104 protein-coding genes, 2 tRNA genes, 3 rRNA genes and 2 riboswitches (1 of these 111 running past the window's edge) are annotated in these 112,791 nt (G+C 67.3%); of the genes, 48 read left to right on the top strand and 61 right to left on the bottom strand.

Annotation, left to right across the window (positions count from 1 at the left end; all coding sequences use genetic code 11):
* Together AC1MEQ_RS10665 and AC1MEQ_RS10670 are read right to left on the bottom strand one after the other, a co-directional pair.
* On the bottom strand, window positions 1-211 hold the start of the coding sequence (locus tag AC1MEQ_RS10665; protein WP_479790567.1) for an NADPH:quinone reductase. Its footprint begins 794 nt before the window's first position; the window shows 211 of its 1,005 coding nt (coding positions 1-211); its start codon is at window positions 209-211; its stop codon lies beyond the left edge, outside the window.
* Window positions 208-1,077: a glycerophosphodiester phosphodiesterase gene (locus tag AC1MEQ_RS10670; protein WP_479790569.1), complete on the bottom strand. Its 870-nt coding sequence runs from the start codon at window positions 1,075-1,077 to the stop codon at window positions 208-210. Before AC1MEQ_RS10670 ends, AC1MEQ_RS10665 begins: the two co-directional genes overlap by 4 nt.
* A 98-nt stretch (window positions 1,078-1,175) precedes the next feature.
* On the opposite strand from AC1MEQ_RS10670, the gene AC1MEQ_RS10675 reads away from it, so the two are divergent.
* Window positions 1,176-2,426, top strand: coding sequence for a DUF445 domain-containing protein (locus AC1MEQ_RS10675; RefSeq protein WP_479790571.1), 1,251 nt, complete (start codon window positions 1,176-1,178; stop codon window positions 2,424-2,426).
* Here the strand turns inward: AC1MEQ_RS10675 and AC1MEQ_RS10680 are convergent.
* The 4 genes from AC1MEQ_RS10680 to AC1MEQ_RS10695 form a co-directional block, all read right to left on the bottom strand.
* Window positions 2,415-3,278, bottom strand: coding sequence for a hypothetical protein (locus AC1MEQ_RS10680; RefSeq protein WP_479790573.1), 864 nt, complete (start codon window positions 3,276-3,278; stop codon window positions 2,415-2,417). The two genes, AC1MEQ_RS10675 and AC1MEQ_RS10680, sit on opposite strands and share 12 nt — an antisense overlap.
* A 40-nt stretch (window positions 3,279-3,318) precedes the next feature.
* Complete coding sequence (locus tag AC1MEQ_RS10685) at window positions 3,319-3,768, bottom strand: DUF2871 domain-containing protein (protein WP_479790575.1); 450 nt, start codon at window positions 3,766-3,768, stop codon at window positions 3,319-3,321.
* A gap of 133 nt (window positions 3,769-3,901) precedes the next feature.
* Window positions 3,902-5,182 (bottom strand): endonuclease/exonuclease/phosphatase family protein, encoded by a 1,281-nt coding sequence (locus tag AC1MEQ_RS10690; protein ID WP_479790577.1) that lies wholly within the window; start codon window positions 5,180-5,182, stop codon window positions 3,902-3,904.
* Between the two features lie 298 nt (window positions 5,183-5,480).
* A tRNA-Lys gene (locus AC1MEQ_RS10695) sits at window positions 5,481-5,553 on the bottom strand.
* A 100-nt stretch (window positions 5,554-5,653) separates the two neighbouring features.
* On the opposite strand from AC1MEQ_RS10695, the gene AC1MEQ_RS10700 reads away from it, so the two are divergent.
* From AC1MEQ_RS10700 to AC1MEQ_RS10710, 3 genes are all read left to right on the top strand, one after another.
* Entirely contained in the window at window positions 5,654-6,313 is a 660-nt protein-coding gene (locus AC1MEQ_RS10700; RefSeq protein ID WP_479790579.1) for a hypothetical protein, read from the top strand.
* 267 nt (window positions 6,314-6,580) lie between these two features.
* A complete protein-coding gene (locus AC1MEQ_RS10705; RefSeq protein WP_479790581.1) occupies window positions 6,581-7,177 on the top strand; it encodes a hypothetical protein in 597 nt (198 codons plus the stop codon).
* Window positions 7,178-7,190: 13 nt separating this feature from the next.
* The gene (locus AC1MEQ_RS10710) at window positions 7,191-8,204 is read left to right on the top strand and encodes an inorganic phosphate transporter (protein ID WP_479790583.1); all 1,014 of its coding nucleotides are present in this window, start codon (window positions 7,191-7,193) and stop codon (window positions 8,202-8,204) included.
* 130 nt (window positions 8,205-8,334) lie between these two features.
* On the opposite strand, the gene pstB is transcribed toward AC1MEQ_RS10710, so the two are convergent.
* From pstB to pstS, 4 genes are all read right to left on the bottom strand, one after another.
* On the bottom strand, window positions 8,335-9,114 hold the full coding sequence (gene pstB / locus AC1MEQ_RS10715; protein ID WP_479790585.1) for a phosphate ABC transporter ATP-binding protein PstB: 780 nt from the start codon (window positions 9,112-9,114) through the stop codon (window positions 8,335-8,337).
* Window positions 9,115-9,140: 26 nt separating this feature from the next.
* Window positions 9,141-10,259 (bottom strand): phosphate ABC transporter permease PstA, encoded by a 1,119-nt coding sequence (gene pstA, locus AC1MEQ_RS10720; RefSeq protein WP_479790587.1) that lies wholly within the window; start codon window positions 10,257-10,259, stop codon window positions 9,141-9,143.
* Entirely contained in the window at window positions 10,259-11,191 is a 933-nt protein-coding gene (pstC, locus tag AC1MEQ_RS10725) for a phosphate ABC transporter permease subunit PstC (RefSeq protein WP_479790589.1), read from the bottom strand. Before pstC ends, pstA begins: the two co-directional genes overlap by 1 nt.
* A gap of 120 nt (window positions 11,192-11,311) precedes the next feature.
* Window positions 11,312-12,427 carry a phosphate ABC transporter substrate-binding protein PstS gene (pstS, locus tag AC1MEQ_RS10730; protein WP_479790591.1) on the bottom strand — a complete coding sequence of 372 codons (1,116 nt, stop codon included), beginning with the start codon at window positions 12,425-12,427 and terminating at the stop codon, window positions 11,312-11,314.
* Window positions 12,428-12,737: 310 nt separating this feature from the next.
* On the opposite strand from pstS, the gene AC1MEQ_RS10735 reads away from it, so the two are divergent.
* The 3 genes from AC1MEQ_RS10735 (at window position 12,738) to disA (ending at window position 16,445) form a co-directional block, all read left to right on the top strand.
* Window positions 12,738-13,865, top strand: coding sequence for an FUSC family protein (locus tag AC1MEQ_RS10735; RefSeq protein ID WP_479790593.1), 1,128 nt, complete (start codon window positions 12,738-12,740; stop codon window positions 13,863-13,865).
* A 41-nt stretch (window positions 13,866-13,906) separates the two neighbouring features.
* On the top strand, window positions 13,907-15,283 hold the full coding sequence (gene radA, locus AC1MEQ_RS10740) for a DNA repair protein RadA (protein WP_479790595.1): 1,377 nt from the start codon (window positions 13,907-13,909) through the stop codon (window positions 15,281-15,283).
* Between the two features lie 85 nt (window positions 15,284-15,368).
* Window positions 15,369-16,445, top strand: coding sequence for a DNA integrity scanning diadenylate cyclase DisA (disA, locus tag AC1MEQ_RS10745; protein WP_479790597.1), 1,077 nt, complete (start codon window positions 15,369-15,371; stop codon window positions 16,443-16,445).
* A 16-nt stretch (window positions 16,446-16,461) separates the two neighbouring features.
* Here disA and AC1MEQ_RS10750 read toward each other — a convergent pair whose 3' ends face one another.
* On the bottom strand, window positions 16,462-17,172 hold the full coding sequence (locus AC1MEQ_RS10750; RefSeq protein ID WP_479790599.1) for a hypothetical protein: 711 nt from the start codon (window positions 17,170-17,172) through the stop codon (window positions 16,462-16,464).
* A 62-nt stretch (window positions 17,173-17,234) separates the two neighbouring features.
* On the opposite strand from AC1MEQ_RS10750, the gene AC1MEQ_RS10755 reads away from it, so the two are divergent.
* Entirely contained in the window at window positions 17,235-18,230 is a 996-nt protein-coding gene (locus tag AC1MEQ_RS10755; RefSeq protein WP_479790601.1) for an HhH-GPD family protein, read from the top strand.
* A gap of 80 nt (window positions 18,231-18,310) precedes the next feature.
* Here AC1MEQ_RS10755 and AC1MEQ_RS10760 read toward each other — a convergent pair whose 3' ends face one another.
* The 11 genes from AC1MEQ_RS10760 to AC1MEQ_RS10810 form a co-directional block, all read right to left on the bottom strand.
* Complete coding sequence (locus AC1MEQ_RS10760; RefSeq protein ID WP_479790603.1) at window positions 18,311-18,508, bottom strand: Rv0909 family putative TA system antitoxin; 198 nt, start codon at window positions 18,506-18,508, stop codon at window positions 18,311-18,313.
* 182 nt (window positions 18,509-18,690) lie between these two features.
* On the bottom strand, window positions 18,691-19,194 hold the full coding sequence (locus AC1MEQ_RS10765) for an amino-acid N-acetyltransferase (RefSeq protein ID WP_479790604.1): 504 nt from the start codon (window positions 19,192-19,194) through the stop codon (window positions 18,691-18,693).
* A 95-nt stretch (window positions 19,195-19,289) separates the two neighbouring features.
* Window positions 19,290-21,821 carry an ATP-dependent Clp protease ATP-binding subunit gene (locus AC1MEQ_RS10770; RefSeq protein WP_479790606.1) on the bottom strand — a complete coding sequence of 844 codons (2,532 nt, stop codon included), beginning with the start codon at window positions 21,819-21,821 and terminating at the stop codon, window positions 19,290-19,292.
* Between the two features lie 158 nt (window positions 21,822-21,979).
* Window positions 21,980-22,282: a histone-like nucleoid-structuring protein Lsr2 gene (locus AC1MEQ_RS10775; RefSeq protein ID WP_479790607.1), complete on the bottom strand. Its 303-nt coding sequence runs from the start codon at window positions 22,280-22,282 to the stop codon at window positions 21,980-21,982.
* 134 nt (window positions 22,283-22,416) lie between these two features.
* A complete protein-coding gene (locus AC1MEQ_RS10780) occupies window positions 22,417-22,599 on the bottom strand; it encodes a hypothetical protein (RefSeq protein ID WP_479790609.1) in 183 nt (60 codons plus the stop codon).
* A gap of 3 nt (window positions 22,600-22,602) precedes the next feature.
* Entirely contained in the window at window positions 22,603-24,132 is a 1,530-nt protein-coding gene (lysS, locus tag AC1MEQ_RS10785; RefSeq protein ID WP_479790610.1) for a lysine--tRNA ligase, read from the bottom strand.
* Window positions 24,133-24,269: 137 nt separating this feature from the next.
* Complete coding sequence (locus AC1MEQ_RS10790; protein WP_479790612.1) at window positions 24,270-26,270, bottom strand: M13 family metallopeptidase; 2,001 nt, start codon at window positions 26,268-26,270, stop codon at window positions 24,270-24,272.
* Between the two features lie 211 nt (window positions 26,271-26,481).
* Window positions 26,482-26,598, bottom strand: a 5S ribosomal RNA gene (rrf, locus tag AC1MEQ_RS10795).
* Window positions 26,599-26,885: 287 nt separating this feature from the next.
* Window positions 26,886-30,018 (bottom strand): 23S ribosomal RNA (locus AC1MEQ_RS10800).
* A gap of 69 nt (window positions 30,019-30,087) precedes the next feature.
* Window positions 30,088-30,282 (bottom strand): hypothetical protein, encoded by a 195-nt coding sequence (locus tag AC1MEQ_RS10805; RefSeq protein ID WP_479790613.1) that lies wholly within the window; start codon window positions 30,280-30,282, stop codon window positions 30,088-30,090.
* A gap of 329 nt (window positions 30,283-30,611) precedes the next feature.
* Window positions 30,612-32,139: ribosomal RNA gene (locus AC1MEQ_RS10810) — 16S ribosomal RNA — on the bottom strand.
* The 16S, 23S and 5S rRNA genes sit together here, the layout of an rRNA operon.
* Window positions 32,140-32,725: 586 nt before the next feature.
* Between AC1MEQ_RS10810 and AC1MEQ_RS10815 the strand changes: the two genes are divergently transcribed.
* Together AC1MEQ_RS10815 and AC1MEQ_RS10820 are read left to right on the top strand one after the other, a co-directional pair.
* Entirely contained in the window at window positions 32,726-33,745 is a 1,020-nt protein-coding gene (locus tag AC1MEQ_RS10815; protein WP_479790614.1) for an NAD(P)H-dependent flavin oxidoreductase, read from the top strand.
* Window positions 33,746-33,750: 5 nt separating this feature from the next.
* Window positions 33,751-34,626: an aminoglycoside phosphotransferase family protein gene (locus AC1MEQ_RS10820; RefSeq protein ID WP_479790616.1), complete on the top strand. Its 876-nt coding sequence runs from the start codon at window positions 33,751-33,753 to the stop codon at window positions 34,624-34,626.
* Between the two features lie 39 nt (window positions 34,627-34,665).
* Here AC1MEQ_RS10820 and panC read toward each other — a convergent pair whose 3' ends face one another.
* From panC to dacB, 14 genes are all read right to left on the bottom strand, one after another.
* Complete coding sequence (gene panC, locus AC1MEQ_RS10825; protein ID WP_479790618.1) at window positions 34,666-35,625, bottom strand: pantoate--beta-alanine ligase; 960 nt, start codon at window positions 35,623-35,625, stop codon at window positions 34,666-34,668.
* A gap of 33 nt (window positions 35,626-35,658) precedes the next feature.
* Window positions 35,659-36,534, bottom strand: a complete 876-nt coding sequence (locus AC1MEQ_RS10830) for a Rossmann-like and DUF2520 domain-containing protein (RefSeq protein WP_479790621.1) — start codon at window positions 36,532-36,534, stop codon at window positions 35,659-35,661.
* Window positions 36,527-38,080 carry a PH domain-containing protein gene (locus AC1MEQ_RS10835; protein ID WP_479790623.1) on the bottom strand — a complete coding sequence of 518 codons (1,554 nt, stop codon included), beginning with the start codon at window positions 38,078-38,080 and terminating at the stop codon, window positions 36,527-36,529. Before AC1MEQ_RS10835 ends, AC1MEQ_RS10830 begins: the two co-directional genes overlap by 8 nt.
* Entirely contained in the window at window positions 38,077-38,589 is a 513-nt protein-coding gene (locus AC1MEQ_RS10840; RefSeq protein WP_479790624.1) for a PH domain-containing protein, read from the bottom strand. The genes AC1MEQ_RS10835 and AC1MEQ_RS10840 overlap by 4 nt, the downstream gene beginning before the upstream one ends.
* The gene (locus AC1MEQ_RS10845; RefSeq protein ID WP_479790626.1) at window positions 38,570-39,073 is read right to left on the bottom strand and encodes a DUF3180 domain-containing protein; all 504 of its coding nucleotides are present in this window, start codon (window positions 39,071-39,073) and stop codon (window positions 38,570-38,572) included. Before AC1MEQ_RS10845 ends, AC1MEQ_RS10840 begins: the two co-directional genes overlap by 20 nt.
* 4 nt (window positions 39,074-39,077) lie before the next feature.
* Entirely contained in the window at window positions 39,078-39,584 is a 507-nt protein-coding gene (gene folK / locus AC1MEQ_RS10850) for a 2-amino-4-hydroxy-6-hydroxymethyldihydropteridine diphosphokinase (protein WP_479790628.1), read from the bottom strand.
* Window positions 39,581-39,976: a dihydroneopterin aldolase gene (gene folB, locus AC1MEQ_RS10855; RefSeq protein ID WP_479790630.1), complete on the bottom strand. Its 396-nt coding sequence runs from the start codon at window positions 39,974-39,976 to the stop codon at window positions 39,581-39,583. Before folB ends, folK begins: the two co-directional genes overlap by 4 nt.
* Before the next feature lie 2 nt (window positions 39,977-39,978).
* Complete coding sequence (gene folP, locus AC1MEQ_RS10860) at window positions 39,979-40,923, bottom strand: dihydropteroate synthase (protein ID WP_479790632.1); 945 nt, start codon at window positions 40,921-40,923, stop codon at window positions 39,979-39,981.
* Window positions 40,924-40,929: 6 nt separating this feature from the next.
* A complete protein-coding gene (gene folE / locus AC1MEQ_RS10865) occupies window positions 40,930-41,541 on the bottom strand; it encodes a GTP cyclohydrolase I FolE (protein WP_479790634.1) in 612 nt (203 codons plus the stop codon).
* 25 nt (window positions 41,542-41,566) lie between these two features.
* The gene (gene ftsH / locus AC1MEQ_RS10870) at window positions 41,567-43,693 is read right to left on the bottom strand and encodes an ATP-dependent zinc metalloprotease FtsH (protein ID WP_479790636.1); all 2,127 of its coding nucleotides are present in this window, start codon (window positions 43,691-43,693) and stop codon (window positions 41,567-41,569) included.
* Between the two features lie 150 nt (window positions 43,694-43,843).
* A complete protein-coding gene (hpt, locus tag AC1MEQ_RS10875) occupies window positions 43,844-44,395 on the bottom strand; it encodes a hypoxanthine phosphoribosyltransferase (RefSeq protein ID WP_479790638.1) in 552 nt (183 codons plus the stop codon).
* A 60-nt stretch (window positions 44,396-44,455) separates the two neighbouring features.
* The gene (tilS, locus tag AC1MEQ_RS10880; protein WP_479790640.1) at window positions 44,456-45,505 is read right to left on the bottom strand and encodes a tRNA lysidine(34) synthetase TilS; all 1,050 of its coding nucleotides are present in this window, start codon (window positions 45,503-45,505) and stop codon (window positions 44,456-44,458) included.
* A 2-nt stretch (window positions 45,506-45,507) separates the two neighbouring features.
* On the bottom strand, window positions 45,508-46,662 hold the full coding sequence (locus AC1MEQ_RS10885; protein WP_479790642.1) for a zinc-dependent metalloprotease: 1,155 nt from the start codon (window positions 46,660-46,662) through the stop codon (window positions 45,508-45,510).
* Window positions 46,663-46,680: 18 nt separating this feature from the next.
* A complete protein-coding gene (gene dacB, locus AC1MEQ_RS10890; RefSeq protein WP_479790645.1) occupies window positions 46,681-48,228 on the bottom strand; it encodes a D-alanyl-D-alanine carboxypeptidase/D-alanyl-D-alanine endopeptidase in 1,548 nt (515 codons plus the stop codon).
* 128 nt (window positions 48,229-48,356) lie between these two features.
* Here dacB and AC1MEQ_RS10895 point away from each other — a divergent pair, with 128 nt between their 5' ends.
* Genes AC1MEQ_RS10895 through AC1MEQ_RS10910 form a run of 4 tightly spaced genes read left to right on the top strand, consistent with a single transcriptional unit; the run spans window position 48,357 to window position 50,992 of the window.
* Window positions 48,357-48,884 carry an inorganic diphosphatase gene (locus AC1MEQ_RS10895; RefSeq protein WP_479790647.1) on the top strand — a complete coding sequence of 176 codons (528 nt, stop codon included), beginning with the start codon at window positions 48,357-48,359 and terminating at the stop codon, window positions 48,882-48,884.
* 16 nt (window positions 48,885-48,900) lie between these two features.
* Window positions 48,901-49,638: a membrane protein YczE gene (gene yczE, locus AC1MEQ_RS10900; protein WP_479790649.1), complete on the top strand. Its 738-nt coding sequence runs from the start codon at window positions 48,901-48,903 to the stop codon at window positions 49,636-49,638.
* Between the two features lie 20 nt (window positions 49,639-49,658).
* Window positions 49,659-50,297, top strand: a complete 639-nt coding sequence (locus AC1MEQ_RS10905; RefSeq protein WP_479790651.1) for a hypothetical protein — start codon at window positions 49,659-49,661, stop codon at window positions 50,295-50,297.
* The gene (locus tag AC1MEQ_RS10910) at window positions 50,294-50,992 is read left to right on the top strand and encodes an HAD family hydrolase (protein ID WP_479790653.1); all 699 of its coding nucleotides are present in this window, start codon (window positions 50,294-50,296) and stop codon (window positions 50,990-50,992) included. Before AC1MEQ_RS10905 ends, AC1MEQ_RS10910 begins: the two co-directional genes overlap by 4 nt.
* Here AC1MEQ_RS10910 and AC1MEQ_RS10915 read toward each other — a convergent pair.
* Entirely contained in the window at window positions 50,971-51,729 is a 759-nt protein-coding gene (locus AC1MEQ_RS10915) for a MerR family transcriptional regulator (RefSeq protein ID WP_479790655.1), read from the bottom strand. The two genes, AC1MEQ_RS10910 and AC1MEQ_RS10915, sit on opposite strands and share 22 nt — an antisense overlap.
* 173 nt (window positions 51,730-51,902) lie before the next feature.
* Between AC1MEQ_RS10915 and AC1MEQ_RS10920 the strand changes: the two genes are divergently transcribed.
* Window positions 51,903-52,322, top strand: coding sequence for a DUF1761 domain-containing protein (locus AC1MEQ_RS10920; RefSeq protein ID WP_479790657.1), 420 nt, complete (start codon window positions 51,903-51,905; stop codon window positions 52,320-52,322).
* 19 nt (window positions 52,323-52,341) lie between these two features.
* Here AC1MEQ_RS10920 and AC1MEQ_RS10925 read toward each other — a convergent pair whose 3' ends face one another.
* Together AC1MEQ_RS10925 and serS are read right to left on the bottom strand one after the other, a co-directional pair.
* The gene (locus tag AC1MEQ_RS10925) at window positions 52,342-53,172 is read right to left on the bottom strand and encodes an HAD family hydrolase (RefSeq protein WP_479790659.1); all 831 of its coding nucleotides are present in this window, start codon (window positions 53,170-53,172) and stop codon (window positions 52,342-52,344) included.
* A gap of 151 nt (window positions 53,173-53,323) precedes the next feature.
* Window positions 53,324-54,610, bottom strand: a complete 1,287-nt coding sequence (serS, locus tag AC1MEQ_RS10930) for a serine--tRNA ligase (protein ID WP_479790661.1) — start codon at window positions 54,608-54,610, stop codon at window positions 53,324-53,326.
* Window positions 54,611-54,649: 39 nt separating this feature from the next.
* Here serS and AC1MEQ_RS10935 point away from each other — a divergent pair, with 39 nt between their 5' ends.
* Window positions 54,650-55,702: a diacylglycerol/lipid kinase family protein gene (locus AC1MEQ_RS10935; RefSeq protein WP_479790663.1), complete on the top strand. Its 1,053-nt coding sequence runs from the start codon at window positions 54,650-54,652 to the stop codon at window positions 55,700-55,702.
* Between the two features lie 22 nt (window positions 55,703-55,724).
* On the opposite strand, the gene pheA is transcribed toward AC1MEQ_RS10935, so the two are convergent.
* Together pheA and AC1MEQ_RS10945 are read right to left on the bottom strand one after the other, a co-directional pair.
* Window positions 55,725-56,660: a prephenate dehydratase gene (pheA, locus tag AC1MEQ_RS10940; protein ID WP_479790665.1), complete on the bottom strand. Its 936-nt coding sequence runs from the start codon at window positions 56,658-56,660 to the stop codon at window positions 55,725-55,727.
* Entirely contained in the window at window positions 56,657-56,983 is a 327-nt protein-coding gene (locus AC1MEQ_RS10945; protein WP_479790667.1) for a rhodanese-like domain-containing protein, read from the bottom strand. Before AC1MEQ_RS10945 ends, pheA begins: the two co-directional genes overlap by 4 nt.
* Before the next feature lie 83 nt (window positions 56,984-57,066).
* Between AC1MEQ_RS10945 and AC1MEQ_RS10950 the strand changes: the two genes are divergently transcribed.
* From AC1MEQ_RS10950 to AC1MEQ_RS10980, 7 genes are all read left to right on the top strand, one after another.
* Window positions 57,067-59,118 (top strand): ABC1 kinase family protein, encoded by a 2,052-nt coding sequence (locus tag AC1MEQ_RS10950; protein ID WP_479790669.1) that lies wholly within the window; start codon window positions 57,067-57,069, stop codon window positions 59,116-59,118.
* Window positions 59,115-60,545, top strand: a complete 1,431-nt coding sequence (locus AC1MEQ_RS10955; protein ID WP_479790671.1) for an amidase — start codon at window positions 59,115-59,117, stop codon at window positions 60,543-60,545. The genes AC1MEQ_RS10950 and AC1MEQ_RS10955 overlap by 4 nt, the downstream gene beginning before the upstream one ends.
* Before the next feature lie 52 nt (window positions 60,546-60,597).
* The gene (locus AC1MEQ_RS10960; protein ID WP_479790673.1) at window positions 60,598-62,055 is read left to right on the top strand and encodes a peptide MFS transporter; all 1,458 of its coding nucleotides are present in this window, start codon (window positions 60,598-60,600) and stop codon (window positions 62,053-62,055) included.
* A 95-nt stretch (window positions 62,056-62,150) separates the two neighbouring features.
* The gene (gene pgm, locus AC1MEQ_RS10965; RefSeq protein WP_479790675.1) at window positions 62,151-63,812 is read left to right on the top strand and encodes a phosphoglucomutase (alpha-D-glucose-1,6-bisphosphate-dependent); all 1,662 of its coding nucleotides are present in this window, start codon (window positions 62,151-62,153) and stop codon (window positions 63,810-63,812) included.
* A 361-nt stretch (window positions 63,813-64,173) separates the two neighbouring features.
* Window positions 64,174-65,454: a quaternary amine ABC transporter ATP-binding protein gene (locus AC1MEQ_RS10970; RefSeq protein WP_479790677.1), complete on the top strand. Its 1,281-nt coding sequence runs from the start codon at window positions 64,174-64,176 to the stop codon at window positions 65,452-65,454.
* Entirely contained in the window at window positions 65,455-66,306 is an 852-nt protein-coding gene (locus tag AC1MEQ_RS10975) for an ABC transporter permease (RefSeq protein ID WP_479790679.1), read from the top strand.
* A gap of 42 nt (window positions 66,307-66,348) precedes the next feature.
* Complete coding sequence (locus AC1MEQ_RS10980) at window positions 66,349-67,257, top strand: glycine betaine ABC transporter substrate-binding protein (RefSeq protein WP_479790681.1); 909 nt, start codon at window positions 66,349-66,351, stop codon at window positions 67,255-67,257.
* 97 nt (window positions 67,258-67,354) lie between these two features.
* Here AC1MEQ_RS10980 and AC1MEQ_RS10985 read toward each other — a convergent pair whose 3' ends face one another.
* Window positions 67,355-68,785, bottom strand: coding sequence for an aldehyde dehydrogenase family protein (locus AC1MEQ_RS10985; RefSeq protein ID WP_479790683.1), 1,431 nt, complete (start codon window positions 68,783-68,785; stop codon window positions 67,355-67,357).
* A gap of 77 nt (window positions 68,786-68,862) precedes the next feature.
* Window positions 68,863-68,964, top strand: a riboswitch (TPP riboswitch).
* On the opposite strand from AC1MEQ_RS10985, the gene thiM reads away from it, so the two are divergent.
* The 5 genes from thiM (at window position 68,956) to AC1MEQ_RS11010 (ending at window position 74,405) form a co-directional block, all read left to right on the top strand.
* Window positions 68,956-69,777: a hydroxyethylthiazole kinase gene (thiM, locus tag AC1MEQ_RS10990; RefSeq protein ID WP_479790684.1), complete on the top strand. Its 822-nt coding sequence runs from the start codon at window positions 68,956-68,958 to the stop codon at window positions 69,775-69,777. Its footprint overlaps the riboswitch before it by 9 nt.
* A complete protein-coding gene (gene thiE / locus AC1MEQ_RS10995; protein ID WP_479790686.1) occupies window positions 69,774-70,448 on the top strand; it encodes a thiamine phosphate synthase in 675 nt (224 codons plus the stop codon). The genes thiM and thiE overlap by 4 nt, the downstream gene beginning before the upstream one ends.
* Window positions 70,445-72,013 (top strand): bifunctional hydroxymethylpyrimidine kinase/phosphomethylpyrimidine kinase, encoded by a 1,569-nt coding sequence (thiD, locus tag AC1MEQ_RS11000; protein WP_479790688.1) that lies wholly within the window; start codon window positions 70,445-70,447, stop codon window positions 72,011-72,013. The genes thiE and thiD overlap by 4 nt, the downstream gene beginning before the upstream one ends.
* 67 nt (window positions 72,014-72,080) lie before the next feature.
* Complete coding sequence (locus AC1MEQ_RS11005) at window positions 72,081-73,397, top strand: uracil-xanthine permease family protein (RefSeq protein WP_479790690.1); 1,317 nt, start codon at window positions 72,081-72,083, stop codon at window positions 73,395-73,397.
* A 9-nt stretch (window positions 73,398-73,406) separates the two neighbouring features.
* Window positions 73,407-74,405 carry a phosphotransferase gene (locus tag AC1MEQ_RS11010; RefSeq protein ID WP_479790692.1) on the top strand — a complete coding sequence of 333 codons (999 nt, stop codon included), beginning with the start codon at window positions 73,407-73,409 and terminating at the stop codon, window positions 74,403-74,405.
* On the opposite strand, the gene AC1MEQ_RS11015 is transcribed toward AC1MEQ_RS11010, so the two are convergent.
* Window positions 74,402-75,097 carry a glycerophosphodiester phosphodiesterase family protein gene (locus AC1MEQ_RS11015; RefSeq protein ID WP_479790695.1) on the bottom strand — a complete coding sequence of 232 codons (696 nt, stop codon included), beginning with the start codon at window positions 75,095-75,097 and terminating at the stop codon, window positions 74,402-74,404. The genes AC1MEQ_RS11010 and AC1MEQ_RS11015 overlap by 4 nt on opposite strands.
* A 151-nt stretch (window positions 75,098-75,248) precedes the next feature.
* Between AC1MEQ_RS11015 and AC1MEQ_RS11020 the strand changes: the two genes are divergently transcribed.
* Window positions 75,249-75,932, top strand: a complete 684-nt coding sequence (locus AC1MEQ_RS11020; RefSeq protein ID WP_479790698.1) for a nitrilase-related carbon-nitrogen hydrolase — start codon at window positions 75,249-75,251, stop codon at window positions 75,930-75,932.
* 62 nt (window positions 75,933-75,994) lie between these two features.
* Here AC1MEQ_RS11020 and AC1MEQ_RS11025 read toward each other — a convergent pair whose 3' ends face one another.
* A complete protein-coding gene (locus tag AC1MEQ_RS11025) occupies window positions 75,995-77,122 on the bottom strand; it encodes an HNH endonuclease signature motif containing protein (protein ID WP_479790700.1) in 1,128 nt (375 codons plus the stop codon).
* Window positions 77,123-77,485: 363 nt separating this feature from the next.
* On the opposite strand from AC1MEQ_RS11025, the gene AC1MEQ_RS11030 reads away from it, so the two are divergent.
* From AC1MEQ_RS11030 to AC1MEQ_RS11040, 3 genes are read left to right on the top strand one after another with little or no spacing between them, the layout of a single operon-like run.
* A complete protein-coding gene (locus tag AC1MEQ_RS11030) occupies window positions 77,486-78,571 on the top strand; it encodes a site-specific integrase (protein ID WP_479790704.1) in 1,086 nt (361 codons plus the stop codon).
* A complete protein-coding gene (locus AC1MEQ_RS11035) occupies window positions 78,568-79,503 on the top strand; it encodes a tyrosine-type recombinase/integrase (RefSeq protein ID WP_479790705.1) in 936 nt (311 codons plus the stop codon). The genes AC1MEQ_RS11030 and AC1MEQ_RS11035 overlap by 4 nt, the downstream gene beginning before the upstream one ends.
* Window positions 79,500-80,534 carry a tyrosine-type recombinase/integrase gene (locus AC1MEQ_RS11040; RefSeq protein WP_479790706.1) on the top strand — a complete coding sequence of 345 codons (1,035 nt, stop codon included), beginning with the start codon at window positions 79,500-79,502 and terminating at the stop codon, window positions 80,532-80,534. The genes AC1MEQ_RS11035 and AC1MEQ_RS11040 overlap by 4 nt, the downstream gene beginning before the upstream one ends.
* On the opposite strand, the gene AC1MEQ_RS11045 is transcribed toward AC1MEQ_RS11040, so the two are convergent.
* Window positions 80,511-81,566, bottom strand: a complete 1,056-nt coding sequence (locus AC1MEQ_RS11045) for a DUF222 domain-containing protein (RefSeq protein WP_479790708.1) — start codon at window positions 81,564-81,566, stop codon at window positions 80,511-80,513. The genes AC1MEQ_RS11040 and AC1MEQ_RS11045 overlap by 24 nt on opposite strands.
* Before the next feature lie 269 nt (window positions 81,567-81,835).
* Here AC1MEQ_RS11045 and AC1MEQ_RS11050 point away from each other — a divergent pair, with 269 nt between their 5' ends.
* A complete protein-coding gene (locus AC1MEQ_RS11050) occupies window positions 81,836-83,032 on the top strand; it encodes an IS110 family RNA-guided transposase (protein ID WP_479790710.1) in 1,197 nt (398 codons plus the stop codon).
* A 175-nt stretch (window positions 83,033-83,207) separates the two neighbouring features.
* On the opposite strand, the gene AC1MEQ_RS11055 is transcribed toward AC1MEQ_RS11050, so the two are convergent.
* From AC1MEQ_RS11055 to AC1MEQ_RS11075, 5 genes are all read right to left on the bottom strand, one after another.
* Complete coding sequence (locus AC1MEQ_RS11055) at window positions 83,208-84,020, bottom strand: HAD family hydrolase (RefSeq protein WP_479790712.1); 813 nt, start codon at window positions 84,018-84,020, stop codon at window positions 83,208-83,210.
* A 28-nt stretch (window positions 84,021-84,048) separates the two neighbouring features.
* On the bottom strand, window positions 84,049-84,963 hold the full coding sequence (locus AC1MEQ_RS11060) for a carbohydrate kinase family protein (RefSeq protein WP_479790714.1): 915 nt from the start codon (window positions 84,961-84,963) through the stop codon (window positions 84,049-84,051).
* An 80-nt stretch (window positions 84,964-85,043) separates the two neighbouring features.
* On the bottom strand, window positions 85,044-85,871 hold the full coding sequence (locus AC1MEQ_RS11065) for an alpha/beta hydrolase family protein (RefSeq protein WP_479790716.1): 828 nt from the start codon (window positions 85,869-85,871) through the stop codon (window positions 85,044-85,046).
* 4 nt (window positions 85,872-85,875) lie between these two features.
* Window positions 85,876-86,685: an enoyl-CoA hydratase/isomerase family protein gene (locus AC1MEQ_RS11070; RefSeq protein WP_479790718.1), complete on the bottom strand. Its 810-nt coding sequence runs from the start codon at window positions 86,683-86,685 to the stop codon at window positions 85,876-85,878.
* 57 nt (window positions 86,686-86,742) lie between these two features.
* The gene (locus AC1MEQ_RS11075) at window positions 86,743-88,008 is read right to left on the bottom strand and encodes a carboxylate--amine ligase (protein WP_479790719.1); all 1,266 of its coding nucleotides are present in this window, start codon (window positions 88,006-88,008) and stop codon (window positions 86,743-86,745) included.
* Window positions 88,009-88,177: 169 nt separating this feature from the next.
* On the opposite strand from AC1MEQ_RS11075, the gene AC1MEQ_RS11080 reads away from it, so the two are divergent.
* Both AC1MEQ_RS11080 and AC1MEQ_RS11085 read left to right on the top strand, forming a co-directional pair.
* On the top strand, window positions 88,178-89,566 hold the full coding sequence (locus AC1MEQ_RS11080) for an OFA family MFS transporter (RefSeq protein WP_479790721.1): 1,389 nt from the start codon (window positions 88,178-88,180) through the stop codon (window positions 89,564-89,566).
* Window positions 89,566-89,724: an MFS transporter small subunit gene (locus tag AC1MEQ_RS11085; protein ID WP_479790723.1), complete on the top strand. Its 159-nt coding sequence runs from the start codon at window positions 89,566-89,568 to the stop codon at window positions 89,722-89,724. Before AC1MEQ_RS11080 ends, AC1MEQ_RS11085 begins: the two co-directional genes overlap by 1 nt.
* A gap of 52 nt (window positions 89,725-89,776) precedes the next feature.
* On the opposite strand, the gene AC1MEQ_RS11090 is transcribed toward AC1MEQ_RS11085, so the two are convergent.
* Window positions 89,777-90,502: a FadR/GntR family transcriptional regulator gene (locus AC1MEQ_RS11090; protein ID WP_479790725.1), complete on the bottom strand. Its 726-nt coding sequence runs from the start codon at window positions 90,500-90,502 to the stop codon at window positions 89,777-89,779.
* Window positions 90,503-90,630: 128 nt separating this feature from the next.
* On the opposite strand from AC1MEQ_RS11090, the gene AC1MEQ_RS11095 reads away from it, so the two are divergent.
* Entirely contained in the window at window positions 90,631-91,176 is a 546-nt protein-coding gene (locus tag AC1MEQ_RS11095; protein WP_479790727.1) for a gluconokinase, read from the top strand.
* Between the two features lie 35 nt (window positions 91,177-91,211).
* A complete protein-coding gene (locus tag AC1MEQ_RS11100) occupies window positions 91,212-92,612 on the top strand; it encodes a GntP family permease (protein WP_479790729.1) in 1,401 nt (466 codons plus the stop codon).
* Window positions 92,613-92,705: 93 nt separating this feature from the next.
* Here AC1MEQ_RS11100 and AC1MEQ_RS11105 read toward each other — a convergent pair whose 3' ends face one another.
* Entirely contained in the window at window positions 92,706-93,470 is a 765-nt protein-coding gene (locus tag AC1MEQ_RS11105) for a substrate-binding domain-containing protein (RefSeq protein ID WP_479790731.1), read from the bottom strand.
* 40 nt (window positions 93,471-93,510) lie between these two features.
* Here AC1MEQ_RS11105 and AC1MEQ_RS11110 point away from each other — a divergent pair, with 40 nt between their 5' ends.
* Complete coding sequence (locus AC1MEQ_RS11110; RefSeq protein WP_479790733.1) at window positions 93,511-93,912, top strand: DUF5997 family protein; 402 nt, start codon at window positions 93,511-93,513, stop codon at window positions 93,910-93,912.
* 82 nt (window positions 93,913-93,994) lie between these two features.
* On the opposite strand, the gene AC1MEQ_RS11115 is transcribed toward AC1MEQ_RS11110, so the two are convergent.
* From AC1MEQ_RS11115 to AC1MEQ_RS11130, 4 genes are all read right to left on the bottom strand, one after another.
* A complete protein-coding gene (locus AC1MEQ_RS11115) occupies window positions 93,995-94,426 on the bottom strand; it encodes a universal stress protein (protein ID WP_479790735.1) in 432 nt (143 codons plus the stop codon).
* A 59-nt stretch (window positions 94,427-94,485) separates the two neighbouring features.
* Window positions 94,486-95,184 (bottom strand): dienelactone hydrolase family protein, encoded by a 699-nt coding sequence (locus tag AC1MEQ_RS11120; RefSeq protein ID WP_479790737.1) that lies wholly within the window; start codon window positions 95,182-95,184, stop codon window positions 94,486-94,488.
* A 135-nt stretch (window positions 95,185-95,319) separates the two neighbouring features.
* Window positions 95,320-96,309, bottom strand: coding sequence for an MsnO8 family LLM class oxidoreductase (locus AC1MEQ_RS11125; RefSeq protein WP_479790739.1), 990 nt, complete (start codon window positions 96,307-96,309; stop codon window positions 95,320-95,322).
* 107 nt (window positions 96,310-96,416) lie between these two features.
* A tRNA-Leu gene (locus AC1MEQ_RS11130) sits at window positions 96,417-96,500 on the bottom strand.
* A 278-nt stretch (window positions 96,501-96,778) separates the two neighbouring features.
* Here AC1MEQ_RS11130 and AC1MEQ_RS11135 point away from each other — a divergent pair.
* The 7 genes from AC1MEQ_RS11135 to pknB are packed head-to-tail and all read left to right on the top strand — an operon-like array spanning window position 96,779 to window position 106,307.
* Window positions 96,779-97,513 (top strand): FhaA domain-containing protein, encoded by a 735-nt coding sequence (locus AC1MEQ_RS11135; RefSeq protein WP_479790741.1) that lies wholly within the window; start codon window positions 96,779-96,781, stop codon window positions 97,511-97,513.
* Window positions 97,510-97,992 (top strand): FHA domain-containing protein FhaB/FipA, encoded by a 483-nt coding sequence (locus AC1MEQ_RS11140; RefSeq protein ID WP_479790743.1) that lies wholly within the window; start codon window positions 97,510-97,512, stop codon window positions 97,990-97,992. Before AC1MEQ_RS11135 ends, AC1MEQ_RS11140 begins: the two co-directional genes overlap by 4 nt.
* Window position 97,993: 1 nt before the next feature.
* Complete coding sequence (locus AC1MEQ_RS11145) at window positions 97,994-99,406, top strand: PP2C family protein-serine/threonine phosphatase (RefSeq protein ID WP_479790745.1); 1,413 nt, start codon at window positions 97,994-97,996, stop codon at window positions 99,404-99,406.
* Entirely contained in the window at window positions 99,403-100,872 is a 1,470-nt protein-coding gene (locus tag AC1MEQ_RS11150) for an FtsW/RodA/SpoVE family cell cycle protein (protein WP_479790748.1), read from the top strand. The genes AC1MEQ_RS11145 and AC1MEQ_RS11150 overlap by 4 nt, the downstream gene beginning before the upstream one ends.
* Window positions 100,869-102,314 (top strand): penicillin-binding transpeptidase domain-containing protein, encoded by a 1,446-nt coding sequence (locus AC1MEQ_RS11155; RefSeq protein ID WP_479790750.1) that lies wholly within the window; start codon window positions 100,869-100,871, stop codon window positions 102,312-102,314. Before AC1MEQ_RS11150 ends, AC1MEQ_RS11155 begins: the two co-directional genes overlap by 4 nt.
* Window positions 102,311-104,173: a Stk1 family PASTA domain-containing Ser/Thr kinase gene (locus AC1MEQ_RS11160; RefSeq protein ID WP_479790752.1), complete on the top strand. Its 1,863-nt coding sequence runs from the start codon at window positions 102,311-102,313 to the stop codon at window positions 104,171-104,173. The genes AC1MEQ_RS11155 and AC1MEQ_RS11160 overlap by 4 nt, the downstream gene beginning before the upstream one ends.
* A gap of 46 nt (window positions 104,174-104,219) precedes the next feature.
* A complete protein-coding gene (gene pknB, locus AC1MEQ_RS11165) occupies window positions 104,220-106,307 on the top strand; it encodes a Stk1 family PASTA domain-containing Ser/Thr kinase (RefSeq protein WP_479790753.1) in 2,088 nt (695 codons plus the stop codon).
* 46 nt (window positions 106,308-106,353) lie between these two features.
* Here pknB and AC1MEQ_RS11170 read toward each other — a convergent pair whose 3' ends face one another.
* The gene (locus tag AC1MEQ_RS11170) at window positions 106,354-106,998 is read right to left on the bottom strand and encodes an anthranilate synthase component II (protein WP_479790755.1); all 645 of its coding nucleotides are present in this window, start codon (window positions 106,996-106,998) and stop codon (window positions 106,354-106,356) included.
* A gap of 384 nt (window positions 106,999-107,382) precedes the next feature.
* Here AC1MEQ_RS11170 and AC1MEQ_RS11175 point away from each other — a divergent pair, with 384 nt between their 5' ends.
* Window positions 107,383-107,634, top strand: a complete 252-nt coding sequence (locus AC1MEQ_RS11175; protein ID WP_479790756.1) for a cell division protein CrgA — start codon at window positions 107,383-107,385, stop codon at window positions 107,632-107,634.
* Window positions 107,635-107,637: 3 nt separating this feature from the next.
* Here AC1MEQ_RS11175 and AC1MEQ_RS11180 read toward each other — a convergent pair whose 3' ends face one another.
* The gene (locus AC1MEQ_RS11180; RefSeq protein ID WP_479790758.1) at window positions 107,638-107,952 is read right to left on the bottom strand and encodes a DMT family transporter; all 315 of its coding nucleotides are present in this window, start codon (window positions 107,950-107,952) and stop codon (window positions 107,638-107,640) included.
* Window positions 107,953-107,973: 21 nt separating this feature from the next.
* Window positions 107,974-108,038: riboswitch (guanidine-III (ykkC-III) riboswitch) on the bottom strand.
* A gap of 70 nt (window positions 108,039-108,108) precedes the next feature.
* Here AC1MEQ_RS11180 and AC1MEQ_RS11185 point away from each other — a divergent pair.
* On the top strand, window positions 108,109-108,600 hold the full coding sequence (locus AC1MEQ_RS11185; protein ID WP_479790760.1) for a DUF3817 domain-containing protein: 492 nt from the start codon (window positions 108,109-108,111) through the stop codon (window positions 108,598-108,600).
* 19 nt (window positions 108,601-108,619) lie between these two features.
* Here the strand turns inward: AC1MEQ_RS11185 and AC1MEQ_RS11190 are convergent, their stop codons facing one another.
* Window positions 108,620-109,522 carry an ArgP/LysG family DNA-binding transcriptional regulator gene (locus AC1MEQ_RS11190; RefSeq protein WP_479790762.1) on the bottom strand — a complete coding sequence of 301 codons (903 nt, stop codon included), beginning with the start codon at window positions 109,520-109,522 and terminating at the stop codon, window positions 108,620-108,622.
* 78 nt (window positions 109,523-109,600) lie between these two features.
* Here AC1MEQ_RS11190 and AC1MEQ_RS11195 point away from each other — a divergent pair, with 78 nt between their 5' ends.
* Window positions 109,601-110,206, top strand: coding sequence for a LysE/ArgO family amino acid transporter (locus tag AC1MEQ_RS11195; RefSeq protein ID WP_479796111.1), 606 nt, complete (start codon window positions 109,601-109,603; stop codon window positions 110,204-110,206).
* 6 nt (window positions 110,207-110,212) lie between these two features.
* Here AC1MEQ_RS11195 and AC1MEQ_RS11200 read toward each other — a convergent pair whose 3' ends face one another.
* Together AC1MEQ_RS11200 and AC1MEQ_RS11205 are read right to left on the bottom strand one after the other, a co-directional pair.
* Window positions 110,213-111,184, bottom strand: coding sequence for a GNAT family N-acetyltransferase (locus AC1MEQ_RS11200; RefSeq protein ID WP_479790764.1), 972 nt, complete (start codon window positions 111,182-111,184; stop codon window positions 110,213-110,215).
* A 657-nt stretch (window positions 111,185-111,841) separates the two neighbouring features.
* On the bottom strand, window positions 111,842-112,729 hold the full coding sequence (locus tag AC1MEQ_RS11205; protein ID WP_479790766.1) for a rhomboid family intramembrane serine protease: 888 nt from the start codon (window positions 112,727-112,729) through the stop codon (window positions 111,842-111,844).
* Window positions 112,730-112,791: the final 62 nt, after the last annotated feature.

Raw genomic sequence — 112,791 nt, forward strand, 5'->3', positions numbered from 1 at the left:
CCCGGCCGACGGCGACGGGGAAGTCCAGCCGTGTCCGGTAGGCGCCCGAGCGGACGAACGTGTCGACGTGGTTGACCGCGACGGCGGAGACCCGCAGCAACACCTGGCCCGGGCCGCAGCGGGGGCGGGGCAGTTGCAGCGGATGGATGTCCGCCGCGGCGCCGCGCTGGTCGATGCCCATCGCCTGCACCGTCCCCGGTTCGGTGGTCACGGCCGGCCTCCACGCTGTCCGAGGATCCGGCGGGTGTGCTTCGGGTCGTTGCTGGTCATCTCCTGGACGCCGAGCGCTGCCAGGAACCCGATGTCGGCGTCGTCGTCCACCGTCCAGACGCGCAGCCGCGTCCCGGCCCGCAGCCACCGCGCCACGACGTCCTGGTGTTCGCGCACCCAGGCGACGCCCGGCCCGGCCAACCCGGCGATGCCCGCATCGATGACGGGCACCCCCTCGGCGGCGGACCCATGGACGACGGCGGCGGCCTCGGAACCGAGCTCGTCACCGGCGTCGCGCAGGGCCTGGATCTTGTCGGGGTTGTCCCGGGTGATGAGCTGGCACAGCGCCGCGGCGGGGACCCGGGCGGCGAGGTGGCGGATGGAGCCGGCGTCGAAGCACATGAAGCTGACGTCCACCTGCCCGATGGTGGAGCCGGCCGCGTCCCACCCGAGGCGCTCCAGGGTGTCCAGGACCGCGTCCTCGAGGCCGCGGCCGAATTCACTGGGGTGCTTGATCTCGATGGCCAGGCCGATCCGGCGGTCCGCCCCGGCGGCGAGGTGCACCAGCTCGGCGAGGGTGAGCAGCTGCTCGTGCACCGTGCCGTAGGCGGCGGGGAGGTCCCGGCCCTTCCAGCTGGTGAAGTCCAGTGCGCGGAGCTCATCGAGGGTCCGGGAGGAGATCCGCCCGGAGGCGTTGGAGGTGCGGTCGACGGTCTGGTCGTGGTGGCAGACGACCTGTCGGTCGGCGCTGAGGTGGACGTCGCATTCGATGCCGTCGGCCCCGTCGGCGATCGCCTGCAGGTAGGCGGCCCGGGTGTTCTCCGCGAAGGCCCCACTGGATCCACGGTGTGCATAGACATGGTGCATGGTGCCCACGCTACGGGATGCGGGGGCCGGGTCCCGGGGGAAGCCCTGCGGTGAACTATCGTGGAACCGCGCCCGAGGCCCCCACCGATTGGACCACCATGCCCCTGACCTCAGATATCGAACGGGCCGGCGCGCTGCGCCGCATGAAGGCCATCGCGACGGGGCTGCTGATCGGCATGGCCGCCGTCTTCGCCGTCTCGTTTGCCCTGCAGGAGACCCATGGGTGGCTGCAGTACGTGCGGGCGGCGGCCGAGGGCGGGATGGTGGGCGCGTTGGCCGACTGGTTCGCCGTCACCGCCCTCTTCCGCCACCCGATGGGGCTGCCGATCCCCCACACGGCGATCATCCCGCGCAAGAAGGACCAGATCGGCGAGAGCCTGGGTGGTTTCGTCCAGGAGAACTTCCTCTCCGACGAGGTCATCGGCGCCAAGCTCGGCGGCATGTCCTTCGCCGCGCCGGCCGGTGCCTGGCTGGCCCGGCGCGAGAACGCCGAACGGGTGGCCGTCGAGGGCGCCACGGCGATCCGGGCGCTGCTCCTGGTGGTCGACGACGAGGACGTGCTGCACCTGCTGGAATCGCTGGCCCGCAAGCACATGCTGGCCCCGGAATGGTCCTCGACGCTGGGCCGCATGCTCGAACTGGTGCTGCGCGATGGCCACCAGCGGCCCCTGGTGGACCTGCTCGCGGACCGGGCCGCGGATTGGGTGGACGCCAACCGGGAGACCGTGGTCCGGCTGGTGGCCGATCGGTCCCCGTCCTGGTTGCCCTCCGTCGTCGACTCGCTGGTCGGCGAGCGCCTGCACCGGGAGCTGGCGGCATTCACCGCAGCGGTGCGGGCGGACCCGGACCACCGGGTGCGCCGCAGCATCGACGGGTGGCTGGCCGATTTCGCCCGCGACATGCAGCACAGCCCGGAGACCATCGAACGGGTCGAGGGGCTCAAGCACGCCATCCTGGATGACCCGCAACTGCACGAGGCCATGGCGTCCGGTTGGGACTCGATTAAGGCCGCGCTGCTCGACGCGGTGGAGAACCCGGCCTCGGAGCTGCGGGCCAGCTTCGTGCGTGCGGTGATGGACCTGGGCGGCCGGCTGCGCACCGATACCGGCCTGGCCGCCAAGATCGACGCGTGGATCGCCGGGGCCGCCAGCTATCTGGTGCACACCTACCGCGAGCAGATCACCGCGCTGATCGCGGACACCGTGGCCCGGTGGGACGGCGAGGAGACCAGCCGCAAGATCGAGTTGCAGGTGGGTCGCGACCTGCAGTTCATCCGCATCAACGGCACGGTGGTCGGCTCGCTGGCCGGCCTGGCGATCTTCGTCGCCGCCCAGGCGCTACTCGGCTGACCCACCGGAGCGGCGGACCCGCTCCTGCTCGATCCCGTGCTCGACCTCGGCCTGTGCGCGGTCCCGGGCACCGGCGTCGTGCCCCTCTCCCCCGGCGGCCGGGGATCCAACGCCCAGCCGGCCCCGGGTGCCCGGTGCCAATTCGCCGGGGATCGCGGTGGGAACGGGCCCGAACGCCAGGCCGGCGGCCTCGATGACCTTCTTGCCCAGAAAGCGGTTGCCGACCCCGCCGACGGCGGCACCGACCCCGAACGGGATGGCCCGCCCGAGCATCGAAGCGCCCTGGGTGGCCAGGATCTTGCGCAGGAAGCGCTTTTGCACCTGGGCGCCGATAGCACCCCACGCACTGGTGGACTTGCCGGCTCCGAAAACCGCACCCCAGCCCTTGACGGGGCCAGAGCCGCGGCCGGCGGCCTGGTGCGTCAGGGCGGAGATCATTGAGCTTCCCTCGTCGCCCATCAGGATGGCCATCACCAGCACGCGCGCCTTCTCCGGGTCCTCGGTGGTGATCCCGTGCAGTTCGGCCAATGACTGGGCGTAGAGGGCACTGGCCTCGAGGAAGCCGACCGTTGCAGCCGCGGACAGGCCGAGGGAGGCCGCCGTGCCGATCCCCGGCACGACCGCCGAGGCGCCGACCGCGGCCCCGCCGCCGGTGACGGCGACCAGGTAGTCGCGCTCGACCAGGCGGGCCAGTTCGGCGCCGGTGGCGGACGGGTGCCGTCGTTGCAGGCGGCGCAGGTAGGAGAGCACCAGGGGGCGCTGGACGCCGATCGCCTTGATGATGGCCCCCTGGATGCCCGCCACGGGTTTGCCGTCCGGTCCCAGGACCACGGACGTGATCTTTTCCTTCATGATCCGAGCCTACGCGGCACCGACCCTGCGTGTCGGCAATTCAGGCCGCAACCGAGGCGCGCTGCACGGGGGCCGAAGCGGTGACGGCCTTGCGGATGGCCAGGAAGAGCAACACGATCCCGGCGGTGAGCAGCATGTGGCCCATGCCGGCGATCCCGGACAGCGCCGGGGAGGAGGCGTCGGCGCCCAGGACGGTCATCGAGCCCTTGACGAGCATCATGCCGCCGGTGACGAGCACGCCGAGGGTCCAGATCCAGTAGAACCAGATGTTCAGCCTCGGGGCCGCCTCGGAGAGGTGGAAGACCTTTTCGAGGATCATCACGATCAGCAGCACCATGAAGCCGAGCACGAGGAAGTGGGTGTGCACCAGGGGCAGCTGGGTGGCGGAGCGGTCCGTGAAGTCGTGGGCCTTCGTCAGCTCCCGGTAGAACAGGCCGGAGAAGACGCCGACGATCGCGAACGTGAAGGAGGTGTAGAGCAGGCGGAGCACTGCAGGGCCTTTCGTTGGTGGGTCAGGCTGTTTGCCTACCTCCAACATTCCCGCACCGGCGCACCGGGCGGATCAACCAAACGGTGGATCCCGGGCCGTGGGCCCGGACACACCGGGCGCCCCGGCCGGGCTGCTACTTGGCCGCGGGGAGGTCCACGTCGACCCAGACCAGGCGGTGCCCACCGCTGGGGGCCGGATCACCGAACACCAGCGAACGCCCGTCCTGGCGCGCCGACGGCCAGAACACGCCGGAATCGGCCACCGACAGCGTCCGGGAGGGCAGTGCGTAGTCGGTGCGCAAGGCCAGCGCCCCGTCCCCGGTGGAGGTCAGCAACCCGGGGACCGCCGCCGCGTCGTCTCCGGCCCTGCTGCCCTGCGCGGCTCCGGCCTCGATGGCGCCGTCCGAGGTGGGCCGCGGGTCGACCAGGGCGGGGTTGTCGAGCAATTCGTCCACCGCGCCGTCGGCGGCCGGACCGTGGGCCGGATCTGCGGCCAGGTCGCCCAGCACCACGAACCGGGAGTCGTCGGCCAACCCGCCGGACCGTCCGGCATCGTCGGTGATGTACTTCGCGTCGGGGCCGCCGGCCACGTAGTCGGAGAGCATGCGGATCTGGTCGGCGTTGCGCCGCCGCTGGGACATCCCGGCCTCGTCCACCGGGGCGGCGGGGCTCGCGGCGATGAGATGCACTGTGCCCCCGTCAACCTGGACGGGCACATCCCAAGTGGTGGTGCTGTTCAGCCGCATGACGTTGCGCACCAGGGGCGAATAGCGTTCGTGGGGCATGCGGTTGCCCGGCATCGACTTCCAGAGCATGTTCTGGAACGTGCGGACCTGGTCCGTCTCGATCGGGTGCCTGGAGTAGAGGACCATGCCGTGCTGGCCGGCGAAGTCACCGAAACCGAAACCGTCCGCCGGGTCGCCCACGGTGCCGTTGCCGTCCAGGTCCGCACCGGTGGCGATGCCGTTGTTGTTGGGGGCCGTATACACGTAGGGGTAGTCGACCGGCTGCTGCCCGCCCTGGCCCTGCTGCAGGTAGTTGGCACGGAAGGCGTTCGCGGCCTCGTGGCCATCGTCGTAATCGAAATCGCTGAGCAGTACCACGTCGGGGTTCGTGCGCTGGATGACCTCGGCGACAGCGGCGGCCCCCTCATCACCCGGCATCGAGAGGTCCTGGGCCAGTTCCCCGGCATAGCCGCGGCTCAGCGAGGCATCAAAGGCGGCGGCGCGCAGTTCGCCGTCCCGCTGCGTGTCGACCTGGTCGGCAGCGGCTCCCAGCTGCGTCCCGAAACCCGAATACCCGGGTTCGAGGTAGTCGGACACATCCGGTCCGGCGGCCATTGCGGGCGCAATGGAGGCAGCCGTCAGCGTGACGGCCAGCAGACCGGCCCCCAGGCCGCTAGTGATTGCTCGCACCCATCCAGCGTAGGGGGTCCGCGGGTCCTCCGGAATAGCCGGTCGGCCCGCGGGGCATCGTGCGGAGGCCTTGGGGAGGACGACGGCGGAACCCGGGCACCGCCGTCGTGCCGGGTTTGCCCCGGAATGACGGGGATCGTTGCCCGGGTCAACCAAGCGGGAGGGGTGCCCGGACGCCGCGTGCATCGTTGCCGTATTGAAATCTCCGGCAAATGGACGTGGACCCTTCGGCCCGTCCATCGACCCCGGAACGCACGACGCCCCGCCCCGGCGGATGCGGGACGGGGCGGCAAACGGGTGGGCCCTACGGGGATCGAACCCGTGACCAGCGGATTAAAAGTCCGATGCTCTACCATCTGAGCTAAAGGCCCCCGGCGGCCAAAAGAGGCCGATACACATCCTAACGCAACACCGAGGTGACCGACCCCTGCCTCGTGGCCGGTCCCGCGCCGCCGGGAGTATCGTCGGGGCATGACTGACGCCCAAAGACCCGGTGCCGGTGCGGGCGGGCGCCGCCACCACCGCCCCAAGCCCTTTGCCCCCGCGGACTTCGAACCCTTCGCCGGCGGTGCGGACCCGGCCCGCATCTCCGAGGCCGGGCATCTCGCCGCCGAGGCCCTGGTCAACCACGGGCGGGCCAACGCCGATCCCGAGGTGACCCGCCGGCTGGTGACGCTGGCACAGAACGAGGGCCTGGAGGTGTTGGCCGAGCTGTGGGCCGAGAGCCCCGCACGCTCGCTGCCCGGCGCCCTGTGGCGGCTCTATGCCCTGAATACCGCCACGCAGCGCGAGCCCGAACGCTTCGCTTCCTATTTCACTGCCGGCCGGGAACGCTCCGACGTTTCCCGGGCCGTGGCCGGGGTGGCCGAGCCCCCGGGGGCGCAGGAGGTGCTGGCCATGACCGATTCGATCCTGACCGGGGCCTTCGACGGCGAGTTCGATGTCGCCCTGGAACGCACGGCGGCTTTCTGCCGGATCATCGCCCTGGGGCAGGCCGGGCACGCCGACGACTCGGAGGCGTCGAACGCCGACCGGTCCACCCGGCTGACCCACTCCGCCGACCTGCTGGTGAAGACCGCCGCGGACCTGGAGGCCGCCGCCGGGTCGTGGCGCCGCGGCGAACTGGCCTGAGGGTGTGGGATCGGCCACGACGCGGGCGGTCCTGTTGACATCGCCGTGCCGGGGGGAGAAAACTAGAGGCGGTGTCGGATCGCGGTAGCCCCGGGTTCCATTTTGCAGCCGCTTCGAGCGGCCTTCCGCCGAGAGGTGCTCCCGGTCCGGCACCATTACCTCGTTGACGGCGCGGCCGTTAACCTCCCGTGCGTACACTGGGACGCAGTCATTCGTCCACCCACCAGACGCCGGCGGTTCAGCTTCGTGAAATTCAGATTGTTTCCCGTGGAGACGCGCGGCCTGGAACTGCTCCAGCAACTCGGCACCATCGTCCGCCAGTGCCTGGAAACCCTCTCGGAACTACTCGGGGCCCCGGCCGATGACCAGCAGGGGCTGATCCGCGAGCTCGAGCAGTTCGAACAGCAGGCCACCGACCTGCACCATGCGGTCCTGACCCATCTGCGCACCAGCTATGTGAACCCGCTGCCCCGCGAGGACCTCTACACGTTTTCGAGGCTGCTGAACGACGCGGTGGCCGAACTCGCCGGGGCGGGCGACCTGATGGTCAGGACGTCGGCCGCGGGCATTTCCCGTCGGGCCGCCGAACAACTGGAAATGCTCGGCCGGCAATCCGAGATGACCAATGACGCACTCGGCCAGCTCCAGCAGCCCGACGACCTCGAGGACGCCTGGCTCCAGATGATCCGCCTGGGGCGCCGCGCACGGCGGACCCACCGGGCGTGGCTTGGGGAGATCTCCGAGCTGTCCAAGGCCTCCACGATCCTGCGCCACCGGGCGGTGGCCGAACAGCTGCTGGCGGCAGTGGATTCGCTGCACGCCATAGCCGACCACCTGGGCCGCGTCCTGGTCAAGGAATCCTGAGCGGAATCGGCCCATGACCCTGTTCTTGTGGTGTGTCCTCGCGGCGATCGGCGCCTTCGGGTTCCTCAACGGCTTCAGGGACGCCTCCAACTCGGTCGCCGCCGCCGTGCGCACCCGCGCCCTGACCCCGTCCGTCGCCGTGGTCCTCGCCGCCTGTTTCACGGTCGTGGGCACGCTGTTGGGTACCGCCTTCGGCACCTCGCTCATCGCCGCCGTCGAGCTCAACGTCCCCGACGGGGCCCACGGTCTGGCCATACTGCTCACGGCCGTCCTGGCCGCCGGCGGTTGGGGCTTGTTCTGCTGGTACCGTGCGGTGCCCATGTCCTCGACCCAGGCGGTGATATCGGGATTCGCTGGTGCCAGCGGGGCGTCGGCGCTACTGGGCGGCGATGGCGTCCACGGCGTGACCCGGATGTTCCTGGGAGGCGTGGTGATCCCCCTGCTGCTGACCCCCGTCATCGCCTATGCCCTGTCTTACCTGGTGGTCATCCCGCTGACTTGGGGGCTGCGACACGCCAGCTCGGGGGACGCAAACACGGTGGGACGCATGGGCCAGTCCATCACCACCGGTGCCGTGGCCCTGGGCCACGGCCTGCAGGACGGCCAACGCACTGCGGCGATGCTGACCCTGGCGCTGGTGGCGGGAAACTCCGTTTCGCCGCAGGGAATCCCCTTCTGGGCCCAGGCCGTCGCCGCCGCCTGCCTCGGTGCCGGCGTGTTGTGCGGCGGCTGGCGGATCACCCACACGATCGCCTACCGTCTGGTATCCATCGATCCCCTGCGCGGCATGGGCGCCCAGACCATCTCCGCGGCCATGCTGTTCGTCGGCGCCCTCGCCCTGCACATGCCACTGTCGACCACCCAGGCGGTGACCAGCTCCATCGTGGGGGCCGGCACGAATCAGCGCTTCGAGTCGGTGATGTGGCGGCGTGTGGTCGCAGTGGCCGCGTATTGGCTGCTCACACCGGTGGTCTGCATCGCAGCGGCAGGCGTGTTGTTCCTCGCCGTGCACCCGCTGCTGGGATAGACCCACCCCACGCACAGATGCGGAGCCCCCTCGGGACCCCGCATCCGGCGTTGATCCACTCGGGATCCCCCGGAGATTCCCCCTCCGGGTCCGTTCCCGCCGCGCGCTGACAGCGGCGGGAACCGTCTGGTTATCCGAATCGGCCGGAGACGTAGTCTTCCGTGGCCTTGACGGACGGGTTGTTGAAAATCGTGGCGGTCTCGTCGTACTCGATGAGCTTGCCGGGCTTGCCGGTCCCCGCGATGTTGAAGAACGCCGTCTTGTCCGAAACGCGCGCCGCCTGCTGCATGTTGTGCGTGACGATGACGACCGTGTAATCGTTCTTCATCTCATTGATGAGGTCCTCGATGGCCAGCGTGGAAATCGGATCGAGTGCCGAACAGGGCTCGTCCATGAGGATGACCTGGGGCTTGACCGCGATGGTGCGTGCGATGCAGAGGCGCTGCTGCTGTCCGCCGGAGAGGCCGGAGCCGGGCTTGTCGAGACGGTCCTTGACCTCGTTCCACAGGTTGGCCCCGCGCAGCGAGGACTCCACCAGGTCATCGGCGTCCGACTTGCTGATCCGGCGCGCGTTCAGCTTGACGCCGGCCAGGACGTTGTCGCGGATGGACATGGTCGGGAACGGGTTGGGGCGCTGGAAGACCATGCCGATCTGGCTGCGCACGGTGACCGGATCTACACCGGCGTCGTAGAGGTTGTCGCCGTCGAGCAGGACCTTGCCTTCGACGGTGGCGCCGGGGATGACCTCGTGCATGCGGTTCAGGGTGCGCAGGAAGGTGGACTTTCCACAGCCGGACGGGCCGATGAAGGCGGTCACCGACTTGGCGTCGATCTTGATGTTCACGTCCTCCACGGCACGGAACTTGGAGTAGTAGACGTTCAGGTCGGAGACGTCGATGCGTTTGGACACGATGTGTTCCTTAATGTTTCGGGGGCCTAGCGGCCGGTCTTGGGGGAGAAGATGCGCGCAATCATGCGTGCGCCGAGGTTGAGGACCATGACCATGATGATCAGCAGCAGGGCAGCTGCCCAGGCGCGCTGGGCGCTGGGGTCGATGTTCGTCGGCGACGTGGGATTGAGGATCTGGTAGTAGATGAACGTCGGCAACGTGGCCATCCAGTTGCTGAAGACGTTGAAGTTGATGCTGTTGGCGAGTCCCGCCGTGACCAGGATGGGCGCCGTTTCGCCGATGACGCGGGCGATGGCCAGGGTCACGCCGGAGGCGATGCCCGAGATCGCCGTGGGGATGACGACCTTGGTGATCGTGCGCCATTTGCGCACACCGAGGGCGTAGGATGCCTCCCGCAGTTCGTTCGGGACGATCTTAAGCATTTCCTCGGTCGAGCGGACCACCGTGGGGATCATCAGCACCGACAGGGCGACGGCGGCGACGATGCCCATGCGGGTCGAGGGGCCGAACAACAGGCCGAACAGGGCGGCAGCGAAGAGGCCGGCGACGATCGAGGGGATCCCGGTCATGACGTCGACGAAGAACGTGATGCCGCGGCTGAGCATCTTGCCCTGGCCGTACTCGACCAGGTAGATCGCCGCGAGCATCCCGATCGGCACCGAGATGATGGTGGAGCACACGGTGATGAGCAGGGTCCCGATCACGGCGTGGTAGGCACCGCCCAGGACCGGGGTCCCCGCGGCAACCGTCTCGTTGTCCACCGCACCGGTCATCCCGTTCATCGAGTAGAACAGGAAGTTGGGCGTCATCCCGGGCAGGCCGCGTTCGAGCACCGTGTAGAGCACCGAGACCAGCGGGACGAGCGCGAGCAGGAAGGCCCCGACGACGAGATACTTGAAGAACGAGTTGGTTCCCTGCCGACGGCCTTCGACCACCGTGGTGGCCAAGGTGGCGCCGATGACGAAGAACAGTGCGGCGTAGATCAGGAACGACGCGACGGAGAAGCCACCCAAGGTGGACGCGGCGGCGCCCAGCACCAGTGCAGCCAGTCCGACGGCGGGGATCGCCCAGCGCGGCAGGCGGCCCTTGGAGAGCCGGTTGCGCCGGGTCGGGGCAGGAGTGGGGGTGAGGGTCGTGGTGGACATCAGTTGGCTCCCGAGAATTCCTTGTGGCGGCCGATGATCCAGCGGGCGATCATGTTCACGGCCAAGGTGATGACGAAGAGGACCAGGCCGGCCGCAATGAGTTCGGACATCCGCAGGCCGAAAGCCTCCGGGAAGTTCAGCGCGATCTCCGCGGCAATCGTCTGGTTGCCGGATTTGATCAGCGACGGGATCAGGTTGCCGGTCGAGAGCACCAGTGCCACGGCCATGGTCTCGCCGAGGGCCCTGCCGAGGCCGAGCATCACGGCCGAGATGATCCCGGCACGGGCGAAGGGCAGCACCGACATGCGGATCATTTCCCAGCGGGTGGCGCCCAAGGCTAGTGCGGCTTCCTCGTGCAGCCCGGGGGTCTGCAGGAAGATCTCACGGGTGAGCGAGGTGATGATCGGCAGCACCATGACCGCCAGGACGATTCCGGCGGTGAGCATGGTCTTCCCGGTTTGCGATACCGGCCCGCCGAACAGCGGGATGAACCCGAGGTTCTCGTTGAGCCATTCATAACCGGGCACGAGCACCGGTGCCAGCACCAGGTAGCCCCAGATGCCGTAGATGACCGAGGGGATGGCGGCGAGCAGGTCTATCACATAGCCCAGCGGGGCCGCCAGACGGCGGGGCGCGTAGTGCGAGATGAACAGCGCCACGCCGAGACCAACCGGGGTGGCCAGCAAGATGGCGATGGCCGCGGCAATCACGGTGCCGACGACGATCGGCCAGATGTAGGTGAGGAAGCCCTTGCCCCCGGAGACGTCCGCCGGGTCGGCGGTGAACGCCGGGATCGCCTGGAGGAGCAGGAACAGGGCGACTGCGAAGAGGGTGAGGAGGATGAGTATGCCGGCGGCCATGGAGGCGGAGGAGAAGACCTTGTCTCCCATCCGGCCCGAGCCGCCCGGCTTTGTCAGCGCGTTGGTAGTCATGGTGACCCTTCGGTCTGGTGGCCCGGCGACCGTTGCGGAGGGGAATCCCCGGTCGGCGGGCGTTGGGTGGTCATGCGCGGGACCGGCAAGCCATCCGGCCGGCCCCGCGCGTCGCGGTCGTTAGGACGCGACCTTGATGGCATCGATGGACTTCTTGGCCTTCTCCATCAGGGAATCGGACAGCGGGGCGCTGCCTGCGGAATCGGCGGCGGCCTGCTGGCCTTCCTTGCCGACCACGTAGTTGCCCCAGGCCTTGACCAGATCGACGGTTTCCTGGTCCTTGTAGGTGCTGCAGTAGATGTGGTAGCTCACCAGGATGATCGGGTAGGCACCAGATTCGGTGGTGTCGCGCTTGAGCTCGAGGGCCATATCCTGGTCCGAACGGCCCGAAACCGGCTTGGCGATTTCCACTGCCTTGGCCGCGGCCTCGGCGGAGAGCTTGGTGTACTCGTCGCCGACCTTGACCGAGACGGTGCCCAGCTGGCCGACGGCAGAGGCATCGGCGTAGGTGATGGCGCCGGGGGTGGAGGACGTCGTCGACACGACGCCGGAGGTCCCCTTGGCGTTCTCGGATTGCAGGTCCGAGGGCCAGTCGCCGGATTCCTCGTAGGTCCAGACATCCTTGGCGGCAACGGCCAGGTACTGGGTGAAGTTCTCCGTGGTGCCCGACTCGTCGTTGCGGTGCACGACGGTGATGTTCGTGTCCGGCAGCTTCACGCCCTCGTTCTGCTTGGCGATGGCCGGGTCATTCCACTTGGTGATCTCGAGCTTGAAGATCTTCGCGATCGTGTCGGCATCCAGCTTCAGCTCGTCGACGCCTTCGAGGTTGTAGGCCACGGCGATCGGGGAGATGTAGGCCGGGATGTCGAACGCGCCATCGGGTCCGCAGACCTTCTTGGAGGATTTGATCTCGTCCTCGTCCAGGTAGGCGTCCGAGCCGGCGAACTGCGCGCCGCCGGCCAGGAAGGCCTTGCGGCCGGCACCGGAGCCGTCGGGCGAGTACTGGACCTTGGCGTTGCTGTGGGTCGCCTCGAAGCCCGACTTCCAGGCGTCCATGGCGGCCTTCTGCGAGGAGGCGCCGATGCCGGTCAGGGTCCCGGTCACGTCCTGGCCGCTGGCCGAGGATCCCCCGGCGCCAGCGCCCGTGTCGGTGGGGTTGTCCGAACCGCAGGCCGTGAGGGCCAGTACGGCGACGGAAAGGACGGCTGCGGCTTGGCCGATGCGAATAACCTTCACGTGTGTGGTTCCTTCTTCTACTCTACGGCGGTGGGGCGGGATGCCCCGGGGTGCCGGCGGACAGCCTGTTGGCTGGTGAGAGCTGGGGTGGACGCCACGGACGGCGTTCGACCTCACACCTGACGGTAGGCAACGCAGGTAAAGAATGCTGCGGGTCAAGGTGAACGGAAGGTTAACGACGAGGCAGCGTTCCGCGTGAGAGCGGGGCAAATCACGGCTTGACAAGCATTTTCTGTCATATTTTTATGCTGGAGTGCAGTACGTCACATCCCGTGCCGGTCTGTGGCGGCATCCGTGCCAAACTGTACCAATGGACAAGGCGAACCCCTTCGGCAGAGTGGCGTCCCTGGCGCGCCACCGGTCGCTGTCGGGGACCGCGCGGGTGCGCGTCTCGTTGGTGCAGATCATCCAGATCACCGTCTGCGCCGTCGGCGCCTACTGGATCGCCGAGAAGATCCTGGGCCACCAGGGCCCGCTGTTCGCGGCGACTTCGGCCGTCGTCGCCCTCGGCTTTGGCGGGGCGACCAGGATGCGCCGCGTCCTGGAAGTCGCCATCGGGTGCACGCTGGGCATCGCCGTTGGTGATCTCCTGCTCACCCTGCTTGGCACCGGCATCTGGCAGGCGGCCGTCGTCGTCTTCATTTCCCTGGTACTGGCCCGCTTCCTGGACAGCGGCTCCATCTTCACCACGCAGTTCGGCGTCCAGTCCCTGCTGGTGGTCCTGCTGCCGGCTCCGGACGGCGGGCCCTTCACCCGCAGCGGCGACGCCATCGTCGGCGGACTGTGCGCCCTGCTGATCACCGCCCTGGCCCCCAAGGACCCGCGCCGGGCACCAGCCGGGGAGTTGCGACAACTGATCCGCGAGCTCTCGGCGATCCTGCGGGACAGCTCGGTCGCCCTGCGCGAGTCCGACTCCACCCGGGCATGGCACGCATTGATCCGCGCGCGCGGCACGCAGTCGCTGATGGACAAGATCCCGGCCTCCCTCACGGGGGCCCACGAGATCGCCACCTTCTCGCCACACTTCCGCCGGCACCGCGGCGAACTCGAACGGTTGCGCCGCGTCGCCGGCCAAGTGGACCTGGCCGTCCGCAATGCGCGCGTCTTTGCCCGGCGCATGGCCTCGGTCATCACCCATGCCGCACTGCGCGAGGAGGCATCGGAGGAGCTCTCCATCTACCTCGATGAAGTCGCCGACGCCGTGGACTCGCTGGCCCGCTCGGTCATGGAACCACAGCAATCCCAGCGGGACCGGGCCGAACGTGCCGCGCGCGAGGACCTCATCGCGGCCGCCGGCCGCCTCACTCCCGCTACCTTCGGGGCCACCGGACTCCAAGGCGAGGGATTGGTGCTTCTGTTGCGCCCGCTGGTGGTCGACCTGCTGGAGGCCACCGGGCTGGACCACTCCGAGGCGGTTTCGTTCCTGCCACGCCTCTGACCGGCCCTTCCTGTCCGTCCCAGGCGATAGCATCGTGACCCATGGCCACCAAGAGCAGCACCCGCGCACGCAACGCCCCCGCCTACCGGTGTGCCGAATGCGGGTGGACCACCGTGAAATGGGTCGGACGCTGCGGCGAATGCCAGTCATGGGGCACCGTGGAGGAGATCGGACAGGTCAGCGCCCGCACGACGGCCGCCGCCACGGTATCGCGCCCGGCCCAGAAGATCGCCGACGTCGATTCGTCGGCAGCACTGTACAAGCCGACCCGGATCGGCGAACTGGACCGCGTCCTGGGCGGCGGGCTGGTCCCGGGGGCGGTCATCCTGCTGGCCGGCGAACCGGGCGTGGGAAAGTCCACACTGCTGCTCGACGTTGCAGCCCGGACCTCACGCACCAACCGCCGGGTCCTCTACATCACGGGCGAGGAGTCGGCTGCCCAGGTGAAGATGCGCGCCGAACGCATCGATGCGCTCTCCGACACCCTCTACCTGACGGCCGAAACCGATCTCGGCATCGCTTTGGGGCAGATCGAGCACCTGGATCCGGAGTTGCTGGTCATCGACTCCGTCCAGACCCTGTCCTCGGCCGAGGTCGAGGGTGCCGCGGGCGGCGTGACGCAGGTACGTGAAGTGGCGGCGTCGCTGATCAATGCGGCCAAGAAGCGCGACATGACGACCATCCTGGTCGGCCACGTGACCAAGGACGGGTCCATCGCCGGGCCCCGCCTCCTCGAGCACCTGGTCGACGTCGTCTGCCAGTTCGACGGCGAGCGCCATTCCCGCCTGCGCCTGCTGCGTGCCGTGAAGAACCGGTACGGTCCGACGGACGAGGTCGGCTGCTTCGACCTGACCGAGTCCGGAATCGAGGGGCTGGCGGACCCGAGTGGGCTCTTCGTCACGCGGACCAAGGAGCCGGTGTCGGGGACCTGTGTCACGGTGACATTGGAGGGCCGTCGGCCACTCGTGGCCGAGGTCCAGTCGTTGCTGGCCAAAACGAGCAACGCCCAACCGCGGCGGGCCACCAGCGGCCTGGATTCGGCCCGCACGTCCATGATCCTGGCGGTGCTGCAAAGCCGGGCCGGCATGGACCTGTCCAACCTGGACTCCTACGTCGCGACCGTAGGCGGTGTTCGGCTGGGCGAACCCGCCACCGATCTGGCCACCGCACTGGCCATCTCCGGGGCCAAACTGGACCGGCCGCTTCCGGCCCAGTTCATCGCCTTCGGTGAAGTCGGCCTGGCGGGTGAAGTGCGCCCCGTGCCCGACATCGGACGGCGCATTACCGAGGCCGAGCGGCTGGGCTTCCGTTATGCGCTGGTCCCGGCGTCCCCCAACGGCCCAGGCGCCGTCCCGCCCGGCTTCAAGGTCCGCGAAGTCAGCACCCTGCAGGAGGCACTACAGGCGGCCTTCGGCTAGGCGCGCCACATCACTACCGGACGTCCTGTCCGGAGTGGCGGGCCCGTCCCGCTTACGATGGTGGTGATCCAGTGGAAGGAACCCCATGGCCAAGACCCCCGAAGAGGCACTGCGCACCACGCTGGCCCGCGTGGCGCCGGGAACTCAGTTGCGTGACGGCCTGGAACGCATCCTGCGCGGACGGACCGGGGCCCTAATCGTCCTGGGCAGCGACCGGACCGTCGAATCGATCTCCTCCGGGGGGTTCGACATCAATATCACCTTCTCCCCCACCCGGCTGCGCGAACTGGCCAAGATGGACGGTGCCATCGTCTGCGACCGCGACGGCTCAAACATTCTCAAGGCCGCTGTCCAGCTCGTCCCCGACCACACGATCGACACCCAGGAATCGGGAACCAGGCACCGCACGGCCGAGCGCGTGGCCATCCAGACGGGTTTCCCGGTGATCTCCGTATCGCAGTCCATGCAGATCATCGCGATCTATGTCCAGGGAATCCGCCATGTGCTCGAGGGATCCGAGCCCGTGCTGGCCCGCGCCAACCAGGCGCTGGCCACGCTCGAGCGGTATCGCAACCGGCTAGACCAGGTCACCAGCACGCTCTCGACCCTGGAGATCGAGGCAGTCGTCACCGTCCGCGACGTCGCCGTCGTGCTCCAGCGCCAGGAAATGGTGCGGCGGATTTCCGAGGAGATCGACCAGTACGTGCTTGAGCTCGGCGTCGACGGACGGCTGCTGGCCCTGCAGTTCGACGAGTTGAGCGCGGGCCTGGGTCCCGGAAGCGACGTGCTGCTCAAGGACTACTCCGAGGCCGGGACGGCCCCCGAGCAGCTCTATGCGTCCCTGGGTCAGCTGCGCTCGTTCAGCTCCAACGACATGATCGACCTCGGCAGGATCTCCACTGTGCTCGGCTTCACCCCGGGCACCGACTCGTTGGAGGCCGTCGTCCACCCGAAGGGCTTCCGGCTGCTGGCCGGCATCAAGGCGGTTCCCCGGGCGATAGCCGACCGGCTCGTGGACAGCTTCGGCGGATTGCAGCACCTGATGGCCGCGAACATCGATCAACTCATGGACGTCGATGGCATCGGCGAACAGCGGGCAAGAACGGTCCGCGAGGGGCTCTCACGCATCGCGGAGAGCAGCCTGCTGGACCGCTACACCTAAACCGGAACTCCGGCGGCTACTTCAGCGTGAAGGTGGTCTTGTCGCTGTCGACGGCACCGAGCTTGGCGGTGAAAGTGTAGGTCCCCGGACGTGGTTTCGTCGCGACGGGCTTGCAGCCCGGGGCGCTACGCAACCGGTTCCAGGTGAACCGTGCGCTTTCCGTGGCCCCGGCCTTCAGGGTCATGTTGCTGTCCGTGGCATCGGTTCGGCAATCGGTCGTGGAGAAGATGCGGTCGGAGCCGGAGACGATCTTGAACTCCTGTTGGCTGGTTCCCACGTTCAGCGAGCAATCCTCGGAACCCGAGTTGGTGATCTTCATTTCCAGCACCGGATCGTCGCCTGACGCGTAGGTGGACTTGTCGGTGGCCGACTCCAACCCGATGTCCTCAGGGGCACATTTCGCGGCAGCTTCGGCCGTGGAGGACTCCTCGGTCGATCCGGAGGGCGTGGCCGATCCCGAAGCAGGACCTGAAGATGCCGCCGCTGATTCCGAGGATGTGGCGCTGGGGGATGCCGGCGTAGCGGATGCGGCGCCGGCTGTCGCCGCTGCCGGCGGCCCAGCGGGGTCGCCCTGGCCACCCCTGAAGAGCCCAGCGACGGCGAAGACGGCCCAGGCCAGTAATGCCACACCGACCAGCAATGCCACACCGACGACAATACGACGACGACGGTAGACTTCCGGACTCGGTCTGCGGGTGCTGCCGGGACGGGACTGCTGTGGTGCCATGCAACTAGGGTATGGAGCGCCCCGCGCTACCGGCGGTTCCCACGCCGTGCACTAGGGTATTGATGCCCCGCAATCGAAGGAGTCCCGTGCCGTCCATCCCTCCCCTCGACGTCGGTGCCCTGCACCATTCGCTGTCCGACTGGTTCGCCGCCGAGGGGCGCGATCTGCCGTGGCGGCACCCGGACTGCAGTCCATGGGGGGTCATGGTCAGCGAGTTCATGCTCCAGCAGACCCCCGTCGTGCGCGTGCTCCCCGTGTGGGAGGAGTGGATGCGCCGCTGGCCGGAGCCGGCAGACCTGGCCGCCGAACCGTCCGGCGAAGCCGTCCGCGCCTGGGGCCGGCTCGGCTACCCCCGGCGCGCACTGCGCCTGAGTGAGGCCGCACGGCGCATCACCGAGGAGCATGGTGGCCATGTGCCCGCCTCGTACTCCGCCTTGCTCGCCCTCCCGGGCATCGGCAGCTACACGGCCGCTGCGATTGCCTGTTTCGCGTTCGGGATCCCCGAAACCGTGGTCGACACCAACATCCGGAGGGTGCACGCCCGCCTGATCAGCGGCCGCGCGCTGCCCGAGCCCAGCCATACCGCAACCGAGGCGCGCTTGGCCGCCGAGCTCATGCCGCAGGTGGAACACGACGGCGGCGAACTGGCCTGCACCTGGAATGCCGCCGTCATGGAACTGGGGGCCCTGGTCTGCACGGCCCGGTCTCCGCGCTGCGGCCAATGCCCGGTCTCGGCCTCGTGTGCCTGGATTTCCGCAGGCCAACCCGCACCGCACTATGTCCCCAAGGGCCAGGCGTGGGCCGGCACCGACCGTCAGGTCCGAGGGGCCATGATGGCTGTCCTCCGGGATTCGGACCAACCTGTGGCCAGGCAGACCCTGCTCACGGGTGCCGGGACGGTCGGATCGTCATCGGTGGCGTCCGCAGTGCATGGGGCCGCCTTGCTGCGTCTGAGGGAACTGGCGGCGGACCTGGGGCAGCGCCAACGCTGTCTCGATAGCCTGCTGGCCGATGGCCTCGCTGTCGACGCGGGAGTGGGCATCACCCTCCCCCATTAGGGGTCTTAACGCAGCAGGGGCCCCACCTGAAGTGGGGCCCCTTCGCGCTGTGGGCTGGTCGGCGGATAAGTTATGGGGCCTTACTGGCCTTCGTCCTCGTTCTCGCCGCCGCCGAGGTACTTCTCCTGCGCGCCGTCGATGGCCTCCTCGTGGCCGCCCAGCTTGTCGCCGAACTTCTCCTGCGCACCATCGACGCCCTGGTTGATCTGCTCACCGTGTTCGTTCTTGAGGTTCTCGACGTTCTCACCGAGTCCACCCAGGTTATCTCCGAGTCCCATTGCATGACCTACTTTCGTTGGTTCCGATTTGGTACTGTCGGTGCCTTGTCGCTCCGCTGGCTGCGGAGTCCGGCGCAGGGGCCCTCTGGCCTCCTTGGCCACAGTAAGCAGGTCGGAGCCTCCGCGTCCACAGCCAGCCGCGAATTCTTTGACATTACTCCGAACGCGAAACACCGATCCGATCAAAGATTCATGATCATGCGCGTATTGCCCAGGGTATTGGGCTTGACCCGGGCAAGGTCCAGGAACTCTGCAACCCCCTCATCGGTGGAGCGCAACAGTTCGGAGTAGACCTCGGGGTCCACTGGACTTTGGTTTGCCATGACCTCGAACCCCATGGCCCGAAAGAAATCGACCTCGAAGGTCAGGCAGAAGAGGCGGCTGACGCCGATCACCCGGGCACGATCGACCAGTTCACGCAACAGTGCCTTCCCGATTCCCTGTCCGCGCCGGCAGTCGTCGGTGGCCAAGGTCCGGATCTCGGCCAAGTCCTCCCACATCACGTGCAAGGCGCCGCATCCGAGTAGATCGCCACCGTCCTCGGCGACGATGAATTCCTGGAGGCTCTCGAAGTAGGCGACGGCCTCCTTTTCCAGCAGCACGCGCTGGTCTGCCAGCGGACGGACGAGCTGTCGGATCCCGGCGACATCGGAAGTGCGGGCGGAACGGAGCGTGAAGGATGGCATCTTCCCATCCTATTCCCGCTGCAGTCCGGCCCCATTGACGACAGAGGACCCGGCCCGTGGAATGTCCACGGTCCGGGCCCTCGAGAACCCCCGACTCAGGAGCCGGCGCTCAGGTGGCCTTCCTCAAGTTCCGCAGGCGCGTCCTGGCCTTCAAGGGCAGGAATCTCCGCGCGGCCGGTGAAGGTGAACTTCGCCGAATCACCCTCCCCGTCGACATCAACGGTGACGGTCTGGCCCGCCACGATGTCCCCGAAAAGGATCTTCTCGGACAGCTGGTCCTCGACCTCACGCTGGATGGTCCGGCGCAACGGCCGGGCACCCATGGCGGGGTCGTAACCGCGGGTGGCCAGCAGTCGCTTGGCCGCAGCGGTCAGCTTTACGTGCATGCCCTTGTCGACCATGCGGACCTCGAGCCGGTCCACGAAGAGGTCGACGATCTGGACGATCTCCTCCTGCGACAACTGCGGGAAGACGACGACGTCGTCGACACGGTTCAGGAACTCCGGCCGGAAATGCTGGCGTAGCTCCTCCTGGACCTTGGCCTGCATGCGGTCGTAGCCGGTCTTCGTGTCGGTCGTGGACTGGAAGCCGGTCATGACACCCTTGGAGATGTCCCGGGTACCCAAGTTCGTCGTCATGATGATGACGGTGTTCTTGAAGTCGACCACGCGCCCCTGGGAGTCGGTCAGCCGGCCGTCTTCCAGGATCTGCAGCAACGAGTTGAACAGGTCGGCGTGCGCCTTCTCCACCTCGTCGAAGAGCACCACCGAGAACGGACGTCGGCGGACCTTTTCGGTCAGCTGCCCGCCTTCTTCGTAGCCGACGTACCCCGGAGGGGCACCGAAGAGCCGTGAGACGGTGTGCTTTTCCGAGTACTCCGACATGTCCAGGGTGATCAGCGCGTCTTCCTCACCGAAGAGGAACTCCGCGAGCGCCTTCGCCAGCTCGGTCTTGCCGACGCCCGTGGGGCCCGCAAAGATGAACGAGCCACCGGGGCGGTTCGGATCCTTCAGACCGGCACGCGTGCGGCGAATGGCCTGCGAGATCGACTTGATGGCCTCGTCCTGGCCGATGACCCGCTTGTGGATCTCCGCCTCCATGTTGAGCAGGCGCCCGGATTCCTCCTCCGTGAGCTTGATGACCGGGATGCCGGTCGAGTTGGCGAGCACCTCGGCGATGAGTTCCTCATCGACCTCGGCAATCTCGTCCATGTCGCCGTTCTTCCAGGATTTTTCCTTCTCCGCACGCTCTTCCTGGAGTTTCTGCTCCTTGTCGCGCAGCGAGGCGGCGCCTTCGAAGTCCTGCGAATCGATCGCCGCTTCCTTCTCCCGGCGGACATTGGCGATCTGCTCGTCCATCTCCTTCAGGGCGGGTGGGGCCGTCATTCGGCGGATACGCAGCCGGGCACCTGCCTCGTCGATCAGGTCAATGGCCTTGTCGGGCAGGAAGCGGTCCGAGATATAGCGGTGGGCCAGCTGTGAGGCGGCTGCCAGCGCACCATCGGTGATGGTCACCCGGTGGTGGGCCTCGTAGCGGTCACGCAGGCCACGCAGGATCTCCGTTGTGTGCTCCACTGACGGTTCCTTGACCTGGATCGGCTGGAACCGGCGTTCGAGGGCGGCATCCTTCTCGATGTGCTTGCGGTACTCGTCCAGCGTGGTGGCGCCAATCGTCTGGAGCTCACCGCGCGCCAGCATGGGCTTAAGGATGGAGGCGGCGTCGATGGCACCTTCGGCGGCACCGGCCCCGACGAGCGTGTGGATCTCGTCGATGAACAAGATGATGTCACCCCGGGTCCGGATCTCCTTGAGGACCTTCTTCAGGCGCTCCTCGAAGTCACCGCGGTAACGGCTGCCGGCCACCAGCGAACCGAGGTCCAGGGTGTAGAGCTGCTTGTCCTTGATGGTTTCGGGGACGTCGCCGCGCACGATCGACTGGGCCAGGCCCTCGACGACGGCGGTCTTGCCGACGCCTGGCTCGCCGATCAGCACCGGGTTGTTCTTGGTGCGGCGGGAGAGCACCTGCATGACCCGTTCCATCTCGAACTCCCGGCCGATGACCGGGTCGAGCTTGCCTTCGCGGGCCGCTTGGGTGAGGTTGCGTCCGAACTGATCCAATACGACGGACCCGGCGGGCTGGCCCTCTGACTGGCCCTGACCGACGCCGGCGCCAGCCGTTTCCTTGCCGCCCTGGTAGCCGGAGAGCAGCTGGATGACCTGCTGGCGGACCCGGTTGAGGTCGGCACCGAGCTTGACCAGAACCTGGGCGGCAACTCCTTCGCCCTCACGGATGAGTCCGAGCAGGATGTGCTCGGTTCCGATGTAGTTGTGGCCGAGTTGGAGCGCCTCGCGGAGCGAGAGTTCCAGGACCTTCTTGGCCCGGGGGGTGAACGGGATGTGTCCGGACGGGGCCTGCTGGCCCTGGCCGATGATCTCCTGCACCTGCTCCCGTACGGCTCCCAACGAGATGTTGAGCGACTCCAACGCCTTCGCGGCGACGCCCTCCCCCTCGTGGATCAGGCCGAGCAGGATGTGCTCGGTTCCGATGTAGTTGTGGTTGAGCATGCGCGCCTCTTCTTGGGCGAGCACGACAACGCGACGGGCACGGTCGGTGAATCTCTCAAACATGCGGCACACTCCTAGCTAACGCGTACTGACGATGCTACGCATCAATCGGCGCCACATGTCACGTGTTCGCCGTGGGGATAACGGATCCTCCCACGGCGAAACAGCCAAACCGTCCCCGAAGCTCCATCCTGGAGCGCACCGGACGGCCGGAGGAGGGGTCAGGACTCCGGGTGGGCCTCACGGTACGCATCGATGACCTCGGAGTGCAGGCGTCCGCGTTCGCTGACCTTGAACCCGTTGTCGGCGGCCCATGCGCGAATGGCCGGCGCCTCGGAGGCGGAGTACGCCGTGGAGCGGCGGGCCTGGGAAATAAACGGCGCGAGTGCCGCGCGGAGCTTGCTGGCATTCTCCTGGCCGAGGTCGATCTCATAGTGGCTGCCGTCCAGACCGAAATGCACGGTCTCCGTGGCCGTACTCCCATCGAGATCATCGATAAGGGTTATTTCAACCTTCCGTGCCACGGAGGGCTCCTCACTTCGAAGGTGCGGGGCAATGATGCCGTCATCTCGGCACACCGCGGTTGGGGCCGGAATATACCTTTTGTTTCCGGGCACTATGATACTGCGGATACGACAGGTCGCCGACCGGAAATGCCTTAGTTGGCCGGGGGGTTTTCGTTTCCCTGATTATCGGCGGCCCGGCGGGCGGCGTCACGTTGCGCGTCGGCTTCCGCCTCGGCCCGCCGTTCGTTGCGGTCCACCCGGAATACGGCCCGCATGACGAACCAGAAGATCAGCGCGACCACGATGGTCGGCAGCAGCACCTCGACGTATGCCATGGGTTAGGCCTCCGGTTTCAGCAAGGGGTAGAGGATGGTTTCGCGGATGCCGGCGTCGGTGAAGAGCATGACCAGCCGATCGATGCCCAGTCCGATGCCTCCCATGGGCGGTGCGCCGTATTCCAGGGCGCGCAGGAAGTCCTCGTCCAGCTGCATCGCCTCGTCGTCGCCGCCTGCGGCGAGCAGGGACTGCTCGGTGAGCCGTTCCCGCTGGATCACCGGGTCAATGAGCTCGGAGAATGCGGTTCCGCGTTCCATGCCGCCGATGATCAGGTCCCAGGCTTCGATGACGCCCGGTCGGGACCGGTGAGGTCGGGCCAGCGGCTGGGCGGCCGGCGGGTAGTCGTAGACGAACGTCGGGTCGATCAGTGTCGGCTCCACGATTTCCCCGAAGAGCTCGATGACCAGCTTCTCGGCCCCCCACTTCGGATCGAACTTGACCTCGTGGGCCGCGGCGATCGACCGCAGTTCGTCAGCCGTCGTGTCCGGGGTGATCTCACTGCCAACGGCTTCGGAAAGCCCAGGATAGACACCGAGCCACCGCCATTCGCCGTCGAGGTCGATGATCCCCTTGGATGTCTCGATCTGCCGACCGGCGCCCACGGCGTCGGCGGCGTTGAGGATGATTTCTTGGATGCGTTCTGCCATCACGAACTGGTCGGCGTAGATCTCGTAGCATTCCAGCGTTGTGAACTCCGGGGAGTGGGTGGAGTCCACACCCTCGTTGCGGAACAGCCGGCCGACCTCGAAGACGCGCGGGATGCCACCGACGACGGTGCGCTTCAGGTACAGCTCCGTGGCGATCCGCAGCGTCATGTCCTGTTCGAATGCATTCAGGTGGGTGTGGAATGGGCGGGCAGAGGCGCCACCGTGGACCAGCTGGAGCATGGGGGTCTCCACCTCCACGTAGCCGTGTCCATAGAGGGTATCGCGGACGGCCCGCGTGACGGCGTCGCGCCTGTAGATCATCGCGCGGGCCTCATCCCTCACCATGAGGTCGGCGTAGCGCTGCCGTACCCGCATTTCGTCGTTGAGGTCGGCGTGCAACACCGGCATCGGACGCAGCGCCTTGGATGCCATCTGCCAGTCGGTAACCATCACGGAGAGTTCCCCGCGGCGCGAGGAGATGACTGCGCCCCTCACGAAGACGTGGTCACCCAGGTCGGTGAGCCGCTTCCAATCGGCCAGGGACTCCTCCCCGACGTTGGCCAGTGACAGCATCGCCTGCAGCCGCACTGCCACTCCGTGGGGGCCGGACTCCTGCAGCGTTGCGAAACACAGCTTCCCGGTGTTGCGGGCGAACACGATGCGTCCGGCGATGCCGACGATGTCCTCGGTCTCCTCGCCCGCTGCGAGGTGCGCGTACTTATCGCGGACCTCGAGCAGCGTGTGGGTGCGTTCGACCCCGACCGGGTAGGCCTCGCGGCCGGATTCAAGCAATTCGGCCCGCTTGGCCAGGCGAATCAGCCGCTGGTCACGGGTGTCGACGGTCTCGGCGGAGGTGGGGGCGGTACGAGTCTGGTCAGCAGTCACAGTCGTCAATTCTACGTGCTCGGGGCGCCACCCAGCCACGATGCGTCCGGTCTGTGCCGCCGGTCACTGCGGCGCCGTGGCCGTAGCCGTTCCCATCGTCGCCGCAGCTGCTGCGGCCACGACGACGGCGGGAATGATCACCAGATCTCGACCCGTTCGGCAGGATCCAGCCACATGCCGTCCCCGGGCTGGGTGCCGAACGCGTTGTGGAAGGAGTCCATGTTGCGGACCACCTGGTTGCAGCGGAACTCCCCCGGAGAGTGGGGGTCGGTGGTGATTCGGGTGACCATCGTTTCGGGGCGGGTCAAGGAGCGCCAGCATTCGGCCCAGCTGTGGAAGAACCGCTGGTCCCCGCTGAGGCCGTCGATCACCTCGTCGACGGTGAGACCGCGCGCTGCCAGGTCCAGCTGGTAGGCCCTGTAGGCGATGCCGAGCCCTCCGAGGTCCCCGATGTTCTCGCCCAGGGTGAGCTTGCCGTTGACGTGCTGCTCGGGCGCTTCCGAAGGCACCAGGGCCTCATATTGGTCAACCAGTTTCCCGGTCAGCTTCTCGAACGCCTCGCGGTCTTCGGGTGTCCACCAGTCGCGGAGCTGGCCGGTGCCATCGAATTGGGAGCCCTGGTCGTCGAATCCATGGCCGATTTCGTGCCCGATGACGGCTCCGATGGCCCCGTAGTTCGACGCGGAATCCCGATCGGGGTCGAAGAACGGGCTGCGCAGGATGGCGGCGGGGAACCCGATCTCGTTGAGTAGCGGGTGGTAGTAGGCGTTGACCGTTTGCGGGTACATGAACCACAGGTCCTTGTCGACGCCATCGTCGATCTTGTCCAGTTCCCGCGTGAATTCAAATTCGTTCGCACTGGCGACGTTGCCGATCAGGTCCTCGGGATCGGCCGTCACAGCGCTGTAGTCGATCCACTTCACCGGGTAGCCGATCTTCGGGCGGAACAGCGACAGCTTCTCCAGGGCGCGCTCCCGCGTCCCCTCGGTCATCCAGGTCAGCGACCCGATGGAACCCCGGTAGGCGGCGATGAGGTTCGCCACCAGTTCCTCCATGAGGTCCTTGCTTCGCTGTCCGAAGTGGCGCTCGACATAGAGCTGGCCGATATCCTCGCCGACGGCACCCTCGGTGAAGGCCACACCGCGCTTCCACCGCGGACGCATTTCGGTCACCCCGCCGAGTTTGGCCGAATAGAAGGAGAAGTTCTCCTCAACGAATGCCGAGGAAAGGAAGGAAGCGTTGCTGCGGACCACCTGGACCGTCAACCAGTCACGCCATGCGCTCAGCGGCTGCTCGCGCAGCAGGACCTCGATGCCCTCCAGATAGCTCGGCTGCCACACGTCGACCTCCGAGTAGTACTTCTCCTCGATGCCCGCCCCCTCGAGCCAGAGCCGCAGTGTCGGCTGCAGTGCGAACAGGGCGTCGGCATCCATCAGGTTGTATCGGGCCTGGGCATCGCGGCACCTCACGGCATCCCAGTGGTGTGCAGCGAGAGCGGTTTCCAGCTGCACGACGCCGGCAGCGGCTTCCACGGCGTGTGGCACCTCGGCCAGAGCCAGGAGCCGCCCCAGGTGCGTCTGGTATTCGGCGAGGAGCCCTGCGAACTGCTCTTCACGATAATAGGACTCATCGGGCAATCCGAGGCCCGACTGGATCAACGAGAGCACATTGCGATCGGGCTGCCCTGCGTCGGAATTGGCACCGGCCTGGTAGAGCCCCGAGACGCCACGGCGCTGCAGGCTACCGCTCAGGGTGAGGACTTGCTCGATGCTGGAAGTGCCGTAGATGGCAGCGAGGTCATCCCGGATGGGCTCCATGCCCCGCGCCTCAATGGACGTCTCGTCCATGAAGCTCGTGAACAGGGCACCGATCCGCTCCTTCCTTGGGTCCGCCAATCCATCTGCCTCGGCAGGAGCCTGCTGGGCTTCCAGGATAATGGCGTGGACTGCGGCTTCCGCGTCGTCGCGCAATTTCATGAACGAACCGTAGCTGCCCTGGTCTCCGGGGATTTCGGCGGTTGCCAACCACTGGCCGTTGACGTGGCGGTACAGGTCGTCTTGGATCCTGATGCCATGGTCACGGTGGTCGGTAGTCGTTTCGGACGCCGGGCTCATCGGCGAAGTAGGTTCTGCAGTCATGGGTTCCTCATCGATTGAGGGCGCCCGCACGTGTGTGGCGCCGGTGACGTTCTTCCACCACCCTACTGATGCGGGCCGCCCGTCGGCTGGGCGCCGGCTCGTGTTCCCCTGAACGCGAAACTTGAGCCACCCTCGAACCGGCCATGCGAAACAGGGACCTTAAATGACTCAGGGCCCTGGACTGTTGTCCAGGGCCCTGGGCCCAATGATGGTCCGGCGGCGTCCTACTCTCCCACACCCTCCCGAGTGCAGTACCATCGGCGCTGTGGGTCTTAGCTTCCGGGTTCGGTATGGGACCGGGCGTTTCCCCCACGCTATGACCGCCGTAACTCTTCGACCCGATCCAAGCACCCCGGGGGGTGTTTGGTGGGAAAACCAGTTACCGTGCGCTCCCCCAACCCCTGGAGGGGGTGTGGGGTGCGTTGGTGTATCTATTCTATTATGGCCAGGCGCTCCCCGACCAACCAGCACACCCCGCCATGGGGGTGTTTCCCACCACAACCCGGACCCACAAAGTGGGTCGGGTGGTGGTGGTGTGGTTGGTTGGGGGTTGTTGTCCCGCAACCGCATAGTGGACGCAGCATGCTTGCCCACACACAAGGTGTGTGGTGTTTTGTGGTGTAAGTTATCGGCCTATTAGTACAGGTCAGCTCCACGGGTCTTTAGTCCCCGCTTCCACATCCTGCCTATCAACCCAGTGGTCTGGCTGGGGGCCTCCCACACGATAAACGTGTATGGAAATCTCATCTCGAAGTGGGCTTCCCGCTTAGATGCTTTCAGCGGTTATCCCTTCCGAACGTAGCAAATCAGCGGTGCACTTGGCAGTACAACTGACACACCAGAGGTTCGTCCGTCCCGGTCCTCTCGTACTAAGGACAGCTCTTCTCAAATTTCCTGCGCGCGCAGCGGATAGGGACCGAACTGTCTCACGACGTTCTAAACCCAGCTCGCGTACCGCTTTAATGGGCGAACAGCCCAACCCTTGGGACCTACTCCAGCCCCAGGATGCGACGAGCCGACATCGAGGTGCCAAACCATGCCGTCGATATGGACTCTTGGGCAAGATCAGCCTGTTATCCCCGAGGTACCTTTTATCCGTTGAGCGACGGCCGTTCCACAACGTGCCGCCGGATCACTAGTCCCGACTTTCGTCCCTGCTCGAGCTGTCACTCTCACAGTCAAGCTCCCTTGTGCACTTACACTCGCCACCTGATTGCCAACCAGGCTGAGGGAACCTTTGGGCGCCTCCGTTACTCTTTAGGAGGCAACCGCCCCAGTTAAACTACCCATCAGGCACTGTCCCTGACCCAGATCATGGGCCGAAGTTAGGAATCCGGTACGGCCAGAGTGGTATTTCAACGATGACTCCACGAACACTGGCGTGCCCGCTTCAACGTCTCCCACCTATCCTACACAAGCCGCACCGAACACCAATACCAAACTATAGTAAAGGTCTCGGGGTCTTTCCGTCCTGCTGCGCGTAACGAGCATCTTTACTCGTACTGCAATTTCGCCGAGTTCATGGTTGAGACAGCGGGGAAGTCGTTACTCCATTCGTGCAGGTCGGAACTTACCCGACAAGGAATTTCGCTACCTTAGGATGGTTATAGTTACCACCGCCGTTTACTGGGGCTTGAATTCCCAGCTTCGCCCACAAGGGGCTAACCGGTCCTCTTAACCTTCCAGCACCGGGCAGGAGTCAGTCCGTATACATCGTCTTGCGACTTCGCACGGACCTGTGTTTTTAGTAAACAGTCGCTTCCCCCTGGTCTCTGCGGCCCCGATCCCCTCCCACCAGCAAGTGGTGTTCAAGGTTGGGGCCCCCCTTCTCCCGAAGTTACGGGGGCATTTTGCCGAGTTCCTTAACCATGATTCTCTCGATCGCCTTGGTATTCTCTACCTGATCACCTGTGTCGGTTTGGGGTACGGGCGGCTTGGACCTCACGTCGATGCTTTTCTTGGCAGCATAGGATCACCGGATCACCCACCAAAGTGGGCGCCTATCGGGTCTCAACCTATGTGAACGGCGGATTTGCCTACCGTTCGGCCTACACCCTTGGACCAGGACGATTCCATTGCCTGGCCCGGCTACCTTCCTGCGTCACACCTGTTAATACGTTGACCTCGCTGGCTCGGGTCCCGCGCCTCGCACCCGATACCCTTCCCGAAGGAAGGATGGTGGGTGTCTGGGGCGGTTAGCATCGCCAGTCCGGTAGGGACGGTCCTTCACCGGTACGGGAATATCAACCCGTTGTCCATCGACTACGCCTGTCGGCCTCGCCTTAGGTCCCGACTCACCCAGGGCAGATTAGCTTGACCCTGGAACCCTTGATCATTCGGCGGACGGGTTTCTCACCCGTCTTTCGCTACTCATGCCTGCATTCTCACTCGTGCCGTCTCCACCACTGGTTCACACCGTGGCTTCACTGCCGGCACGACGCTCCCCTACCCACCCAGGCGGCTGGACCACGAAGGCCTACCTATGTACCTGGATGACGCAACTTCGGCGGTGTGCTTGAGCCCCGCTACATTGTCGGCGCGGAATCACTTGACCAGTGAGCTATTACGCACTCTTTCAAGGATGGCTGCTTCTAAGCCAACCTCCTGGTTGTCTTCGCAACTCCACATCCTTTTCCACTTAGCACACGCTTGGGGGCCTTAGTTGGCGTTCTGGGCTGTTTCCCTCTCGACTATGAAGCTTATCCCCCACAGTCTCACTGCCACGCTCTGACTTACCGGCATTCGGAGTTTGGCTGACGTCAGTAACCTTGTAGGGCCCATTAGCCATCCAGTCGCTCTACCTCCGGCAAGAAACACGCAACGCTGCACCTAAATGCATTTCGGGGAGAACCAGCTATCACGAAGTTTGATTGGCCTTTCACCCCTACCCACAGCTCATCCCCTCCATTTTCAACTGAAGTGGGTTCGGTCCTCCACGCGCTCTTACACACGCTTCAACCTGGCCATGGGTAGATCACTTCGCTTCGGGTCTAGACCGCGCCACTGAACGCCCTGTTCAGACTCGCTTTCGCTACGGCTTCCCCACACGGGTTAACCTCGCGACACGGCACTAACTCGCAGGCTCATTCTTCAAAAGGCACGCCGTCACCACAACAAGGTGGCTCCGACGGATTGTAGGCACATGGTTTCAGGTACTATTTCACTCCCCTCCCGGGGTACTTTTCACCTTTCCCTCACGGTACTTGTCCGCTATCGGTCATCAGGAAGTATTCAGGCTTACCAGGTGGTCCTGGCAGATTCACACGGGATTTCTCGGGCCCCGTGCTACTTGGGATACCAACACAAAGCGGCGGAGGACATTACGGCTACGGGACTAACACCCCCTATGGTCCGGCCTTCAAACCGGTTCGCCTATGCACCCGCACCTCACTTCCCCAGTCCGGCAGAACTGGAATGGCTGGTCCCACGACCCCGCCCATGCAACGCCCGCCGGCTATCACACATGGATCGGTTTAGCCCCATCCGCTTTCGCTCGCCACTACTCACGGAATCACTGTTGTTTTCTCTTCCTGCGGGTACTGAGATGTTTCACTTCCCCGCGTTCCCTCCACGCAGCCTATGTGTTCAGCTACGGGTCACACGACATGACGCCGTGCGGGGTTTCCCCATTCGGAAATCCTGGTATCAACGTCCGGTTATCGACTCCTCCAGGCTTATCGCAGATTCCCACGTCCTTCTTCGGCTCCTGATGCCAAGGCATCCACCATGCGCCCTTGAAAACTTGACCACAAAAAGGTCATTCCACAAGAGCATTTGATCGAGAGAACCACCAACACCCAAAAGATGCTGGGGATTCTCAAATAATTGCTTTCGCAAACACAACACACAAAAGACCACCCACCCCAAAAAGGGTAGGCAGGCCAATCACGCGTTGTCCTTGCAAGATGCTCGCGTCCACTATGCAGTTCCCAAACAACAACCCCGTCACACCCACCACCAGCACCACCAACCCCCCAAAAGGGACCGGATCAAGGTACGTGGCATAGGCCATGCGCGGGAGCCAAAACAAACAAAACCCAACCACCACCACGACCGACACCAGAAGTGCCGGCACGAACCGGTAAAAGGGGCCTGTTGTTTCAGGGCCCAACAGTGTGCCAAAGACCCGAGGACCATTCACATCCCCCGGCATCGTTCCAACAACCCCGTCAACGGGACTGCGTACTGGATAACCGGGATCCGCGGATCCCAGGCCATGATTCGTTGACATTCCACCCATGAGCACCCGCCTGCCAACACAAGTGGCAGAAACGGGCAAACACTGAACACCACAAGAAAACCCACCAAGTGGCAGGCCCCGCGATGCTAGCTGCTCCTTAGAAAGGAGGTGATCCAGCCGCACCTTCCGGTACGGCTACCTTGTTACGACTTAGTCCCAATCGCCGGTCCCACCTTCGACGGCTCCCTCCCACAAGGGGTTGGGCCACCGGCTTCGGGTGTTACCAACTTTCGTGACTTGACGGGCGGTGTGTACAAGGCCCGGGAACGTATTCACCGCAGCGTTGCTGATCTGCGATTACTAGCGACTCCGACTTCATGGGGTCGAGTTGCAGACCCCAATCCGAACTGAGACCGGCTTTTTGGGATTAGCTCCACCTCACAGTATCGCAACCCATTGTACCGGCCATTGTAGCATGCGTGAAGCCCAAGACATAAGGGGCATGATGATTTGACGTCGTCCCCACCTTCCTCCGAGTTGACCCCGGCAGTCTCCCATGAGTCCCCACCACTACGTGCTGGCAACATGGAACGAGGGTTGCGCTCGTTGCGGGACTTAACCCAACATCTCACGACACGAGCTGACGACAACCATGCACCACCTGTGAACCGGCCCCAAAGGGGAAACCACATTTCTGCGGCGATCCGGCCCATGTCAAGCCTTGGTAAGGTTCTTCGCGTTGCATCGAATTAATCCGCATGCTCCGCCGCTTGTGCGGGCCCCCGTCAATTCCTTTGAGTTTTAGCCTTGCGGCCGTACTCCCCAGGCGGGGCACTTAATGCGTTAGCTACGACGCGGAAAACGTGGAATGTCCCCCACATCTAGTGCCCAACGTTTACGGCATGGACTACCAGGGTATCTAATCCTGTTCGCTCCCCATGCTTTCGCTCCTCAGCGTCAGTTAATGCCCAGAGACCTGCCTTCGCCATCGGTGTTCCTCCTGATATCTGCGCATTTCACCGCTACACCAGGAATTCCAGTCTCCCCTACATCACTCTAGTCTGCCCGTACCCACCGCAGATCCGGGGTTGAGCCCCGGACTTTCACGGCAGACGCGACAAACCGCCTACGAGCTCTTTACGCCCAATAATTCCGGATAACGCTTGCGCCCTACGTATTACCGCGGCTGCTGGCACGTAGTTAGCCGGCGCTTCTTCTGCAGGTACCGTCACTTTCGCTTCTTCCCTACTGAAAGAGGTTTACAACCCGAAGGCCGTCATCCCTCACGCGGCGTCGCTGCATCAGGCTTTCGCCCATTGTGCAATATTCCCCACTGCTGCCTCCCGTAGGAGTCTGGGCCGTGTCTCAGTCCCAGTGTGGCCGGTCACCCTCTCAGGCCGGCTACCCGTCGTCGCCTTGGTGGGCCATTACCCCACCAACAAGCTGATAGGCCGCGAGTCCATCCCCCACCGATAAATCTTTCCACCACCCCCCATGCGGAAGGAAGTGAATATCCGGTATTAGACCCAGTTTCCCGGGCTTATCCCAGAGTCGGGGGCAGGTTACTCACGTGTTACTCACCCGTTCGCCACTAATCACCCGGTGCAAGCACCGGGATCATCGTTCGACTTGCATGTGTTAAGCACGCCGCCAGCGTTCATCCTGAGCCAGGATCAAACTCTCCGTAAAAAAATACAGACACAGCCAACAACCCAAGGGAAAACAAGGGAAGGACTGCACCAAGTTACTGAACCCGGCAAATATGTCCCTGCGAGCACACGGGGGTGCACCCACAAAAGACCATTCACCAATTCATAAAAAATCGGTGTCAACAAACATGGCACACTATTGAGTTCTCAAACAACAGACGCTTCCAACCTCCACGAACCCGCCATCCGGCCGGCCGCTACGCTCTGGAGCAACTTGTCTAACTTACCCTACCGCGTGTCGCCGCGCAAATCGACCGTTTCCGGTGCTTTTTGCACTACACTACCCAACCAACCATCCAGGATTCGGAGCGCAGTACGTTCCGGTCCAAAATGGACTGAATTTGTAGGGTTTGGCCGCCTCCCGATCTTCAGCGTTTCCGCTGTCCTCGTCCCGGCGACTCAGAAAACTTTACACGGAATCGAGGCCCGCACCAAATCGGGGGCGCTCTCGTCCAGGGACGCCAAAATTCCGCGGAATTCCGGGCCAGTTGCGCCCGATCACAGGCCCAACACGACCACACGGTTCTTGAGTGCTGCGTCACAGTGTTGCTCCTTAGACTGGTGACATGTCGATGCCCCCTGATCTCCCGTCCGAGGCACTACCCCTGCCACCCCGTCCTATCGACCTGCTGGCCCGGTTGGGGTTGCGGGAACCCCTTGTGAACGCGCCGATGGCAGGAGCCGCCGGGGGCGCCCTGGCCGCGGCCGTGAGCACGGCGGGCGGACTGGGCATGATCGGCATCGGCTCCGGCGCCGCCCCGGAGTGGATTTCCCGGCAGGCGGACCTCGCCCGCGCGTCCGACCGCCCATGGGGCGCCGGCTTGATGGCCTGGGTACTGGAGGAGTCCCTGGACCCGCTGAAGCACCTGCTCGCCGAACGACCCGCCCTGGTGTGCGTCAGTTTCGGCGATCCGGGGCCCGCGGCAGAACTCATCCGCGAGTCGGAGGCCCTGTGTGCCATGCAGGTTGGCAATGAAGCCGACCTGGAGCGAGCCCTGGAACCGGATGTCGACGTCGTCGTCTGCCGTGGAGGCGAGGGTGGTGGGCACGGCAGGAACGACGTCGCCACCCTTCCCTTGTTGCAGCTGGCCCTGGCGTCCACCGGCAAACCGGTCATCGCCGCCGGCGGCATCGCCGATTCCCGCGGGGTCGCCGCCGTATTGGCCGCCGGAGCGCAGGCAGCGTGGGTGGGGACGCGTTTCGCCGCGTGCACCGAGTCGCTCAGCCATGACCGGGTGAAACGGGCCATCGCCGTCGCCGGTCTGGATGACACCGTCTTCACCCGTGCCTTCGACATCGCGCAGCGCATCCCCTGGCCGCAGGAGTTCGGCGGCCGCGCCCTGCGCAATACGTTCAGCGACCGATGGGGCACCCAGGAAGAAGCACTCACCACGGCGGTCGCCGCAGATCCCGCCATCACGGACGCCGTCAACGCCGCACGCCGCGAGGCCGATGTCTCGACGGCACCGGTGTATGCCGGCCAGTCCGCGGCGCTCAGTGGCGGAAACGAGTCGGCTGCCGAAATCGTCGCAGACCTGGCAGGGTTCCGCGCCCATCTGCTGGCTGCAGCCCAACGGTGGGGCTGACCGGATTGCCCTCCTGGAGCCATCCGGGCCTCTCGGACCGGCAACGGGACTACCTGGAGAACTCCTACCCGGGAGCCGTGATCGAGGCCGATCACAGCTGGCCGTACGGCATCACCGTGCTCGAATTCGTGCACGACGACCGACGACTCCTGCTCAAGGCCAGTGCAACGTCGCACCACCTGGAGCGCGAGTACCGGGCACACACCCGCTGGTTGGAAAACCTGGGCGGCGACGTGCCCGCCCTGGTCCGCTACGACGCCTTGGCGGGAGTCCTCGTGAAGACCTTCCTCCCCGGCCGGATCGCCCTGGGCTCAGCCCAGGAGCACGACCCCGGCTCCTTCCGACAGGCCGGGGCACTGCTGGCACGGCTGCACCGCGGGACCGCCCCCCGGCGTGCGCCGCACTATGAGGAATCCATGACCACCAAGACACGTGTCTGGTTGGGCCGGGCCGCAGGGCTGGCCTCGACGGAACAGCTGGGGCGCGTGGCCGACTGGTTGGATGGCTTCCGGCCCCAACCGGTGGAACTGGTCCCCACACACGGGGACTACCAGCCCCGGAACTGGCTGGTCCGGCCCGGCGGAAAGATCGCCGTCATCGACTTCGGCCGGGCCGAGCTGCGTCCCTGGTACTCGGATCTGGTGCGGATGGACCACCACGACTTCGTGCTCCGCCCCGACCTCCGGACCGCCTTCATGGACGGCTACGGCCCCGAGCCCGACTCTGCCGCCGGACCGGGTGATGGGTTTCCTGCGCCCGGTCGTCGGCTCGACGAGTTGATGCAGGCCCTCGGCACCATCGTGTGGTCGCGGGAGGTGGGCGATGCGGGCTTCGAGGAACACGGTCGATCCATGCTCACCCGCATCCTGTCCCGGCCGTAGCGCCGAGGGCGATCGTGCACGGCGGCGGGGGGCCGCCGGTCAGGCGTCCCCGAGGGGCATGTTGTCGATCAGCCGGACGGAGCCCACTCGTGCGGCCACCAGGACCAGCCCGCTGCCCGTGAACGGGGTCTCGCGGCAATTGAAGGCCAGCGGCTCCAAGGTATCCGGGTCGACGACCTCGAGGTAGTCAAGGTCAACGAGTGGTTGGCTGGCGATGAGCGCCTCGGCGTCGTCGATCATCAGGGCCTCATGCGCCTCGGCACGATCCCGCAACAGGAACAGCGCCCGGCTGAGGACCAATGCCGCCTCGGCCTGCTCCGGGGTGAGGAAGCGGTTGCGGCTCGACAAGGCCAGCCCCTCCGGGGACCGCACGATCGGCACTGCGCGGATCTGGACGGGGTAGGCCAGATCGGCGACCATGCGGCGGATGATGGCCAGCTGCTGGGCGTCCTTCTGCCCGAAATAGGCGCTGTACTCCACGGGGACCGCAGCCAGGGCGGGCGGTGCGGCGTGGTGCAGCAGCGGGGCCACGACGGCGAGCATCCCGTCGAAGTGGCCGGGACGGGACGCCCCCTCGAACTTCTCCCCCAGCTTCCCGCTGGAGAGGCGGACCAGCGGCGCCCCCTGTGGATAGACCTCGGCGTCCCCGGGCGCGAAGACGATGTCCGCTCCCGCGCGGGCCACCAGGTCGATGTCGGCGTCCAGCGTGCGCGGGTAGCGCTCGTAGTCTGCCGGATCGTCGAATTGCAACGGGTTGACGAACACGGAGACGACGACGACGTCGTTGGCCGCGCGGGCGGCTTCCACCAGGTGCCCGTGCCCCGCATGGAGTGCCCCCATGGTGGGGACCAACGCCAGGCGCCGGGTCTGCCCCGCGGGTGCCGCTTCTTCCAGAAGCCGTGCCGAGAGGCTCCGCAGTTCCCCGGCCGTGCGGGCCAGAAGTGGGCGCGCGGCACCCGTGTGGGTGCCGTCGTCGTGCAGGGTTTCTTCGGTCTTCACGCGTCGAGTCTAGCGCCGTCGTGCATGCGCGGGTCAGGCCAGGGCGTCGAGGATCGCGGCGGCCTGGGCCTCGGTGAGCAGGCCGCGGTCCAGGGCGCGCTGGGCGGTGGCGCGGCCCATGGCCAGGTACGCGTCGCGGATGTCCGCCGGGACGTTTCCTGCGGCCAGGGCGGCACGGTGCACGTCGATCGTCCCGGTGTCCCCGCGGGCCACCGGACCGGTCAGGGCGCCCTCGCCGGAGGCCAGGGCGTTCTCCAGCGACCCGCGCATCAGCGGTCCCAGGACTCGTTCGGGCGCCTCGACACCGATGCGGCGCAGCAGTTCGGCCGACTGGCCCGCGATGGTGACCAGGTGGTTCGAGGCGTGGGCCAGGGCCGCATGGTAGGTGCCGCGGTCGGACTCCTCGATGACCGTGGACTCGGCGCCCATCTCGACGACCAGGGCCTGGGCGATCGGCAGGACCATCGAGGACGCGGTGACCCCGAACATGCAGTCCTGCAGGCGATCCAGGTCCAGGCTCATCCCGGTGAAGCTCATCGCCGGATGGATGGCCAGCGGGATCGCCCCCGCCGCCTGGGCGGGGGCCAGGATGCCGGTGCCGTAGCGGCCGGCGGTGTGGACCACCAGCTGTCCGGTCTGCCAGTGGCCGGCGTCGGCCAGGCCCTGGACCAGCGGGGCGAGCGCGTCGTCGGGGACGGCCAGGAGCACGAGTTCGGAGCGCCTGACGATTTCCGGTATATCCAGCACGGGTACCCCGGGCAGCAGCGCGTCGGCGCGGTCGCGGGAGGTTTCGGAGACGGCGTGGACGCCGACGACCGCGTGTTCGGCGGCGCGCAGTGCGGCGCCGAGCACGGCGCCGACCTTGCCGGCGCCGATGATGCCGACGCCCAGACGGCCGGGTTTAACCATGGTGTTCCCCTTCAAGCCAGTGGTCGCGGTCGTTGAGCCGCCGGGCGGTTGCAGCGCGGTCGGCCTGGGTCATGAACAGCTCGCGTCCGGCGTCCAGCCCCATCTGCTTGACCCGCGGCGAGATCGGCCCATCGGTGGTGCACAGCTGGATCCCGGTCAGCCCGAGCCTGCGGTCCAGCGGACCCTGGGTCAGCAGGATGCCCTGGATGCGTTCGTGGGCGACGATGACCAGCGAGTGGATGAGCACCCCGGCCCGGGAGAACAGCGCGGTGTCCGTGACCGCAAACCCCTGGCGGCGGTAGGCGAACGGCGAGAGCCAGCGGGCGCTGCGGGGCGACGTGGTGAACCCCTCGGCACTTCCGGCCCCGGCGATGCCGGCGTCGACGAGTTCGGCCGGGCGGCCGGTGCCGGGGTCGGGCAGCACGATGCCCAACACGTTGAGGACATCCTGCCGGGTGCCGACCGGCAACAGGGTGGAACGCAGGGTGGCGTCCTCGCCCTGGCCGCCGTATCCAGCGACGTTCACGACGACCTTGTGCCACCCGAAGCGGCGCCAGATGACGCCCTGGGTGACCATGACCGCCTGGACCCGGCCCGGGGGGACGGTCTGGTGGCGGGTGTCGAGCAGCCCGTAGCTCAACCGCAGGCCGTCGGCTCCCATGGCTGCCCGGAAGTTGTAGCCCTGGTTGAACTGGCCCCAGAGTGCGGGCACGACGCCGATGAAGAACGGGATCATGTACAGCAGCGTGAATTCACCGTGCGAGGCGATGGTCGCGATGATCCCCCCGACGACCGCCAGCACCGTGAATCCGATCCAAGGTGAGAGCAACGTGGCGGCGATCAGGCGTTTGGGTGGGACCACCGCGACGACCCGTTCCGGGGCCTCCGGGGCCCCGGGGTGGACGCGGTGCGTGGTCGGTGCGGCAGCCCCTGCGGCATGGGCGGGAGCCGGGGGCAGCCGGGGGGCTCCGTCGTCGTTCCCGGGCCCGGTCGCTTCGGCGGCCGGGGCACGAACCTGTTTCAGGCCGGCGGCCCGGGCCAGGATGTCGTTGCGCAGCGCCTTGGCATCATCGATCCTGATGAAGGCCAGGCGCATCGCGGTGGCCCCGGCGTCCGCGACCTCGAACTTGAGTTCGGCCAGGCCGAAGATCCGTGCCAGCAGGGGCTGGACGATGTCGATGGCCTGCACCCGGTCGATGCGGGCCTGGCGCTGCTGGCGGAAGACGACGCCGGAATTGATGTTCACGTGCCGTTCGGTCACCTGGTACTTGGTGAAGTACCAGGACAGGAAGAAGACGCCCATGATCAACAGCAGGATGCCGAGGCCGCCGACGATGAGCCAGACCAGCCCGGGAGCGAAGGACCAGCCTCCGCCGTCATCTGAACGGTCGCCGGCATTGAAGATGTTCTCGATCCAGTTCTGGCCGAAGAAGTACAGGATCGCCAGCACCGCGATCCAGCCGCGGATTAGCGGGGAGACCGGGTGGACGCGCTGCCAGGGGACCGTGTCCTCCGGGGGATCCGGGACGGTGGTTTCGCCGTTCACAGCCCGGCCAGCCTCGCCTCGCCGCGGGCCGAGAGTCGTTCGCGCAGGCGGGTCCCCTCGGCGGCGGGCAGCCCGGGGATTTCGGCCTTGGCCGTGGTGGAGGCGGTATGGAGCTGGACCTTGCACAACCCCAGCGCGCGGTCCACCGGACCGACGGCGACATCGACGTATTGCATGCGCCCGTACGGGACCACCAGGACCTTCTGGAACATGAGGCCGCTGCGGATGAGCAGGTCGTCGTCGCGCTCGGCATAGCCGATGGCGCGGACCTGGCGCGGGATGACGACCATGCGGGCCAGGTCGGCCACGACGGCGACGCCGAGCAGGCCCCAGGCCAGCCAGGCGGGGTATCCGGGCCAGACGCCGGTGAGCATGAGCACCAACGGGACGGCCAGCACGGCCCAGGTGATCAACGCCGAGATCCCCCAGCCAACCAGCCGGACCTTGGCATAGGCCGGGGAGACCCGTTGGAACGTCAGTCCCGTCGGGTCAATTGGTTCCTGCGGCATACCCCTCGTCCCCCTTGCGCTCCCGGCCCCGGGATTCCGGGGCGGATGGGTCGTCGGGCGGTAGCTTGCAGAACTGTTCGACGACCCATCCCACAATAACCATGACCAGCGAGGCAACAATCATCACCAAGGATGAGATCACGACCTGGTTGCCCAGCCCCGCGCCGCGGACCAGGTCCAGCAGGATGCCGGCATGCCACCCGGCGATGAGGGAACCGGCGTAGGCGGTGGCCTGGGCCAGGACCAGGGTGCGGGCGGCCTGCAACGGGTCGAGCCGCCGCTTGAGCTTGCCCTGCGTGTAGCGGCGCACACGCCAGCCGAAGCCGAAGGTGATCGTCATCCCGGCGACCATGGTCACCAGCGAGGGCCATTGCAGGACCGGGGAGGTGTAGCCGTTGCCCGTCAGCGCCACCTGCGCGACCCACCCGAGGAGGGTGGAACCCAGGAGAATCAGCAGCAGCCACAGCGGGCGGATCGTGCTCATGTCATCAGCCGTCCCCGCCGGGGGTGTAGACGGCCAGGCCGTCGCGGTCCGCCGCCCGTGCCGCCAGGTCGGCGACCCGGTCTCCCCCCAGGCGCGCCTCCGGATCCATCCAGGCCCAGGGCTGGAGCACGAAGGCCCGCTCGGCGGCCCGGGGGTGGGGCAGGGTGAGGACCTCGTCGTCGGAGGTGGTGTCACCGTACGTGATGATGTCGACGTCCAGGGTACGCGGCCCCCACCTCACCTCGCGGGTGCGGTGATGGTGCTGCTCGACCGCCTGGCAATGGCGCAGCAACTCCAGCGGCGCCAACGTGGTCTCGACCTCCAGGACCAGGTTCAGGAAGTCGGGCTGTCCGGCGGGACCGCCGACCGGCTTGGTCTGCACGACGTCGGAGACCCGGCACAGCCGCACGGCGGGGCCGGACGTGAGTTCGGCGACCGCGTCCGACAGGGTCGTGGAGCGTTCCCCGAGGTTGCCGCCCAGGGCCAGGACGGCGCGGACCGGGGTGGTCATGTGCGTTCCCGGTGGATCTGGATGCTCACGTCGCCGAAGGGGACCTCGATCGGGGCCTGGGGCTTGTGCACGGTGATGTCCACCGCCGCGACGTCGAACTCGGCGAGCACCATGGAAGCCAGTTCCCCGGCCAGCTTCTCGATGAGGTTGTACGGCCCGGAGCCGATCACGTCGGTCACCCGTTCGGCGAGCACGCCGTAGTGGGCGGTATCGGTGACATCGTCGGAGGCCTCGGCGGCCCGGTTGTCGGTATGCAGGACGACGTCGACGACGAACGGCTGGCCGTCGCGCTTCTCGTGCTCGAAAACCCCATGGTGGCCGATGGCCGTGATCCCGTTGAGCACGATCCGGTCCCGGCTCCCGGGTGGCATCGCCGGCTGCGGGGTGGCCATGGTCAGGACCTCGCCGCGGCTGTCCGTACGGCGGCGACCGAGGCCGGATCTGCCCAGGCACGCGCCACCTTGAGAGCGTCGAGGGTTCCCTCGACGTCGTGCACCCGCACGCACCAGGCGCCGGCAGCCGCGGCCAGGGCACTCGTGGCCGCGGTGGCCACGTCGCGTTCCGTCGGGGCGGCGGGCTTGCCGCCCTCGGTGAGCAGCGACCCGAGGAACCGCTTCCTGGAGGTGCCGATGAGGACCTTGTGGCCCAGTGCCTTCAGTTCGGGGATCGCCTTGAGCAGCGCCCAGTTGTGCTCGGGGTCCTTGGCGAAGCCCAGCCCGGGGTCGATGATGATCTGCCCTGGCGCGACGCCCGCGTCGGTGAAGGTGTCCCGCAGGCCCTTCAGCTCGTCCAGGACCTCGGCGACGACGTCGTCGTAGGTGGCCTCGGTGACCATGGACTTCTGGTCGCCCCGGCGGTGCATCAGCACGTAGGGGGCCTTGGACTCGGCGACGAGCCCCGGCATATCCGGCTCATGGGTGAGTCCGGAGACATCGTTGACGATGTGGGCGCCGGCCTCGAGGGCTGCCCGTGCGGTGGAGGTGTGCATCGTGTCGACCGAGACGATGGCGCCGGCCTTGACCAGGGCGGCGACCACCGGGACGATCCGTCCCCGCTCCTCGGCGGGGTCCACGTAGTCGGCACCGGGCCGGGTCGATTCGCCGCCGACGTCGATGATGTCGGCACCGGCATAGAGCATCCGCAAGCCGTGCTGGATGGCGTCGTCGGCCTTCAGGTATTTACCGCCGTCGCTGAAGGAGTCCTGGGTGACGTTGAGGATGCCCATGACCAGTGTGCGGTCGGTGGGGAGGTCGCCGACGGTCTTGGGGGTCTTGACGGCGCGGACGACGGGCAGGGGCGAGGTGGCGGGTCCGGTTCCGGGGACTGCTCCGAGGGACATGGTGACCTACTTTCCGAGAATGAGGCTCATGGCCTCTGAGCGCGTTGCCGGTTCACGCAGTTGGCCGCGCACGGCACTGGTCACCGTCTTGGCGCCGGGTTTGCGCACGCCGCGCATGGACATGCACAGGTGTTCGCATTCGATGACGACGATGGCTCCCCGCGGCTGCAGGTGCTCCATGAGGGCCATGACGATCTGGGTGGTCAGGCGTTCCTGGACCTGGGGGCGGCGGGCGTAGAGTTCCACCAGCCGGGCCAGCTTGCTCAGCCCGGTGACCTTGCCGTCCCGCCCCGGGATGTAGCCGATGTGCGCACTGCCATGGAACGGGACCAGGTGGTGCTCGCACGTCGAGTAGAACGCGATGTCCTTGACCAGCACCAGTTCGTCGTGGTCGATGTCGAACGTGGTGGAGAGCAGTTCCGCCGGGTCCTGGTGCAGGCCCGAGAAGAACTCGGTGTAGGCCTTGGCCACCCGCTTCGGGGTGTCCACCAGCCCGTCACGATCGGGGTCTTCGCCGATGGCCACCAGGATCTCTCGCACCGCACGGGCGATGCGTTCCTGGTCCACGGGACTGGCGGATCCGGACACGATGGTGTCCTGCTCATCAAAGGTGCTCACAGTTCCGATCCTAGCTTGCGCCGGGTCAGCCGAGGTGGCCGGGCCCGCCCTGGCCCGCGTCGCCCGGGGTCGTTCCGCCGGGGTGTCCGGGACCGAATCCGCCGTCGCCGCCCGCATCGGGGCCGGGGTTCCCGCCCGGCAGGGCCGGGCCGGAGCCCGGGTCCACGACGGTATCCGGGTGTCCTTGGACATCGTCGGCAGCCGGCTCGCCGGCGGCGGCGCGTTCGGCGGCCTGGCGGCGTTCCAGCGGCGAAAGGACAGGACCCTCGGGGTGGACGGGGCGGCTGGACTTGGAGAGCCAGACGTCGCGTTCGGGGCGCTTGACGATGTCGTGGAAGACCCCGGCGAGCTCCTTCTGGTTCAGGGTCTCCTTCTCCAGCAGTGCCAGGGCCAGGCGGTCGAGCACATGGCGGTTCTCGGTCAGCACGGCGTAGGCCTCGTCGTGGGCCTCGTCGATCAGCGAGCGCACCTCCTCGTCGATGACCCCGGCCATGGCGTCGGAGTAGTTGCGTTCGGCGCCGCCCTCACGGCCCATGAAGGGTTCCCCGCCGGCGGAGCCGAGCTTGACGGCTCCGATGCGCTCGCTCATGCCGTACTGGGTGACCATCATGCGGGCCGTGCCGGTGGCCTTTTCGATGTCGTTCGAGGCACCGGTGGACGGATCGTGGAAGATGATCTCCTCGGCGACGCGCCCGCCCATGGCGTAGGCCATCTGGTCCAGCAGCTCGTTGCGGGTGACGGAATACTTGTCGTCCTCCGGGACCACCATCGTGTAGCCCAGGGCACGGCCGCGGGGCAGGATGGTGACCTTGGTGACCGGTGCCGTCTGGCGCATGGCCGCGGCGACGAGCGCGTGCCCGCCCTCGTGGTAGGCGGTGATCTTGCGTTCGTGTTCCTTCATCAGCCGGGAGCGCTTCTGCGGCCCGGCCATGACGCGGTCGATGGCCTCGTCGAGGGCGCGGTCGTCGATGAGCTGGGCGTTGGAGCGGGCGGTCAGCAGCGCCGCCTCGTTGAGCACGTTGGCCAGATCGGCACCGGTGTAGCCGGGGGTCTTCTTCGCCACCGCCCTCAGGTCGACGTTCTCGGCCATCGGCTTGCCCTGGGCGTGGACGTTCAGAATCTGTTCGCGTCCGACCAGGTCGGGGGCCTCCACCGGGATCTGCCGGTCGAAGCGGCCCGGGCGCAGCAAGGCGGGGTCCAGCACATCGGGGCGGTTGGTGGCGGCGATGAGGATGACGTTGGTGTTCGCGTCGAAACCGTCCATCTCCACCAGGAGCTGGTTCAGCGTCTGTTCGCGTTCGTCGTTGCCGCCGCCGACACCGGCACCGCGGTGGCGGCCGACGGCGTCGATCTCGTCGACGAAGATGATGGCCGGGGAATTGGTCTTGGCCTGCTCGAAGAGGTCGCGGACGCGGGAGGCGCCGACGCCGACGAACATCTCGACGAAGTCCGAACCGGAGATCGAGTAGAACGGCACGCCCGCCTCGCCGGCGACGGCCTTGGCGAGCAGGGTCTTGCCCGTGCCCGGAGGACCGTAGAGCAGGACGCCCTTGGGAATCTTCGCGCCCACGGCCTGGAATTTCGCGGGCTCCTCCAGGAACTCCTTGATCTCGTGCAGCTCCTCGACGGCCTCCTCGGCGCCGGCGACGTCGGCGAAGGTCACCTGGGGCATGTCCTTGGTGATCAGCTTGGCCTTGGACTTGCCGAACTGCATGACCTTGGATCCACCGCCCTGGGCGCGCGACATCAGGAACCAGAACAGCAGGGCGATCAGCAGGAACGGGATGATGAACCCGAGCATGCTCACGAACCAGTTGCTTTCCACCGGCTGGTCGGTGAAGCCCTTGAGCTGGGCGTCGTCGATGGCCTGGACGACGTCGTCGGCGCGGGCGGTGGAGTAGTAGAAGGAGACCTTCTTGCCCTTGTTCTCGCCGTCCAGGGTGAAGTCGTCCTTCAGGGACAGGTCCACGCGCTGGTCGCCGTCATAGATCTTGGCCTCGGTGGCCTTGTTGTCCTCGAGCAGTTGCAGCCCGACGCTGGTGTCGACACGCCCGTTGTTCCCCGAGGTCAGGGTCGGCAGGAACAGGAGCAGTGCCGCGACACCGATCAGGACCCAGACGGCCCAGCTGTTGAAGATCTTCTTGAAGTTCATGCGTTGGGGGCCCGACCCCCATCCCTCCTGGTCGCGGACGACGACGCGCCCGGATGTTTCGTGAGTACCACCATCAGTACACCCTCGTCCCTACACACGCTTGAGCGCGCCGGGGAGTTCCCCTGATGGCGTAAGCATCCCGCCGGCGTGCTAGGCGTAGACGTGCGGGGCCAGCGTGCCGATGAAGTCCAGGTTGCGGTACTTCTCGTCGAAGTCCAGCCCGAAGCCGACCACGAATTCGTTGGGGATCTCCATGCCGACGTACTTCACGTCGATCTCGACCTTGGCGGCCTCGGGCTTGCGCAGCAACGTGCAGATCTCCACCGACGCCGGGCCGCGGGAGATGAGGTTGGCCTTGAGCCAGGACAGCGTCAGGCCGGAGTCGATGATGTCCTCGACGATGAGCACGTGCTTGCCCAGCAGATCGGTGTCCAGGTCCTTGAGGATGCGCACGACGCCGGAGGACTGCGTGCCGGAGCCGTAGGAGGAGACGGCCATCCAGTCCATCGAGACGTGGGAGTGCAGCGCCCGCACCAGGTCTGCCATGACCATCACCGCGCCCTTGAGCACCCCGACGACGAGGATGTCGCGGCCGGCGTAGTCCGCGTCGATCCGGGCGGCCAGCTCGTTGATCTTCTCCTGGATTTCTTCCTTGGTGTACAGAACGTGTGCCAGGTCGGCGGTGACGTCGTTCGAATCCACGAATGGCTCCTGTGATCGGTTGTGCCTGCGCAGCGGCTCAGAGGGAGTGCGCCTGAGGGTTCAAGATTGCCACAGGGAGGCTGCCAGCGCAGAACCGGGGCCGTCGACCGCGATCACCGCGCCGGCGGATCCGGGGTGCGTGCCGGCCCGGTGCCGGGTGGCGTGCGCGTGTCCGTCGAGCTGGATCGGCCCGGCGGATCTGCCGTCACGGACCAGGCGCTCCAGGGCCGCGGTCCGCTCGAAGTCCGGCGCCGGTGCACCACACAGTACGACGGCGGTGCGCAGCACCCGGGTCAGGAGGGCGTCGTCGAGGGCACGCAGGCCGGCCAGGTCCAGCACCACGGGCACCACCCCGGCGGCGGTGCACAACACCCGTGCCAGCGCCGCCTCGGCCGCGCCGTCCAGGAAGTCGGCGTCGCGCCGGGCCAGCGTCGCGGTACGGGCCAGCGACTCCGCCAGCCCGGGCCCCAACGCGCCATCCAGGGCCGGAAGCAGTTCGCGCCGGATGCGGTTGCGCAGCACGGTCGTGTCGGCATTCGTGGGGTCGGTCCAGTAGTCCAGCCCCTCGTGGGCGCAGATGGCCTCGGTGTCGGTGCGCCGCAGGCCCAGCAGCGGCCGCAGGTACGGTCCGCGGGCCGCGGGCATGCCGGACAGCGACCGGGTGCCGGACCCGCGGGCCAGGCCCAGCAGCACCTGTTCGGCCTGGTCGTCCAGGGTGTGGCCGAGCAGGATGGCGGCGGCCCCGGTGCCGGCGAGCGCTGCATCGAAGGCGGCGTAACGGGCCGTGCGGGCGTGCGCCTCGGTGGAACCGGCCGGCTCGACCCGGCGGATGAGCACCGGATCCAGGCCGAGCCCGCGCAGCTGGCCGGCGGCTCCCGCCGCGACGTCGGCGCTTCCATCCTGCAGCCCGTGGTCCACGACGAGGGCCCCGGCCCGCAGCTTCCCCGCCCGGGACACAAAGGCCGTCGCCGCGGCCAGGGCCAGGGAATCGGCCCCGCCGCTGCAGGCGACCAGGACGAGCGGTCGGGGGTCCTCCGGGACCACACCCCGGACCGCTTCCAGCACCGCGCGGCGCGCCCGGGCCAGCCCCGGAGGCAGGTGGCCGCCCATGGCTAGGGCGCCGGCTGGACGGCCACGCGGTCGATCCACTCGCGGGGGTGGTGGATCTCGTGTTCGGTCGGCAGGTTCTCCACCCGTTCCCAGACGGCGTTGAACCCCTCCATCCCGATCTCGCGGACGACGGCGTCCACAAAGCGCTGCCCGTCACGGTACTGGCGCATCTTCGCCTCCAACCCCAGGAACCGGCGGATCCATGTCTCCACGGCCCCCCGGCTGCCGCCGCGGGCGTTGAAGCGCTGGCGGATGGTCTTCACGGTCGGCACGATGGAGGCGTCGACGGCGTCCATCACCACATTGGCGTGGCCCTCCAGCAACGACATCACCGCCGTCAGGTGGCTGAGCAGGGCCTGGCCCTCGGGGTCCTGCAGCACGGAGAGCAGCCCGGCGGAGGAGGGGGCATCCGCGTCGGTTCCAGCCGCCGTCGTGCCCTGCCGGCGCTTGGCGTTGATCGCGGCCATGGCGTCCTGCCCCGCGGCCTTGAGCCGTTCGGCCAACCCGCCCGGGGCGTCCAGCAGCCCGCCGGTCATCTGCGCGATCGTGTCCTGCAGGTGGTCGCGCAGCCAGGGTGCGGCGGCGAACTGGACGCGGTGGGTCTGCTCGTGCAGGCAGACCCACAACCTGAAGTCCTCCGGCTCCACGTGCAGTTCGCGCTCGATCTCCACGATGTTGGGGGCGACCAGGAGCAGCCGGCCGCCCGCGGGACCGCCGCCCAGCAGGCCGGCGAACGGGTCGTACTGGCCCAGCACCTTGGAGGCGAGGAAGGCGAGGATCCCGCCGAGTTCCACGCCCGCGGCGCCGCCGCCGACCGCCACGGCGGCGGGCGACATCTTCCCCTTCTGGGAGGCGACGAGCTGCTCCATGGCCGGGGCGAGCAGCCCCTGGTAGCTCTGCACGTTGGCGCGCGCCCAGGTGCCGCGGTCCACGACCAGGACGGTGGAATCGCGCAGGTCCCGGGCCGCGTCCAGGCCGGTGATGCGGTGGACGTGTTCGACGGAGGCGTCGGCCTTGGCGCGCAGGTCGGCGACGACGGTGCCGATCTGCCGGGCGGTGAGCTTCGGGCCGGGGCCGACGAGGCGTTCGGCGGTGCCACCGGCGACGTCCCAGTTGATGAGCTGCGTGTTCGGGGCGGAAGTCTCCATGCCTCCCATCACATCACGCGGCGGCCCCTAGGAGGTACAGCCGCACCCGGCCAGCACCGCTGCCGCCCGGTCCAGTCCGGCCCGTGCCGGGTCCAGCGACCCGAACCCGTGCCCGAAGAAGGCGAAGGCCAGGACCCGGCCGTCGGCGGTGACCGCCGTGCCGCTGAGGGTCGCGATGCCGGTGAGCGTCCCGGTTTTCGCGCGGATCTCCCCGCGGGTCGCCGCCGACGTCAGGCGGTGTTCCAACGTTCCGGTGGCCCCGGAGATCGGCAGCAGGTAGGACACGTCGCGCAGGTCCGGGTCCGGGGAGGTGGCCGCCGCACGGATGATCCCGGTGAGCTGGCGCGGGCTGATGCGGTTGCGGTCCGACAGGCCCGACGTGTCGGCCAGGGACATCCCGGCCACGTCGATGCCGAGGTCGGCGGCGGTCGCCCGGAGCGTGTCGGTGGCCCCGCCGAAGGTAGCCGGGCGCCCGGCGGCGATGGCCGCCAGGCGGCCCATGGCCTCGGCCACGTAGTTGTCCGATTCCTCGCCCATGAACGCCAGCTGGTCCACGATCGGTGCGGAACGGACCTCGGCGAGTCGTTCCGCACCGGGGCCGGCCTCACCGCGCACCACGCCGCCGGCGATGCCGATCCGCGGTGCCCGGCCATCCGCCGGGGTGGAGGGAGAGGCGGATGCGGAGGCCCCGGAGGTGGCTGCGCTGGTCGGCCCGGCCGAGGGCGACGCGGGGCCGGCGGTGTCTGCCTTTTTCTGCTCGGCGGCCAGGGCCTTGCCGAGCGCGGTCCGGAACACGGTGGCGGCGGTCATGGCCGGGTCCTTCACCCGGGTGCTCTTCGGGCGGGCGTCCTTGCGCGCGCCGTACATGGCCAGCGGCTGGACGGCGGTGATGTTCGAGGTGGTCATGAGCGATTCGTCCCAGACGGGATTGAGCGTGGCCCCGGTGAAGAGGGTGTCGTCGAGCACCACCTGCAGCCGGGTGGTCGACCCGGCGGCGAAACGGCCGGAGTCGAACAGGGCGGCCGCGGTCTTCGCCGCCAGCGTCGCCAGGCCGGCGCGGCTGACGGTCGCGTCGGGTTCGGAGGTCCCGGCGCCGAGCAGCACGTCCCCCCCGCCGACGAGGACCACGGTGTCATCGGAGCCGAGCACCGCCGTCGTGGGCAGGGTGCTTTCCCCGCCGAGCTGCTTCAGGGCCGCCACCGCGGTGAGGATCTTCAGGTTCGACGCCGGGGCGCTGGCCTGGTTGCCGTGCCTGCTGTAGAGCGTCTTGCCGGTGGCCACGTCGGTGACCTCGGCGGTGAAGCCCCCGCCCTTCGTCTTCGCGAAGGCGGCGTCGAGCTGCTTCTTCAGGACGGCCGCCTGCGGCAGCTTCCCCTGCGTGCCCAGCGGTGCAAGGGCCGTCGCGCTGGCCGGGGCCAGGCTGGGGGCCGCCGACGGTTCCGCGGTGGGTGCGGGGGCCGACGCGGCGGGCGCGTGCAGGAACACGGGCAACAGGTTCAGCACCAGCACGCCCACGAGGGACCCCAGCACCAGGACCAGCAGCAAGGACGTGGTCGTCCGCATTGCACGTTTCATCGGCTTGTTCCTCAACTAGTGGTTGCCCCGCGCCGCCATATAGTCTGGGGGCAGCAGCTTTAAGCCTAGACGGCGTGCGGCCGATTTCCGTTCGGGGCCGCCCCGCAGCACGAAAGTCGAGGACCCCCATGAACCATGACGTCACCATCGAGATCCCCACGGGATCGCGCGTCAAGTACGAGATCGACCACGAGACGCACCGCCTGCGGCTGGACCGCGTGCTGTTCACCTCCATGCAGTACCCGACGAACTACGGCTACTTCGAGGACACCCTGGGCGAGGACGGCGACCCGCTGGACGCGCTGGTCTTCCTGCCCGGCGTCGAGCTGATCCCGGGCGTGCTCGTCGAGTCCCGCCCGATCGGCGTGTTCAACATGACCGACGACGGCGGCGGCGACGCCAAGCTGGTCTGTGTCCCGGCCGACAAGCGCTTCGACCACATCCGCGAACTCGAGGACCTCGACGAGTGGCTGGTCAAGGAGATCGAGCACTTCTTCACCCGGTACAAGGACCTCGAGCCGGGCAAGTGGGTCAAGAACGAGGGCTGGGAGGGCCGCGAGGCCGCCGAGGCCGAGCTCGCCCGCTCCATCGAACGCTTCACCCAGGCCGGCCAGGAGTCCGAGGAGGACGAGCCGCAGGGTCGCGACGTCGACTAGCAGCCCGGCGACCACCGTGCCCTCCACCCCGCGTGCCCGGCTGCTTCCGCTGACTCCGTTGGAGCAGTTGCGGGCGGGCCGGTTGCCGTCCCGGTTGGTGCGCCTGTTCATCGGGCTCACCTTCTTCGGGGTGGCCATGGGCGCGTTCGTGCGGGCCGGCCTCGGGGTCGCCCCCTGGGACGTGCTGCACCTGGGCCTGGCGCGGCACATCCCGTTGAGCCTGGGCACGATCATCATCATCGTGGGCCTGCTGGTGCTGCTGGCCTGGATCCCGCTGCGCCAGTGGCCCGGCCTGGGAACGATCGCCAATGCCATCTGGATCGGTGTTTCGGCCGACTTCACGCTCTGGCTGCTGCCGGAGATCCACGGGCTGGCGCTCCAGATTTCCGTGATCGTCGTGGCCCTGGTGGTCAATGGCCTCGGCGGTGCCCTGTACATCGGCAGCCAGTTCGGTGCCGGCCCGCGCGATGGGCTGATGACCGGCCTGCATCTGCGCACCGGTTGGAGCCTGCGCCTGATCCGCACGGGCATCGAGGTCACCGTCCTGGCCATCGGCTGGCTGTTGGGTGGGACCGTGGGCCTGGGGACCGTCGCCTACGCCCTGCTCATCGGGCCTGCAACGCAGTTCTTCCTGCGCTGGACGATCGTCGAGCTCACCCCGCCGCGCCTGGCCGGCCTCCAGGCACCGGCCAGGGCCACGACGCACTGCCCCGGCGACGGCGGCACGACTCCCGAATCAACCGAAAACGGTTGATCATCGGGCAGACTGGTGCCATGTTCGTCCTCACCATCAACCAACGGGATTCGCGCGAGGTCGGGGACCGCGTCGAGGATCTGATCCGTGCCCTCGAGTACGTGCCGGCCTTGGTTCCCTTCCAACGTTCCTTCGGCGACGAGGCCATCGGCGTCCTGACCGACCCGTCCCATGTCGTCGATGCGGCACTCGCGGCCCTGCGGCAACACCGCTGGCACGTCGGCATCGGGGTCGGGCCCGTGCAAATGCCGTTCCCGGCATCGATTGCCGACGCCGAGGGCTTCGGCCTGGTCTACGCACGCCGTGCGGTAAACCGGGCGCAGAAAACCGGGGAACGCATTCCGTTGGCCGTCGACGGGCCGGATGCGGACGTGGCCGTCGAGGCGGAGTCGGTCGCCCGGCTGGTCGGGCAGATCGTCACGACGCGCACCGAGGCCGAGTGGGCCGTGCTGGACCTGATGATCCCCGGGGTCCGCGGGCAGCAAAAGGCCATCGCCGCCGAGCTGGGCATCACCGCGCAGGCGGTGTCCAAGGCCGTGGTCCGTTCCAACTGGAACGAGGAGTGGGCGTGTCGGCCGGCGGTGGCGCGGTTGCTGTCGCTGGTGGCCGGCCCCGCCGAGCTTCCGGCAGACGCCTACCCCTATGAGCCGGGCCGGTGAGCACGCTGGGCGAGGACGTCGGCGGAGTGCGGCCCGGGCTGGTCATCTTCGATTGCGACGGCGTGCTGGTCGACTCCGAACGCCTCGCGACGGCCATCGAGGCACGGACCCTCACCGCGATGGGCCACCCCCACACGCAGGCCGAGGTCGTTGCCGCGTTCATGGGCCGATCCGCGGTCGACGCGTTCGCGCTGCTGACGGACCTGCTGGGGCCGGACCGTGCCCGGGAATTCGACGAGCGGTCCACCGCCGAGACCCGGGAGGCCTTCGCCCGCGAGTTGGCCCCCGTCCCGGGCGTCGTGGCGGTCCTGGACGCCGTGGATTCGAGCGGAATCCGCTCCTGTGTGGCATCCTCCGGGACCCATGCCCGCATGGACCGCACCCTGGGGACCACGGGCCTCCTGGACCGGTTCGCCGGACGCATCCACTCCGCCGAGGATGTGGAGCGGGGCAAGCCCTGGCCGGATGTCTTCCTCCATGCCGCGGCCTGCGAGGGCGTCGACCCCGCGGACTGCGTGGTCATCGAGGACAGCGTCAACGGGGTCCTGGCGGCACGGGCCGCGGGCATGGACGTGTACGGCTTCGCCGGCGGGCTGGCAGCGGCCGATGACTTGCGGAAGGCCGGTGCCACCACGTTCGTGGACATGGCCGACCTCCCGGCCCTGCTCGGTCTCTACAGCTCGCGCTCGGCGTAGAGCGCCAACGCGTCCCGCACGAAGACGGCCCCCTCGGTCCCGCCGTAGTTGGCCCCGAAACGGGGATCGTCGACGTACATCTGGCCGAGACCGGTCACGTACCCCCGCAGGTCACCGCCGGGCTCGCTGGCTGGGGTTCCCGGGACCGAGGCCAGCCACTCGACCTGCCGGCGCGCCAGTTCCTGCGCCTCCGCCGAACCGGGGTCCGTGCCACGGCTGGCGGCCTCGTCCCAGTCGGCAGCGAGGGTGGCGACCCGTTGTTTCCAGTCCCGCCGCGCGGCGGCATCGAGGCCCCTCCACCAGGCGTCGCCCCGGGCGTAGGCGTCCTTGCCCCAGCGTTGCCCGACCTCCTCGCGGTGCACGGTGTGGTCGAACCCGTCAAACATGTCCTGGGCCATGGGAACCCCTCCTTCGGTGATGGTGGTGATCGTGCGTTCCACCGAGGCGATCTGCCGGTCCAAGCGCCGGCGTTCCTGTTTGAGCCAGTCCACGTGTGTCCCCAGGGCCTCGGCCGTCCCGACGGGACGGTCGAGGATCCCGGCGATGGCCGGAAGCCCCAGGCCGAGTTCGCGCAGGAGCATGATCCGTTGCAGCCGGTGCAGCGCGTCGGCGTCGTAGTGGCGGTACCCGTTGGAGGCGATGCGGCTCGGTGGAAGGAGCCCGATGTCGTCGTAGTGGCGCAGGGCCCGGCTGGTGGTGCCCGCCAACGTGGCGATCTGCTGGATCGACCAGTCCATGTCCCGGCCTCCTTTCGTCTCGGTCAAGCCAGCGTAGGGGTTGCCGCAACGTCAAGGTCAAGGGGGCGTGCCAACCGGCACTATCGGGACGGGATTCGCCGTCGTACACTCAGGTCAGCACCGGTTTCCCGGTGCTCCCGCAGGACGGGTTGACTCGAGGCAGGGAGTTCGCCGTGGTTCCGGAAATCAACGTGTGGGGCGTTCTCGTCGCCGCAGTGTCGACCATGGTGGTCGGGTCGATCTGGTACACCCCGAAGGTCTTCGGCACCTACTGGATGCGGGTCGCCAAGGTCGACCCCGGCGGCGATGCGCGCGGCGTCTGGAAACCGATCGTGCTCACGTTCGCCGTCAGCCTCGTCAGCGCGTGGGTCCTGGCCGGGTCGGCCGTGATCGCCCAGGGCTTCTACGGTGGCAGCTTCCTGGCCAATACCCTGGTCACCGCGCTCATCCTGTGGGCCGGGTTCACCGCGGCGCGGTTCATCACCCACGACGCGTTCGAGGGCCGGCCGGTGGGCCTGACGGTGCTGAATTGCGCCCACGAACTGGTGACCTTTGCGGTCATGGCGCTCGTGATCGGACTCTTCGGCCCGTAACGGGCCCCGGGGCCGCGGGCTACAGCAGGCTGCGCAACACGCGTGCCAAGCCGTCGTCGTCGACGGAGTCGGTGACCTCGTCGGCCGCAGCCTTGACCTCGTCCGGCGCCTGGCCCATGGCCACCCCGCGACCGGCCCATCCGAGCATCTCGATGTCGTTGCGGCCATCGCCGACGGCCACCGTGTGCTCCAGGGAGTAGCCCAGCTCGCCACGCAGGGCCTCGATCGCGCTGGCCTTGGTGATGCCCTCCGCGGCGATGTCCAACCAGGCGGTCCAGCCGACGGAATAGGTGACCCCGTGTAGGCCGATGGCGCTCACGGCCTTGCCGAACTCCTCGGAGGACGAGTCCGTGGAGAAGACGACCAGGCGCACCGCCGTCGCCTCCATCAGCTGCTCGAAGGGGACGGCCTGGGCCTCCACGCCGAAACTGGCGTCCTGGAAGCGTTCGGTGGACAGGAAGTTGCCCTGGTCGTCCTCCAGCGCGTATTTGGCGGTCGGCAACGCGTCGCGCAGCGCGCGCAGGGCCGGTGCCGGGTCAAACGTCTTGCGGTCCAATACCTCGTAGCCGGAGGGCAGGGTGGTGTCGATGCGCACGGTCACGCCACCGTTGCTGCACACCGCGTACCCGGATTCGATGCCCAGCAGCTGGACGACGGGCAGCGTGGCCCCGAGCGAGCGCCCGGTCGAGACGATCACCTCGTGGCCGACGTCGACGATGCCGCGCGCGGCCTGCCGGACGGCATCGGACATGTGCCCGTCGTGGTCCACGAGGGTGCCGTCGACGTCCAGGCACACCATCTTCTGGCTGGTGGTCAGTACCCGGTCTTCGGTGCCGGTATTCAATGTCATGGTCATGACTCTAGTCAAACATTCCCGGAGGCGGATGAACATCGACCCGGTCACAGTCGGCGGTGAACGTCCGGGGATGCTTCGGCGAAGCGCGGGTTAACCAACTGCGCGTCTGCCCCGGGGCGGACGCGCCGGCACCACAACGCACGGGTCAGAGGACCGGCAGGACCTCCATGCCGCCCAGGTAGGGGCGCAACGCGCTGGGAACGTTGACGGAACCGTCGGCATTCTGGTGCTGCTCCAGGATCGCTACGATCCAGCGCGTGGTCGCCAGGGTCCCGTTCAGGGTGGCGACGGCACGGGTCTTCCCCGGCTTTCCATCGGCCCCGACGGAGCGTTCACGGATGTTCAGGCGCCGGGCCTGGAACGTGGTGCAGTTCGAGGTGGAGGTCAGCTCGCGGTAGGCGTCCTGCGTGGGGACCCAGGCCTCGCAGTCGAACTTGCGGGCGGCGCTCATGCCCAGATCGCCGGCGGCGGTGTCGATGACCCGGTAGGGCAGCTCCACCTTGGCCAGCATCTCCTCTTCCCAGGCCAGCAGCCGCTGGTGCTCTTCGGCCGCGTCCTCGACGGAGCAGTAGACGAACATCTCGAGCTTGTTGAACTGGTGGACGCGGATGATGCCGCGGGTGTCCTTCCCGGCGGATCCGGCCTCCCGCCGGTAGCACGAGGACCAACCGGCATAGCGCGTGGGGCCCGCCGACAGATCGATGATCTCGTCGGCGTGGTAGCCGGCGAGCGCCACCTCGGAGGTGCCGGTCAGGTAGAGGTCGTCGCGCTCGAGCCGGTAGATCTCGTCGTCGTGCTCGACGTCGAACCCGGTGCCCTGCATGATCTCGGGACGGACCAGCGTCGGGGTGATCATCGGGATGAACCCGTTGGACACGGCCTGGTCCAACGCCATGTTCAGCAGTGCGATCTCCAGCCGGGCGCCGACGCCCTTGAGGAAGTAGAACCGGGAGCCGGAGACCTTGGCGCCGCGTTCCATGTCGATGGCACCGAGCAGCTCACCCAGTTCGAGGTGGTCGCGCGGCTCGAAGCCATCGGCGGTGAAATCTCGGGGCGTGCCCACGGTCTTCACGACGGTGAAGTCATCCTCGCCGCCGGCCGGGGCCCCCTCCTGGATGAGGTTGGGCACGGAGCGCTGCAGGGCCGTCAGTTCCTCCTGGGCGGCGTCGGCGGTGGCCTGCTCGGCCTTCACCCGTGCGGCGAGCTCCTTCACCTCTGCCAGCAGGGCCGCCTTCTCCTCGCCCTTCGCCACGGCGACCTTCTTGCCGAAGGCGTTCTGCTCGGCACGGAGGTTCTCGAAACTGGTGATCGCGTTGCGCCGGGAGGCGTCGGCGGCGATGATCCGGTCCACCACGGATTCATCGGCACCGCGAAAGCGCTGGGAGTCACGGAATGCTGCGGGTTGCTCTACAAGCTCTTTAACGTCGATCACCACTACAGGTTACCGAATCCCGCTATCGTAAGGGGCACCATGACCATCGAATACCTTTCCCTCGTCCTTGTCGTCGTCGCCCTGCTCATCGCCGCGGCAAGCCTCGTCTCCGTGGGCCGCCTACGGGTCAGGGTGCAGGGCATTGCCTCGACCCCTGTGGTTTCCGACGCACTGGCCAGCACCTCCCGCACCGCCCTGGTCATCAACCCCTCCAAGAACGACGCCGATTCCATCCGTTCCGCGGTGATGCTCGCCTGGGCCTCGGCAGGACTCGAGGAGCCGATGGTCCTGGAAACCACGGTCGAGGACCCCGGTTACGGCATGGCCCGCCAGGCCCTGGATGCGGGGTGCGAAGTCGTCATCGCCGCCGGCGGCGACGGGACCGTCCGCGCGGTCGGAGAAGTGATCGCCGGCACCCGCGTCTCCATGGCGATCCTGCCGCTGGGGACCGGCAACCTGCTGGCCCGCAACCTCGGGTTCGATGTCGAGGACCTGAGCGCCTGCGTCCATACGGCGCTGCAGGGGCGCACGCGCGGCATCGACGCGGCGCGGATCGAACTCGAGCGCGCCGACGGCACCACCGACACCAACATCTTCCTGGTCATGGCCGGCATCGGCACCGATGCGGAGATGATGGCCGACACACGCGACGACCTCAAGGCGATGGTCGGGCCGCTGGCCTACGCCGAAGCCGGGATGCGCCACCTGCCGGGCAAGCGGCGGCCGGTGACCATCACCCTGGACGACGGCAAGCCCATGGAGCGCAGCATCCGCTCGGTGATCTTCGCCAATGCCGGAAAACTGCAGGGCGGACTCGAGTTCGTCCCCGACGCCAAGGTCGACGACGGGGTGCTGGACCTGGTGGTGATGAGTCCCCGGTCCGCCATGGGTTGGGCGTGGATCGCGGCGAAGACCGCGCTGCGCCACCGTCGGGCCATCCCCGTGATCGAGTACTTCCAGGCTAAGCGGATCCGCCTCGAATCGCAGGAGGAGATCGGCTCCCAGCTCGACGGCGACACCACCGGGAACGTCCGCGCGGTCACGGTGAGCATCCTGCCGCTCGGGCTCAAGATCCGCGTCCCCGCCTACTGATCCTCCCGCCGGCCCGAAGACCTCAGCCGGCGTCGGCCCGCAACCGGCTGACCCAGGCGTGGGCCTGGGCGAAGGCCTCGTCGGTGTTGTGCCGTTCCGGTGACGGCGTCGGCTCATCGAGCTCGGAGGCGCTGGGGTAGGACCCCAGGAAGCGGATGTCCGGGCTGATCCGGTGCAACCCGGCCAGCGCGTCGGCCATCCGGGCCTCGGCGAGGTGCCCGTCGGCGTCGATGGAGAAGAAGTACGATCCCAGGCCCTCTCCGGTGGGTCGGGATTCGATCCGGCTGAGGTTGACGCCGCGGGCGGCGAATTGTTCGAGGATGCCCATCAGCGCGCCGGGGTGGTCCTCGGGCAGCGGGATGACGACGGTCGTCTTGTCGTTGCCGGTCGGACCGGGGACGGCTCCAGGGCGGGTCACCAGCACGAAGCGCGTGACGGCACCGCTGTTGTCCTCCACGCCGCTCTGCATCAGGTTCAGCGGGTTCTGCTCGAGTACCAGCGGGGAGCAGATGGCCGCGTCATAGCGGCACTCCGGGTCCAGCAGGCCCACTGCCCCGGCGGCCGTGGACGATGCCGGGACGAACTCCGCCCCCGGCAGGTGGGTCTCCACCCACCCCCGGCACTGGGCGATCGCGTGCCCATGCGTCGACACGGTGCGGATCTGGGACAGCTCCGTGATCGAGTCCCGGGCGACCAGCACGAAGGTGATCGGCACCAGCACCTCGCGGACGATCTGCAGGGCGCCACCCCGGGCGATGGCGTCGAGCGTCGCCGACACACCGCCCTCGACCGAATTCTCGATCGGCACCATGGCCGCGTCAGCTTCCCCATCGCGTACTCGTTGCAGGGCCAGGTTCACGCTCGTCGCCGGCAGGCGTTCGCCGTCGGCGACCCCTGGGACCTGCAGGAGTGCCTGTTCGGTGAACGTTCCCGCGGGCCCCAGGTACGTGTACTTCATCGGACAGTGGGCTCCTGCCCGTTTTCGCTGGCGAGCGGCAGTCCCGCTTCGAGCCAGGCGCCGCTGCCACCGGCGATGTTGAGGGCGGTATACCCCTGCCCAACCAGCCAGCCGGCGACCTGCGCGGAACGCCCGCCGGTGCGGCAGATGACATAGGTGTCCTCGTCCGGGTCCAGTTCCTCCAGCCGCTCAGGCAATTCCCCCATCGGGATGTGCACGGCACCGGCTGCGTGGCCTTCGACCCACTCGTAGTCCTCGCGGACATCCAGCACCTTCGCACCGGCCGGTACACCGGTGACCTCGACGGTCTCGAACTCGCTCATCGTCCATCCTTCCAACGGTTTCCTGCTGAGGTTCCCAGCCTATAGTGGGTACGGACCGCTCCCCCGAAAGATGAAGGGAAGACATGGACACCACCACCGGAATCGCGGCCCTCGACGGACTCGGGTGGACGTTGACGGTCATCATCGGAGCCGTGTTCCTGGTCCTCCAGGCGTGGGTCGTTGCCGGCGTCTCCCGCCGGGTCCTCGGCGTCCCCGTCGGTTGGCCCCGGTCCATCGCCGTCGGGCTCCTGATGTCGGCCGGGCTGGGCTTCGTGGTGCGCTACCTCTTCCGGGCTGCCTACGTCGGTGATGCCACGCAGCTGCAGGTCTCCCCCACCGTCGCGCTGATGTTTGCCGCCCTCGCCCTGATCTGGGTCTTCGCACTGGGCGTGGCCCTGCTGATGGTCCTGGAGATCACCTTCCCCACCGGAACCCTGCCCTCCCCGGTCCGCCTGTTCACCGGGTGGAAGACGCGCCGCTCGCAAAGTGCCCGGTACTTCCAGGTCATGCACATCGCCGTGCGGCACGGCCTGTTGGCCCAGGCCCGCGGGCTGAACCGCCGTCATGCCGAGGCCCGCGAAGACCAGACGGCACGGGCACTGCGCGAGGCGCTCAACGAGGCCGGCGTGACGTTCGTGAAGCTCGGCCAGATGCTCTCCACCCGCCGCGATCTGCTCTCCGAGCCCTACATCCGCGAGCTGTCGCACCTGCAGACCCAGGCGACCCCCGAGCCGTGGCCCGTCATCGAGGCGGCCCTCGCCGAGAGCCTGGGCCGGTCGCCCCGCGAGGCGTTCGCGGCGATCGAGGAGGAGCCCCTCGCTTCGGCCTCCGTCGCCCAGGTGCACCGGGCGACCCTGCATGACGGCACCCGGGTGGTGGCAAAGGTCCAGCGCCCCTCGGCCCTGAAACAGGTCGAACGCGACCGGGCCATCGTGGTGCAGATCGCCGGCTGGCTGGAGCGCTCCGCCCCCTGGGCGCGCCGCCTCGGGGTGTCCACCCTGGCGCGCGGGTTCTCCGATTCGCTCAGCGAGGAACTGAACTACCGGATCGAAGCCGAGAACATGCTCGCCATCGAATCCGCGCTCCGGGATTTCGAGGTCATCGTGCCCCGCGTCCATGCCGAATTCAGCGGGCCCCGCCTGCTGGTGATGGACGAGCTCGATGGCCAGCCTGTCGGTGCCGCCGGCGCCGCACTGGCCCAATGGGGCCCGGACCGGCGGAGGGAACTGGCCGGGGAACTGCTCAAGGCCACCCTGCACCAGATCTCCGGGGACGGCGTCTTCCACGCCGACCTGCATCCGGGCAACATCTTCATCACCCGGGAGGGGGGCGTCGCCCTGCTGGACTTCGGCGCCGTCGGACGCCTGGATCCGGGGAGCCAGCAGTCGCTGAACATGCTGTTGTTCTCCATCGACAAGAACGACAACCAGCTGGCCACCGACGCCCTGCTGGGGCTGCTGGACCGGCCGGCGGACTTCGACGAACGCGGCTTCGAGCGCTCCCTGGGCCAACTGCTGGTGCGCTACCGCAACGGCTTCGGAGGCCAGGGCGGGTCGGAGATGTTCACCGCCCTCTTCTCGCTGATCGTCCGCCACGGCTTCTCCGTCCCACCCCAGGTCGCCGCCGCGCTGCGTGCCCTCGGGGCGTTGGAGGGGACGCTGGGCCTGATCGATCCCGGAATGAACGTCGTGGCCGCCGCCCGGGAAGCCGGCCGGAAGATCATTGGCGCCCAGTTCACCCCGGGCACCCTGAAGGACGAGCTGGAGATCCGCGCCATGCAGCTGCTGCCCACGTTGCGCGAATGGCCCCGGCGGCTGAACAAGATCACCGAGGACATCGAACGCGGCCGGCTCTCGGTCAACGTCCGCGTCCTGGCCCACCCGGCGGACCGCGGGTTCCTGAACCGGCTGGTCCAGCAGGTGGTCGTGGCGCTGCTGGCCGGGGCCGCGACGCTGGCCGCCATCATCCTGATCACCACCGAATCCGGCCCGTTCCTCACGGAGAACGTCAGGGTGCACGCCTTCTTCGGCTACGTGTTGCTCTTCATGGGCTTCATCCTGGCGCTGCGCTCGGTGGTGCTGGTCTTCCAACGCGACCGCGACGACGAACACGACACCCGGGAGGCCCGCAGATGAACACCCCTGACCACCCGGCCACCCGCGGCGCGGCACTTCACGAACGCACCGCCGTCGAACTCCGGGACCTGATCGCCTCCGGCGAGGTCTCCTCCCGCGAGGTCACGGAACACTTCCTGGCGCGGATCGAGGAGCAGAACCCGCGACTGGGCAGCTTCATCACCGTCACCGCCGAGCAGGCCGTGGCCGCCGCCGATGCCGCCGACGGGGTCGCGGCGCGGGCCCGTGCCGCCGGCACGCCGCTGCCCCCGCTGCACGGGGTCCCGCTGGCGTACAAGGACCTGTGGGACGTCGTGGGGGTCCCCACGACGTTCGGCACCGCGGCCCTGCCCCCTGCCACCGCTGCCGAGGACAGCCCCCTGGTGGCCCGGTTGCGCACGGACGGCGCGATCTCGCTGGGCAAGACCCAAATCCCCGAATTCGGGCTGAACTGCTACTCCGAGAACCTCATCGCGCCACCGGCGCGCAACCCCCTGGATCCCTCGCTCTCCCCCGGCGGCTCCTCGGGCGGCAGCGCGGCGGCCGTCGCCGCCGGCCTGCTGCCGATGGCCCCGGGGAACGACGGCGGCGGATCGGTCCGCATCCCCGCCTCCGCTTGCGGGCTGGTCGGGTTGAAGCCCGGGTTGGGCACGGTGCCAGCGGATCTGGCCAACGGGCGGGTGGACCGTTTCGGCGCCCCCCGCTTCGTGGTCTCCGGGCCCCTGGCCCGCACCGCCGAGGACGCCGGGCTGCTCATGGACTCGATGACCGGCACCAGCGGGTACCTGGAGGCCGCCCGGGGCGCCCGGCCCGCGGACGGCCGTCCGCTGCGGATCGGCCTGACCCGGGTCTCGCCCTTCGACGGCCGGTACCCCATCGCCCTGGATCCCACGGCGGAGGCGGCGCTGCAGGCCGGGGTTGCCCTGTTGGAGGCTGCGGGCCACCGGGTGGAGACCGCGGACATCCGCTATGACAACCGCTATCCCGAGGCGTTCCAGGCGATCTGGACCGCCGGATTGGCCGAGGCCGGGCTCCCGGACGAGGCCGCCCCCGCACTGATGGAACTCACCCGCACCTTCCGGGCGCGGGCCATGGCCCGGCCCACGGCGGAGAAGCGGTCCGCGGCCGCCGTGCTGCAGAAGATCGCCGAGGACTGCCGCGCCCAATGGGGCCGCTACGACGCCGTGCTGACCCCCGCCATGGCGCAGACCCCCCGGCCGCTCGGCTGGTACACGTCCCACGACGCAGACTTCGACTACGAACTCCAGTGCCGGTACACGCCCTACACGTCGGTGGTCAATGTCGCCGGAACGCCTGCCGTCACGGTGCCGACGCTGCGGACGGACGGTGGCCTGTCGATGGGTATCCAGCTGACTGGGACGAACGGGTCCGAGCGCGGGCTGCTGGCCCTGGCCGCCCAACTCATGAATGTCTCCAGCGGAATGTGATTCAGTTCACTGAAGTAGGCGTTTTGGAACACACAAGCGCAAAATACTGTAAATGACCTCACTGAATACCACGCGGGAACCGGCCGGAAAGACCTTCTTTGGCCACCCTCGGATGCTCTTCAACCTCTTCAATGTCGAGATGTGGGAACGCTTCTCCTTCTACGGCATGCAGGGCATCCTCGCCTACTACATGTACTTCGAGGTGTCCAAGGGCGGCCTAGGCCTGGACCAGGGGCTGTCCCTGAGCCTGGTCGGCGCCTACGGCGGCACCGTCTACCTCAGCACGATCTTCGGGGCCTGGATCGCCGACCGGCTATTCGGCTCCGAACGCGTGCTGTTCTACACAGCCATCATGATCATGCTCGGCCACATCGCCCTGGCGGCGTTGCCCGGCGTCGTCGGCCTGACCGTGGGCCTGCTGCTCGTGGCCCTGGGTTCCGGCGGCCTCAAGGCGACAGCGACCACACTGGTTGGTTCGTTGTACTCGGAGAAGGACACCCGCCGCGACGCCGGCTTCTCCATCTTCTACATGGGCGTGAACATCGGCGCCCTGATCGGCCCCCTGCTCACCGGCCTTCTCCAGACCCGGCTGGGCTTCCACTACGGTTTCGCCCTGGCGGCGATCGGCATGGCCATCGGCCTGACCATCTACGCCCTCGGGCGCAAGAACCTGCCGGCCACCACGCACCACGTCACCGATCCCCTGCCCGCAAACCTTCGCGTGCGCTACGCGGTCGGCGTACTGGTCGGCCTGGCGATCATCATCGTCCTGCTGACCACCGGCGTCGTCCATGCCGACAACCTGGCCACCACCATCGCCATCGTCGTTGTCGCGGCTTCGGTCATCTACTTTGCCGTCATCCTGGGCTCGAAGAAGGTCAACAGCATCGAACGCCGTCGCGTCACGGCGTTCATCCCCCTCTACATCGCCTCGGCGGCCTTCTGGGCGCTGTTCCAGCAGCAATTCACGTTCATTGCCGTGTACTCGGAGAAGCGGCTGGACCGCAACCTCTTCGGGTGGGAGATGCCAGCGAGCTGGACCCAGTCCATCAACCCCGTCTTCATCATCATCTTCGCCGCAGTTTTCGCCGGCATCTGGACCAAGATGGGCGACAGGCAACCCTCGACCCCGCTGAAGTTCGGCGCTTCGCTGGTCATCGTCGGCATCGCCTTCCTGGTCTTCATCCCGCTGAACTCGCTGGAGAAGACCCCGCTGCTGGCTCTGGCGGGCATCTTGTTCCTGTGCACCATGGCAGAACTGCTGCTCAGCCCGATCGGCCTCTCGGTCGCCACGAAACTGGCCCCGGTCGCCTTCACCACGCAGATGGTCGCGCTGTTCTACCTCTCCGTCTCGCTGGGCACGACGCTGGCTGGCATCCTCGCCGGCTTCTACACCGCGGGCAACGAGATCCCCTACTTCATCGCCCTCGGCGGTACCTCGATCGTCCTGGGCATAGCGCTCATGTCGGCCGTGAAACCGATCAAGGCCCTGATGTCCGGGGTGAAGTAACCCGGCTGTTCACACCACGTCAAAAAGGCCCCGATCCCCGGACATCTCGTTCGGGGATCGGGGCTTTTTGGCGTCCCTTCTGGTTAGCTGTACCCATGGCTGCCAATCGTGCGGGAACGCGTGCACTCCCCGAAGACCTGATCGACCTCGATGCCGTCCGTTCGGCGTACTTCGACGTGGTGCCAGACCCCGAGGACCCCTCTCAACGGGTGGCCTTCGGTACCTCCGGCCATCGTGGGCGCTCAGTCGACGGTTCCTTCAACGAGAACCACATCGCGGCCATCACGCAGGCGATCGTGGAGTACCGGAGCCGCCAGGGCATCGCCGGGCCGTTGTTCGTCGGCAAGGACACCCACGCACTCTCCGATCCGGCGCAGGACACCGCCCTGGAGGTCCTCGTCGCCAACGGCGTCGACGTGCGGGTCGATGCCCGCAACGGCTGGACCCCCACCCCCGCAGTCAGCCACGCGATCCTCACCCACAATCGGGACGTCCCGGCCATCGACCGCGGCCGGCAGGCCGATGGCATCGTCATCACCCCCTCACACAACCCGCCTTCCGACGGCGGAATCAAGTACAACCCCCCGCATGGCGGCCCCGCCGACTCCGACGCCACCTCGTGGATCGCCGGTCGCGCCAACGACCTGCTCACCGCCGGGCTGGCCGGGGTGAAACGCGTGACGATCTCGCAGGCCCGCTTTGCGGAAAACCTGGGCAGCCACGATTTCCTCTCGGCCTATGTGGGCTCATTGTCCGACGTACTCGACATGGACGCCATCCGTTCCGCCGGGGTGCGCATCGGTGCCGACCCCATGGGGGGCGCGTCGGTGGACTACTGGGGCGCAATCGGCGAACGGTATGGCCTCGACCTGACCGTCGTGAACCCCGAGGTCGATCCCCGGTGGTCCTTCATGACCCTGGACTGGGACGGCAAGATCCGCATGGACTGCTCCTCCCCCTCGGCCATGGCCGGTCTCATCGCCAAGGTTCGGGACGGTGGTGCCTCCTTCGACATCGCCACCGGCAACGACGCCGACGCCGACCGGCACGGAATCGTCACCCCGGACGCGGGGCTAATGAACCCCAACCACTTCCTCTCCGTCGCCATCGACTACCTCTACCGGCACCGTCCGCAGTGGCCACAGGGCGCCGGGGTGGGCAAGACACTCGTCAGCTCCTCCATGATCGACCGCGTGGCGGCCTCGTTGGGCCGCGAACTCGTCGAGGTCCCCGTGGGCTTCAAGTGGTTCGTTCCCGGATTACTGGACGGCACGGGAGTCTTCGGCGGCGAGGAATCGGCAGGGGCGAGCTTCGTGCGCTTCGATGGCTCCCCGTGGACGACGGACAAGGACGGGTTGCTGCTCGCCTTGTTGGCCTCGGAGATCCAAGCCGTCACGGGCACCTCACCCAGCGAGCACTACGCGCGCCTGACCGCGGACTTCGGCTCGCCCGCCTATGCGCGCATCGATGCCGCGGCCACCCGCGAACAAAAGGCCGCCCTGGCCAAACTTTCGGCCAGCGACGTGTCGGCGGCGGAACTCGCTGGCGAACGCATCACGGCCCGGCTGACCGAGGCCCCGGGCAACGGCGCCCCCATCGGCGGCCTGAAGGTCACCACCGAAAACGCGTGGTTCGCCGCCCGCCCCTCGGGAACCGAGGATGTTTACAAGATCTACGCCGAATCCTTCAAGGGCGAAGAGCACCTAAAGCTGGTCCAGCAGGAGGCCAAGTCGCTGGTCGACTCCATCATCGGCTGACGGGTTTGACGCGACCCTCCCCCGGAATCCACCCGATTGCGGAGACTTTGACAACCCGGCGAGTCACAATGCCATAACTTCGCTGGACCCCTTGCGCCACAAGGGATGCAGTCCGGTGATTCCCGGGTGTACCCTCGGTCAAACGACGGATTTCAGCCCACGGCGAACAACGGGTTGTTAGCGTTGCGGTAGAAAGCCAATCACTCGCCCTGTCAGACGGACTTTCTTGGCCCCGACCCCTGGTGGCCAGGGGACCGCCCGTCGAGGTCGGGTTGCCGAGCAATCGGTCTGCCTCCACCCGGACCCAGGCCGTGGACGGGAAAACGTGAATACTACTGAGACAGCGCAACCGGCGCTACGCGTGAGCAATGCGTATAAGGTCTTCGGCCGCCGGGGCAACGAGGCGGTCAAGCTCCTGAAGTCCGGAAAGACCCGCAAAGACGTAGCTTCACTGGGAACCGCAGCCGTCATCGACGCGAGCTTCGACGTCAAACCCGGCGAGATCTTCGTCGTCATGGGACTTTCCGGTTCCGGCAAATCCACCCTGATCCGCATGCTCAACGGACTCTGGCCGATGACCAGCGGCTCGGTCGTCATCGGGGACACGGACATCGCCAAGATCTCCGCCAAGAAGCTGCGCAAGGTCCGCCAGAAACGCATCTCGATGGTTTTCCAGCATTTCGCACTCCTCCCGCACCGCACCGTCCTGCAGAACGCTGCGTACGCCCTGGAAATCCAGGGTGTCGGTATGGCAGAACGGACCGAACGGGCGAACAAGGTCCTGGACGTGGTCGGGCTGGAGGGCTGGGGCGACAAGTACCCCAGCCAGCTTTCCGGCGGCATGCAGCAGCGCGTCGGTCTGGCCCGCGCCCTCGCGGCCGAAACCGACATCCTGCTCATGGACGAGGCCTTCTCCGCCCTGGATCCGCTGATCCGTCGGGACATGCAGGAACAGCTGGCTGCCCTGCAGGCCGAACTCGGCAAGACCATCGTCTTCATCACGCACGACCTGAACGAGGCCATGTTCCTCGGCGACCGCATCGCCGTCATGCGTGACGGCGAGATCGTGCAGATCGGCACTCCGGATGACATCCTCACCCACCCGGCAAATGACTACGTCTCCGCCTTCGTGCGCGACGTCGACCGAACCCGGGTGCTGACCGCCGGAACCGTGATGGAGGCCCCGCGAGCCGTCGTGAACCTCACCGGCGGGGCACGCAACGCCCTGCGGACCATGCGCGAATTGCAGACGTCGGCAGCGTTCGTCCTCGATCGCCGACGCGTCTTGCTCGGGTCAGTCCGCGACCGCGAGGTCATGGCCCTGCTCGAACGCGGCGGTTCCGACCTCGAGGAGATCATCACCTCCCGCAACGCGCCGATCACCGCCGACACGGCCCTCAACGACCTCTTCGGACGCTCGGTGGAATCGCCGATCCCGCTCCCCGTTGTCGACGACGAGGGCCGCCTGATCGGTGCCATCGCGCGCGCCACCCTGCTCTCCGCCCTGGGCAACGTCCCCTCGAGCACCAGCGGCATGCCCGTTGTCTCTCCGGGCCAGACGGCCGGGAACGAGGACGGCGCATCCATCCGGGCGGACGATGTGCCCGACCAGTCAGCCGACGATGAGGGAGGTGCCCGCTAAATGGGTGACGACCTGTTCCGCATTCCCGTCGGCGATTGGGCCAAGATGGTCCTCGACTGGATCATCGAGAATCTCGGCGGTCTCTTCGACGTCATCAAGTTGTTGTTCCAGAACTTCTACGATGGGCTTGCCTACGTCTTAACCGAGCCCCCGTTCTGGGCCGTCATCATCGTCCTAGCAGCTCTGGCATGGGTGGTGAAAAGCTGGAAGCTCGGACTCGGCACGGCGATCGGCCTGCTGCTCATCTACGGAATGAGCCAATGGCAGAACGCCATGGACACGTTGGCACTGGTCCTGGTGGCCAGCATCATCGCCGTGGTCATCAGTATTCCCCTGGGTATCCTTACCGCCAAGTCCCGAGTGGCTTCGACCATCGTCAAGCCGATCCTGGACTTCCTCCAGACGATGCCGGCCTTCGTCTACCTGATTCCGGCCTTGCTCCTACTGGGCATCGGCCCCGTTCCCGGCATCGTGGCAACGATCGTCTTCGCGATGGCGCCGGGCACCCGGTTCACAGAACTGGGCATTCGCAGTGTCGACACCGAAGTTGTCGAGGCCGGGCAGGCCTTCGGCGCTTCGCCGGGACGCATCCTGCGCCAGATCCAGATCCCGCTCGCCCTGCCGACCATCATGGCGGGTATCAACCAGATCATCATGCTGTCGCTGTCAATGGTCGTCATTGCCGGCATGGTGGGGGCCGGTGCCCTGGGCGGCGAGGTCTACCAGGCCCTGACGACCCTGAACACTCCGCTCGGCGTCGAATCCGGTCTCTCAGTGGTCATCCTGGCCATCTTCCTGGACCGGATCACCGCCTCCCTCGGCCACACCAACATGCCTGCGAAAAATGCCTGACCCCTGCGCCCCGAGGACGGGGCGCGACGAAAGGAACACGGAATGAAAAAGAAACTCGCATCAGTCATGGGGATCGCCGCGGCGGCAGCCCTGGCGCTCACCGCTTGCGGCGGTGGAAGTGGCAGCGATTCTGGCGCCCCTGCCTCGCCGGACAACGGCGACAAGAAGGAACTCAAGATCGGCGTGATGGCCGGCTGGGACGAAGGTGTCGCCGTGTCCAACCTGTGGAAGCAGGTTCTGGACAAGAAGGGGTACGACGTCGAGCTCACCGGCGCCGATGTCGCTCCCATCTTCTCTGGTGTCTCCACCGGCGACCTCGACCTGACCATGGACGTCTGGCTGCCGCAGACACACAAGGACTACATGGACAAGTACGGCGACAAGATGACCGAATTGGGCACCTGGTACGACAACGCCAAGCTGACCATCGCCGTCAACAAGGACGCTCCCATCGACTCGTTGGCCGACCTGGCCAAGAACGCCGACAAATTCAACAACACGATTTACGGCATCGACCCGGGTGCCGGACTCACCAAGGCCACCGAGACCAAAGTGATCCCCCAGTACGGCCTGGAGAAGATGAAGTTCATCACTTCCTCGACCCCGGCCATGCTCACGCAGTTGAAGAAGGCCACCGACGCCGGCGAGAACGTCGTCGTCACCCTGTGGCGTCCGCACTGGGCCTATGACGAGTTCCCGATCAAGGACCTCAAGGACCCGAAGAACACACTGGGCACCGCCGAGCACATCACCGCCTACGGTGACGCAACCTTCGAGAAGGACTATCCGCAGCTGACGAAGTGGATGAAGGACTTCAAGATGGACGACGAGCACCTGTTCTCGCTGGAGAACGCCATGTTCAACGGCACCGACACGGACGACTACGCGCCCATCGTCGACAAGTGGATCTCCGAGAACCAGGAGTATGTGGACTCGCCGACCAAGGAGTAGCTGGCACCGCGGTCCGCCCGAAAACCGACCGCGATCAAGGACCCGGTACGAACCCATGGTTGGTACCGGGTCCTCGTGCGTCCGACGGGTACAGCGCTCACCCCATCGAACGCATGATCCGCCGCTTCGCCCACCCGAAGGGCGGGTAGATGGCCCGCAGGGTATCGATCATCGCGGTCTTCGAGAGCACGGGTCGTTGCTGGCTGAAGGTGTCGAACCCCGACTTGCCGTGGTAGTTCCCCAGGCCCGACGCCCCGACTCCCCCGAAGGGCAGGTCGGGCACGGCCAGGTGCATGTTGCACACGTTGTGTCCGATCCCCCCGGCGCGCACCTGGTCCTCGAAGGCGGTGTGCAACCGGGGGCGTTCGCTGAAGAGGTAGGCGGCCAGCGGGGAGGGCCGTGAGTTGACGAACCGCACCGCGTCGTCGAACCGGTCGACCCGGACAATTGGCAACACCGGCCCGAAGATCTCCTCGGTCATCACCGGGGCCGCCGGGTCGACATCCGCCAACACCGTCGGTTCGACGTAGCGGGTGGCCGGATCGCTCGAGCCGCCGGAGACCACTCGGCCCTGCTGCTGGTAGGCGGCGATCCGGGAGAAGTGTCCGGCGTTGACGATCCGCCCGTAATCGCGGCTGGACGATGGGTCCCTGCCGTAGAACGAGGCGATCACCTTCGGCAGGAACTTTTCGAGCTCTGTGGCCGCATGCTCGCCCACGGCCAGCACGTAGTCCGGGGCCACACAGGTCTGTCCGGCGTTCATGAACTTCCCGTGGGCGATCCGGCGGGCGATGGCCGCGAAGTTCCCGTCGCAGACGACGGCGGGGCTCTTCCCGCCGAGTTCAAGGGTCACCGGTGTGAGCTGCTCTGCCGCAGCGTGGGCCACGATACGCCCCACCCGCTCCCCACCGGTGTAGAAGATGTGGTCCCACTGCTGGCCCAGCAGCTCCGTCGTCGTCTCCGCGGCCCCTTCCACGACGGCGACAGCCCGGCGGTCAAGGTAGGCCGGGACCAGCCTGGCCAACAGGGCGGAGGTGGCGGGTGCGAGTTCGGAGGGTTTGAGGACCACGGTGTTCCCTGCGGCCAGCGCACCCACGAGCGGGCCGAGCAACAGCAGGACGGGGTAGTTCCACGGGGCGATGACCAGCACCATGCCCAGCGGACGGGCCTGGATGCGTGCGGTAGCCGGCTGCAGCGACACCGGTACCCGCACGTGCCGGTCGGCGACCCAATCCCCCAGGTGCAGTTGGGCGTGGTCGATCTCCGCCTTGACGCGGTCCAGTTCCGTCAGGCGTGATTCGGCGGCCGGCTTGCCCAGATCGGCCGCCAGCGCATCGCACAGTGCGTCGTCGTTTTCCTCGAGCAGCCGTTCGAGCGCCTTCAGCTGCGCGGCCCGGAACCGGCGCGGCTGGGCCAGCCGCGAGTCGGTGGCATCGCGCAGTCGCCGAGCGGCGGCAATCGGCAGCTCGGCCGGCCCCACGGGCTCCACGGGGGCGTCGGGCGGTGCGGTGCGTCGGTTCTTGGCCATGCGTACGACAGTAGCGCCCACAACAGGTGAGGCGGGTCGCCAAGTTGTCCCGTGACGGGGGCACCGGTAGGCTCGCGCTCATTGACACGGGGTGTCCGCCCAACCGGCGCGGACTGAGAAAACACCCGCCAGAACCTGATCTAGTTAGTACTAGCGGAGGGATGTCGCCCATGCCCATGCATGCGCCCACCAGCACCTACACACCGGCCGATCTGGGCCGGGCCATCGAGAAGCTGCGCACCACGGCACCGTTGGTGCAGTGCCTGACCAATGCCGTCGTCACGAACTTCACCGCCAACGTCCTGTTGGCCGTCGGGGCATCCCCGGCCATGGTGGATGTGCCCGGCGAAGCCGCGGAGTTCGCCCCGGTGGCCTCGGCCGTGCTCGTCAACCTGGGCACCCCGCACGCCGGGCAGCGCCGCGCCATGCTGCAGGCGGCGCGCAGCGCACGCAGGGCCGGGACGCCCTGGGTCCTGGACCCCGTGGCCGTCGGGGCACTGGATTTGCGGACCCGGTTCGCCGCGACGCTGCTGTCCGAACGCCCCACGGTCATCCGCGGCAACGCCTCGGAAATCCTCGCGCTGGCCGGTTCCGGCGCGGGCGGCCGCGGCGTGGACGCCATGCACGACGTCGACGCTGCCCTGGTGCCCGCCTCCCACCTGGCCGCGGCCACCCCCGCGGTCGTCGCCGTGTCCGGACCGGTGGACCTGGTCACCGATGGCACCCGCAGCGTCCGCGTCCGCGGCGGCGATGCCCTGCTCACCCGCATCACCGGTGGCGGCTGCGCCCTGGGTGCCCTCGTGGCCGCCGTCGTCGCGGCCAACGACGACGATGCCCTGCTGGGCACGGTGGCCGCCCACGCGCTCTACTCGGTGGCCGCCGAACGTGCAGCCGCCACCGCGGCCGGGCCCGGGTCCTTCGCCGTCGGGTTCCTCGACACCCTGGCCGCGATCGGTCCCGGGGACCTGGCCGCCGGGGCGGTGATCGCATGACCGCGCCGACGCCCGGGACCGGGATCTACCTCGTCGCCGACGCGGCAAGCACCGCGGGCCGGCGGTTGGCCGACATCGTGGCCGCAGCCGTCGCCTCCGGGATCGGGACCGTCCAGCTGCGCTGCAAGGACCTCTCCGCCCGCGACTTCCTGGCCGAGGTCGCGGCCTGCGCCTCCCACACCGCTGGCCGGGCACTGCTGCTCGTCAACGACCGGGTCGACGTCTACCTGGCGGCCCGCGCGGCCGGGATCGACGTCGGTGGTGTCCACATCGGGCAGCATGACCTGCCCGCCGGCAGCGTCCGGGGCCTCATCGGCGCGGACGCGGTGCTCGGCCTGAGTGCCAGCACGCCGGCGCACTTCGCCGCCGTGGCTGCCCTGCCCGCCGGGACCGTGGACTACCTGGGCACCGGGGCCGTGCGCCCCACCCCCACCAAGAAGGACCACCCCACCCCGCTCGGCTTCGACGGCTTGGCCGAACTGGTCGCCCAGGCACCCCTGCCGTGCGTGGCCATCGGCGGATTGGGCCATGGCGACGCCGCAAGTGTCCACGCCGCGGGAGCCGCGGGGATGGCCGTGGTCCGGGCGATCTGTGCCGCGGACGACCCCGGCGCCGCCGCTGCCTCGCTGTACGCCGAATGGGCCGGCGCCACGCGGGAGGGAGCCCGATGACCCGGACACACATCCCCAACGTCCTCTCGATCGCCGGTTCGGACCCCTCGGGCGGGGCCGGCATCCAGGCCGACCTGAAATCGATCGCCGCCTGCGGTGGCTACGGCATGGCCGCCATCACCGCGCTGACCGCGCAGAACACCCTGGGCGTCACCGGTGTCCACACCCCGCCGGCGGCATTCCTGACCCAACAGCTCCAGGCGATCTCCTCGGACATCCGCATCGATGCGGTGAAGATCGGCATGCTGGCCACCACCGACGTCATCGAGGCGGTCACCGCCTGGCTGGGCACCCGGCCAGGCACCGCCGTCGTGATGGATCCGGTACTGGTGGCCACCTCCGGCGACCGGCTCCTGGAGCACGACGCCGAGGCCGCCCTGCGTCGGCTGCTGCCCCTGGCCGATGTCCTCACCCCGAACACCGCCGAACTGGCGGTCCTGCTCGGCGAACCCGAGGCGGCCGACTGGGCTGCCGTGCTGGGCCAGGCAGAGCGGATGGCGACGCGGTACGACGTGCTGGTGCTGGCCAAGGGCGGGCACTTGGCAGGCGCGGAATGCCCGGATGCGCTGGTCGGTCCCAACGGCGTGCTCACCGAGGTGTCCGGCAAGCGGGTCGGCACGCGGAACACCCACGGCACCGGCTGCTCGCTCTCCTCGGCGCTGGCCACGCTGCACGCCCGGTGCGGGGACTGGGGCGATGCGCTCCGGCTGGCCCGGGAGTGGCTGCAGGACGCCCTGGTTGCCGCGGACGAGCTCGAGGTGGGCGGTGGCCACGGTCCGGTCAACCACTTCGGGGCGCTCTGGGCCGGGCGGATGGCCCCCTCGGCCGAGGCGCTGCTGTCCACCTGGTGGGAGGGGATCGCCGGCCTGCGCTCACGCATCGATGAGCTGGCGTTCATCCGTGCGCTGCGCGACGGGAGCCTCCCGGCCGGCGAATTCCATTTCTACCTGGCGCAGGACGCGCTGTACCTGCGCACCTACTCGCGGGTGCTTTCGCGGGCCGCACAGCTGGCACCGAACCGTGCGGAGCAGGCCTTCTGGGCCGGCGGAGCCGTGGGCGCACTCGCGGAGGAGGCCAACCTGCACCGGCTCCGGCTGGGAGCCACGGCGGATCCGGCACCGAGCCCGACGACGTCGGCCTACCTGAACCATCTGGTCGCCTCCGATGCGTCCTATCCGGAACTCGTCGCGGCGATCCTGCCGTGCTACTGGCTGTACCAGGACATCGGAGCGCGGCTGGCCGCCGCGGCCCACCCGGGACACCCGTATGCCGACTGGCTCACCGCCTACTCCTCGCCGGAGTTCGACACGGCCACGGCCGAGGCGATCGCCACGGTCCAACGGGTGGCCTTCCGGGCGGATGCCGCCGGGTTGGCGGCCATGCGGCGGGCCTTCGACGAGTCAAGCCGGCACGAATTGGCGTTTTTCGCGCAGACCTCAGCCGATGCCGCCGGGTTGGCGGCCATGCGGCGGGCCTTCGACGAGTCAAGCCGGCACGAATTGGCGTTTTTCGCGCAGACCTCAGCCGATGCCGCCGACGGAAGGGTCGGCGCGGTCGCCCTGTAGGATTCCGTGGGGGTTCCGCAATGTTCCGGGCCCCCACGAGAACACCCGCAGGGCCTACGGAGGACACATGAGCAGCAACCTCGGCTTCGGCTGGACGGTCCACGGCGACGGCAAGACGATCCGGCCGGGCACGGTCGTTGCACCGGATGAACGCCTCAGCTGGTTCCAGACCACCGGCATCGGCGTCCAGCACGTGATGGCCATGTTCGGTTCCACCGTGCTCGTGCCGGCGCTGACCGGCTTCCCGGTGACGGCCACCCTGTTCTTTTCCGGCGTCGGGACGCTGCTGTTCCTGCTCATCACCGCCGGCCGCGTTCCGAGCTACCTGGGCTCCTCCTTCGCGTTCATCGCGCCGGTGACCGCGGCCATGGCCGGGCACGGCTTCGCTGGCGCGCTGGGTGGGGTGGTCGTCTCCGGGCTGGCACTGTTCATCATCGGGCTGGTGGTGCAAAAGTCCGGCACCGGTTGGATCCACGCCCTGATGCCGCCGGTGGTCATGGGCACAATCGTGGCCCTGATCGGGTTGAACCTCGCCGGGGCCACGACGGAGGCCATGCAGACGGTACCGCTGACGACGTTCACCACCGTCGCCGCCATCGTCTTCTCCGCCGTCTTGTTCCGGGGCCTGCTCGGACGCCTCTCGATCCTCGTGGGCATCGTGGTCGGCTACCTCGTCGCCCTGGCCCAGGGGCAGGTCCAGTTCACCGCAGTCGGCGAGGCCGGATGGCTGGGACTGCCGCCGTTCGCCTTCCCGGAGTTCCACCTCGACACGCTGGCCCTGTTCTTGCCGGTGGTATTCGTCCTGGTCGCCGAGAACATCGGCCACGTGAAGACGGTGGGGCTGATGACCAACCGCAACCTGGACGACGTCAATGGCCGGGCGCTGATGGCCGACGGCGTGGCGAGCATCGTGGCCGGTTTCGGCGGCGGTTCCGGAACCACGACCTACGCCGAGAACATCGGCGTCATGGCGTCCTCCCGGGTCTATTCCACGGCCGCCTACTGGATCGCCGGCATCGTCGCCATTCTGCTGGCGTTCTTGCCGAAGTTTGGCGCCGCGATCAACTCCATCCCCACCGGGGTCAGCGGTGGGGCTGGCATCGTGTTGTACGGCATGATCGGCATCATCGGCGCCCGGCTATGGGTACAGAACAAGGTCAACTTCTCCAATCCGATCAATCTAATGACCGCGGGGGCGGGGCTCATCATCGCCATCGCCAATCCGACGATCGCGGTCGGGTCGATGCAGTTCGGCGGCATTTCCCTGGGGACCATCGCCACGCTGGTCATCTTCCACGGCATGCGCGGCATCGCCCGGTGGCGGGGGACGGAGCCGACCGACGCCCCTGAATACCAGGGCTCGACGCCCAGCAAGATCGGTTAGGTCCACGACATGGCGGAGTGGAACGAGTACTGGGCCACCGATGCCTGGTTCGAGGAGATCGACACCTGGGTGTCGATGGTGCTCGAGACCTACGAGTTGCGTCGGACCGGGCCCCTGGAGCGCGGCGGCATCGACCTGTGGTCCACCCAGGTCGTCGTGCACACCGACCACGGCAGGCTCTTCCTCAAGGCCGTGAACCCCGGCCAGCAGTCCGAGGTCGCGCTGACGGCCGCCGCGGCGCGACTGGCCCCGGACCAGCTGGTGATGCCGCTGGCCGTCGAGCCGATGCGCGGCTGGATGATCTCCCCCGACTATGGCGAGACCATGGCCCGGATCCCCAGCACCGACTACCGGCTGTGGGAACGTATCCTGCAGGACTTCGCCCGTCTGCAACGGGGCCTGGTCCCCTACGGGGATGAACTCTTCGACGCGGGGCTGACCCAGTTGGCCCCGGCCCACTTGCCCGGATACATCGATGACCAGGTCCTGCTGCACGCCTCCCTGCCCGCCGACCACCCACTGCACCTTCCCGCCCGGGATGCCGACGAGCTGCACGGCCAGCTGGAGCCGATCCACGGGATGTGCGAATACCTGGCGGCCGGTCCGGTTCCCTTGTCCCTGGACCACAACGACCTGCACCGGGCGAATGTCTTCCTGCCCTGCTCGCCCGATGAACCACTTCGCTTCATCGACCTGGGCGACGCCTTCTGGGCCCACCCGTTCTCATCGCTCGCCGTCCCCCTGCGGACCATGTCCAAGGAATTGGACACGACCCCGGCCGACCCGCGCATCCGCCGGGCCGTGACGGCCTACCTGCACGAATGGGACGAATACGGCAGCCCCGACGAGTTGCGCCACTACGTCGAGCCGGCCCTGCGGCTGGGCAAGCTGCAGGCCCACGGGACGTGGTTGCGGATCCTCACCGGCGCCAGCGATGCCGACATGGAGCGCTACGCCCCCCGGGTGCTGCGCCCCTTGGCCGAACTGGTCGCGCCCCTGACGCTCTAGTCGCCGCGCTGGGGCCAGAACCCCCGGGCTTTCATCGCTTCGGCGAGCACGTCGGCCCGGTCAGTGATGAGCCCGTCGACGCCGAGATCCAGCAGCCGGTCCATGTCCTGCCGTTCATCGACGACCCAGACATGGACGTGGAGACCCACTCGATGGGCCTGGGCCACGAAGCGCGGGGTCACCACCCGTAGGCGGCCATGGCGTTCCGGGACCTGCAGGGCAGCGAGCCCGCGCAGCCAGGGGCCGGCCAAGGACATGAGACCCAGCTTTCCGAGGAACACCGCTGCCGCCACGGTGACGACGCCCGGGCTGGTGGCGGTCGGCGCCTCGAGCAGATCGAGCACCCGGCGGCGTCTGGCATCGGAAAACGAGGCGACCAGGACCCGGTCGTGGGCGCCATATTGGTTCACCAGCTCGGCGAACGGTGCCACGGAGCGATCATCCTTGATGTCGACGTTCAGTCGCACGTCCGGCCAGGCGGCGAGAACCTCCTCGAACCGTGGAATCGCGTTCCCCGACACCCGGTACCGCAAGACCTCCGCATGGTCTAGGTCCTCTATATGGCCCGTGCCGTCGCTGACCCGTTCAACGGTCTCATCATGGATCACCATCACTACCCCGTCCCGGGTGGTGCGCACGTCCAGTTCCAGGTAGCCGTAGCCTCGCTCCACGGCGGCGCGGAATGCGTCCATCGTGTTCTCGCCCCGCGCGGGAGACCCACCGCGATGGGCAAAGGCCAGTGGCCACCCCGCACGCCGGGAACCGCCACTAGGATGCAGGTAGGGGAATGTTACCGATCGCCGAATTCTCACGCTGCCGACTCTACCGCCCGGGAGGTCCGTCATGGCCGCACCCACCGTGCACCATGCCTCCGGCACGCCCGGCCGCGATCCGGAGTCCAACCTGGAGCGGATCCGCGTCCGCATGGTGGAGGCGCGCCGGGCCGGAGCGGACCTGCTGGTCACCCCGGAACTCTTCGTCACGGCGGAGGCCAGCGCCGATGGATCCCTGCTGCGCGAACGCCTCCGGTGGATCGCCGGATCCGTCGGGGTCGGTCTCATCGCCTCCACTCCGGAGGCCACCGACTGCGCAACGTACATCGGGGCGGACTGGTGGGATGCGGCAGGGAACCAGGTGGCCCACGTACGCAAGCACCACCTGGCTGACTGGCAGCGGGCCCGTGGTTTCACTGTGTGGAATGGCCGTCCTCAGCCTCTTCTGACCAGTGGGTATTCCGAAGTGGACATGTTTCTCCCGGTGGCACTGGCCTTCCTCGACGACGTCGCGGACCCCGCCTATGCCTACTACCTGCGCGACCAAGGGGTCCGCACCGTCCTGGAGCTGGGGCCGGCCTCGAGCCGGCTCGAAACGATCTCCCCGACCCGGGCTTGGTCCCCCAAGCACACCGGCGTTCCGTTCCCCCAGGCCGGACCGCTGCCGGAGGAGCTTCTCCGTCCCCTGCCGCGGATCGCCGACGCCTGGTGGACGGGGGCTGGGGTCCCCCCGGCTCCGGGGTGGGGGTCCTGAATCGGTCGTCCTCCGCACGCGGATGGGAAGGTCGGCGTCGGGTCACACCTCCCGGCCGGCCATCAGTACGGTGGCTCGGCTGGTGGTGCGGGTGGGGCTTCGGGGGCCGGCCGCAGGGGGTTGTCCCGGTCGTCGGGACGGTTGATGATCGGTGGCCCGTATCCTCCGGCAATACGCTTCAAACGGCGTTTCCGGGTGGCCTTCGCGGCGCCCGTCTTGGCGTAGCGTCCGCGCAGGGGTTCGTCGGTCGACGAATCGGGGACATCCTGGATCCGTCCCCACTCCCGCATCTGCAGCGCCTCGTAGCGTCGGTACTCGATCCTCCCCGCCCTGGTGTCCCGCAGCGGGGAAGGCGGATCCGTCGTCGGCTGCCCATGGCGTGTCGCTGGGGAGGAATCGTCCACGCCGGTGACATCTTCCGCTCCGCGGCGTGGATGGTAGGGCTGTGGTTCGACGTGGGGGATCCTCGAGTCGGGATCCTCTGGCGGTGGTTTGCGGCCGTCGCCCCCGGCGGGGCCCCCTCCGGCAGCTTGCCGGGGGTCGGCAGCAGCCCATGGCGCCGCAGGATAGGAGACCCGCCGGGTTCCGAACAGACTCGTGACCAATATTGTCCCGCCGGCGCACTGCTCGACCTCGATCAAGCCCAGGGACTTCAAACGATGACAGCGGTGGCACCCGAAGTGGAGATTCGCGATATCGGTCCCGCCACCATCCTGCCATTCCTCCGTGTGGTCGATCTCGCACGTTCTCAACGGCCCCGAGCATCCGGGCGTGGTGCACGACCCGTCCCTGAACTGCAGGGCCGCCCGCTGTGCTGCGGTGGGGCGGTACCGTTCCCGGCCGAATTCCACCACGGCCCCGGTCACCGGATCCGTGATGAGCCTCCACCAGGTCTTCGCTGCGGTCATGAGTTGCGCCGCCGATTCCTGGTCAATGGGCCCGCCACCGAGAAGGGTCGGAACCGGGGACCCCGGTTTGAGCTCTGCCGTCGCGATGCTGCTGCCTCCCCCGACGCGGATGGCAGCGGGGCCGTCGACGGCCGTGTCGTCACAGCCAACGGGTCCGCCGGGCGTTCCGGGCAGCATGGTCGCCGGAATGGCGACGAACACCTCCGCCCCGACGGTCTCCAGTCCCTGGCCGCGGGGCCCATTGAGCATCACGTCGGTGTTATTCCGAGGTCGGAATAACATGGATTGTTCCGATTCTCAGATTATTCCGATTTCTGCGTGAGCGGTCCTGTGGCTTGTACGATCTCTCCTTGCGATCGGGATAAACCTGTTGGGCCCGGAAGCTAGCGCCCGGCATCCTGGGCCGGGGAATTCCCCATGGACTCGGGAAGAGTGGCCTGTGCATCGTGGTGTGACCGCGGCCCGTTCCCGAGTGGCCGCGACCATCCGATGGAGGTCTGGGTCATGGAGAAGGGTCTATCAACGCTTGTCGGGGGCGTGCTGGCGGAAGCCAAGCGCATTGGCTTGGCCGATTCGACAGTCGGGTACTACCGAAGCTGCTGCCGCGTGGTGGTTCGGTACTGCGAGAGCCGGGGGATCGATCGGTTGACAGAAAAGATCGTGGCGGAGTTCCTGCCGGCCATGGACGAACGGGTGCAGCGTGGCCAGATCGGTCCCATGACGCGGTCGACGCTGGAGAAGACAGCCGAGATGATGCTGCAGTTCCAGCAGACCGGTGCCGTTCTCTGGCGACGGCGCAGGCCGCCCTCGGGCTTGGGAACACCGGGGGAATCAGTCCTTGTTGCCTTCGCGGAGTCGCTGCATGACGAGCTGGCATCGCGTTCGGTGAGCTCGATGGTCGGCGAGGTGCGCCAGTTCCTGCGCTATCTGGAAGGCACCGGCTGCACCCTTGGATCTGTGACGCTTGATGAGGTCCGCGGCTTCCTCGTCGAGGCCGGGCCCCGTCACACCTCGGGCATGGGCAACACCGTGTGGGCCATCAAACGGTTCTTCAGGTTCGCCAACCAGGAGGGCTACTCGATGTTGGGGGTCGAGGTGATGCTGGCCAGAGTCGGGCCGCGGCGAGTACGGGCGCTGCCGTGCTTCACACCCGAGGAGACCGCCCGGATCCTCGCCGCGATCGAGACCGGCTCTGCGCGCGGGAAGAGGGACTACGCGATGGTCCGGTTGGCGTTGTCGACCGGATTGCGCTGCGGCGACATCCTCTCGCTGAGGTTGGAGCAGATCGACTGGCACCGGGATGAGATCCGCCTGGTCCAGCACAAGACCTCGGCACCGCTGACGCTGCCGCTGTCGGCAGAGGCCGGCAATGCGATCGCGGACTGGCTCCTGCATGGCAGACCGGCATGCCATGCGCCCGAGGTCTTCGTCCGCGTCCGCGCCCCGTTCGTGAAGCTGAGCGGGCCGACCGGGGCGCAGGTCATGAACCGGTGGCTCCCCAAGGCCGGCGTGTCCCACCGGGCCCACGACGGCAAGACCTTCCACGCCCTGCGTCGCACGACGGGCACCCGCCTGGTCGAGTCCGGCGCCGAGCTGGAGCTGGCCGCCCAGGTCCTCGGCCACGGCCGCCTCGACTCCTCGAGGCGCTACATCGCCTTGGCCGACGGGTCCCTGCGGGAATGCTGCCTGCCGCTTGACCAGTTCGCCCCCACCATGGAGGCCCTGCGATGAACGCGTTGTTCGGCAGCGGCTTCGCCTCCCACATCGAGGCGATGCTCGAATGGCGGACCGGTCTGGGCTACGCGAGGACCTTGGCCTATCCGATGCAGCGCTTCGACAAGTTCTGCCAGACCCATCGACCCGGCGAGACGATTCTGACGCGGGAGCTGGTGACGGCCTGGTGCGCGGAAGGAACCTGCACCGAATGGCCGGCGTACAAAACCCGCGCGATCCGCGAGTTCGGCAAGTACCTGACGATGATCGGCATCGAAGCGTTCCTCCTGCCCTCCGACTGGATCAGTCGCCCCGCCAGGACCCTGCCGCACATGTTCACCGACGAGGAGCTGACCTGCTTCTTCGCAGCGACTGACTCATTCCCGGCGAACCCGGCAAGCCCGTTCCGCGAATACACGATCCCGGTGTTGTTCCGGCTGGTGCTCGGCTGCGGGCTACGGCCGCAGGAAGCCCGGCGGCTGCGCCGCCGTGACATCGACTACGACCAGGCGGTCGTGGTGATCGAACAGTCAAAGCGCAACAAGGACCGCCGTGTCCCGATCGATGCCGGCATGGCCGCCCTGCTGGCCCGCTATGAGGAACTGGCGAACCTGCGCCGCCCCGACCGGGAGTTCTTCTTCGAATACCACCCCGGACAGCCATATCCGGGCCGTTGGCTGACCGCTTCGTACCACCGGTGTTGCGCCATCGCCGGGGACCTGGCACCTGGCTCGACGCCCTACACGCTGCGCCACAACTTCGCCACACGCACCCTGACGCGCTGGGTCGAGGAAGGCCGCGACCTCAACGTGTGGCTGCCCTACCTGTCGGCCTACATGGGCCACGAGAGCTACTCCGGCACCGCCTACTACATCCATTTGCTGCCCGAGAGACTGTCCGCCACAGGGCTGACCGGCGTGGCAGGAATCATCCCGGAAGTGACGCCATGACCACGTCTAACGACAGCTTCTACCGGCATCTGCGCGAGTGGTTCACCGTGTTCCTGCCCCGGCAACGCGGCGCCAGCCCGCACACCATCACCTCTTGTCGCCACACCTGGAACATGCTCCTGGCCTACCTCGCCGAGAGCCGACAAGTTCCGCTGGACCGGATCACCTTCACGATCCTGGACCGTGCCTGCGTCCTCGGATTCCTGGAGCACATGAGGACCACACGTGGATGGACGGCGACGACCTACAACCAGCGCCTGGCCTGTATCCGTTCCTTCTTCAGGTACGCCGCCACCGCCGAACCGACACTGGCCATGCACCTGACCGAGCTCAACGGCATCCCCGCGCTGAAGGCCCCGGCTACCCCGACCGTTCGCCACTTGACGACCACCGCCATCGCCGCCCTGCTGGCCACTCCCGACCCCGCCACCAGGATCGGTGCGCGAGACCAGTTCTTCATGATCCTCATGTATGACCTGGCCGCCCGCGACGCCGAGTTGCTCGCCCTGACCCTCGGCGACATCGACGTCAAACGGCTCACCGTCGAGCTGACAGGGAAGGGATCCAAACCCCGCCGCCTGCCCATCACCACCGAGACCGCCGCCCACTGCCGCCGCTACACCGCAGCCTTCCACCCCGATCCTGACCCGGCGCAACCGCTGTTCTACACGATCCACGGACACCGCAAGACCCCCATGTCCGACGACAACGTCGCCAGGTTCTTGCGGCAGCACGGTGCCAAGGCCCGTGAAAGCTGCCCCGAAATACCAGAGAAAATCCACCCCCACATGCTGCGGCACTCCCGGGCCATGCACCTCTACCAAGCAGGCATGCCCCTGGCGCTACTCACCGAATGGCTCGGTCACGCTGACCCCGAGACCACGCTGATTTACGCACACGCTGACACTGAAATGAAACGTCAAGCCCTCGCCAAAGCCACCGGCGGAATCAGCACCAGTCCACCAGCCGTACCGATCTGGCACCACCACGAGGACATCATCCAGCGCCTATGCGGCCTCACCGGAGGCTAACCCTTTTATCCCGACAACCGCACCACCGGTGCAACTCCGCCCCAGGTCACGCGCCCGTCCAGCAACGACACCAACCCTTCTCGGAATAATCTGAGAATCGGAACAATCGGTGAACACATCCGCCCTCAGCTGGTCCATGGTCCTCTTCTCCGCCGGATCCTCTACGGGCGGCGCGGAAGCGACGTCTCCCCCGGCATCTCTCGCCGCCTGCTGCACCTTCGCCGCGGAGTCGGGGTCTGACTTGAGCAACCGGGCCATCGCATCAAGCTTCGAGAAGATCGCCTGGCAACTGGCGGTGGGCAGATATCCCGAGAGCCACGACATGCCGTCGGCGGCCTCCTCAACGGTGATCCGGCGATCGCGCAGCGCTGTCCGGGACCGTTTCGTGAAGGACAGTCCGTAGTACTTCTCCAACACCTGCCGGCCGCGGGCACGCAATTGCGACGGGCATTTGCCTGGCGCCAGGGCGAGCATGTCGACACCTAAGTCACGCCGGTCCGCGCGTGCCTTGGCCGCGCGCTCGGCAATCTCCCGCTCCCACTGCTCCTTCGTAGCCTCGTCGGCTTCCTTGCGTGGCACCGGCAACGGCTCCGGAACGATGTGGTGGGCGTGTTCCAGAATGCGTTGGACATGGCTGGTCCCGATCCGCCCCAGGGCCATGGATTCAAGGACCTCGGGCGTATCCATCACCAGGGTCTCTGCTTGTACCAAGATCCGGTGCGCTTGGCCTTGGGATAGACCGGAGAGGAGTGCGATCTCCATGGCGGCGCTCTCGGTGGCCGCGAAGGAAACCATCCGTCCAGTCCGCAGGGAGATCTGCATGCCGCGCCGGGCTTCGAGAGCCTCCAAGCGGGGATCGACAGCGTGCTGGGCCTCCTCGTGGAGCATCGCAGCGGCCCTGAACTTCTCGGACTCGGCAAAGCGGGCCAACGTCTCGGCAGCCTTCAGCCGGGGGGAGCCGCTCACGGAGGTCCCGGCCGTACGCGTGAGCGTCCACCCATCGATCTCGACCGACTCCGCAACCGCTTCCATGACCCCACTCTGCCAGCTGCCACCGACGTAGAGAATGTTAGAGACGGGCTTTCCTGGTGTGACTCAGCCACCGACCGACTCACCTTGTGGTGTCTTTGAATTGATTAGTCCACCAGGGATTCTCGTCTCCCACCACAAGAGCGGACCAGCCGGTGGGGACATGACCTCATAGGAGCGTGCCTCCGCAGCGACGGAGACTCGTCTACGTCCTGTCTGCCCGACCGACTGGCCCTCACCTCCCCCAGTCCAAGGAAGGGGCAGTCATCATCATGACAGCAACACTCGGCCATGTGTATGCCGGAATCGATACGCACCAGAGTACGAATCACGTCGGTGTCATCACCGAGATCGGGAAGAAGCTCGCCGACGAAGAGTTCCCGACGACCCTCGCTGGCTATCAGGCGCTCACGGACTTCGTTCTCTCATTCGGCGCCACCATCGCTATCGGCATCGAGGGCACCGCATCCTACGGTGCCGGCATCACGGCCTACCTGCGCACCCGGAACATCCTCGTCAAGGAAGTTATCCGTCCCAACCGGCAGGCCAGGAGAGGCGGCAAGTCCGACCCCATCGACGCCTACGCCGCAGCGAGGACCGTGGCTGCGGATTTCGACGAGTTACCCGTTCCGAAGCTCCTCGGCGGCGCCATAGACGGGCTCCGCCTCACCCTGAAAGCCAGGACCACCGCGATCAAGTCCCGCACCGCGGCGATCACCCAGATCAAGAATTTTCTCACCACAGCACCGACCCGCACCCGAGAGACATACGCGCAGCTGAGCGAGGCAAAGCTGGTGCCGACATTGGCGCAAATCAATCCTGCACCCGATGATGACCTCGGCCTGGTGTTGAGGCGACTAGCTCGCCGAATCGAGTACCTGACCGAGGAGATCGACGAAGCAGAACACCGCCTGGACACCCAGACGACCGATATCGCCCCCGCCCTGCGAGCAGCGAAAGGCGTCGGCCCCACCACCGCTGCCCGACTGCTAAATACGGTCGGAGAAAACCTCGAACGAATCACCTCGAAAGCCGCCTTCGCCGCCCTCTGCGGAACCAGTCCTCTGCCGGCCTCGTCGGGAAAAACAACCCGCCACCGACTGAACAAAGGCGGAGACCGGCAAGCCAATAGCGCCCTCTATGACATCGTGAAGACCAGGCTCTCCTGGGACCCTCGAACAAAGAACTACAAAGCGAAACGCGAAGCCGACGGCAAAAACACGAAAGAGATCATGAGATGCCTGAAACGCTACGTCGCCAACGAGGTCTACACCCTGATCACCAGACCGCCTGCAGTGCCAGCAACTGACGACCTCAGACCCCTGAGGCAAGCAAGAAAACTATCTCTGCGGATAGTGGCCGACCATTTCGGAATTGGCCAAGTAAAAATCTCCCGCATCGAACGCGCCGAAGCCCGCGACGACGAATTCACCGCAGCCTACCGCGAATACCTCCTCCAAGCCGCTTGACATCTATAGGAGCATCAGATTGGACGGACTCCGGAGCACCGTGGACAACGCCGCCGAAGGGCAGCCTGTGAGGGGAACGAGGAGATCCGATGGTGACAGATCGGGTGGGCGGTGGCGGCAGGAAGCACGAACCGGCAGCGCACGGGGATCCACGTCCCAACGGGCCACCCCGGGCCTAGACCGGGCCCCCCGCCAGGTAGCGCTCGATCACCTGGGCCACACCGTCGTCGTGCAGGGAGGCCGTGGTGCGCCCGGCGGCCGCCTTGGCCAGCGGGTGCCCGGAGTCGACGGCATAGCCGCGCCCTGCCCAGGCGAGCATCTGCACATCGTTGGGCATGTCGCCGAAGGCCAGCACCTCCTCGGCCCCGATCCCCATTCCATCGGCATATTCGGCCAAGGTGACCGCCTTGTTGACCTCGGGATGCGCCATCTCCAGCAGGGCCACCCCGGGTGCCGAATGCGTGATGGAAACCAGCGTCCCGAGGTCCGGCTCCACCAGCGACTGGAAGGTCTCCGCGTCGACCCGGTCGGTCTTGGCGAGGAGCTTCACCACTCCCTCGGCGTCCAGCTGCGCGGGCTCAAAGGGGCCCTCTACGACCCCGGGGATCCGGACCGACGACGCCGCCTCGTCCAGGAAACCCGGTTCGAGCAGCAGGCCTGACAGCGTCTCGGCGGCGAACACCGCCCCGGGTTCGCGGGCGCGGATCAGGCGCTGGACCTCGCCCACGGTTCCACCGGAAATGGTGTGGCTGGCCAGGATTCGTTCGGCTTCGAGGTCGTAGACGAGCGCCCCGTTGGAGCAGATGACCGTGCCCAGATGCCCGAAGGCGCGTTGCACGGGGGTCAGCCAGCGGAAGGGGCGCCCGGTGACGAAGACGACGTGAAGCCCCGCTTCCCGGGCGGCCGCGAAGGCCGCCACGGTCCGCGCGGAGATCGTCTCGTCGCGGTGCAGGATGGTGCCGTCGAGGTCACTGGCAATCAGGCGCATGGCGGGAAGGGGTCCGTCGGGAATCCGGTCAGGAGATCTCGTCGCGGCGCGGCGGGTTGGCGCCCGGCCGGGACACGGTGACGGCTGCCGCCCGGGTCGCGTATTCGAGGATCTCGCCGAGCTGGCCGGGAGTCAGGGCATGCAGGGCCCCGCGGCGGGCCGAACCGACCAGGTCGCGGTCCACGAGCGCGGAGAGCAGGGCAGACATGTACGAATCCCCGGCCCCCACGGTGTCGGCGACGTCCACCAGGGGTGCCTTCGCCTCGGCGACGCCAGCGGCCACGACGCCCCGGGAACCCCCGGAACCGTACGTCGCCACCACCATCGCCGGTCCCAGGGCGAGCCAGGCATGCACGCTGTCCTCCACACTGCGGCCGGGATAGAGCCACTGCAGATCCGAATCGCTGGCCCGGACCACGTCGCTCAAGGCCACGAACCGCTCGAACTGTTCGATGGCCTCGGCGTGCTTGGAGACGAAGCTGGGGCGCACGTTCGGATCGTAGGAGATGGTCGCGTGCGGGCGGGCCCGCTCCACGGCGGCCAGGACGGTCGCCGCACCGGGTTCGAGCACGGTCGCGATCGACCCGGTATGGACCAGCTGCGAGTCGGCCAGCGCGGCCGACGTCGAGGGGTCGAAGGCCGACAGGTCCCAGACCATGTCGAACTCGTAGCTGGCGGCACCGACGGGGTCCAGGGTGCCGTGGGCGGTGGAGGTCGGCAGGGCATCGGGGGTGAGGACCTCCTGCACGTCGTTGGAGCGCAGGTGCTCGTGGATCATGCGGCCGTATTCGTCATCGCCATAGCGGCCCACGAAGGACACCGGGTGCCCCAGCCGGGCTAGGCCCACGGCGACGTTCATCGGGCTGCCCCCGACGTAGGCCTGGGGCGCGGCAATGCCGCCGGACAGCACGTCAACGAGGGCCTCGCCCATAACAGTCAGCACTACACAACCTTACCTGTGGTCGTTGCGGACGCCCCATCCACTTTCGGCCCGGGGTCCAGCCCGCCCGGGTTCGGGTCCTGCTAGGCCGGGACCGCGAGTTCGGCCAGGGCCACCAGGCAAGCATCCCACGCCGTGGTTCCGGGGGTGATCAGCGCATAGTGGTCCCCGGTGGTCCAGACCATCCGTGCGGGGTCGCCCTGGGCGCGGGCGGCATCGGTGTAGGCGCGCGAGAGCGCCGAGGGCACGTCGGCATCGGATTTGCCGTGCAGGGCGATGACCGGGACACCGATGGGGAGCATCCGCACCGGGTCGGCCAGCTGCCAGCGCCGGGCATCCTCCTCGTTCGTGGCCCCCATGAGCTTCAGGGCCGCGGAATGGCTGAGTTTGAGCCAGTTCGCCATCCACAGTTCCAACACGCCGGCCTGGCTGACGACGCCGGCGACCTTCACCGCCGGTCCCGCGCCCGGCGCCCCGGCGGGCAGCTTGTGCCGGCCGGCGGCCCAGACACCGAGGTGTCCTCCCGCGGAATGGCCGAGCACGACGACGTTGCCCGGTTCCAGCCCGGCTCCCGCCAGGGCGGGGCCGAGGGCATCGATCCCCGCGGCGACGTCCTCGAACGTTTGCGGCCACCCCCCGGCATCGGGTCCGGGCTCGGGCGCATCGGTGGTCCGCCGGTATTCCAGGTTCCACACGACCCAGCCGCGGCGGACCAGGTCGTCGGCCAGCGGGCGCCCCAGGGAGGCGTCGTAGGTGTCGCGCCAGAAGCCCCCGTGGATGATGACGATGACCCCGGGCAGCCGCCGTTCGGTCGGCACGTACAGTTCGGCGTATTGGCTGGGGTGGGGCCCGTAGTGGTGGACCGCATCGGGTGCGCGGGCGGGCCGGGCGGCGTCGTCGTTCTCCGTCATGGTCTCAGCGCCCCGGGAAGGCGGGGGTCTCCTTGGCCAGGAACGCGGTACGCCCCACCACGGAGTCCTCGGTGGCGAAGGCCTCGCGGAAGCTTTCCACCTCGGCCTCGAGTCCGTCGGCGACCGGGAGCCCGTTGATCCGGTTCAGCGCCCGCTTGGTGTTGTCGACCGAGGTCGGGGCCTTGGCGGCAATCTCCTCGACGGTCGCCTTCGCAGCGGCCAACAGGGCATCGGTATCGTCGAAGAGGGCGTTGGCCAAACCGATGCGCAGGGCCTCCTGTGCGTCGATCCGGCGGCCGGTGTAGATCAGCTCGCGGGCCTGCCCGAGGCCGACGCGCTGCTGCAGGCGCACCGAACCGCCGAAGCCGGGCACCAGGCCCAGGTTGACCTCGGGCTGGCCGAAGCTGGCGCGGGCGCTGGCGTAGATGAAGTCGCAGGCCAACGCGAGTTCGCAGCCGCCGCCGAGCGCGAACCCGTTGACCGCTGCGATCACCGGTACGGGCAGGGCCTCGAGCCGGGTGGTGACCGTATGCATCTGCCGGGCGTAGGCCTCGGCCGCATCCGGGCTCATGGAGTTCATTTCGCGGATGTCGGCACCGGCGACAAACGCCTTGGCCCCGGCGCCGGTGAGGACAATGCCGCGGACGGGCCAGTTCCCGTCGATGCCCAGGCCCGCCAACGTGTCGGTGAGGTCCAGCAGGTCCTTCACGACGGCCGATGCCAAGGCGTTCATGGCCTCCGGGCGGTTGACCGTCACCACCAGGGCGGCGCCGTCCTGCTCGACGAGCAACGTGTCGTAGCGGGCGAAATCCATATGTGCTTCCTTCCGGGTCATCATCGACCGGCGCTCACCGCCAGTTCCTCCAGCATGTCAGAGTCGCGGCGGATGCCGGCGGAACTTGCGGAATTGGTTCAGCGACGTGAGCGCGATGTACCAGAGCCTACGGGGGTCGCGTTCGGCGCGGTAGAGCAAGGGGTTGGCGACCCGGTGGGCGCGCATCAGCGCCCGGGCCTTTTCACCGACGGGGCCGCGCAGGTGCCGGCGCAGCAGCGCCAGCGGCAGCACCGTGTAGAGGATGTGCCCGGTGGCCACCACGGGGGCCGCATCGGGCTCCGCGGCCGGCAGCGCCCCGTCGTCGTACTCGGGTCCGAGGTATTCGCGCACGTAGAACGTGGCGGCGTTGTGGCCCGCCGCGGTGATGTAGTAGTGGTTGCGGCCCAACCGGGGGTTGAGCTCGAAGAACTTCACGACCCCGTCCCGGGGGTCCAGTTTGGCGTCGAACATGGAGAATCCGGTCCAGCCGAGGTGTTCGAGGATGCGCCGGCCCTGGTCGATGAATCCGGCGTTGACGCCGGTGACGATGCCCGCCGAGTTGCCCAGCACCAGCGGGGCGTGCTCCTCCACGACGACCTCGCCGTAGGCGGCGAAGCGCACGCGGGCGTCGCGGTCGGAGTAGAACGTGCACAGGCGCATGTTGGTGTCCCCGCCGGGGATGAGTTCCTGCAGGATGAACTGGCCGGTGTAGCCGGAGGCGCGGATGCGGGCGAGCAGGTCATCGAGTTCGCCGGGCGTGGCAATGGTGTGGACCTTCTGCTTGCCGGCGAACCTGGCGTGGACCCAGGCGCTGCTGTCCGCGGGTTTGCCGATGAGCGGGAAGGGCAGGTCGGCCGGCAGCGGGCGCGGTGCCGCCGGATCGTAGGAGATGGTCAGCGGGTGGGGGATGCCCAGCTCGGCGCACAGCGCGTAGAAGTTCTGCTTCAGCGCGGCGCGTTCGATGACCGCGGTGTCGGGGTAGGGGATCGTGTACCAGGGCGCGAGCGCCTCGCGGTGGGTGGTGATGATGCCGACCTGCAGGTCGAGCGAGCCGCAGAGCAGCAACGGGCGCGGGCGGGCTCCGTCGGCGGTGAGTTCGCGCGCGACGGCCAGCAGGTGGTCAACGACGGCCTGCGCGTCGGTCATGGTGCCGGACGGGCGGATGTCGATGGCGGCCGAGTGCTCCAGCACCCCGTTGCTGCCGGCGGGCACCGCGACGCTGACGGCCCCGTAGGCCTCGTGGAACTCGCGGGCCAGCGAGTACGTGCCGATGTCCCCGCCGAGGATGACCGGGACGAACGGCTGTGAATCCGGGATGCGCATGACGTCCAATGTAGCGGGGCGGGCCCCGCGTGCCGAACCGACTGGACCACTATGCAAGAAGGGTGTTGTGCAGCACAATGTCCAGAGGCAACCAAATGCGCCGATCCGCGGCGCTGGACCGCCACCGCACCCGCCGCTCGCCGGCCAGGCCATTTTGGAGGCACATTCCATGGGGTTTCTCGACAGGTCCCGATCCATCGCCCCGCCGGGGTTCAACCGGTGGCTCATCCCGCCGGCGGCCCTGGCCGTCCACCTGTGCATCGGCCAGGCCTATGCCACCAGCGTCTACAAGACGGCGCTGATCGGCCACTTCGAGGTCTCGCAGACGGCCATCGGGGTGATCTTCTCGATCGCGATCGTCATGCTGGGCCTCTCGGCGGCCATCATGGGCACGTGGGTGGAACGGTCCGGTCCCCGCATGTCGATGTTCGTCGCCGCCGTGTTCTGGGCCGTCGGCTTCCTGGTCGGGGCGCTGGGCATCTTCACCGGGCAGCTCTGGCTGGTCTACCTCGGCTACGGGTTCCTCGGCGGCATCGGCCTGGGCATCGGCTACATCTCCCCGGTCTCCACGCTGATCAAGTGGTTCCCTGACCGCCCGGGCATGGCCACCGGCATGGCGATCATGGGCTTCGGCGGTGGCGCCCTGATCGCCTCCCCGCTTTCCACGCAGCTGCTCAAGGCGTTCGACCCGGCCTCCGGGACCGCGGGCTGGGTCGCCAGTGGCGACGCGGTCGGCCGGCTGTTCGTGACCCTGGGCATCGTCTACTTCATCGTCATGATGTACGGCGTGTTCAGCATCCGCGTCCCGGCCGAGGGCTGGCGCCCCAACGGCTGGGATCCGGCCCAGGTGAAGCATTCGGACCTGGTCACGAAGAACCACGTCTCGGCGGCCAATGCCATCAAGACGAAGCAGTTCTGGCTGCTCTGGACCGCCTTGTTCCTCAACGTCACCGCCGGGATCGGCATCCTGGAACAGGCCTCGCCGATGATCCAGGACTTCTTCCGGGCCGAAAACGGCGTCTCGGCGGTCTCCGCGGGCGTCGCCGGCGGCTTCGTCGGCCTGCTCTCGATCGGCAACATGGCCGGGCGGTTCGCCTGGTCAAGCACCTCGGACGTGATCGGGCGCAAGAACATCTACATGGTCTACCTCGGCGTCGGCGCGGTGCTCTACGTCATCCTGGCGTTCTTCGGCGGCTCCAGCACGCTGCTGTTCATCCTGCTGGCCTTCGTGATCATCAGCTTCTACGGTGGCGGCTTCTCCACCGCCCCGGCCTACCTGAAGGACCTCTTCGGCACCTTCCAGGTCGGCGCCATCCACGGCCGGCTGCTCACCGCCTGGTCGGCCGCCGGCATCGCCGGGCCGCTGATCGTCAACGGGCTGCTGGACGCCCAGGGCAAGCCCGGCACGATGAACGCGCACAACTACCTGCCGGTGCTGCTGGTCATGGTGGTGCTGCTGATCGTCGGCTTCGTCGCGGCCCTGCTCATCCGTCCCGTCGACCCCAAGTTCCACGAACCCGAGCGCGAGAGCGCCACGACCAGCGCCGAGGAGGCCTGATGAACACCCCCGGATCCCCCACGCCCGCCGGCTCCCCCGCCCACGTCCCCGTCGACGTCGCCCCGGGCCGGCTGGTCTTCGGCTGGCTACTCGTGGGCGTCCCGCTCATCTACGGGATCGTCACCACGCTCTCGCGGGTGGGACAGCTGTTCCAGTAGCACGACGGCGGTGCCCGGCACCCGGGGCAGTCCCGTGTGCCGGGTGGCCGGCTCAGTCGGGGAGCTGCCCGTCGGTCAGCGTCGCCTCGAGGGCGGCGCGCACCTCATTGACGAGGACCTGCATGTGCGCCTCGGCACCGTGGCCGTCACCGGCGGCCACGGCGGCGGCCACGGCGTCGTGCTCGTCCAGCGCCTTCGCCCGCGGATGGAAGGGCATCATGCGCTGCTCCGTGCGTCCGGTCAGCACCTCGGCCACCACGCCGTCGAGTTCGGCGAACATCGAGTTCCCGCTGACCTGGAGCAACAGCGCGTGGAAGGCGATGTCGACGGCCAGGAAGGCCTCCAGGTCCCCGGCCTCGCCCAATCGGCGCATCTCGGCGGCCAGGCGCACGATCTCGGTCCGCGCCGCCTCCGGCGCCCGGCGGGCGGCCCCGGCCGCGGCCAGCGGCTCCACGGCCACGCGCAGCTCGGTCAGTTCGGTGAACTGGCGTTCGCGCCCCGGCCCGGCCAGCCTCCAGCGGATCACGCGCCGGTCGTAGGCGTTCCAGAAGCGCGGCTCCTGGATCACGAGCCCCACGCGGCGCTTCGCGTACACCAACCGCAGCGATTCCAGCACCCGCATGCAGTCGCGCATCACGGTGCGCGAGACGCCGAAGCGCCCCTGCAGGGATTCAAGTGTCAGCCGGTCCCCCGGACGCAGCACTCCGTCGATGATCTCGCGGCCGAGCGCGTCGACTATGGGTTCCTGGAGCACCATTGCTCCGGCGGGCATCTGCATGGTGAACATCCTATGGTTCCGGCCCGCGACACTCGTCACAATTAGTACTATCTTTACCCGGTTATAAGGTGTTATCTTTTATCCAGCCGTTTCGACGGCAGGCCAAGGACGTCCTTCCAGGAGATGACATGCCACACCAGGCACCCCCGACCCCCACCACGCACCTCGTGGTCATGGGGGTCTCCGGCTCGGGGAAGACCACGGTCGCCGCACTGCTCGCCGAACGGCTGGGCTGGCCTGCGGCCGAGGCCGACGACTTCCACCCGCCGGCCAACATCGCCAAGATGGCCGCCGGGATCCCGCTGGACGACGCCGACCGCTGGCCCTGGCTCGCGGAACTGCGCCGGTGGATGGACGGCCACGACGGCGGCGCCGGAACCGTCGTCACCTGCTCCGCCCTCAAGCGCAGCTACCGGGACCTGCTGAGGCAGGGCACCGGCGTCGTGCGCTTCCTGCAGGTCGATGCGGACGCGGCCCTGCTGGCCCAACGCCTCGGGCAGCGCACCGACCACTTCATGCCCGGCACGCTGCTGGCCAGCCAATTGGCCACCCTCGAACCCCTCGCCGCCGACGAGGACGGCACCACGCTGCCGAACGACACCACCCCCGGCGACCTGGCCGAACGGGCCATCTCCCGTCTCGGCCTGACCCCCGCGGCCACCAGCCGCCCCTGACCGAACGTTCCATCCGACCCCCCAATGGAGAACCCATGACCATCGAGAACTGGACCCAGACCCTGGGTGCGGGACCGCTGCTCGGCATCGCCGCCGTCGCCATCGTCGTCCTGCTGCTGCTCATCATCAAACTACGGATGCATGCCTTCGTGGCACTGATCCTCGTCAGCCTGCTGACCGCCTTCGCCACCGGCATCCCCGCCGGCAGCGTTGTAAAGGTGCTCACCGACGGCTTCGGCTCCACCCTGGCCTCCGTCGCCCTGCTCGTGGGCCTGGGCGCCATGCTCGGGCGCATCGTGGAGACCTCCGGCGGCGCCAAGGTGCTGGCCGACTACCTGATCCGCGTGTTCGGCGAGAAGCGGGCACCCTTCGCCCTGGGCGTCGCCTCGCTGATCTTCGGCTTCCCGATCTTCTTCGACGCCGGACTGGTCGTCATGCTGCCGGTCGTCTTCGCCGTCGGACGGCGGCTCGGTGGCGGCGTGCTGCTCTACGGGCTGCCCGCCGCCGGCGCGTTCTCGGTCATGCACGTCTTTGTCCCGCCGCACCCCGGCCCCGTCGCCGCCTCCCAGTTCTTCGACGCCAACGTCGGCTACGTCCTGCTCATCGGGCTCGTGGTCGCCCTGCCGACCTGGTACGTGACCAGCTACCTGTTCGGCAAGTGGGCCGGGCGCAAGTGGGAACTGCCAATCCCGTCCCTGCTGGGCGAGGCCGACTCCGAACACGAGGCGAACCCGCCGGCCTTCGGCACCGTCATCGCCGTGCTGCTGCTGCCCCTGGTTTTGATCTTCCTCAACACCGGCCTGAACACGCTGGCCTCCGGCGGGGTCCTGCCGGAAACCGTCACGGAGGACACCTGGTTCCAGCTGCTGCGCGCGATCGGCGAAACCCCGGTGGCCCTGCTGATCTCCCTGCTGGTCGCAGCCGTCGTGCTCGGCATGCGCCGCGGCATGGCCAAGACGGCCATCGAGCAGGTCATGGAAAAGGCGCTGGGACCGGTCTGCTCGGTCATCCTGATCACCGGTGCCGGCGGCATGTTCGGCGGCGTCCTGCGCACCTCGGGCATCGGCGACGCCCTGGCCAACGTCCTCGGTGACCTGGGCGTCCCGCTGATCCTCGCCGGCTTCCTGATCTCCGGCATCCTGCGCGTGGCCCAGGGCTCGGCGACCGTCGCGTTGACCACCGCCGCCGGCCTGCTGGCCCCGGCCGTCGCAGCCGCCGGGCTGAACGACATCCAGCTGGCGACCATGGTCGTGGCCGTGGCCGCCGGTTCGGTGATCATCTCGCACGTGAACGATTCGGGCTTCTGGCTGGTGGGGCGCTTCTTCGACATGGACGTGAAGACCACCCTGAAGACGTGGACGGTGCTGGAGACGCTGATCGGCGTGGTCGGCTTCGCCCTCGCCGCGGTGGTCTTCGGGTTCGCCTCGATCGGCTAACCGGTCCGACCGCTGGGGCCCCGCACGGCGGCATCTTCGGGTGCCGCGGTGCGGGGCCCTCCTGCGTCCGGACGGATAGTTGGTCCGGGGCGGCTACCGGCGCCCGCGGGCGGGACCGCCACGGCGCTTTCCGCCGGTGGGCTTTCCGCCGGTGGGTTTGCCGCCGGTGCGCTGTCCGTGCTTCCGGGCACCTCCACGGGGGGCATCCTGGGGGCTGCGTTGGCGTGTGCGCTGGGACGCGGCCGCCTCGCGGAGCTCGCGTTCCTGCACGGAGGGCTGTCGGGAGGAATTCGCGCCGCGACCACGGACGATCCCGATGAACTCCTCCACCAGCGGATTTTCCGGGTCGTCACCGATCGGCTTGAGCCAGGAAACGCCGATCCGGGTCGAGGGTGCGCCCGAGAGGACCTTCTGCACCACGTCCTTGCGCCGGTACAGCCGTCCCACGGACATGGGCACCACCAGCAACCCGGCGCCGGATCCGACGACCTCCACGGCCATGGCCGTTCCGCCCACGGCGGGCGGGTAGTCAGCCAGGTCCAGCCAGGCCTGTCCCGCCAGTTCCGCCAACGGCACCTCATCGTCGTAGAGCTCCACCTCGTGCTCGCGCGGTGCACACACCACGGGCAGCTCCTCGTACAGGGGGATCACGTGCGTCGTGGCGTCGGCGGGCTTCGCCCCGTCGGCGAAACGCAGGAAGACCAGGTCGGCATCACCGGAGGCGAGCAACCCGCGGGGGTCGTCGCCGTCGTCGTACCGGGTCGCGATGACCGGCACCTCCGCGTGCCGCTCCCGCCAACGCTCCAGCCACTTGCCCGGGGTCACGCCGGGGACGAACGCGATTCTCAGCTCTGCCACGCACGCCAGCCTACCGCCCGGGCCCGGGTACGCTGGGGGAATGAGCCAGAAAACCCCGCAGAGCATGAAACCGGCCACCGCCGCCAAGAAGCTCGGCGTCTACCTGCCCGCCACGCCTGCCGAATTCCAGGAGGGCCCGGTCACCCGGTCCGCCCTGGACGAATTGATGAACGAACCGCCCGAATGGCTGGTGGCGTTGCGCCAAAACGGACCGCATCCGCGTCCGGTCGTCGCCCAGAAGCTGAACGTGAGCATTTCCGGGTTGGCCCGGGGAGGCGTCGAGGAGGCGCTGACCACGGCGCAGATCGAGGAACTGCTCGCGGATCGGCCGCAGTGGCTGCAGGCGGAACGGAGCAACATGGCCGCCGTTCGCGCCGAGGAGACCCGCGTCCGCGAGGCTGCTGCCCGGAAGGCCACGGCCCGCGAAGCCGACGGCCGGTAGCCATCCCCGGAACGTCGCCGGAACCCAAAACGGCGCCCATCCCCCACGGGGTATGGGCGCCGTTTGCTGCCGGTCTGGGCCGCTAGCTGGCGGTCTTCACGATGTAGACGTCGCACGGGGCGTTCAGCGCGACGCTGGAGGCCACGCTGCCGAGCACGCGGCCCAGGCCCTTCATGCCGACGTTGCCGACGACGATGAGCTGGGCACCGAGTCGGCTGGCCTCCTCGACCAGGGCGTCCTGCGGCTTGCCCTTGACGGCAGAGGCGGTGATGCTCGCGCCCGGTACCAGTTCGCGCAGCTTGGTGGCGGACTTCTCGGCGAGCTTCTGGGCCTGCTCGGCGTCGTCGAGGATCCAGGTGTCGCTGCCAATCTGGACGACCTCGGTGTTGTCCTTGGTATGCGCGGTGATCACCATGAGATCCGCGCCGAGCCCGGCGGCCACGGTGGCCGCCCGCGTGGCCGCCTTGTTCGCGGTCTCGCTGCCGTCGACACCGACGATGACTGTTCCTGACATGTGTTTGCTCCCTGTCTGGTGCGACGCCGATGGCGACGCGCCTATTGGTCGTGCGTGGTCTAGTTGGTTTTCTCCCGGAGGAAGCCGACGGACCGTTCCCAGGCCAGCCGGGCCGCTTCCGGGCGGTAGTTGCCCTGCGGGTTCCCATCATTATGGAACGCATGCGGGGCTTCGTAGTAGTAATAGGTCACGTCGGCACCGGATTCGTCACGGATCTGCTGTTCCTGGGCGCGCGCCTGGTCCACGGGGAACGAGGTGTCCTCCGTCGCGTAGTGGCCCTGGATCGCGGCACGGACCCCGGCAAACGACGCGGGGACACCCTGGCCGACACCGTAGAACGGCACGGCGGCGGCTATCCGGTCGCCCTGCTGGGCGGCCAGGGCCAGGACGAATCCACCGCCCATGCAGAACCCAATGGCGGAGACCTTGGAGCTGGTGACCTCGTCGAGGCCCACCAGGTAGTCGACGGCGCCGGCAAGGAGTCGTGCGCCTTCCTCCTCCGGAAGTTTCTGCATCATCTCGGTGGCCTCGTCACCATCGTGGGTGACCCACCCGCCATAGAGGTCCGGGGCCAGGGCGACAAAGCCCTCGGCGGCCAGCCGGTCGGCGACGTCGCGGATGTGGTCCGTCAGTCCCCACCACTCCTGGATGACGATCACCCCCGGTCCGCTGCCGGAGGCCGGCGTGGCCAGGTAACCGTGGGCCTGCTGTCCGGCGGAGGGAAAGGTGACGTTCTGATGTGCTGTCTTTTCTGCCACGGATGCACTCCTGTTCGTCGTCGATCGCGCGTGCGCCCCCAGTCTATGCAGACGATGTGGCGTCGGTCTCATCCAGCGACCGGTATTCGTCACCGGCGGAATCCGCTCGTTGCCACCTCCGGGCCCGGTGGCACCTCAGCCCGGCGCCAATCCGGCCAGTATCCGGTCCGAGTGCATCTGGTCCTGGACGTCATGGGTCGCACCCGTCAGCATGATCTCGTCGGCGCCCGTGGCCGCCGCCAGATCGGCCAGGAGCCCCCGAACGAGCGCTGGTGACCCGAGCACCGCCGCGTTCAAGTGGTCCTCGACCAACCCCCGTTGGCGTGCGGTCATCGGCTTGGCGCGCACCGCTTCGACTGGTTCCAGGGGGTGGAATTCACCACGGGTCCGCGCCTGCGCCATCGCCCACGCCTCCGGGAGCAGCAGGTCGCGTGCCCGGGCCACGGTGTCGGCGGCCACGGTATTGACAGCGATCACCACGTGGGGCCGCTCGAAGCGGTCGGAGCCTCGGAAAGCGCTCCGATACTCCTGCACTGCCGCGCGGGCCCGCTGCCGGTCAGTCAGGACCGGTCCTCCGAGGACGACGCCGAGACCGGCCCGGGCGGCAATGGCGGCACCTCTCCGGGTCGCCAGGACGAACAAGGGAATCCGGGTCGCGGGCCGTGGCCGGGAGGTGAAGGAAGCCGTGCCGTCCAGATAGCCCGTCAGTTCGGCGATGTCATCCGCGAATTCGGCGTCCCCGTAGGTTGAGGTGCGCAGCGCCGTGCGGACGGCCGGGGTGAAGCCCAGCGAGCGCCCGAGGCCCAGATCGATGCGCCCGGGATGGAGCTGGTCCAATGTCGACACCTGTTCGGCAACCACCAGCGGCTGGTGGTTTGGCAGCATGATCCCCCCGGATCCCACGCGCAACCCCGTGGTTGCGGCGGCCACCGCCGCCATCAGCACGGCGGGTGCCGAACCGGTGATGCCCGGCACCCCGTGGTGTTCGGCCACCCAAAACCTCGAGATGCCCCGGCCGTCGATTTCCTGGGCCCGGGCGACCACCGCCTGCAGGGCCGCGGCTTCGCCATAGCCCGCACGGGCGAGTGCACGATCCAGAATGGATAGCGGAGGCAAGGAGGTCATGCAGGGTACAACCGGCGTTGTGCAGGCATATTCCGCAGCACTGGCTATCCGTGGGCGAAAAAATGCCCCCCTTCCGTGATCCGGAAGGAGGACATCCTCGAAACTCGTGCGCGAGGGGGGACTTGAACCCCCACGCCCTTGCGGGCACTGGCACCTGAAGCCAGCGCGTCTGCCAATTCCGCCACTCGCGCGAGTCGCTGGTTCGGGTTTCCCCGGAACAGCGAGATCAATCATAACCACCTCGGGACGGCATCGCCTAATCGCCGGTTCTTCTGTGATGAGGAGCACGAGAGGGAACCAAAAACCCGCTAAAACACGTTGCGATATGGAAGAGTTGCCAACTCCCCCGGACCGATTCCCAGACAGGGCAAGTAGTATCGGACAAGCACAGGCCCCCGGCCGGCTGTTTCGTCACGCTCCGTGGCCGGAGCGGCATACAGGACAACCGACTTCGAGAGGAGCAGCGCCCATGGGTGTGGTGGACAACGTTGAGCGCGGTCTCGAAAAGCTGGTGACCAGTGTCTTCCGGGGTTCCGGCTCCGCCGAGGTACAGCCTGTGGAGATCGCCAGCCAGCTGCGCAACGAGATGGACAAACGGACACTGACGCTGTCCGAAGGCCGCACCTTGGCGCCCAATTCCTTCAAGATCCGGCTCGGTGCCGCAGATTTCGAGCGGGCACGCCAATGGGGTGCCACCCTGGCCGAGGAGCTGTGCGATGTCGCCGTCAAGCACGCCCGCTCCCAGCAGTACACATTGCAAGGCCCGGTCAGCGTCTCGTTCAACCGGGACGAAGCCACCCGGGCCGGCAGCTTCACCATCGACGCCACCATGGAAAAATCGGCCGCCGGCACCGCCACGCCCCCGAAAGCCCCCGAGGCACCGCCCCGGCCGCCGTCCAACCAGCAGGCCGTCCTGGACATCAACGGGCAGCGTTACGCCCTGAATGCCGACTCCGTGGTGCTGGGTCGCTCCGCCGAGGCGGACATCCCCATCGACGATCCCGGGGTCTCGCGTCGCCACGTGGAAATCGTCAGGGACGGTGCGCGCGCCTGGGCCGTGGACCTGGGCTCCACCAACGGCAGCTACGTGAACGGACAACGCGTCCAAGGGCGCGAGGAACTCTTCGACGGCTCCATCGTGGCGATGGGCCGCACCCGCATCACCTACCGACTAGTTCCCCAGCGCACCGGAGGCAGCGCATGAGCGATCTCGTACTGACGGCCTTGCGGCTCGGCTTCCTGATCCTGTTGTGGATCCTGATTCTGAGCATCATCACCGCACTTCGCCGGGACCTATCCATCGGCAAGAAGGCGAAGACAGGGCAACCGACGGCTCGAGAAGTCCGCAAGAACCCCGATCTGATGGCCGAACCGGTTCCCGCCCCCAGGAAGTCGGCCCGTACCCTGGAAATTCTCGAGGGTCCCCTCGCCGGGACCAGCCTCGAATTGGCGGCGAGCCCGATCCTGCTGGGCCGCGCCCAGGAGGCGACCGTGGTCCTCGAGGACGATTACGCTTCGGGCCGCCACGCCCGTCTCTTCCCCCAAGGCAGCCGGTGGTTCATCGAGGACCTGGGGTCCACGAACGGCACCTACCTGGGGGATTCCCAGTTGACCCGAGCCCAGCCCGTGGACATCGGCCAGACCATCCGGATCGGGAAAACCGTGATGGAGTTGAGGCCGTAGTATGGCGCTCACGTTGCGGTTCGCAGCGCGTTCGGATGTGGGGAAAGTTCGCGCCAAGAACGACGACTCCGGCTATGCCGGCCGCTACCTGGCCGTCGTGGCCGACGGCATGGGCGGCCACGTCGGCGGCGACGTCGCATCGGCCTCGACCGTCCTGGATCTGGTGCACCTGGACCAGGAAACGAAGCAGGACGTCGAAACGGTCCTCCCCGACGAGATCCAAACCGCTAATTCGATCCTCAACGACCTGGTCACTGCAAACCCGAAGCTTTCCGGGATGGGCACCACGGTGACCGCCATCCTGCTGACCGGGGACCGGTTCCAGTACGCACACATCGGCGATTCGCGTGCGTATCGCTTCAAGGACGGAGTCTTCGAACAGGTCAGCAAGGACCACACGTTCGTTCAGCGCCTTGTCGACGAGGGCCGGTTGCGCCCCGAGGAAGCCGAACACCACCCCCACAAGAACGTGCTGATGCGGGTTCTCGGCGACTCCGATGCCAGCCCGGAACTGGACATCGACCAGTATCCGGTTACACCCGGCGAACGCTGGCTGCTTTGCTCGGATGGCCTCAACGCCGTCGTGCCGGAAAAGCTCACCGAGAGCATCGTCCGCGAAGCCGGCTCCCTGCAGGAGACCGTGGACGCCTTGGTCGAGGTGACACTGGACCACGGTTCCCCCGACAACATCACGATCGTCATGGTCGAGGTCTCCGAGGAAGCCGTGGACGAGGAACCGGTTATGCCACCGGTACAGGAACCCGCCCCGGATACGGCACAGCTGCAAGTCGCCCAGGAAGGCGACCTGGAAGCCAGCGCCGCGATCATCCGGCACGAGATGTCCATCCGACCACACGTGCTGGTCGGGGCAGCCGATCTGGCGACCAAGACCGGGCAAATCCCGATGGTCACCCAGCGTTCGGCGGAAAAGCGTGCGACCGCCATCCTGACCCACAAGGCGTCCCAGCCCGAGGATGCGGCACCGTCGCGTGAATACGATCCCACCCGCCGCCCGGCCCGCCGCGGATGGCTCATCCCGACGTTCCTGACCTTGATGGGGCTCATTCTCGCCTCCGTCCTGTGGTTCGGCTACGTCTGGACCCAGACGCAGTACTACGTCGCCGACTACAACGGCCAGGTCGCCATCTTCAACGGCGTCTCCCAGGACCTCGGCCCGATCGAGTTGTCCCATGTCGACTCGGTCACGCAGATCCCCACCCGGGCCCTTCCTTCCTACACGCAGCAGCGCCTGAGGAACTCCCTGGCCGCCCGCGACCTGGCCCACGCCCAGGACATCGTCTCCGAGCTGCTGATCAGCGCCAAGCAAGCGTGCCCGGTCATCGTGCCGGCCCATCCGCAGAGCGGGGACACACCGCCGACTCTGCCCTCCTACTGTCAGGACGTGACACCGTGAGCGAAATACAGACCGCGCCGGTTCCACGGCGAAACACCGAACTGGTGCTTCTGGTCCTGGCCCTCATCGTCGCGGTGGGCGCCAACTACCTGGTGAGCCTGAGCAATCCAGACGGCCTCGACGAGGGTTTCATCACGCAAGGCGCGGTCCTGGCCGGCATGGCATTGGTCATGCATGTCGTGCTGCGCATCTGGACCAAATATGCCGATCCGATCATCCTTCCGTGCGTGGTGGCGCTCAATGGCATCGGCATCGCCATGATCCACCGGCTCGATCTGGTCAATGACGACAACGCCGCCACGCGGCAACTGCTGTGGACCGGTGTGGCCATGGGCGCGGCCATCATCACCCTGTGGGCGGTGCGTGACCACCGCATCCTGCGACGGGCTCCCTACATCTTCCTGGCAATCAGCGCGGTGCTGCTGGTCCTGCCGCTGGTCCCGGGCCTCGGCCGGGAGATCAACGGTGCGCGCATCTGGATCGGCATCGGCCCCCTCTCCTTCCAGCCTGGCGAGCTGGCCAAGATCTCCCTGGCCCTGTTTTTTGCCGGTTACCTGTCGACCCACCGCGACCTGATCCTGCTCGCCGGGCGGAAGATCGGGCCCCTGCAGCTGCCCCGGTTGAAGGACCTCGGGCCGATGGTCATCGCCTGGCTGGTGAGCATTGGGGTATTGGTCGTGCAAAGCGACCTGGGATCATCGATCCTGTTCTTCGGGCTGTTCATGGTCATGATCTACGTTGCCACCGGCCGCATCAGCTGGATCGTCATCGGCCTGGTCATGGTTGCCATCGCGGGGGTCTTCGCGTCCCAGACCATGACCCACGTGGCGTTGCGGCTGAACTCGTGGCTCAATGCCTTCGACCCTGATGTCTACGACCAGCAATATGGCGGCAGCCGGCAGATCGTCCAGGGGCTCTTCGGCCTCTCGAGCGGCGGCCTGTTCGGTACCGGGATCGGCAATGGCCGACCGGATCTGGTCCCCCTGGCCAACTCCGACATGATCATCACCGCGCTGGGTGAGGAACTGGGCCTCATCGGCCTCGTGGCGATCATCCTGCTGTTCGTCATCCTCATCAGCCGCGGCATCCGTGCCGGGCTGGGCAGCCGGGACTCCTTCGGTAAGCTCCTGGCCGCGGGCCTCTCGTTCACCATCGGGCTGCAGTGCTTCGTGGTCATGGGCGGGGTGACACTTTTGATCCCGCTGACGGGCTTGACAACACCGTTCATGTCCGCAGGCGGCTCCTCCCTGCTGTCCAACTGGATCATCGTGGCGCTACTGCTGCTGGTCTCGCACAATGCACGAAGGCCCGCCGTGACGGGCCCGCTCAACGAACGCGACATGGCGGCAGCCGGGCCCGACATCAGTGCCCGGGCCAAGCAACGCGAAGAAGACCAGGCCAGACTCCGCGGCAAGACCCCGGCTTCCAGAACGACACCGACACATGGAAAGGGGGACCCCGCATGAACACCGCCCTCCGCCACGTATGGATCGCCGTCGTCGCCCTGTTCATCCTCATTTTCGGCGCACTGAGCTACATCCAGTTCTTCGCCGCGAAGGACCTGAACTCCAACCCGATGAACACCCGGCAGCTCTACAAAAACTTCGATCTGGCCCGCGGACCCATCCTGGTCGGCGGAAAGCCGGTCGCCGAGTCGGTCCCCTCGCAAGACCAGTTCGACTACCAACGGACCTACGCCGATCCGAAGCTGTACGCACACCTGACCGGGTTCTACTCACTGATCTACGGGGCCAACATGCTCGAGGGCGTGATGGACGACGAGTTGACGGGACAGAGCGACTCGCAGTTCTACAGTCGCATGGTCAACCTGCTGACCGGGCAGCAGGATGAAGGCGCCTCCGTCGAGCTGACCATCGACCCGAAGCTGCAGAAGACCGCTTACGACCTGATCCCCGACGGCCAGCAGGGGACGATCATCGTCTCGGAACCCAAGACCGGCGACATCCTGGCCATGGTGTCCAAGCCCAGTTACGACCCCAACCTGCTCGCCGTCCACAGCAGCGCCAAGGCCTCCGCCAACATGGCAGAGTTGCTCAAGGTCCCGGGCCTGAGCCCGAACGTCAACCCGGCGATCGGCCACCTGATCCCCCCGGGCTCGAGCTTCAAGATCCTCGACCTGGTGGCGGGCCTGGAATCCGGCAAGTACAACCTGAACGACACGTACGACAATCCGGAGTCCATGTTGTTGCCGGGCACGCAGACGCCACTGCCGAACTTCGTCGAGGGCATCTGCTCCAACAAGCCCCGGGCCAAGCTGAAGTTCATCGTCGCCCAGAGCTGCAACACCCCCTTCGTGGCCATGAGCCAGGCGGTCGGCCAGGACGCCCTGCGCGATGTCACCGAGCGGTTCGGTTTCGGCCAGCCGCTGGCGATCCCGCTGCGCGTGACTCCCAGCGTATTCCCCACCGACATGTCCCCGGACCAGTTGGGATTGGCCGCGATCGGCCAGTTCGATGTGAAGGCCACGCCACTGCAGATGAACATGGTGGCCATGGGCATCGCGAATGATGGGGTCATCATGAAGCCGAATCTCATCAAGCAAGTCACCGCCCCTGACCTCAGCGTTCTGAGCCAGCCCAAGCCCGAGGAATTCAGCACCGCGACCACCAAGGAGGTGGCCAACCAGGTCACCGAGCTGATGCGCGCCCCCCTCGACGGCGGCACCGCCTACCAGGCGGACATCCCCGGCCTCGACATCGCGGCGAAGACCGGAACGGCCCAGATCGGCAAAACGGGCAAGGTCAATTCATGGATCACCGGCTTCGCCCCCGCGGATGACCCGCAGGTGGCTGTCACCATTGTCATTGAGAAGACTGATTACGAGACCGGCCACAACCTGACCAGTCCAAACCTGAAGAAGATCCTAGAGGCGGTGTTCAACAAGTGAGGCCTACATCGGGTATCACCCTGGGCGGTCGGTTCCAGTTGACCGATCGGATAGCCATCGGCGGCATGGGGGAGGTCTGGAAGGCACGTGACCAGATCCTCGGCCGCATCGTGGCCATCAAGATCCTCAAGGAGGAATACACCGGTGATCCGGGGTTCCTCCAGCGCTTTCGTGCCGAGGCACGCCACACTGCGCTGCTGAGCCACAATGGCATCGCCAACGTGTTCGACTACGGCGAAGAGGGCGGGTCCGCCTACCTGGTGATGGAGCTGGTCCCCGGCCAGCCGCTCTCGGCGATCATCGAGCGCGAGAAGGTCATGGCACCGGACCGTACGATGTCGATCATCGCCCAGACTGCGCGTGCCCTTGCGGCGGCGCACGCCCAGGGACTGGTCCATCGCGACGTGAAGCCGGGAAACCTGCTGATCTTGCCGGACGGACGGGTGAAAATCACCGACTTCGGGATCGCGCGCATCGCCGACCAGGTCCCCTTGACTGCGACCGGCCAGGTCATGGGAACCGCGCAGTACCTGGCGCCGGAGCAGGCGACCGGACAGCAGGCGACGGGTTCCTCCGACATCTACTCGCTGGGAGTCATCGGCTACGAATGCCTGGCCGGTCGTCGTCCGTTCACCGGCGAATCGCAGATCGCGATCGCCCTGGCCCAGGTCAACGACAACCCGCCGCCCTTGGACGAGTCCATCCCCGAGAACCACCGCGCACTGATCATGTCGATGCTTGCCAAGGATCCAGCGCAACGTCCCGCAACGGCCACGAAGCTGGCGGAAGCTGCCGACGCCATCCGCGCGGGCAACATCGATGCGGCACGTGCTGCCGTCCCGGGCATCATCCCGTTCCTGATTGCCGGCCCCGGGGATGCCACCCAGGCGGTGGCGATGGGCGACACCCCCACCCGGGCCAACCCGCGGACCGCAGCCACCGATCCAGTGGAACCTGGCACCAGTGCGCTGCCGACCGTGGGCGACCCGACCTCCAGTGGCCCGCACGCCACCCGGGAGTACGACGGCGGGCCCTCCACCACAGTGCAGGGTGCCGCAGGTGCCGGAGCGATCGCCGGCGCCGGAGCCGCGGCCGCCGCGGGCCGCCGCGGAGACGACTTCAACTCGGTCCTCGGTGCCAGCAAGGACTGGGACCCCGATGACGATTCCTCCGCTTCTGCCGCCGGCGGTTCCGGCGGCAGAGGCGACAGGCCGCCGCGCCAGCCGGGAGGCAGCCCGTGGAAGTGGCCGCTGATCGCGCTGCTCATCCTCGTGGTCTTGGCCCTCCTCGCCGTCTGGCTGGTCCCGCTGTTCACCGGCGACAACGCCGGGAACGAGGCGCCGGCCACGACGTCTTCTTCCACTTCGGCATCCACATCGGCGTCCACATCGGCGTCTTCGTCGTCTTCTCCGTCCTCGTCCAGCGCCGCGCCCTCGACGAGAAGCAAGACCACCTCGGCGCCGGCACAGACAGTGGAAGTCAACGCCAACCAGTACCTGGGCAAACCGCTTGAGGAAGCGCGGGCCGCATTGCTCGCCAAGGGGCTCAACGTCTCCGTGGAGGGAGCCGAAAGCAGCAAGCCCGAGAACACCGTCATCAGGGTCGAGCCGACCGGGACCCTGAACCGGGGAGATGTGGTCCGGCTCACCTATGCCGTGGCTCCATCGCCAAGTTCCAGCCCGGAACCGAGCAGCGCCCCCTCCAGCAGCGAATCGGCAAGTCCCTCCACCACGGCACCGCCGAACAAGCCAAGCAGCTCCAGCCCGCCCCAGACGTCGAAGGAATCCGCTCCATTGCCAACGACACCCACCACCACCGCACCCGATGCCGCCGGCACTGGCGCGCAGCCATCCCCCTGATCGACGACACCCGCAAGTCCACCCCTAGGGTGCGCAGAGGAAACACGTGACTGAATCCCGAATCCTAAACTCCCGCTACGACGTCGGCGACCTCATCGGCCGCGGCGGCATGGCGGATGTTTACCATGCCCGGGACCTCAGACTCGGCCGTGAGGTCGCGATTAAGCTCCTGCGTCGTGACCTGGCGCGTGACCCGGTCTTCCAGACCCGCTTCCGTCGCGAAGCCCAGGCGGTCGCCGGGCTGAACCACCCCTCGATCGTCGCGGTCTACGACACGGGCGAGGAAGAAATCGAGGGAGCTGCCGACCACGAGGTCAAGGTCCCGTACATCGTCATGGAGTACGTCAAGGGCAAGACCCTGCGGGACCTCCTCAAGGCGGGGGAACTGACCTCCGAGTCCTCCGTCAGATACACCCTGGGCGTGCTGGCAGCCCTGCAATACAGCCACCGCAAGGGCATCGTGCACCGGGACATCAAACCCTCCAACGTGATGGTCACCGGTGACGACGACGTCAAGGTCATGGATTTCGGCATCGCCCGTGCCCTGGCCGATTCCGCGGCAACCATGACGCAGACACAGGCAGTCGTCGGCACGGCACAGTATTTCTCCCCGGAGCAGGCCCGGGGCGAGACGGTTGACGCGCGCAGCGACCTGTACTCGACGGGCTGCCTACTCTACGAGCTGCTGACCGGCCGCCCGCCCTTCACCGGGGACAGCCCCGTTTCCGTCGCGTACCAACACGTGAGCGAGGAAGCCGCTGCCCCCAGTGTCCACAACGCCGAACTGGGACCGAAGATCGACGAGGTCATCGCCACCGCATTGGCCAAGGACCGGGAGGACCGGTACCAGGACGCCGCGGCATTCGCCGTCGCACTGAAGGCCGCACAGGACGACCGGCCGTTACCGCAGGACCGCGGGGACGCCACCGAGGCCCTCGCCGTGATGCCGATGTCGACCCAGGCCATGGTGACCACCGACATGCCGACCCGCACGCTGGCCGCCGGCATGGCGTCGACCTCTGCGGCAGCCGCGGGGAGCGGAACCGCCGATGGGATGGACGACGGCGGACAACGCACGCAGGCCATGGCGGCCGTGGGTGGCACTGATCCTGGCACGGGGGTCCAGCCGGCCATCAGGGATCAGTACACCGAATCCTCCCTGTTCGACGAGGGCTCGGGCCGTCGCTCCACCGACGAGGAGGCCGAACGCTACCGCACCTCGCGACGTAGGGCATGGATCACTGTCTTCTCGATTCTGGCCGTCGTCGTGCTGGCCGCCGGCGCCTGGTTGTTCTGGAACTGGAACCAGCAGCAACAGGAACGAAACGCCACTGTCGCCGTCCCCGACGTCGCCAACTTGTCGTTGACTGCCGCGCAGAACCAGATCTACGGTTCCAATTTGATCCCCATCACCGAGGAGGTCTACGACCCCAAGGTCGAGGCAGGTTCGGTGGTGGGCACCGACCCGAAGGCCGGCTCCCAGGCACGCCAGCAGTCGGAGGTCCACCTCCTCGTTTCCATGGGCCCCGAACAGGTGACCTTGCCCAAGGATCTGGCGGGGCAGTCCGAGGCCACGGTGCGCAGCACCCTCGACGCCTTGGGCCTTCAGGTCTCCAATGACGTCAAACGCGAGAACACCGCGACCGTCGAGCTGGGAAGCCTCATCGGAACCAACCCGCAGCTCGGGGAGAAGGTCAAGGCCGGCAGTTCAGTCGAATTGACGATCTCCACCGGCAAGGTCACGGTCCCCTCGCTTATGGACCTGACCGAGGACAAGGCCCGTGAAGTCCTGGCCGATAAGGCCGTGGCTTTGAACCTGGCCGTTGAAACGGAGCAGAACACGGTGCTCGAACCCGGAACCATCACCAAGCAAGTACCGGAGGCCGGCCAGGACATCGACCAGGGCGGCACCGTGACCATCACGGTGGTGGAGGAACCCCCGGCATCGCCATCCCCCTCAGTTGAATCCGGCTCACCGTCGGCCAACCCGTCTACCGACCCGTCGGGCGCGGCATCGGCAACCGCCCAGCCCTCGGAAAAGCCCTCGAAATCAGCAAAAGCGGCCAAGCCGTCCGACCACGGCAAGGGCGTCGACCGTGGTAGGCCAACGGACCCCGGCAAGCCCTCGAAGTAACGATCCGGCCGGGGCCATTGCGTGGCGGGGTACGGGCCTTCTCCGTTCAGTCGCTGATCAGCGGGCTGAGCGTGGCGGCCCGGGCGGCGGCACCGGCGAGGCCCAGGGACTCGAGCCAGTTGCCGAGCATGTGGTATCCGGCTTCGGTGAGGACCGATTCGGGGTGGAACTGCACGCCCCACAGCGGTGCCTCGCGATGTGCCAGGCCCATGACGACGCCGCCCTCCGTTTCGGCGATGATCTCCAGTTCGTCGGGGATCGAAGAGCGGACGGCCGCCAGCGAGTGGTAGCGGGTGGCCGTGAACGGGTTGTTGATGTCGTGGAACAACGGATGCGAACCATGGTGGATCAGCGACGTCTTGCCGTGCATCAGCTCCTCGGCATGGGTGACGACCCCGCCATAGGCTTCCGCCAGCGCCTGGTGTCCCAGGCAGACCCCCAGCATGGGCACGGATTGCTCGCCGCACCAGCGGATCAGTTCAATGCAGACACCGGATTCACCGGGGGTTCCGGGCCCGGGGGAGACCAGGACCCCGTCGCGAGCCGAGGCGAGTTCGATGGCCTCCTCGAGGCTCACATCGTCATTGCGCACCACAGTAGTCTCGGCCCCGAGCTCGCGCAGGTAGCCGACCAGCGTGTAGACGAAGCTGTCGTAGTTGTCGATCACCAGGATCCGCGTGGGGGTGGCCATTTCTACTGCACCAGACCAATCGTCGATTCGGCCCACGGGCTGTCTTGACACGCCCAGGGGAACACGTATTCCATCAGCACCAGTATGACGAGCACGACCAGCAATGCGGAAATCAGCAGACGCATTTAGAACGGTCCGGGCAGGTTGCCGAATAGCCATGCGTGCCCGGGGCGGCTCCTATGGTGGTGGAAATGGTCGGCGGGCGGGCACGACGACGGTGTGCATCCGCGTGGTGACCGGCGACCCACAGGGCCACGTGACGTGGTACCGGTAGAATGGCGGGACGGGGAAGCAGTGGGCATCACGGTGTCGGCTCCCAGCCATCAGAGTATCGCCCGGGTTCAGCACCAAACACGTGTGACCCGCATAAGGTCAGGAGAAGTAGTGCCCGAGTCGAGGACCCGCCGCAAGGCCCGTAAGGCGTCGGACGCCGCCAACAAGTTCGGCGCAGTCAAGCCGCTTCCCGTCTGGTACAAGCCCGTGATGTTCGGGCTGATGATCCTGGGTCTGCTGTGGATCATCACCTACTACATTTCCCAGGCACTGCTCCCGATTGCCGCCGTCGGAGGGTGGAACATCGTCATCGGGTTCGGGGTCGCCATGGTCGGCTTCTTCATGACGACCCGCTGGCGCTGAGAGCTACTCGACGAATTTCAGGCCAACGACGCAACCGACGAGCAACGTCAGCAGCAGGATCTTTGCCCAGCTGATCGAGTCCCCGTCCACCGCCATCCCGTAGATGACCGTGAGGGACGCTCCGATGCCGACCCAAACGGCATAGGCCGTCCCCGTCGATATGTCCTTCATGGCATATGCCAAACCGGCCATGCTCACGATGAGGCCGGCAGCAAAGACGATGGTGGGAACCACCTTCGAGAATCCCTCGGTTTTCCCCAGCGCAATCGCCCACACCGCTTCGAACATCCCCGAGACAACGAGTACCACCCATGCCATGGCCGATCACCGATCCCTTCCGGTGGCCGTCTTGTCGCAGTCCGGGTACGGCTCCCTCGTCCGGTCGGAGCAGAGTGCTCCTGCACGGGCAGGCTAGCACACCGGCACCGGCGCACATCCAGAACATGACATGCTGGTATCTGACGAAAGGACGCCATGCCCTCCACCACTGATCCCCGTACCGCCACCAGCTTGTCGCCCAAGCGGCTCTACGGCTTCCTGGCCACTGCGGAGATGTTCACGTGGGGCCTGCTGATCTTGGGCATGGTGCTCAAATACAGCCACGTCAGCGATGCGTTCGTCCCCGTCTTCGGCTCCATCCACGGCCTGACGTTCCTCAGTTATTGCGTGGTGACCTGCTTCGTGTGGGTGAATCAACGGTGGAGCTTCGGCCGCGGCGTGCTGGGCCTCGCTTCGTCAATCGTCCCGTTTTGCACGGTTCCCTTTGAACGCTCGACGGCCCGAGCTGGCCTCCTGGATGGTGGCTGGCGGCTGGCAGTCGACGGCGACGAGCCCCATGGTTTCGTAGAGTCCATCCAGGCCTGGTGCTTGCGCCATCCCATTCCCGCGGCTATTGTCGCCCTGATCGCCATCGCCGTGGTGTTCACGGTCCTGCTGATCATCGGCCCTCCGGTCCCTCGCAGCTAGCGGGGGTTCCACCATCGATTCACAGATCGGGGCCGGCCAGGGAACCGCTCTTCCACGCGGCGTCCAGCACCGCCTCGCTCACCCGTGCCAAGGCCGGTGAATCCAGTTTCCAGCGCTGCCAATAGAGCCTGACGTCCCGCGTCCAGCCCGCGTCCAGCGCAACCAGGGTCCCGTCTCCCGGATCTTGAGCGGTGGGGACCATCCCCCACCCGAGTCCGGCCGCCACCGCGCCGACAAACTGGATCGAGTCCGGAACATAGTGTGCCGGCGGGGAGGCACGACGCCCCGCCACCTCCAGGATCAACGAACGCTGCAATTGATCCGCCCTATCGAAGTTGACCATGGGTGCCAGCACCAGGCCGGCGATCGGATCGCCGGCAAACCAACGTTGTGCGAAGGCCGGCGAGGCCATCGCCACATATCGTTGGGTGCCCAGCATCTGGGTGGAGTTTCCCTGCACGGTGCGACCATCCGTGGTCACCGCGGCCATAGCACGGCCGGTCCGCAGCAGCTCGGCGGACGCCGATTCGTCTTCCCGCAGGATCTCGATCTCCAGCCCGTCGTCGCGGGCCAGGTCCTCGAGGACCCCGGGGAACCACGTCGCCAGCGAATCCGCGTTGACGACCACGGGGACGACGGCCCGCTGCCCACGGCCTCCCGCCGTGTGCCCCGAAAGTTCTGCTTCCGCCTCGGCTGCCAGCAGGTCCAGTTGACGGGCCAATCGCAGCAGCACCATGCCAGCCTTCGTCGGGGACACAGGTTTGCTGCGTCGGACGACGACGGTTCCGACCTGGGCCTCGAGCGCCTTGATCCGCTGGCTCACGGCGGAGGGTGTCACGTGCAAGCGCACCGCTGCGGCATCGAAGGTTCCTGCATCGATGACGGCAGCGAAGGCCCGAAGCTGGTCCGCGGGGAAGTCCATGGTAAGCGATTCTAATGTACCCAAAAAATCTTTAGCTGGTTTCAACATGGTGCTCGGTCCTACCGTGGATCTGTGTCGATCTTCATGCCGCTTCTGGCCGGTTTCGGTTCCGGCCTCTCCCTCATCGTTGCCATCGGCGCGCAGAATGCCTTCGTGCTGCGACAAGGGATCCGGCGCGAGCACGTTCTCGGCGTCGTAGTGCTCTGTGCGCTCTCCGACGCTGTTCTCATCTTCGCCGGTGTCGCCGGTGTCGGGGCACTGGTCTCCACCGCACCTTGGGTACTCGTGGCGGCCAGATGGGCCGGCGCCATCTTCCTCGTGGTCTACGCTTCGCTGGCGCTGAAACGGGCCATTCGGCCGGCTGCGCTTACGGCAGGAGGCCCAGCTGGTGGCTCGCGGTCCGGCGCGCTGGCCACTGCGGCCGCATTGACCTGGTTGAATCCGCACGTCTACCTGGACACGATGGTCCTGCTCGGTACTATCGCCAATGCCCAGGGTGATCCGGGCCGGTGGGTTTTCGGCACCGGCGCAGTCCTGGGCAGTTTCCTCTGGTTTCCACTACTGGGTTTCAGCGCTCGCCTACTGGCGGGATTCTTTGCCCGGCCGGCTGCTTGGCGAATTTTGGACTGTCTGGTGGCAGCCGTCATGCTGCTCGTCGCCGGGGGACTGCTGTCGGGCTCCTGATGTTCCTTACGCCAGCCGTCGTTGGTAGACCGAGCTGGTGCGGACCCGGGTGAAGCCGGCCCGCTCGTAGATCCGCCCGGCGCCGGTGGGGCTCTCCGAGTCCACGGTAAGGTCGACCTTCCCGTATCCCGCCTGGGACGCCGCCCGCACGATGCTCCCCAGCAGGGCCAAGCCCAACCCCCGTCTGCGTGCACGCCGGCGCGTGCCCACAATGCTGACATAGAGTTCTCCGTCGACCCACTCGCCACACAAGGCATAGGCGTCGACCCGCTCTTGCGGGGCCAGGCTCGTATCCGCACTGAGAACCACCCGACTCAGTGCAGGTCGGAAACTCCGTGCCGCGAGCTGATCTGCCCAGCGCTCCTCCGAGCGGGGGACCGAGCCCCAATGGTCGGCGAAGGCCTCGTTGTGGGCGCGGCGTACCGCCTCCCCGAGGCCGTTGGTGAAAACCTCGATGCGTGCACCGTCCGGCAGTTCGGCGTCGGACTCCGCGACGGAACCGGCCGGGGCAAGGTCTACGCTCATGTCAGAGAAGTAGCGTACGGGCACATATCCCCTCGCGACCGCCAGGCGTTCGGCGCTTGAACCCTCCGCCCCGGTCCAGAGGTCGGCGGTCACGGAAACGCCAGGATGGCGCTCTGTTGCGAGCTCGCGTGCCCGCGGCTCGAGTCGGTCCATGATCTCGCGCCCCACGCCGCGTCCACGATACTCCGGGTGTACCCCGCCCCCAATGGACGCCTTCGCCACTCCGTCACGCAGACCGTCGCTAAGTCTCAGTTGCCCAAAACCCACTAGCAGATCGCCGTCCCACACGCTAACGCTGTCAAGGGTGGGGTCGAACCCCGGCTCCTCCAGTTCCTCCGCCAGGTCGTCGGGTCCGTAGAACTCGTCCGTATCGTCCACACGGGCCAGCAGGTTAGTCAGCTCGCTCCATGGCACGACCGTGTCCGCGGAAAGGGATGCGTAGTGCAGGCTCATAGTTCCTCCCATGGAAACCGACAGCAGGGGCGTGAATATCTTCAGGACAACCTACCGCCATATTCCTCCCATTGTCGTGGAAAAAGGGGGAGCATGCCGTCCAGAATCCCGCTGGCGCCAAGTCGTCGTCCAGTGCGTCGCACCGCTCGTGCACATGCTGTGAACATGGTTATCCACAGGTGGGGATAGAGCTGTGCGTAACTATGTTCGATTCTCCCGTGCTGACGGCGATGCAGGCTCTTTCCGAACGGCGAATTACATGCTTGTAAGTTATTAACAGTGTGGACAACCGCTGTGGATATCCGTCCGGTGTTCGAATTACCGCGAGAACTCGCGGAAGTAGGCCCCGCCTGTCCCCGATCCAACTCCTTGGCTGATGGCTGATCTTCTTGCACAGGTTGTGCACGACAGTTATCCACAGGTGTGGATTGTCGTGTGAATATTCAAGTGCTGTCGTGGCGACAAAGTGGGTTACCCGCACGTAGACCGGGATGCATCCGAAGGGCCGACAGCGAATTACACGGATGTGAGTTATTAACAGTGTGGATAACCCCTGTGGATACCGGGGGTGGCATGGGAACGGGGTGGGTGCTGGATATCGTCCACCACCCACCCCGTGAGCAATTTTGGGTTTGCGTCAGGCGGTCGCGTTCGGCATCAGGCCAGGAAAGGATAGGCGGCCCGAATGGGGGCCCACCCCCACCAGGTCAGCGCGCCGAGTATGGCCACCACTGCGACGATTCCCGTCCATTGGATCAGGGTCCTGTTCCTGCCCCGCGGGGCAAGGACCAGGACCGCAGCCAACGCGCCTCCCGTTACCAGTCCGCCTACATGTGCCTGCCAGGCAATGTTGGCCCCGGGCAGAAAGCCGATCACGAGGTTGATGCCGATGATCACCAACACGGGTACGAGGTTTCCTCCATGGGCCTTGGTCACCACCAGGAAGGCCCCGAACAGGCCGAAAACCGCACCCGAGGCTCCGACCACGGCAACGTTCGGTTGGGCCAGCAGCAACACCCCAACAGAACCGCCAAAACCTGCGATCAGATACAGAACTGCGAATTTCACGTGTCCAAGCGCCGGCTCCAGGACCCGGCCCAGGATGTACAGCGCATACATGTTGAACGCGATGTGCATGATGAAGCCCGTGGAATGCAGGAACAACGAAGTGACCATGCGCCACGGCTCACTGCCCGTGTAGAGCCCGGCATAGAGCAGCCGATCGGTGAGTCCCGGGATCAGGTATTGGCCGCCATAGACGGCAATGCACAGGGCAATGACCACGTACGTGACCAGCGGGCGTCCCGACGTGACCCGGGAACCGACCACAGTACGAGGCTCGCGGCGCTGGCCTTTCATCTCCGCGACGCAATCCACGCATTGCACTCCCACGGCCGCGGTACGTTGGCACTCTGGGCACGCAGGGCGCCCACAGCGCTGGCAACGCACGTACGAGGGCCGTTCCGGGTGTCGCGGACAGGTCGGGACCTGCATGTGTGGTTCCTGCTGGGGTTGGCCGAAGGCCATGTCGTACTCCTGGGTCATCGTCCGGGGGTGGAAGGCAAAAGGGCGGACACCACCGGTTCCGGGGAACCGGTGGCAATCCG

This window comes from Arthrobacter sp. ASL1 (assembly GCF_056680475.1).

What these genes read in the sequence shown, in the direction of transcription:
- folB (WP_479790630.1), bottom strand. Translation starts at nt 39,976, where the DNA reads ATGGCCACCCCGCAGCCGGCGATGCCACCCGGGAGCCGGGACCGGATC.
- folK (WP_479790628.1), bottom strand. Translation starts at nt 39,584, where the DNA reads ATGACCACCCCGGTCCGCGCCGTCCTGGCCCTGGGCGGCAACCTCGGG.
- pstC (WP_479790589.1), bottom strand. Translation starts at nt 11,191, where the DNA reads ATGACTACCAACGCGCTGACAAAGCCGGGCGGCTCGGGCCGGATGGGA.
- dacB (WP_479790645.1), bottom strand. Translation starts at nt 48,228, where the DNA reads ATGAAACGTGCAATGCGGACGACCACGTCCTTGCTGCTGGTCCTGGTG.
- AC1MEQ_RS11115 (WP_479790735.1), bottom strand. Translation starts at nt 94,426, where the DNA reads ATGTCAGGAACAGTCATCGTCGGTGTCGACGGCAGCGAGACCGCGAAC.
- AC1MEQ_RS11125 (WP_479790739.1), bottom strand. Translation starts at nt 96,309, where the DNA reads ATGACCTCCTTGCCTCCGCTATCCATTCTGGATCGTGCACTCGCCCGT.
- AC1MEQ_RS10960 (WP_479790673.1), top strand. Translation starts at nt 60,598, where the DNA reads ATGACCTCACTGAATACCACGCGGGAACCGGCCGGAAAGACCTTCTTT.
- AC1MEQ_RS10905 (WP_479790651.1), top strand. Translation starts at nt 49,659, where the DNA reads ATGTTCGTCCTCACCATCAACCAACGGGATTCGCGCGAGGTCGGGGAC.
- AC1MEQ_RS10915 (WP_479790655.1), bottom strand. Translation starts at nt 51,729, where the DNA reads ATGGACTGGTCGATCCAGCAGATCGCCACGTTGGCGGGCACCACCAGC.
- AC1MEQ_RS11045 (WP_479790708.1), bottom strand. Translation starts at nt 81,566, where the DNA reads ATGGAAGCGGTTGCGGAGTCGGTCGAGATCGATGGGTGGACGCTCACG.
- AC1MEQ_RS11155 (WP_479790750.1), top strand. Translation starts at nt 100,869, where the DNA reads ATGAACACCGCCCTCCGCCACGTATGGATCGCCGTCGTCGCCCTGTTC.
- AC1MEQ_RS10750 (WP_479790599.1), bottom strand. Translation starts at nt 17,172, where the DNA reads ATGGCACCACAGCAGTCCCGTCCCGGCAGCACCCGCAGACCGAGTCCG.
- AC1MEQ_RS11035 (WP_479790705.1), top strand. Translation starts at nt 78,568, where the DNA reads ATGAACGCGTTGTTCGGCAGCGGCTTCGCCTCCCACATCGAGGCGATG.
- AC1MEQ_RS11110 (WP_479790733.1), top strand. Translation starts at nt 93,511, where the DNA reads ATGAGCCAGAAAACCCCGCAGAGCATGAAACCGGCCACCGCCGCCAAG.
- AC1MEQ_RS10935 (WP_479790663.1), top strand. Translation starts at nt 54,650, where the DNA reads ATGACCATCGAATACCTTTCCCTCGTCCTTGTCGTCGTCGCCCTGCTC.
- AC1MEQ_RS11170 (WP_479790755.1), bottom strand. Translation starts at nt 106,998, where the DNA reads ATGGCCACCCCCACGCGGATCCTGGTGATCGACAACTACGACAGCTTC.
- AC1MEQ_RS11190 (WP_479790762.1), bottom strand. Translation starts at nt 109,522, where the DNA reads ATGGACTTCCCCGCGGACCAGCTTCGGGCCTTCGCTGCCGTCATCGAT.
- AC1MEQ_RS10710 (WP_479790583.1), top strand. Translation starts at nt 7,191, where the DNA reads ATGACCCTGTTCTTGTGGTGTGTCCTCGCGGCGATCGGCGCCTTCGGG.
- AC1MEQ_RS11010 (WP_479790692.1), top strand. Translation starts at nt 73,407, where the DNA reads ATGGCGGAGTGGAACGAGTACTGGGCCACCGATGCCTGGTTCGAGGAG.
- AC1MEQ_RS11075 (WP_479790719.1), bottom strand. Translation starts at nt 88,008, where the DNA reads ATGCGCATCCCGGATTCACAGCCGTTCGTCCCGGTCATCCTCGGCGGG.
- AC1MEQ_RS11100 (WP_479790729.1), top strand. Translation starts at nt 91,212, where the DNA reads ATGACCATCGAGAACTGGACCCAGACCCTGGGTGCGGGACCGCTGCTC.
- AC1MEQ_RS11025 (WP_479790700.1), bottom strand. Translation starts at nt 77,122, where the DNA reads ATGTTATTCCGACCTCGGAATAACACCGACGTGATGCTCAATGGGCCC.
- ftsH (WP_479790636.1), bottom strand. Translation starts at nt 43,693, where the DNA reads ATGAACTTCAAGAAGATCTTCAACAGCTGGGCCGTCTGGGTCCTGATC.
- AC1MEQ_RS11065 (WP_479790716.1), bottom strand. Translation starts at nt 85,871, where the DNA reads ATGACGGAGAACGACGACGCCGCCCGGCCCGCCCGCGCACCCGATGCG.
- AC1MEQ_RS11180 (WP_479790758.1), bottom strand. Translation starts at nt 107,952, where the DNA reads ATGGCATGGGTGGTACTCGTTGTCTCGGGGATGTTCGAAGCGGTGTGG.
- thiE (WP_479790686.1), top strand. Translation starts at nt 69,774, where the DNA reads ATGACCGCGCCGACGCCCGGGACCGGGATCTACCTCGTCGCCGACGCG.
- AC1MEQ_RS10770 (WP_479790606.1), bottom strand. Translation starts at nt 21,821, where the DNA reads ATGTTTGAGAGATTCACCGACCGTGCCCGTCGCGTTGTCGTGCTCGCC.
- AC1MEQ_RS10780 (WP_479790609.1), bottom strand. Translation starts at nt 22,599, where the DNA reads ATGGCATACGTCGAGGTGCTGCTGCCGACCATCGTGGTCGCGCTGATC.
- AC1MEQ_RS11055 (WP_479790712.1), bottom strand. Translation starts at nt 84,020, where the DNA reads ATGCGCCTGATTGCCAGTGACCTCGACGGCACCATCCTGCACCGCGAC.
- AC1MEQ_RS10680 (WP_479790573.1), bottom strand. Translation starts at nt 3,278, where the DNA reads ATGAAGGAAAAGATCACGTCCGTGGTCCTGGGACCGGACGGCAAACCC.
- thiM (WP_479790684.1), top strand. Translation starts at nt 68,956, where the DNA reads ATGCCCATGCATGCGCCCACCAGCACCTACACACCGGCCGATCTGGGC.
- AC1MEQ_RS10895 (WP_479790647.1), top strand. Translation starts at nt 48,357, where the DNA reads ATGAACCATGACGTCACCATCGAGATCCCCACGGGATCGCGCGTCAAG.
- AC1MEQ_RS10840 (WP_479790624.1), bottom strand. Translation starts at nt 38,589, where the DNA reads ATGCCGCAGGAACCAATTGACCCGACGGGACTGACGTTCCAACGGGTC.
- AC1MEQ_RS10760 (WP_479790603.1), bottom strand. Translation starts at nt 18,508, where the DNA reads ATGGGACTCGGAGATAACCTGGGTGGACTCGGTGAGAACGTCGAGAAC.
- AC1MEQ_RS11040 (WP_479790706.1), top strand. Translation starts at nt 79,500, where the DNA reads ATGACCACGTCTAACGACAGCTTCTACCGGCATCTGCGCGAGTGGTTC.
- AC1MEQ_RS10885 (WP_479790642.1), bottom strand. Translation starts at nt 46,662, where the DNA reads ATGGGAGGCATGGAGACTTCCGCCCCGAACACGCAGCTCATCAACTGG.
- pstA (WP_479790587.1), bottom strand. Translation starts at nt 10,259, where the DNA reads ATGTCCACCACGACCCTCACCCCCACTCCTGCCCCGACCCGGCGCAAC.
- AC1MEQ_RS10675 (WP_479790571.1), top strand. Translation starts at nt 1,176, where the DNA reads ATGCCCCTGACCTCAGATATCGAACGGGCCGGCGCGCTGCGCCGCATG.
- AC1MEQ_RS10945 (WP_479790667.1), bottom strand. Translation starts at nt 56,983, where the DNA reads ATGAGCGAGTTCGAGACCGTCGAGGTCACCGGTGTACCGGCCGGTGCG.
- AC1MEQ_RS10830 (WP_479790621.1), bottom strand. Translation starts at nt 36,534, where the DNA reads ATGGTTAAACCCGGCCGTCTGGGCGTCGGCATCATCGGCGCCGGCAAG.
- AC1MEQ_RS10980 (WP_479790681.1), top strand. Translation starts at nt 66,349, where the DNA reads ATGAAAAAGAAACTCGCATCAGTCATGGGGATCGCCGCGGCGGCAGCC.
- AC1MEQ_RS10805 (WP_479790613.1), bottom strand. Translation starts at nt 30,282, where the DNA reads ATGGCCTATGCCACGTACCTTGATCCGGTCCCTTTTGGGGGGTTGGTG.
- pgm (WP_479790675.1), top strand. Translation starts at nt 62,151, where the DNA reads ATGGCTGCCAATCGTGCGGGAACGCGTGCACTCCCCGAAGACCTGATC.
- thiD (WP_479790688.1), top strand. Translation starts at nt 70,445, where the DNA reads ATGACCCGGACACACATCCCCAACGTCCTCTCGATCGCCGGTTCGGAC.
- AC1MEQ_RS10925 (WP_479790659.1), bottom strand. Translation starts at nt 53,172, where the DNA reads ATGACATTGAATACCGGCACCGAAGACCGGGTACTGACCACCAGCCAG.
- AC1MEQ_RS10755 (WP_479790601.1), top strand. Translation starts at nt 17,235, where the DNA reads ATGCCCCGCAATCGAAGGAGTCCCGTGCCGTCCATCCCTCCCCTCGAC.
- AC1MEQ_RS11185 (WP_479790760.1), top strand. Translation starts at nt 108,109, where the DNA reads ATGCCCTCCACCACTGATCCCCGTACCGCCACCAGCTTGTCGCCCAAG.
- AC1MEQ_RS11095 (WP_479790727.1), top strand. Translation starts at nt 90,631, where the DNA reads ATGCCACACCAGGCACCCCCGACCCCCACCACGCACCTCGTGGTCATG.
- AC1MEQ_RS10845 (WP_479790626.1), bottom strand. Translation starts at nt 39,073, where the DNA reads ATGAGCACGATCCGCCCGCTGTGGCTGCTGCTGATTCTCCTGGGTTCC.
- disA (WP_479790597.1), top strand. Translation starts at nt 15,369, where the DNA reads ATGGCCAAGACCCCCGAAGAGGCACTGCGCACCACGCTGGCCCGCGTG.
- AC1MEQ_RS11090 (WP_479790725.1), bottom strand. Translation starts at nt 90,502, where the DNA reads ATGCAGATGCCCGCCGGAGCAATGGTGCTCCAGGAACCCATAGTCGAC.
- AC1MEQ_RS10985 (WP_479790683.1), bottom strand. Translation starts at nt 68,785, where the DNA reads ATGGCCAAGAACCGACGCACCGCACCGCCCGACGCCCCCGTGGAGCCC.
- radA (WP_479790595.1), top strand. Translation starts at nt 13,907, where the DNA reads ATGGCCACCAAGAGCAGCACCCGCGCACGCAACGCCCCCGCCTACCGG.
- AC1MEQ_RS10735 (WP_479790593.1), top strand. Translation starts at nt 12,738, where the DNA reads ATGGACAAGGCGAACCCCTTCGGCAGAGTGGCGTCCCTGGCGCGCCAC.
- AC1MEQ_RS11050 (WP_479790710.1), top strand. Translation starts at nt 81,836, where the DNA reads ATGACAGCAACACTCGGCCATGTGTATGCCGGAATCGATACGCACCAG.
- pheA (WP_479790665.1), bottom strand. Translation starts at nt 56,660, where the DNA reads ATGAAGTACACGTACCTGGGGCCCGCGGGAACGTTCACCGAACAGGCA.
- AC1MEQ_RS11080 (WP_479790721.1), top strand. Translation starts at nt 88,178, where the DNA reads ATGGGGTTTCTCGACAGGTCCCGATCCATCGCCCCGCCGGGGTTCAAC.
- AC1MEQ_RS10815 (WP_479790614.1), top strand. Translation starts at nt 32,726, where the DNA reads ATGTCGATGCCCCCTGATCTCCCGTCCGAGGCACTACCCCTGCCACCC.
- AC1MEQ_RS10975 (WP_479790679.1), top strand. Translation starts at nt 65,455, where the DNA reads ATGGGTGACGACCTGTTCCGCATTCCCGTCGGCGATTGGGCCAAGATG.
- AC1MEQ_RS11145 (WP_479790745.1), top strand. Translation starts at nt 97,994, where the DNA reads ATGGCGCTCACGTTGCGGTTCGCAGCGCGTTCGGATGTGGGGAAAGTT.
- AC1MEQ_RS11005 (WP_479790690.1), top strand. Translation starts at nt 72,081, where the DNA reads ATGAGCAGCAACCTCGGCTTCGGCTGGACGGTCCACGGCGACGGCAAG.
- AC1MEQ_RS11015 (WP_479790695.1), bottom strand. Translation starts at nt 75,097, where the DNA reads ATGGACGCATTCCGCGCCGCCGTGGAGCGAGGCTACGGCTACCTGGAA.
- AC1MEQ_RS11140 (WP_479790743.1), top strand. Translation starts at nt 97,510, where the DNA reads ATGAGCGATCTCGTACTGACGGCCTTGCGGCTCGGCTTCCTGATCCTG.
- AC1MEQ_RS10790 (WP_479790612.1), bottom strand. Translation starts at nt 26,270, where the DNA reads ATGACTGCAGAACCTACTTCGCCGATGAGCCCGGCGTCCGAAACGACT.
- folP (WP_479790632.1), bottom strand. Translation starts at nt 40,923, where the DNA reads ATGTCCCTCGGAGCAGTCCCCGGAACCGGACCCGCCACCTCGCCCCTG.
- AC1MEQ_RS11020 (WP_479790698.1), top strand. Translation starts at nt 75,249, where the DNA reads ATGGCCGCACCCACCGTGCACCATGCCTCCGGCACGCCCGGCCGCGAT.
- AC1MEQ_RS11205 (WP_479790766.1), bottom strand. Translation starts at nt 112,729, where the DNA reads ATGACCCAGGAGTACGACATGGCCTTCGGCCAACCCCAGCAGGAACCA.
- tilS (WP_479790640.1), bottom strand. Translation starts at nt 45,505, where the DNA reads ATGGGCGGCCACCTGCCTCCGGGGCTGGCCCGGGCGCGCCGCGCGGTG.
- AC1MEQ_RS11200 (WP_479790764.1), bottom strand. Translation starts at nt 111,184, where the DNA reads ATGAGCCTGCACTACGCATCCCTTTCCGCGGACACGGTCGTGCCATGG.
- AC1MEQ_RS10670 (WP_479790569.1), bottom strand. Translation starts at nt 1,077, where the DNA reads ATGCACCATGTCTATGCACACCGTGGATCCAGTGGGGCCTTCGCGGAG.
- AC1MEQ_RS10955 (WP_479790671.1), top strand. Translation starts at nt 59,115, where the DNA reads ATGAACACCCCTGACCACCCGGCCACCCGCGGCGCGGCACTTCACGAA.
- AC1MEQ_RS10950 (WP_479790669.1), top strand. Translation starts at nt 57,067, where the DNA reads ATGGACACCACCACCGGAATCGCGGCCCTCGACGGACTCGGGTGGACG.
- AC1MEQ_RS10700 (WP_479790579.1), top strand. Translation starts at nt 5,654, where the DNA reads ATGACTGACGCCCAAAGACCCGGTGCCGGTGCGGGCGGGCGCCGCCAC.
- AC1MEQ_RS11070 (WP_479790718.1), bottom strand. Translation starts at nt 86,685, where the DNA reads ATGGATTTCGCCCGCTACGACACGTTGCTCGTCGAGCAGGACGGCGCC.
- AC1MEQ_RS11135 (WP_479790741.1), top strand. Translation starts at nt 96,779, where the DNA reads ATGGGTGTGGTGGACAACGTTGAGCGCGGTCTCGAAAAGCTGGTGACC.
- AC1MEQ_RS11085 (WP_479790723.1), top strand. Translation starts at nt 89,566, where the DNA reads ATGAACACCCCCGGATCCCCCACGCCCGCCGGCTCCCCCGCCCACGTC.
- AC1MEQ_RS10765 (WP_479790604.1), bottom strand. Translation starts at nt 19,194, where the DNA reads ATGCCATCCTTCACGCTCCGTTCCGCCCGCACTTCCGATGTCGCCGGG.